Source organism: Pseudomonas sp. S3(2024), assembly GCF_036861315.1.
Taxonomy (GTDB): Bacteria; Pseudomonadota; Gammaproteobacteria; order Pseudomonadales; family Pseudomonadaceae; genus Aquipseudomonas; species Aquipseudomonas putida_A.
This window is the reverse complement of the sequence record NZ_JAZAQQ010000010.1, coordinates 1-115,343: the sequence shown is the minus strand read 5'-3', so window position 1 is coordinate 115,343 and position 115,343 is coordinate 1. Positions and strand designations below refer to the sequence as shown.

Annotated in this window: 69 protein-coding genes and 3 pseudogenes (1 of these 72 running past the window's edge); 35 read left to right on the top strand and 37 right to left on the bottom strand. The window is 62.3% G+C overall.

Features of this window, described 5'->3' with window-relative positions:
- The 5 genes from ccoN (VLA07_RS22730) to ccoN (VLA07_RS22710) all read right to left on the bottom strand — a co-directional run.
- Positions 1-1,025, bottom strand: partial view of a cytochrome-c oxidase, cbb3-type subunit I gene (gene ccoN, locus VLA07_RS22730; protein ID WP_007969186.1) — the 5' portion only. The gene continues 418 nt to the left of window position 1, outside the view; 1,025 of the gene's 1,443 nt are visible here — the first part of the coding sequence; it begins with the start codon at positions 1,023-1,025; the stop codon falls past the left edge of the window.
- A 485-nt stretch (positions 1,026-1,510) separates the two neighbouring features.
- On the bottom strand, positions 1,511-2,461 hold the full coding sequence (ccoP, locus tag VLA07_RS22725; RefSeq protein WP_097087653.1) for a cytochrome-c oxidase, cbb3-type subunit III: 951 nt from the start codon (positions 2,459-2,461) through the stop codon (positions 1,511-1,513).
- On the bottom strand, positions 2,458-2,655 hold the full coding sequence (locus tag VLA07_RS22720) for a cbb3-type cytochrome oxidase subunit 3 (RefSeq protein ID WP_027613249.1): 198 nt from the start codon (positions 2,653-2,655) through the stop codon (positions 2,458-2,460). Before VLA07_RS22720 ends, ccoP begins: the two co-directional genes overlap by 4 nt.
- A gap of 5 nt (positions 2,656-2,660) precedes the next feature.
- Positions 2,661-3,269, bottom strand: a complete 609-nt coding sequence (gene ccoO, locus VLA07_RS22715) for a cytochrome-c oxidase, cbb3-type subunit II (RefSeq protein ID WP_145593285.1) — start codon at positions 3,267-3,269, stop codon at positions 2,661-2,663.
- Positions 3,270-3,279: 10 nt separating this feature from the next.
- Positions 3,280-4,704, bottom strand: a complete 1,425-nt coding sequence (gene ccoN, locus VLA07_RS22710; protein WP_098967987.1) for a cytochrome-c oxidase, cbb3-type subunit I — start codon at positions 4,702-4,704, stop codon at positions 3,280-3,282.
- A gap of 95 nt (positions 4,705-4,799) precedes the next feature.
- Between ccoN (VLA07_RS22710) and VLA07_RS22705 the strand changes: the two genes are divergently transcribed.
- Positions 4,800-5,477, top strand: coding sequence for an alpha/beta family hydrolase (locus VLA07_RS22705; RefSeq protein WP_333991469.1), 678 nt, complete (start codon positions 4,800-4,802; stop codon positions 5,475-5,477).
- Positions 5,478-6,467: 990 nt separating this feature from the next.
- Here the strand turns inward: VLA07_RS22705 and VLA07_RS22700 are convergent.
- From VLA07_RS22700 to inhA, 4 genes are all read right to left on the bottom strand, one after another.
- A complete protein-coding gene (locus tag VLA07_RS22700) occupies positions 6,468-6,935 on the bottom strand; it encodes a hypothetical protein (RefSeq protein WP_333991467.1) in 468 nt (155 codons plus the stop codon).
- Between the two features lie 182 nt (positions 6,936-7,117).
- Positions 7,118-8,683, bottom strand: coding sequence for a methyl-accepting chemotaxis protein (locus VLA07_RS22695; RefSeq protein WP_003223402.1), 1,566 nt, complete (start codon positions 8,681-8,683; stop codon positions 7,118-7,120).
- Positions 8,684-8,785: 102 nt separating this feature from the next.
- Positions 8,786-9,577 carry a CPBP family intramembrane glutamic endopeptidase gene (locus VLA07_RS22690; RefSeq protein ID WP_333991466.1) on the bottom strand — a complete coding sequence of 264 codons (792 nt, stop codon included), beginning with the start codon at positions 9,575-9,577 and terminating at the stop codon, positions 8,786-8,788.
- Between the two features lie 235 nt (positions 9,578-9,812).
- Complete coding sequence (gene inhA, locus VLA07_RS22685) at positions 9,813-10,499, bottom strand: isonitrile hydratase (RefSeq protein WP_333991464.1); 687 nt, start codon at positions 10,497-10,499, stop codon at positions 9,813-9,815.
- An 89-nt stretch (positions 10,500-10,588) separates the two neighbouring features.
- On the opposite strand from inhA, the gene VLA07_RS22680 reads away from it, so the two are divergent.
- Complete coding sequence (locus VLA07_RS22680; RefSeq protein ID WP_333991462.1) at positions 10,589-11,572, top strand: GlxA family transcriptional regulator; 984 nt, start codon at positions 10,589-10,591, stop codon at positions 11,570-11,572.
- Here the strand turns inward: VLA07_RS22680 and VLA07_RS22675 are convergent.
- From VLA07_RS22675 to VLA07_RS22660, 4 genes are all read right to left on the bottom strand, one after another.
- Positions 11,541-12,434, bottom strand: a complete 894-nt coding sequence (locus VLA07_RS22675) for an alpha/beta fold hydrolase (RefSeq protein ID WP_333991461.1) — start codon at positions 12,432-12,434, stop codon at positions 11,541-11,543. The genes VLA07_RS22680 and VLA07_RS22675 overlap by 32 nt on opposite strands.
- A gap of 84 nt (positions 12,435-12,518) precedes the next feature.
- Entirely contained in the window at positions 12,519-12,908 is a 390-nt protein-coding gene (locus VLA07_RS22670; RefSeq protein WP_135295325.1) for a hypothetical protein, read from the bottom strand.
- A 390-nt stretch (positions 12,909-13,298) separates the two neighbouring features.
- Positions 13,299-15,125 carry a glycoside hydrolase family 15 protein gene (locus VLA07_RS22665; RefSeq protein WP_333991460.1) on the bottom strand — a complete coding sequence of 609 codons (1,827 nt, stop codon included), beginning with the start codon at positions 15,123-15,125 and terminating at the stop codon, positions 13,299-13,301.
- Positions 15,118-15,918, bottom strand: coding sequence for a glucose 1-dehydrogenase (locus tag VLA07_RS22660; protein ID WP_333991459.1), 801 nt, complete (start codon positions 15,916-15,918; stop codon positions 15,118-15,120). The genes VLA07_RS22665 and VLA07_RS22660 overlap by 8 nt, the downstream gene beginning before the upstream one ends.
- Before the next feature lie 250 nt (positions 15,919-16,168).
- Between VLA07_RS22660 and VLA07_RS22655 the strand changes: the two genes are divergently transcribed.
- Positions 16,169-17,341, top strand: a complete 1,173-nt coding sequence (locus VLA07_RS22655) for an MFS transporter (RefSeq protein ID WP_333991457.1) — start codon at positions 16,169-16,171, stop codon at positions 17,339-17,341.
- 111 nt (positions 17,342-17,452) lie between these two features.
- Here VLA07_RS22655 and VLA07_RS22650 read toward each other — a convergent pair whose 3' ends face one another.
- On the bottom strand, positions 17,453-18,586 hold the full coding sequence (locus VLA07_RS22650) for a cupin-like domain-containing protein (RefSeq protein ID WP_333991455.1): 1,134 nt from the start codon (positions 18,584-18,586) through the stop codon (positions 17,453-17,455).
- 133 nt (positions 18,587-18,719) lie between these two features.
- Between VLA07_RS22650 and VLA07_RS22645 the strand changes: the two genes are divergently transcribed.
- The 4 genes from VLA07_RS22645 to VLA07_RS22630 all read left to right on the top strand — a co-directional run bounded on the left by VLA07_RS22645 (position 18,720) and on the right by VLA07_RS22630 (position 48,042).
- The gene (locus VLA07_RS22645) at positions 18,720-19,454 is read left to right on the top strand and encodes a thioesterase II family protein (RefSeq protein WP_333991454.1); all 735 of its coding nucleotides are present in this window, start codon (positions 18,720-18,722) and stop codon (positions 19,452-19,454) included.
- A 244-nt stretch (positions 19,455-19,698) separates the two neighbouring features.
- Positions 19,699-32,019 (top strand): non-ribosomal peptide synthetase, encoded by a 12,321-nt coding sequence (locus VLA07_RS22640; RefSeq protein ID WP_333991452.1) that lies wholly within the window; start codon positions 19,699-19,701, stop codon positions 32,017-32,019.
- Positions 32,019-47,015, top strand: a complete 14,997-nt coding sequence (locus tag VLA07_RS22635; RefSeq protein ID WP_333991451.1) for a non-ribosomal peptide synthase/polyketide synthase — start codon at positions 32,019-32,021, stop codon at positions 47,013-47,015. Before VLA07_RS22640 ends, VLA07_RS22635 begins: the two co-directional genes overlap by 1 nt.
- A gap of 67 nt (positions 47,016-47,082) precedes the next feature.
- Positions 47,083-48,042: an alpha/beta hydrolase gene (locus VLA07_RS22630; RefSeq protein ID WP_333991449.1), complete on the top strand. Its 960-nt coding sequence runs from the start codon at positions 47,083-47,085 to the stop codon at positions 48,040-48,042.
- A gap of 980 nt (positions 48,043-49,022) precedes the next feature.
- Here the strand turns inward: VLA07_RS22630 and VLA07_RS22625 are convergent.
- The 5 genes from VLA07_RS22625 to pvdM form a co-directional block, all read right to left on the bottom strand.
- Entirely contained in the window at positions 49,023-51,485 is a 2,463-nt protein-coding gene (locus VLA07_RS22625; RefSeq protein ID WP_333991447.1) for a TonB-dependent siderophore receptor, read from the bottom strand.
- Between the two features lie 116 nt (positions 51,486-51,601).
- Entirely contained in the window at positions 51,602-53,251 is a 1,650-nt protein-coding gene (locus VLA07_RS22620; protein WP_333991446.1) for a cyclic peptide export ABC transporter, read from the bottom strand.
- 147 nt (positions 53,252-53,398) lie between these two features.
- Entirely contained in the window at positions 53,399-54,307 is a 909-nt protein-coding gene (gene pvdO, locus VLA07_RS22615; protein ID WP_333991444.1) for a dihydropyoverdine dehydrogenase, read from the bottom strand.
- 38 nt (positions 54,308-54,345) lie between these two features.
- A complete protein-coding gene (gene pvdN / locus VLA07_RS22610) occupies positions 54,346-55,626 on the bottom strand; it encodes a pyoverdine-tailoring periplasmic protein PvdN (RefSeq protein ID WP_333991442.1) in 1,281 nt (426 codons plus the stop codon).
- Positions 55,623-56,993 carry a pyoverdine-tailoring dipeptidase-like protein PvdM gene (pvdM, locus tag VLA07_RS22605; protein ID WP_333991440.1) on the bottom strand — a complete coding sequence of 457 codons (1,371 nt, stop codon included), beginning with the start codon at positions 56,991-56,993 and terminating at the stop codon, positions 55,623-55,625. The genes pvdN and pvdM overlap by 4 nt, the downstream gene beginning before the upstream one ends.
- A 319-nt stretch (positions 56,994-57,312) precedes the next feature.
- Between pvdM and pvdP the strand changes: the two genes are divergently transcribed.
- Positions 57,313-58,932, top strand: coding sequence for a pyoverdine maturation tyrosinase PvdP (pvdP, locus tag VLA07_RS22600; protein WP_333991438.1), 1,620 nt, complete (start codon positions 57,313-57,315; stop codon positions 58,930-58,932).
- A gap of 163 nt (positions 58,933-59,095) precedes the next feature.
- On the opposite strand, the gene VLA07_RS22595 is transcribed toward pvdP, so the two are convergent.
- From VLA07_RS22595 to VLA07_RS22585, 3 genes are read right to left on the bottom strand one after another with little or no spacing between them, the layout of a single operon-like run.
- The gene (locus VLA07_RS22595; protein WP_333991436.1) at positions 59,096-60,487 is read right to left on the bottom strand and encodes an efflux transporter outer membrane subunit; all 1,392 of its coding nucleotides are present in this window, start codon (positions 60,485-60,487) and stop codon (positions 59,096-59,098) included.
- 7 nt (positions 60,488-60,494) lie between these two features.
- A complete protein-coding gene (locus VLA07_RS22590) occupies positions 60,495-62,468 on the bottom strand; it encodes a MacB family efflux pump subunit (RefSeq protein WP_333991435.1) in 1,974 nt (657 codons plus the stop codon).
- The gene (locus VLA07_RS22585) at positions 62,469-63,641 is read right to left on the bottom strand and encodes an efflux RND transporter periplasmic adaptor subunit (protein WP_333991434.1); all 1,173 of its coding nucleotides are present in this window, start codon (positions 63,639-63,641) and stop codon (positions 62,469-62,471) included.
- 320 nt (positions 63,642-63,961) lie between these two features.
- Here VLA07_RS22585 and VLA07_RS22580 point away from each other — a divergent pair, with 320 nt between their 5' ends.
- The 7 genes from VLA07_RS22580 to VLA07_RS22550 all read left to right on the top strand — a co-directional run bounded on the left by VLA07_RS22580 (position 63,962) and on the right by VLA07_RS22550 (position 74,637).
- Positions 63,962-64,444 (top strand): sigma-70 family RNA polymerase sigma factor, encoded by a 483-nt coding sequence (locus VLA07_RS22580; protein WP_027614027.1) that lies wholly within the window; start codon positions 63,962-63,964, stop codon positions 64,442-64,444.
- Positions 64,445-64,578: 134 nt separating this feature from the next.
- Positions 64,579-65,916, top strand: a complete 1,338-nt coding sequence (locus VLA07_RS22575; RefSeq protein ID WP_333991433.1) for a lysine N(6)-hydroxylase/L-ornithine N(5)-oxygenase family protein — start codon at positions 64,579-64,581, stop codon at positions 65,914-65,916.
- A 590-nt stretch (positions 65,917-66,506) separates the two neighbouring features.
- Positions 66,507-69,206, top strand: coding sequence for a magnesium-translocating P-type ATPase (gene mgtA / locus VLA07_RS22570; RefSeq protein ID WP_333991432.1), 2,700 nt, complete (start codon positions 66,507-66,509; stop codon positions 69,204-69,206).
- Between the two features lie 142 nt (positions 69,207-69,348).
- The gene (locus tag VLA07_RS22565; RefSeq protein WP_007968289.1) at positions 69,349-70,065 is read left to right on the top strand and encodes an MgtC/SapB family protein; all 717 of its coding nucleotides are present in this window, start codon (positions 69,349-69,351) and stop codon (positions 70,063-70,065) included.
- A 136-nt stretch (positions 70,066-70,201) separates the two neighbouring features.
- The gene (locus VLA07_RS22560; RefSeq protein ID WP_330207828.1) at positions 70,202-70,636 is read left to right on the top strand and encodes a chemotaxis protein CheY; all 435 of its coding nucleotides are present in this window, start codon (positions 70,202-70,204) and stop codon (positions 70,634-70,636) included.
- A 141-nt stretch (positions 70,637-70,777) separates the two neighbouring features.
- Complete coding sequence (locus VLA07_RS22555) at positions 70,778-71,410, top strand: response regulator transcription factor (protein ID WP_333991430.1); 633 nt, start codon at positions 70,778-70,780, stop codon at positions 71,408-71,410.
- An 8-nt stretch (positions 71,411-71,418) separates the two neighbouring features.
- Positions 71,419-74,637 (top strand): transporter substrate-binding domain-containing protein, encoded by a 3,219-nt coding sequence (locus VLA07_RS22550; RefSeq protein WP_442969556.1) that lies wholly within the window; start codon positions 71,419-71,421, stop codon positions 74,635-74,637.
- A 4-nt stretch (positions 74,638-74,641) separates the two neighbouring features.
- Here VLA07_RS22550 and dkgB read toward each other — a convergent pair whose 3' ends face one another.
- Positions 74,642-75,445, bottom strand: coding sequence for a 2,5-didehydrogluconate reductase DkgB (gene dkgB / locus VLA07_RS22545; protein WP_247842489.1), 804 nt, complete (start codon positions 75,443-75,445; stop codon positions 74,642-74,644).
- 291 nt (positions 75,446-75,736) lie between these two features.
- On the opposite strand from dkgB, the gene VLA07_RS22540 reads away from it, so the two are divergent.
- From VLA07_RS22540 to VLA07_RS22530, 3 genes are all read left to right on the top strand, one after another.
- A complete protein-coding gene (locus tag VLA07_RS22540; RefSeq protein WP_333991428.1) occupies positions 75,737-76,603 on the top strand; it encodes a pirin family protein in 867 nt (288 codons plus the stop codon).
- A 208-nt stretch (positions 76,604-76,811) separates the two neighbouring features.
- On the top strand, positions 76,812-78,254 hold the full coding sequence (locus VLA07_RS22535; RefSeq protein ID WP_097087705.1) for a mechanosensitive ion channel domain-containing protein: 1,443 nt from the start codon (positions 76,812-76,814) through the stop codon (positions 78,252-78,254).
- A gap of 97 nt (positions 78,255-78,351) precedes the next feature.
- The gene (locus VLA07_RS22530) at positions 78,352-78,792 is read left to right on the top strand and encodes a carboxymuconolactone decarboxylase family protein (RefSeq protein ID WP_027614017.1); all 441 of its coding nucleotides are present in this window, start codon (positions 78,352-78,354) and stop codon (positions 78,790-78,792) included.
- A gap of 132 nt (positions 78,793-78,924) precedes the next feature.
- Here the strand turns inward: VLA07_RS22530 and VLA07_RS22525 are convergent, their stop codons facing one another.
- Positions 78,925-80,517 carry a DHA2 family efflux MFS transporter permease subunit gene (locus VLA07_RS22525; protein ID WP_333991426.1) on the bottom strand — a complete coding sequence of 531 codons (1,593 nt, stop codon included), beginning with the start codon at positions 80,515-80,517 and terminating at the stop codon, positions 78,925-78,927.
- The gene (locus VLA07_RS22520; RefSeq protein ID WP_333991425.1) at positions 80,514-81,635 is read right to left on the bottom strand and encodes an HlyD family secretion protein; all 1,122 of its coding nucleotides are present in this window, start codon (positions 81,633-81,635) and stop codon (positions 80,514-80,516) included. The genes VLA07_RS22525 and VLA07_RS22520 overlap by 4 nt, the downstream gene beginning before the upstream one ends.
- Positions 81,636-81,978: 343 nt before the next feature.
- On the opposite strand from VLA07_RS22520, the gene VLA07_RS22515 reads away from it, so the two are divergent.
- Both VLA07_RS22515 and VLA07_RS22510 read left to right on the top strand, forming a co-directional pair.
- Entirely contained in the window at positions 81,979-83,706 is a 1,728-nt protein-coding gene (locus tag VLA07_RS22515) for a ShlB/FhaC/HecB family hemolysin secretion/activation protein (RefSeq protein ID WP_333991424.1), read from the top strand.
- 113 nt (positions 83,707-83,819) lie between these two features.
- Entirely contained in the window at positions 83,820-88,289 is a 4,470-nt protein-coding gene (locus VLA07_RS22510; protein WP_333991422.1) for a hemagglutinin repeat-containing protein, read from the top strand.
- Positions 88,290-88,564: 275 nt separating this feature from the next.
- Here the strand turns inward: VLA07_RS22510 and nhaA are convergent, their stop codons facing one another.
- Positions 88,565-89,767: a Na+/H+ antiporter NhaA gene (gene nhaA / locus VLA07_RS22505; RefSeq protein WP_333991420.1), complete on the bottom strand. Its 1,203-nt coding sequence runs from the start codon at positions 89,765-89,767 to the stop codon at positions 88,565-88,567.
- Positions 89,768-89,983: 216 nt separating this feature from the next.
- Between nhaA and VLA07_RS22500 the strand changes: the two genes are divergently transcribed.
- From VLA07_RS22500 to VLA07_RS22490, 3 genes are all read left to right on the top strand, one after another.
- Positions 89,984-90,484 carry a sigma-70 family RNA polymerase sigma factor gene (locus VLA07_RS22500; RefSeq protein WP_003223490.1) on the top strand — a complete coding sequence of 167 codons (501 nt, stop codon included), beginning with the start codon at positions 89,984-89,986 and terminating at the stop codon, positions 90,482-90,484.
- A gap of 37 nt (positions 90,485-90,521) precedes the next feature.
- The gene (locus tag VLA07_RS22495) at positions 90,522-91,505 is read left to right on the top strand and encodes a FecR family protein (protein WP_247268308.1); all 984 of its coding nucleotides are present in this window, start codon (positions 90,522-90,524) and stop codon (positions 91,503-91,505) included.
- Positions 91,506-91,603: 98 nt separating this feature from the next.
- Positions 91,604-94,027 carry a TonB-dependent siderophore receptor gene (locus VLA07_RS22490; RefSeq protein WP_333991418.1) on the top strand — a complete coding sequence of 808 codons (2,424 nt, stop codon included), beginning with the start codon at positions 91,604-91,606 and terminating at the stop codon, positions 94,025-94,027.
- A gap of 116 nt (positions 94,028-94,143) precedes the next feature.
- Here the strand turns inward: VLA07_RS22490 and VLA07_RS22485 are convergent, their stop codons facing one another.
- Entirely contained in the window at positions 94,144-95,295 is a 1,152-nt protein-coding gene (locus VLA07_RS22485; RefSeq protein ID WP_333991417.1) for an MFS transporter, read from the bottom strand.
- A gap of 372 nt (positions 95,296-95,667) precedes the next feature.
- Between VLA07_RS22485 and VLA07_RS22480 the strand changes: the two genes are divergently transcribed.
- On the top strand, positions 95,668-96,648 hold the full coding sequence (locus tag VLA07_RS22480; protein ID WP_333991416.1) for a diaminopimelate epimerase: 981 nt from the start codon (positions 95,668-95,670) through the stop codon (positions 96,646-96,648).
- A 129-nt stretch (positions 96,649-96,777) separates the two neighbouring features.
- Here the strand turns inward: VLA07_RS22480 and codA are convergent, their stop codons facing one another.
- From codA to VLA07_RS22455, 5 genes are all read right to left on the bottom strand, one after another.
- A complete protein-coding gene (codA, locus tag VLA07_RS22475; RefSeq protein WP_333991414.1) occupies positions 96,778-98,025 on the bottom strand; it encodes a cytosine deaminase in 1,248 nt (415 codons plus the stop codon).
- Between the two features lie 14 nt (positions 98,026-98,039).
- Positions 98,040-99,311, bottom strand: coding sequence for a cytosine permease (gene codB, locus VLA07_RS22470; RefSeq protein ID WP_333991413.1), 1,272 nt, complete (start codon positions 99,309-99,311; stop codon positions 98,040-98,042).
- A gap of 245 nt (positions 99,312-99,556) precedes the next feature.
- The gene (locus VLA07_RS22465) at positions 99,557-100,369 is read right to left on the bottom strand and encodes an alpha/beta fold hydrolase (RefSeq protein ID WP_247268302.1); all 813 of its coding nucleotides are present in this window, start codon (positions 100,367-100,369) and stop codon (positions 99,557-99,559) included.
- A gap of 200 nt (positions 100,370-100,569) precedes the next feature.
- Positions 100,570-100,926: a 6-carboxytetrahydropterin synthase QueD gene (gene queD / locus VLA07_RS22460; RefSeq protein ID WP_007915588.1), complete on the bottom strand. Its 357-nt coding sequence runs from the start codon at positions 100,924-100,926 to the stop codon at positions 100,570-100,572.
- Positions 100,927-101,021: 95 nt separating this feature from the next.
- Positions 101,022-102,101 (bottom strand): patatin-like phospholipase family protein, encoded by a 1,080-nt coding sequence (locus VLA07_RS22455; RefSeq protein WP_247268301.1) that lies wholly within the window; start codon positions 102,099-102,101, stop codon positions 101,022-101,024.
- Between the two features lie 245 nt (positions 102,102-102,346).
- On the opposite strand from VLA07_RS22455, the gene VLA07_RS22450 reads away from it, so the two are divergent.
- From VLA07_RS22450 to VLA07_RS22435, 4 genes are read left to right on the top strand one after another with little or no spacing between them, the layout of a single operon-like run.
- Complete coding sequence (locus VLA07_RS22450; RefSeq protein WP_027614000.1) at positions 102,347-102,655, top strand: PepSY domain-containing protein; 309 nt, start codon at positions 102,347-102,349, stop codon at positions 102,653-102,655.
- Positions 102,655-102,966 carry a PepSY domain-containing protein gene (locus tag VLA07_RS22445; protein WP_027613999.1) on the top strand — a complete coding sequence of 104 codons (312 nt, stop codon included), beginning with the start codon at positions 102,655-102,657 and terminating at the stop codon, positions 102,964-102,966. The genes VLA07_RS22450 and VLA07_RS22445 overlap by 1 nt, the downstream gene beginning before the upstream one ends.
- A gap of 3 nt (positions 102,967-102,969) precedes the next feature.
- Positions 102,970-103,638, top strand: a complete 669-nt coding sequence (locus tag VLA07_RS22440) for a response regulator transcription factor (RefSeq protein WP_041070845.1) — start codon at positions 102,970-102,972, stop codon at positions 103,636-103,638.
- Entirely contained in the window at positions 103,635-104,948 is a 1,314-nt protein-coding gene (locus tag VLA07_RS22435) for a sensor histidine kinase (protein WP_333991405.1), read from the top strand. Before VLA07_RS22440 ends, VLA07_RS22435 begins: the two co-directional genes overlap by 4 nt.
- A gap of 123 nt (positions 104,949-105,071) precedes the next feature.
- Here VLA07_RS22435 and VLA07_RS27295 read toward each other — a convergent pair.
- Positions 105,072-105,665: pseudogene (locus VLA07_RS27295) on the bottom strand (methyl-accepting chemotaxis protein); the annotation flags it as partial.
- A 264-nt stretch (positions 105,666-105,929) separates the two neighbouring features.
- Positions 105,930-106,898, bottom strand: a pseudogene (locus VLA07_RS27290) (HAMP domain-containing protein); the annotation flags it as partial.
- Between the two features lie 770 nt (positions 106,899-107,668).
- On the opposite strand from VLA07_RS27290, the gene VLA07_RS22425 reads away from it, so the two are divergent.
- The 3 genes and pseudogenes from VLA07_RS22425 (at position 107,669) to VLA07_RS27280 (ending at position 110,866) form a co-directional block, all read left to right on the top strand.
- The gene (locus tag VLA07_RS22425) at positions 107,669-108,988 is read left to right on the top strand and encodes a Na+/H+ antiporter family protein (RefSeq protein WP_333991404.1); all 1,320 of its coding nucleotides are present in this window, start codon (positions 107,669-107,671) and stop codon (positions 108,986-108,988) included.
- Between the two features lie 195 nt (positions 108,989-109,183).
- Positions 109,184-109,960 (top strand): annotated as a pseudogene (locus VLA07_RS27285) (cache domain-containing protein); the annotation flags it as partial.
- Positions 109,961-110,044: 84 nt separating this feature from the next.
- Positions 110,045-110,866, top strand: a complete 822-nt coding sequence (locus VLA07_RS27280; protein WP_400496309.1) for a methyl-accepting chemotaxis protein — start codon at positions 110,045-110,047, stop codon at positions 110,864-110,866.
- Positions 110,867-110,992: 126 nt separating this feature from the next.
- On the opposite strand, the gene VLA07_RS22415 is transcribed toward VLA07_RS27280, so the two are convergent.
- Positions 110,993-111,928, bottom strand: a complete 936-nt coding sequence (locus VLA07_RS22415; protein ID WP_333991401.1) for a LysR family transcriptional regulator — start codon at positions 111,926-111,928, stop codon at positions 110,993-110,995.
- A gap of 113 nt (positions 111,929-112,041) precedes the next feature.
- Between VLA07_RS22415 and VLA07_RS22410 the strand changes: the two genes are divergently transcribed.
- The 3 genes from VLA07_RS22410 to VLA07_RS22400 all read left to right on the top strand — a co-directional run bounded on the left by VLA07_RS22410 (position 112,042) and on the right by VLA07_RS22400 (position 114,068).
- Positions 112,042-112,527 carry a DMT family transporter gene (locus tag VLA07_RS22410; RefSeq protein WP_097087815.1) on the top strand — a complete coding sequence of 162 codons (486 nt, stop codon included), beginning with the start codon at positions 112,042-112,044 and terminating at the stop codon, positions 112,525-112,527.
- Positions 112,528-112,531: 4 nt separating this feature from the next.
- Positions 112,532-112,987, top strand: coding sequence for a DMT family transporter (locus tag VLA07_RS22405; protein WP_096797805.1), 456 nt, complete (start codon positions 112,532-112,534; stop codon positions 112,985-112,987).
- Positions 112,988-113,900: 913 nt separating this feature from the next.
- A complete protein-coding gene (locus VLA07_RS22400; RefSeq protein WP_081730276.1) occupies positions 113,901-114,068 on the top strand; it encodes a metallothionein in 168 nt (55 codons plus the stop codon).
- Between the two features lie 23 nt (positions 114,069-114,091).
- Here the strand turns inward: VLA07_RS22400 and VLA07_RS22395 are convergent, their stop codons facing one another.
- Both VLA07_RS22395 and VLA07_RS22390 read right to left on the bottom strand, forming a co-directional pair.
- Complete coding sequence (locus tag VLA07_RS22395; protein WP_333991399.1) at positions 114,092-114,364, bottom strand: hypothetical protein; 273 nt, start codon at positions 114,362-114,364, stop codon at positions 114,092-114,094.
- A gap of 39 nt (positions 114,365-114,403) precedes the next feature.
- A complete protein-coding gene (locus tag VLA07_RS22390) occupies positions 114,404-114,631 on the bottom strand; it encodes a DUF6555 family protein (protein ID WP_095138739.1) in 228 nt (75 codons plus the stop codon).
- 136 nt (positions 114,632-114,767) lie between these two features.
- Between VLA07_RS22390 and VLA07_RS22385 the strand changes: the two genes are divergently transcribed.
- Positions 114,768-115,343: AraC family ligand binding domain-containing protein (locus VLA07_RS22385; protein WP_333991396.1), on the top strand; the 576-nt coding region annotated here is incomplete at its 3' end.

Below are 115,343 nucleotides of genomic sequence, written 5' to 3'. Positions count from 1 at the left end.
CAGTCGGTGTAGTGCGAGAGCGAGTTGACGGTCTTGATCGCCATCATCGGACCTTCGAAGGTCGACATGCCGTAGAACGCCAGCGACACCACGAGGAAGCGCAGGATCGGGTCGGTGCGCAGCTTATGCCAGGCGCCCGACAGGGTCATCATGCCGTTGATCATGCCGCCCCAGCTTGGCGCCAGCAGGATGATCGACATCGCCATGCCCAGCGACTGTGCCCAGTCCGGCAGTGCGGTGTAGTGCAGGTGGTGCGGGCCGGCCCAGATGTACAGGGTGATCAGTGCCCAGAAGTGCACGATCGACAGGCGATAGGAGTAGATCGGACGTTCGGCCTGTTTCGGCACGAAGTAGTACATCATCCCGAGGAAGCCGGTGGTCAGGAAAAAGCCCACGGCGTTGTGGCCGTACCACCACTGGATCATCGCGTCAGTCGCGCCCGAGTAGGCGGAGTAGGACTTGAAGAAACTCACGGGCAGGGAGGCGTGGTTGACGATGTGCAGCATTGCGGTCACGACGATGAACGCGCCGTAGAACCAGTTGCCGACATAGATGTGTTTGGTCTTGCGCTTGGTGATGGTGCCGAAGAACACCAGCCCGTAGGAGACCCAGACAATGGCCAGCAGAATGGCGAGCGGCCATTCCAGTTCGGCGTATTCCTTGGTGGTGGTGTAACCCAGCGGCAAGGTAATGATGGCGCCGACGATGACCGCCTGCCAGCCCCAGAAGGTGAAGGCGGCAAGGCTGTCGGAGATCAGTCGCGTCTGGCAGGTTCGCTGCACGACATAGTAGGAAGTGGCAAACAGTGCACAACCACCGAAGGCGAAAATCACCAGGTTTGTGTGCAACGGGCGCAGGCGTCCAAAGCTCGTCCACGGCAGACCGAAGTTCAACTCCGGCCAGACCAGTTGCGAGGCGATGAAGACACCGAGCCCCATGCCAAGGATCCCCCAGACCACCGTCATGATGGCGAACTGGCGGACTACCTTATAGTTATAAGCAGTCGGACTGATTGCTGTGCTCATTCTAAGGTTCCACGGTTTGGGTGTTTTATTAGGATTAAAATCGGCCGCAAGTATGCAGAGAGCAGGGGGTCATTGCAACGCGCCATGACCTGGATCAATGCTTTCCAACGCTGATTCTGCGGCCTTTCCATACGCCGCGTAAGGTCAAAATTGGCCTCGGACAAAATGTCGCAGCGGACGAAAAAAGCGAGGGGATCAGGTCGCTTGTAACGGGGTGTGTTCAAACGCTCAGTTCGGGTGACGGACGGTAAATGGCACGACAGCCGGTATCTACCGGCGTTTGCGGCCACATCAGTCAGCCGGTTCGCAGAACACAGCAGTCAGCGTTGACCTGGAACCAGCACAAGCCAGTCCGCATCGAGCAAGCGTAGACCCGAATCCGGGGAACCGAAAGGAGAGGGTGTGACGGGGTGCGACAATGCGTCGCAAAGGGGCGGGATGCTGCCGCACCGAGAATGGTGCGGCAGAGGTGTGTGCAATGATTGCTATTTGTTGTCTTCAGTAATCAGCTTATCTGTATTCAATCCATGGCTCAGGCTGTACACATAGGCAGCTAGCAATTGCACTTTATCGTTGCCCAGCAGTTCGTTCTGCGCTGGCATGTGGCCCTGGCGACCGTGGCGTATGGTCTGCTCAAGCTGTGTCAGGCTGGTGCCGTAGATAAATCCGGCCGGGTGCGTCAGATTCGGCGCACCCATGGCTTCAGTGCCGTGGCCGGTTGCCCCATGACAGGCTACGCAGGTGGTGCTGAACGCTTGCTGTCCGGCTTGCAGGTCAGCCTTGCTGTCGGCAGGCAGCGGCAGGCCGGCCAGTTCGTGACGCACATACGCCGCGACGTTCTTCACCCCGGCTTCGCCCAGCACTTCGCCCCAGGCCGGCATCGCCGCCATCCGCCCACCCATGATGGTGGTCTTGATGGTCTCGGCGTCGCCGCCCCAGCGCCAGTCCTTGTCGGCCAGGTTAGGGAAGCCGAAAGCGCCCTTGGCGTCGGAACCGTGGCACACCGAGCAGTTGGAGGCGAACAGTCGGCCACCCATTTTCAGCGCCTGCGGATCCTTCGCGACTTCCTCCACCGGCATGGCGGCGAATTTGGCGAAGATCGGCCCGAATTTGGCGTCGGCCTTGTTCATTTCCTTTTCCCACTCGTGGACGCCGGTCCAGCCGTCCTCGTAGCCGGGCAGGATGCCTTTCCAGTTGCCGAGGCCCGGATACAGGATCAGATAGCCCACGGAAAACACCAGCGTGCCGGCGAACAGCATGAACCACCACTGCGGCAGCGGGTTGTCGTACTCCTCGATGCCATCGAAGCTGTGGCCCATGGTCTGGTCGACGCTGCCCTTGGTCTCGCCCCGGCGGGTGCCGATCAGCAGCCAGGTCAGGCCGATCAGGCTGCCGATGGTCAGTACGCAGATCCACGTACTCCAGAAGGTGGTCATGGCCGGGTACTCCTTGTTTCAGGTGCTTGGGTAATGTCGGGTTGCGGCTCGTCGGCGAACGGCAGCAGGCGCGCTTCGGCGAACTCCGGCGTGCGCTTGCGGTTGAACACCCAGATCGTCAGGCCGACGAAGGCGACGAACACCACGACGGTGCCGAGGCCGCGAATCAGCCCTGCACTCATTTCAATGATCATCGTGCTCACCTCTTGCTCTTGATCGCAGTGCCGAGCACTTGCAGGTAGGAGACGAGGGCGTCCATTTCGGTCTTGCCCTTGAGGCTGGCGACCGCGCCGCTGATGTCAGCGTCGGTGTACGGCACGCCGAGGGTGCGCATGGTCTTGAGCTTGGTTTCGGTGTGGCTGCTGTCGACCGCTTGCGTCACCAGCCACGGGTAGGCCGGCATTTTCGACTCCGGCACCACGTTGCGCGGGTTGTACAAGTGCGCGCGGTGCCAGTCGTCCGAGTAACGCGCGCCGACCCGGGCCAGGTCTGGCCCGGTACGCTTGGAACCCCAGAGGAACGGGTGATCCCATACGCTCTCACCGGCCACCGAGTAGTGCCCGTAGCGTTCGGTTTCGGCGCGGAACGGCCGGATCATCTGCGAGTGGCAACCGACGCAGCCTTCGCGGATATAGATGTCGCGGCCTTCCAGTTGCAGCGCGGTGTAGGGCTTCATGCCCTCCACCGGTTTGTTGGTGACGTCCTGGAAGAACAGCGGGACGATCTGGGTCAGGCCGCCGATGCTCACGGCGAACACCATCAGCAGCATCAGCAGGCCGACGTTCTTTTCAATCGTTTCGTGTTTCATGGCGGACTCCTCAGGCCATCTGCGCGGCAGCAACGACGTCAGCAGGCTGCGAGGCCCGCACGGTGCGCCAGGTGTTGTAAGCCATCAGGAACATGCCGCTGAGGAAGATCGCCCCACCCACCAGACGCACGATGAAGCCTGGGTGGCTGGCCACCAGGGTTTCGACGAAGGAGTAGGTCAGCGTGCCGTCCTCGTTGACTGCGCGCCACATCAGGCCCTGGGCGATGCCGTTGACCCACATCGAGGCGATGTACAGCACGGTGCCGATGGTCGCGAGCCAGAAGTGCGCGTTGATCAGGCCGACGCTGTGCATCTGCTCTTTGCCGAAGACTTTCGGGATCATGTGGTACAGCGCGCCGATGGAAATCATCGCCACCCAGCCGAGCGCGCCGGCGTGAACGTGGCCGATGGTCCAGTCGGTGTAGTGGGAGAGGGCGTTGACGGTCTTGATCGCCATCATCGGACCTTCGAAGGTCGACATGCCGTAAAACGCCAGCGAGACCACGAGGAAGCGCAGGATCGGGTCGCTGCGCAACTTATGCCAGGCGCCCGAGAGGGTCATCATGCCGTTGATCATGCCGCCCCAGCTCGGTGCCAGCAGAATCAGCGACATCACCATGCCCAGCGACTGCGCCCAGTCCGGCAGCGCGGTGTAGTGCAGGTGGTGCGGGCCGGCCCAGATGTACAGGGTGATCAGCGCCCAGAAGTGCACGATCGACAGGCGATACGAATACACCGGACGTTCGGCCTGTTTCGGCACGAAGTAGTACATCATCCCGAGGAAACCGGCGGTGAGGAAAAAGCCTACGGCGTTGTGGCCGTACCACCATTGCACCATCGCGTCGGTCGCACCGGCGTACACCGAGTAGGACTTGGTCAGGCTCACCGGCAACTCAAGGTTGTTGACGATGTGCAGGATCGCCACGGTGATGATGAACGCGCCGAAGAACCAGTTGCCGACGTAGATGTGCTTGGTTTTGCGCTGCATGATCGTGCCGAAGAACACGATGGCGTAGGCGACCCAGACGATGGTGATCAGAATGTCGATCGGCCATTCCAGCTCGGCGTATTCCTTGGAGCTGGTGTAACCCAGTGGCAGGCTGATCGCTGCCAATAGAATCACAAGCTGCCAGCCCCAGAAGCAGAACGCGGCGATTTTCGGCGCGAACAATTGCGTCTGGCAGGTGCGTTGCACCGAGTAGAACGAACTGGCGAACAGCGCGCAGCCACCGAAGGCGAAGATTACCGCGTTGGTGTGCAGCGGGCGCAGACGGCCGAAACTGGTCCAGGGCAAATTGAAGTTGAGTTCCGGCCAGACCAATTGGGCCGCGAGAAAAACCCCGAGCCCCATGCCGACGATGCCCCACACCACCGTCATAATGGCGAATTGGCGGACCACCTTGTAGTTGTAGGCGGTACTGATAGAAGTGTTCATGGTTCCCCATCCACGGTTCAGCCGAAGTGAGCGCGCGCAGAAAACGCCGCGAATCCTTCGCCTGGAGTTATAGGCAGACTAAAAGCGAGGCAAGCATGGACAAACAGCACAAGGCCAGTATTGACGGGGATCAATGGGCGCAGTGCGTGCGGGATCATGGGTGGTTGTGGGATGCCGCGTCGGGCGAGGCTTCGGCGACTTTGATCCTGGCGCATGGGGCAGGGGCGCCGATGGACAGTGAGTGGATGACGGATATGGCTGGGCGCCTTGCTGCACTTGGGGTGAATGTGTTGCGGTTTGAGTTTCCGTATATGGCGCAGCGGCGGGTGGATGGCAGTAAACGGCCGCCTAATCCGGCGCCGAAACTGCTTGAGTGCTGGCGCGAAGTGTTCGCTGAAGTGCGACGTCATGTCGCTGGGACTTTGGCCATCGGTGGTAAGTCCATGGGCGGGCGGATGGCCAGTCTTTTAGCTGACGAGTTGGGCGCCGATGCGCTTGTCTGTCTCGGTTATCCGTTTTATGCGGTTGGGAAACCTGAGAAACCGCGGGTTGAGCATTTGGCTGGGTTGAAGACGCGGACGCTGATTGTTCAGGGCGACCGAGATGCTCTTGGAAATCGGGACGCTGTCGAGGCTTACGATCTATCGCCGAGTATTGAGGTGTTTTGGTTGGCCTCTGGGGATCATGATTTGAAGCCGTTGAAGGTTTCCGGGTTTACGCATTCGGATCATTTGGCCAGTGCTGCGCAGAAGGTTGCTTCGTTTCTTCGATGAAATTTGGGTGTATATCCGTTGCTGCGGTCACGGCGGCTTAGGGTTCCGCCCTTACGGCGGGTCACTTTTTCCAGACGCCGAAAAAGTAACCAAAAAGGCTTGCTCCTACGTCCGGCCCGCTCGCCGGAGCTCGGGGTCCCTTCGCTCCGGGCTCCATCCGGGCGCAGCGCCTACGGTTTGCTTCGCTGCACCTCCTCTCGCTGTGTTTGGCTTCGCCAAACGGTCGCTGCGCTCCCACCCCCGGATGAATCCCTCCGCTCAGCCTTCCGATGTCGCCTGTGGATCAAGATCAAGAGCTGCAGCCGAGCTTGCGCTCATCCTGTTGAGTGGTGAGGGGCAAGAGCGGTGCGCGTTCTGCTCTTGCCTTTGTGTGGGAGCCCGCCTGCTGGCGATGGCGGCCTGACAGCCGACCAGTTCCTTGCTGATGCACCCGGCCCCACTGTGGGAGCGGGCTTGCTCGCGAAGGCGGCCTGACAGCCGACTATTCTCTTACTGACTGCACGCAATCCCTGTGGGAGCGGGCTTGCTCGCGAAGGCGGCCTGACAGCCGACTATTCTCTTACTGACTACATGCAATCCCTGTGGGAGCGGGCTTGCTCGCAAAAGCGGCCTGACAGCCGACTATTCTCTTACTGACTGCACGCAATCCCTGTGGGAGCGGGCTTGCTCGCGAAGGCGGCCTGACAGCCGACTATTCTCTTACTGACTGCACGCAATTCCTGTGGGAGCTGGCTTGCCAGCGATGGCGGCCTGGCAGCCGACCAATTCCTTACTGAAGTACCCGGCCCTACTGTGGGAGCGAGCCTGCTCGCGAAAGCTGTCTTCCGCGCGCCATCCATTTCAAACAGGCAATAAAACCCCGGAGGCTTTCGCTAACCAGTTTTTCACGATCAAAGATCGCAGCCTGCGGCAGCGCCTACAAGGAGTCATTCTTTCAAATTACATTGAAGGGGTACTCCTCCGGAGTTGCAGCGAGCACCCCTGCCAGAGTTAGCCAGCATCCGACGGTCTCAGTCTCGTCATGGTGAAAGTCGCCTTGGGATTCAGGCGATAGCGATGACTTTTGAACACGGCCTCGAATGATCCCGTAGCGATATCCGTTTCAGCATCATATTTAATGCTGAGGATCGCCGAGTCGGCGTCCACCGAAGCCATTCCGATAAATCCCGGTGGCGCAGGGATCCAATGGCTGTGAACAAATGTCAGCCCGTCGTCGAAGTTATAGACGCCTGTGAGTGACTCATCGGATTGGTAAGGCAAAGTCATGGAGAACGAAAAATAGCTTTCATCGTCGAAATTTCCTGTTCCACCACTGATGGACCAATACCGCTCGCCCAAGAACTCGTCCTGATAGAAAGATCTGAATTTCGCTGTTTTCCGTTTACCGCCCAATCTCCATTGAAACCTGTCATCACTGACGAGCGGTTTTTTCGGGAGAAACATAACGTGAGTGGTCATTGTTAAACCTGCCTTTTCGAGTAAGAGGAGGTGTTACAACCGACTGCAATTACGGTTTCTCTTGATACCTGCTCGAATAACTCTGCGTCTACTGTCAGATCTGACAGGTGCACAAGCAATAAAAAACCCGGAAGCTTTCGCTGTCCGGGTTTTTTGCGGGGAGATTAGCAAGAGCTTTGCTTTTAGCGGTTAAACCGCTCCACCAACGAATACTGAGTATTCGCCGTCTTGGTCAGCTCTTCACTCAGCAACGCCGAGTTATGCGCCTGTTCCGAGGTCTGGTCCGCCAGTTCCGAAATGTTGCTGATGTTGCGGCTGATTTCTTCAGCCACCGCACTTTGCTCTTCGGTCGCGGCAGCAATCTGCGTGGTCATGTCCGTGATGTTGGCCACCGCTTCGCTGATGCCGACCAGTGCCTGATCCGCTTCCAGTACCCGCGCCACACCTTCTTCCGCCTGGCGATGCCCGGCTTCCATGGTTTGTACGGCGCTGGATGCAGTTTGTTGCAGCTTGGCGATCAGGGCGTGGATCTGGCCGGTGGATTCGCTGGTGCGTTGTGCCAGTTGGCGGACTTCGTCGGCGACCACGGCAAAACCACGGCCCATCTCGCCGGCACGTGCCGCTTCGATGGCGGCGTTGAGGGCGAGCAGGTTGGTCTGGTCGGCGATGCCTTTGATCACGTCGACCACGCCGCCGATTTCGTCGCTGTCCTTGGCCAGTTGGGTGACCGTCAGGCCGGTTTCACCGACCACCACCGACAGGCGCTGGATGGCTTCGCGGGTTTCCCCGGCGATGTCGCGGCCGCGACCGGTCAGGCGGTTGGCTTCCTGGGTGGCGTCGGCTGTGCGCTGTACGTGGCTGGCCACTTCCTGCGTGGTGGCGGCCATCTGGTTGACGGCGGTGGCGACCTGTTCGGTTTCCACGCGCTGGCGTTCCAGACCGCTGGAGCTGTTGTGCGCCAGGGCGTCGGACTGTTTGGCCTGATCGGTCAGGTGCTCGGCGGTGTCCTGCAAACGGGTCAGGCAGGTTTTCAGGCGCGCTTCCTGGCTGAGAATCGACATTTCCAGACGCGCCTGCGCGCCACGGCTGTCGGTGTACATCTGTGCGATCAGCGGGTCGGAGGTGGTCTGCTCGGCCAGACGCAGCAGGCGCTTGAGCCCACGTTGCTGCCATTGCAGGCCCATCAGGCCCAGCGGCACCGACAAGCCGGCAGCGAGGGCAAAGCCCCAGTGCGAGTTCAGAGTCGCGCCGATCACGAAGCTCAGTTGGCTGACCAGAATGAACGGCAACCAGTCCTGCAGCACCGGCAGCCATTTGTCGCTGGAAGGGATTGCCGACTTGCCTTGGTTGATGCGTTGGTAGAGCGCTTCGGCACGGCGGATCTGTTCGGCGGTGGGTTTGATCCGCACCGACTCGTAACCGACCACCTGATTGCCGTCGAACACCGGTGTCACGTAGGCGTTAACCCAGTAATGGTCACCGGATTTGCAGCGATTCTTGACAATGCCCATCCATGGCAAGCCTTGTTTCAGTGTGCCCCACATGTGCGAAAACACCGCAGCCGGGACGTCGGGGTGACGAACCAGGTTGTGCGGCGCACGGATCAGCTCTTCACGCGAAAACCCGCTGATTTCGACGAAAGCGTCGTTGCAGTAGGTGATCACGCCTTTAGCGTCGGTTGTGGAAATCAACCGCTGCTGAGCCGGGAAAGTCCGTTCGCGTTGTGTAATGGGCTGGTTATTACGCATGGTTTTTCAATCCGCAAGGCTTTGAAAGGTTGTCGGCGCTGTCAGGAAATTATTGAAGTTTTTTTTCAGATATAAGTACGGCGTCGCAAAACCGCTCTTGCTTCAACCGGCCAGCATCGGATAGGTGAACAGCGCAAAATGCAGCAGGTTCAGCCCGAAATGTGTGGCGATCGCCGCAGCAAGGCCACCAAAACGGTAGGCCAGACCATAGCCGACACCTGCCAGACCCGCCAGCAACACCCAGTGCCATCCCGCGCCCACGTGCGCCAGGGCAAAGATCAGCGACGCCAGCAGCAGAGCGAGGTTGTCGCCGTGGGGCAGGTGCTTGAACAGGCGACTCAAGCCGCCCTGTATATAGCCGCGAAACAGCGCTTCCTCGACCAGCGTCACCAACAGCAGATTGTTCAGCAGCCACAGCCACGCCTGATCGGGCCACTTCGGCGCCCAGGCAATCATGCCGAACAACAGTGCGCCGCCTAGCGCCAGCACGGCGCTCAAGGTCAGGGCGAGGACGCTGGCGTACACCGTCGGACGCAGCGAGCGTGCCGCGACAATCCACGGGCAGGCGAGCAACAGCCAGAAGCCGATCAAGGGTTTGTCCAGATTCAGGTACATCGCAAACGGCACGGCGTCGTCGGTGAAACGCAGTGGGGCAATGGCCCGGCCGTTGGCGAATCCCGGCAACCAGTGCAGCGCCAGCGACAGGGCGAGGAAGATGAACACGGCATGCCCCAACAGGCGCGCCACCGGCACTTGCTGTTGGCGTACGGCGAAACCGGTCACCAGCAATAGTCCCACGGAGATCAGCGCGAGCCAGCCGAGTTGGCCAAAGCTCAACGCTAATCCATAACCGAGGCTGAGAAGTGCCAGATAGAGCCATGGCAACGCCTTCATCGAAAGTCCTTGTGCAGAATTTTGTGGAAGGGCTTTCTACACGGGTGAGGGCGTCGGGACAAGTAAAGCTGTGGCGGGATGCGGGGACAGGCTCCAAACCTGAGGCCATCCACAAAACCCATTGTGGGAGCGGGCTTGCTCGCGAATGCGGTGTGTCAGGCGATAAAAATCTCGACGGATACACCGCATTCGCGAGCAAGCCCGCTCCCACAGTAGATCTGTGTGTGGCTGAGGATCAGCGCAGATCGAGTTTCGCCGCCGCGCGCTCGGTGATTTCCGTGCGCAGTTTCAACGAAGGCGCTGCACGGTGCCGAGCCTCATCGACGACAGCACTCGGCGCCGTCTGCGGACTGCCCGATTGAAACGGCGGCGCCGGCGCATATTCCAGCTGCAGTTGAATCAACTGCGCCGCCTCGGCCCCCACCAGTTCGGCGGCCAGCACCAGCGCAAAGTCGATGCCTGCGGTAATCCCGCCACCGGTAAACAGATTGCCGTCGCGCACCACCCGGTCCTGCACCGCAATCGCGCCGAGTTTCGGCAGCAGTTCGTGATAGGCCCAGTGGGTGGTCGCGCGTTTGCCTTTAAGCAGACCTGCCGCGCCCAGCACCAGCGAACCGGTGCACACCGACGTCACATATTTGGCCTGCGCCGCCTGGCGTTTGATGAACCCCAGCGTCTGCTCATCTTCCATCAGCGGCCCGACCCCGGCGCCGCCGGGAACGCAGATCACATCCAGATTCGGGCAGTCCTCGAAGGTGGTGGTCGGTTTCAACAGCAGGCCGGTGGTGGCGGTGACCGGCACCAGATCTTTCCAGATCAGATGCACCTGCACGTCCGGCAGCGAGGCCAGCACGTCATAGGGGCCGGTCAGGTCCAGTTGCTGCACCTGTGGAAACAACAGAAAACCGATCTGCAACGTCATGGGGTTTTTCTCCATTTGAGGGGTGGACGGCTTCACTGTAGGCGCGTAGGTTCTGGCGCATACGCCAATCACCCCACGAATTACGCCAAATGCCTAAAGCCATTCACGTACTCGCGTTCGCCAACATGCAGATCCTCGACGTCACCGGCCCGCTGCAAGTGTTCGCCTCGGCCAACGACATCGCTCGCCAACGCGGCTTGCCGGTGCCGTATGCACCGTCGGTGATTGCTCGCGAGGGCGGGGCGGTGATGTCCTCGGCGGGGCTGGCGGTGCTCGCCGAACCGTTGCCGCAAGACGGCAGCGACACGCTGATTATCGCGGGTGGTTGGGGGATCTATCCGGCATCTGAAGATGAGTCGCTGGTGGATTGGGTACGCGAGCACGCAGCGAAATGTCGACGCGTCGCCTCGGTGTGTACGGGGGCATTTCTACTGGCGGCGAGCGGCTGGCTCGACGGACGTCGCGTGGTCACCCACTGGACTCGTTGCGAACAACTGGCCCTGCAGCACCCGAAGCTGCAGGTCGAAGCCAACCCGATTTTCATCAACGACGGCCCGGTCTGGACCTCGGCCGGCGTCACCGCCGGCATCGATCTGGCGTTGGCGATGGTCGAGGAAGATCTGGGCCGCGACATCGCCCTCGACGTCGCCCGGCATCTGGTGGTGTTCCTCAAACGCCCCGGCGGGCAATCGCAATTCAGCGTGACCCTGGCCCTGCAGAATCAGGGCAATCGCTTTGATGAGCTGCACGCCTGGATCGCCGAAAACCTCACCTGCGACCTCGGCGTCCCGACCCTGGCCGAACAGGCCGGCATGAGCGAACGCAGTTTCGTCCGCCACTACCGCGCCGACACCGGCCAGACCCCGGCCCGCGCCATCGAACTGATCCGCGTCGAAACCGCCCGGCGCCTGCTCAGCGACACCGGGCTGCCGGTGAAACGGATTGCGGCCAACTGCGGGTTTGGCAGTGAAGAAACGTTGCGCCGCAGTTTTCTGCGGGCGATCGGGGTGACGCCGCAGGCGTATCGGGAGCGGTTTTCGGTCAGTGCCGGAGCAGATCCAGTAATGCCTTGAGGGTTTGCTGCGGTGCTTCTTCGGGAATGTTGTGGCCGACACCGGGCAGCACGCGCCTTTCGTACAGACCGGTGAAGTGGTGTACATCTTCATCTTCTTCCGGCGCAGGACCGACCCCATCGTCGGCACCGCACAGGGAAATAGTCGGCGCGCTGATCGGCGGTTGTTTGATCAACGCGTCTTCCATCCATTGCAGCGCCGGATCGCCTGCGGCGTACATGAAGCGATGACGGTAGGAATGAATCACCACGTCAACGAAGTCCGGGTTGTCGAAGGCCGGTGCGCTCAGCGGATAACGTTCGGCGTTGCGTGCCCAGGTTGGTGACCACAATTTCCAGAGCAGTTCACAGAACGCCTGCCGGTTTTGCGTCAGGCCCGCGACGCCGCGTGGCGTGTGGAAATAGTACTGGTACCAATAACGGTGCTCGGTCTCGGGATCCAGTGGTCGGGTCGAATTGGCGATGTCCTGCACGTTATAGCCATCCCCCGTCACCAGCCCGCGCACCCGCTCGGGAAACAACGCCGCAACAATGCACGCTGCCCGACCACCCCAGTCGTAACCGCAAAGCGTGGCGTGTTCGATACCCAATGCATCCATCAACTCCAGCAAGTCCTGGGCGAGGGCTGCTTGCTGGCCGGAGCGCAGTGTTTCGGGGTAGTTGAAGCGAGTCGGCCCGTAACCGCGCAGGTACGGGACGATCACCCGATAACCGTGGGCGGCGAGGATCGGGGCGATTTCGTCGTACGCCCGAGGCGAGTAGGGGAAGCCATGCAGCAATATGACCGCGTCGCCGCTGGACGGGCCGTGCTGTTCAAAGGCAACGCTCAAGTTGGGTGTCGGTACGCGTTGAATGTCAGACACGGCAGATTCCACGGCAATGGGCGTCAGGCAACACTAGACCATTATTTTGTGGCGAGGGAGCGCCACTTTTCGGCGTCAATACCGCTAAGCCTCGGCTTCCGCCACCTGATTGAAATACTTCGTCCGATCCGGGGTAAACGTCACCCGCATCTTCGTCCGCGAGCAGGTCAGCGAACGTTCCTCACCCAGATCAATATCCAGATCCTCGCCCCGCAAGCCCTGCCACTGGGCGAGGTATTTCAGCGAGCCGTATTTCTCGTTTTTCTTCAGGCTGCGGCTCACGCCACCTTTCCAGCCGAGCACCGGCAGTTCGCCGGCGAGGCATTGTTGCGCAAGGTCGGGGAAGCGGGTGGCGCGCTGGCGGCCGATTTCCCAGCACTTGATCAGGCCTTTGTCGGCGGCTTCCCACAGTTGGGTGCGGGTCAGGCCGCTGCGCAGGGGCGTGGCGATGGGGCGGTGGACGTGCTGGGTCATTCTGGTTCCTTGAATTCGGGTTTTATTGGACAGCTCCGCTGTGCCCGTTGCGGTGGATGGTAGGGGGGGATGTAACAGCTGGCAACAGGGTATTTCAGGGTGTAAGTGCAGGTTGCGGGGGAGGGATTTGCCTGGGTGTTGTTTAGAAGAAGCAGGAACAAACTACCCAAACTGTGGTGAGGGGATTCATCCCCGATCGGCTGCGCAGCAGGCGCAAAGCCAAGCAACGCGGTGCTGTTGACGAAATGCACCGGAAAAATCAGGACTGCTGCGCCGCCCGTCGGGGATAAATCCCCTCACCACAGGGGATCTGATTCTGTTTATTTCTGTGTAGGGGTTAGCCCGGCGAAGCGCACTGATGCGGCATATTTCCTACAGACACTGACGAAATTACGGCTGCCAAACACTCTTCTCCCCACTCAAACGCCGATCAAGAAAACTCGCCGCACTGATCAGCGCCAGATGCGTCAGCGCTTGCGGGGTATTGCCCAGATGGCGGCCCTTGCTGTCGAACTCTTCGGCATACAGGCCCAGCGGGTTTGCGTAGCGCAGCAGTTGTTCAAACTCAAGATGCGCCTTCTCCACCTGACCGGCGCGGGCCAGGCATTCGACGTACCAGAACGAGCAGGCGGCAAACGCGCCTTCGGTGCCGGTCAGACCGTCGATGTTGGCGTCATCGTTGCGATAGCGATAAACCATGCCGTCGCGCACCAGAGTCTTTTCGATCGCTTCAAGGGTCGATAGCCAGCGCGGGTCCTTGGCGCTGACGAAGCGCACCAGCGGCATCAGCAGCATCGAACCGTCGAGCGCGGTGCCGCCCTTGTACTGGACGAAATGCCCGCGCTCTTCGTCCCAGAAGTTGTCCCAGATGTCGGCGTAGATCGCCTGCCGGGTCTGATCCCACTGGGCGAACGGTGCTGGCAGTGAGCGTTTCGACGCCAGGCGAATCGCCCGGTCCAGGGCCACCCAGCACATCAGTCGCGAGTGCAGGAAGTGATGCTGCTCACCGCGCATTTCCCAAATGCCTACATCGGTTGTCTGCCAGGTCTCACACACCTGATCGACTACTTCGCGCACGTGTTTCCAGCCTTGGTGGGAAATCGCGTCGCCGTACTTGTTGACCAGGTACACCGCGTCCATCAGTTCGCCAAAGATATCGAGCTGAATCTGGTCGTACGCGCCATTGCCGATGCGTACCGGTTGCGCGCCGCCATGACCGGAGAGGTGAGAGAGTTCGGTTTCCGGCAGTTCCTGACGACCGTCGATGGCATACAGAATGTTCAGTTTCGTCGGCTGGCCGCAGCAATCGCTGACCCGCCCGCGCAGCCAGCCCATGTAGGCATTGGCCTCATCGACAAAGCCCAGGCGCATGAACGCGTAGACGGTGAACGAGGCGTCGCGGATCCAGGTGTAGCGATAATCCCAGTTGCGCTCGCCGCCGGGAGTTTCCGGCAGGCCGAAGGTGGCGGCGGCGAGGATTGCGCCGTGCTTGCGCGAGGTCAGCAGCTTCAACGCGAGGGCCGAACGATTGACCATCTCCCGCCAACGCCCGCGGTAGTTGGACTGGCCGATCCAGTCGCGCCAGAACTTCAACGTGCGCTCCAGGCACATTTTCGCGCCGTCATCCTTGAAACGCGGATCGTCGGCGCCACCGAGGACGAATTCGGCGTGCTGATCCTGTTTCAAGCTGAAGGAAGCAACGGCCGACTCGCCGTCGATGTGCAACGCCTGATCCGCCACCAGCCGCAACGATGGCTGACCCTCGGCGCTAAATATCACCGATTGTTGATCCATCTGCGCCCGGGTGTCGGCACGCGCGTAGTCATGGCGCACCGCGCAACGCATGTGAAACGTCGCTTCACCGCTGACCACCCGCACTCGGCGCATCAGCAACGGCAGGTCATCAACGCTGTCGCCGATCGGCAGCAGATCGGTAATTTCCACCACGGCCTGTTCGCTGAGCCAGCGCGTTTGCAGAACGTTGGTGTCCGGCAGATAGATTTGCTCGCGCCGGGCATCGGGCAAGTCCGGGGCGAGCTGGAAAATCCCTGCCTCGGGCGTGTCGAGCAGCGAACAGAAGATCGACGGGCTGTCGAATTCCGGCCAGCAGAAAAAATCCACGCTGCCCTTGTCGTTGACCAGTGCGGCACTGCGCAGGTCGCCGATGATGCCGTGGGCGTCGATCGGGCTTTGTCGTTCAGGATGATGCTCAGCCATTGCCACGAAACTCCGGATAAAGACTCATGCCGCCGTCGATGAACAGGGTGGTGCCGACGATGTAGTCGGCGGCGTCGGAAGCGAGAAACACCACCGCGTTGGCGATGTCCTCGACATCGCCGATGCGACCGTAAGGGATCAGCTCCAGCAGCTTCTCACCGGCGGCGCCTTCGGTGGCGTCCTGATTGATGGCGGTGCGAATCGCCCCCGGCGCGATGCCGTTGATGCGGATACGCTGATGGCTGACTTCCTGGGCGAGGGTCTGCATCAACTGATCGACGCCGCCCTTGGACGCCGCATAGTTGACGTGCCCGGCCCACGGAATGCGCTGGTGTACGGAGCTCATGTGAATGATCTTGCCGGCCGCGCGGGACACGCCTTCACGCACACCCTGGCGATTGAAAATCCGCAGCGCGGCGCGAGCGCAGAGGAACTGGCCGGTGAGGTTGACGCCGATCACCGTGTTCCAGTCTTCGAGGGTCATGTCGACCGCTGCGGCATCCTTTTGCAGGCCGGAGTTGGCCACCAGGATATCCAGCGAGCCAAAGGCCTCAAGGGTCTCGGCGAACAGCCGTTCAACCTCGTCTTCCTTCGACACATCGGCGCCGATGGCCAGTGCCTGACCGCCGTCGGCGATGATCTGCCGGGCCAGCGCTTCGGCGGGTTCGGCCTGACGGTTGTAATTGATCACGACGGCTGCGCCGGCAGCAGCCAGCGCTTTGGCGGCAGCGTGGCCGATGCCGGAGCTGGCACCGGTGACCAGTGCCACTTGGCGGGCGAGGGATATTTGCATGCGAAGTCGTGCCTTGAGTGAGGGCCTATTTAGCTGACTGGTCGCAAGCCATGAGAGTTCATTCGACGGTGCGGTGTTGTGGTGAATATGCCGGCCTCTTCGCGAGCAGGCTCGCTCCCACGGTTAGAATGCGCTGCCCCCGTGGGAGCGGGCTTGCTCGCGAAGGGGCCTTCACATTCCACCAACAATTCCTCGCTTCCACGTCACTCGGCCCTATGGCAACTTGGCGGCCCCTGATGAGGCTGTACCCATGGCAAACCCCTACCGCGAATTATTCACCGCCCCCGGCGCCCGGGCTTTTGTACTGGCCGGGATGATCGCGCGCATGCCGATTTCCATGACCGGCATCGGCGTGATCACCATGCTCTCGCAGCTCAAGGGCGGGTACGCGCTGGCCGGTGCGGTGGCGGCGACGTTTGCCCTGGCCACGGCGTTTTGTGCGCCGCAGGTCTCGCGTCTGGTGGATCGTTTCGGCCAGGGCAAAGTGCTGCCGCTGTCGGCATTGATCGGTGGCGGGGCACTGTTGATGTTGCTGCTGTGCACGCGTTTGCAGGCGCCGACCTGGACGCTGTTCATCTTCGCCGCGCTGGCCGGGTGCATGCCGAGCATGTCGGCGATGGTGCGTGCGCGCTGGACTGAGATCTATCGCGGCCAGCCGCAATTGCAGACTGCCTATGCGCTGGAATCGGTACTCGATGAGGTCTGTTTCATCGTTGGCCCGCCACTGTCAGTGGGATTGTGCGTGGTGGCGTTTCCCGAGGCCGGGCCGTTGGCCGCGCTGTTGGCGCTGGCGATCGGGGTGACGGCGTTTGTCGCCCAGCGCAGCACCGAGCCGGCGGTGCATCCGCAGGAATCACAGCATCAGGGTTCGATCATTCGCTCGACCGACGTGCAATGGCTGCTGGCGTTGATGCTTGCCATGGGCGTCATCGTCGGTGTGGTCGATGTGGTCAGCGTCGCCTTCGCCCAGCAGCAGGGTCAACCGGCGGCGGCGAGCATCGTGTTGTCGGTGTACGCCATCGGCTCGTGTCTGGCCGGTATCGCGTTTGGCGCGATGCGTTCGAAACTGCCGTTGCCGCGGCTGTTTCTCTACGGCGGCGTGGCGACAGCGGTGACCACGCTGCCGCTGTTGCTGGCGAGCAATATTTTCGGTTTGTCGCTGGCGGTGTTTGTCGCGGGATTGTTCTTCTCGCCGACACTGATCGTGGCGATGGCGCTGATCGAGCGCATCGTGCCGCCGGCCAAACTGACTGAAGGCCTGACCTGGCTGGTGACGGGGCTGAGTATCGGCGTGGCGATCGGCGCCGCCGGCTCGGGCGCGTTGGTGGATGCGTTTGGCGCCCGCAGCGGATTCTGGCTGGCGATTATGGCGGGGGCGGTGGTCCTCATGTCGGCAGTACAAAGCTTCCGCCATTTGAAATGAGCTCACCATTGTGGGAGCGGGCTTGCTCGCGAAGGCGTCAGATCAGTCGACATCGATGTTGAATGAACGACCGCTTTCGCGAGCAAGCCCGCTCCCACAGGATTTACGGGGTTACCAACCCCGTCCCGAATTCACCCAGAAATTCACCGACAGTGACGTCGACACCGATTCCACCTGATGGAACCAGCCCTCCGGCAGAAACAGCAGATCCCCGGCCTCCAGCGTCACGCGCAGGAACGTCACATCGCGTGCTGCGGGAAAGCGCTCATAGTCCGGTGCGTCGGGGTTGAAGTCGCAGCCGTCCAGGCCACCCTTTGGCGCTGTCGACCAGGTGCCCAGTGCTTCGCGGTGATGCGGGGCGGCGAGTGTGAACTGCTTCTGGCCCCAGACCTGCGCGAACAGGTTGTCGGTGTCGTCGCGGTGCAGCGGCGTCAGCGTGCCTTTGGGGCCGATCCAGATGCGTGGCGGGATGAACAGCGAAGCATCGAAGTAGGGCGGGTACTTGATCTGCTGCAGCAATTGCGCCGGCAGGATGTTGTTGCCCATGTAGGCCGGTGGTTCGCCGTCAGCCCGTTTGACTGCCGGTTGGTCCAGCGAGGCAATGAACTCGGCCATCGACGTCGAGCGGAAATCACGTTCGGTGGAAAAGGTTTTCTTCACGTAATCGCCGTGGCGGGTGATGCCCTGCAGTTCGGCGAAATGCACCAGTGATTCCTCGCGACTGAGCTTGAACAGCGGCCAGTCCTGCAGGGCATCGCTGATCACCACCGGGATGCCGTTGGGCAAGTATCTGCTTTTGAATTCGCTGACCGACAATTCATCGCGCGCATGGCGCTCGATGCGGGTCTGCACCGGCAGCCCGGCGGTGAGTTGTTCGCTGAAGCGTGGCGGGGTCGGGTAGCGCTTGTTCATGTCGACCTTTTGCGCCACTGCGCCACCGTGCATCGCATGCTCGATGATCTGCGGCAGCAGCGTCGCCAGGCCCATGTTGCCGCCGATTTTCAGGCGTCCGCTGGCGAACAGTTCTTCGACATTGACTCGGCCGCCCATGATCCCGAGAAAATCACTCTCGGCGACTTCAATGGTCACGTCGGGGCTGGGATGGCGTCCGGGCGCGGTGCGACTGCTGGTCTTGACCTCGGACCAGTAGGCCTGCTGCGGGCCAAACACGAATTGGAAAACGCCTTCGATGCCGACGGCACCGGCGTTGGCGAACAACTTGCCCAGGATGCTCTGCAGGTCCACGGTGAATCCTCGTTATTGGTTTTGGCCTGAACAGTTAACGAGCGCCTGTTGGCGCAATTTACCGGCGCGCGACTAATTTGCCGGGGGCGTAATCCGTTTCTCTCTACAGACAAATTTTTCGAGGAAAAGCCGGGTGAACAAGCTGACCCTGCTGTGCCTGCCGTACTCCGGCGCCAGCGCCATGGTCTATAGCCGCTGGCGGCCAAAACTGCCGCAATGGCTGCAACTGCAACCGGTGGAACTGCCGGGGCGCGGCGCACGTTTCGACGAGCCGCTGCACACGGATATGCGTGCGCTGGCGATGCAACTGGCCAAGGAATTGCGGCCGAATCTCAAAGCGCCGTATGCGTTGTTCGGCCATAGCCTGGGCGCGCTGCTGGCCTGCGAAATCGCTCACGCGCTGCGCGCATTGGGCTGTCCAGAGCCGGTGGCGCTGTTTGCCTCGGGCACGGCGGCGCCGACGATGCGCGCCGATTATGATCGCGGTTTCGCCGAGCCGAAAACCGATGCCGAATTGATCGATCAATTGCGCACGCTCAACGGCACGAGCGAAGAAGTGCTGGCCAATGCCGAGCTGATGAGCCTGACCCTGCCGATCCTGCGTGCCGACTTTCTGCTCTGCGGCAAATTCGAGCCGTTGTCGCGGCCGTTGCTCAACTGCCCGGTGCATGTACTGGGCGGCAAGGCGGATCGCGCGACCACCGAACAACTGATCGGCTGGAGCAAGGAAACCCGCGGCAGCTTTTCGGTGGACATGCTCGCCGGCGGGCACTTCTTCATTCATGAGCATGAGGCCAAAGTGCTCAAGGTGATCAAGGATCAGCTGGAAGGGCATCATCGTCGGCATGTCATGGCCGCAATCGCCTGAACAGCGCATCACCCAATGTGGGAGCGGGCTTGCTCGCGAAAGCGGTATTTCAGTTATTGCATCGTTGACTGACACACCGCTTTCGCGAGCAAGCCCGCTCCCACATTTGATTTGTGTGCATGAAAAAAGCCGCCCTACCTCCCGCCTGACAGTTGTTCTCATTCGCTAATTTTTCCGGTCTGCATTCGTTTTATAGGGACGACGTGCCTTTGTGCTTCCTGCCTACTGATCCGGATGCTGAGAAATGAATGCTGAAGACTCCTTGAAACTTGCTCGCCGGTTTATCGGGTTGCCCCTGGAAAAGCGCCAGATGTTCCTCGCGGCCCTGCACAAGGAGGGCGTGGATTTCGCGCGGTTCCCGATACCGGCCGGCATCGCAGCCGAGGATCGTCAGGCGCTGTCTTACGCGCAGCGACGCATGTGGTTCCTGTGGCAACTCGATCCGCAGAGCGGCGCCTACAACCTGCCCGGTGCGGTGCGACTCAATGGTCGACTGAACCAGTCGGCGCTGGAGCAAGCTTTCGCCAGTCTGGTGGAGCGCCACGAAACCCTGCGCACGGTGTTCCAGCGCCAGGCCGATGACAGCCTGCTGCAAGTGCCAGCCACCGCGCCGCTGCTGATTAACCGGGAAGACTTCAGCGCACTGCCGGCCAGCGAGCGCGAGCAGGCGGTGATCCGTGCCGCCGAACAGCAGTCGGTGTTGCCATTTGATCTGGCGGTCGGCCCCTTGCTGCGGGTGACCTTGCTCAAGCTTGCCGAGCAGGAACACGTGCTGCTGCTGACCCTGCACCACATCGTCTCCGATGGCTGGTCGATGAACGTGTTGATCGACGAATTCATCCGTTGCTACGACGCGTTCGACGCCGGTCAGACGCCGCAATTGCCGCCACTGCCGATCCAGTACAGCGACTATGCGCTGTGGCAACGCCGCTGGCTGGAGGCCGGTGAGCAGACGCGCCAACTCGATTATTGGCAGGCACAACTGGGCGACGAACACCCGGTGCTGGAGTTGCCACTGGATCATTCGCGCCCGGCGATGCCGAGCTATCGCGGCACTCGTTACGAGTTTGCGGTCGACGGCCAACTCGCCGAGCAACTGCGCAGCGCTGCGCAACAGCATCAAGTCACTTTATTCATGTTCCTGCTCGGCGCCTTCAATGCGCTGCTGCACCGATACACCGGGCAGACCGACCTGCGCGTCGGTGTGCCGATCGCCAACCGTAATCGCGGCGAGATCGAAGGCCTGATCGGCTTCTTCGTCAATACCCAGGTGCTGCGCACGCAGTTGCACGGCCAGACCCGGGTCGACGAACTGCTGCGGGCGGTCAAGGAAACCGCGCTGGGTGCCCAGGCGCATCAGGATCTGCCGTTCGAGCAACTGGTCGAAGCGCTGAAGCTGGAACGCAGCCTCAGCCACACGCCACTGTTCCAGGTGATGTACAACCATCAGCCGCACGTCGCCGATATCGCCACCATCAGCACCGCATCCGGCCTGCAACTCGACAGCCTCGACTGGCAGAGCCGCACCACTCAGTTCGACCTGACGCTGGACACCTGGGAGAAGGGCGGCAAGCTGCACGCCGCGCTGACCTACGCCAGCGACCTGTTCGATGCACCGACCATCGAACGCATGGCGCGGCACTGGCTGCGCCTGCTGACGGCGATGGTCGCTGATCCGTCGCAGCGCATCGGTGAGTTGCCGCTGCTGGAGGCTGACGAGCAGCGCACCCTGGTACACGACTGGAACAACGTCCACGCGCAGTACCCGAGCGACACGCCGATTCATCAGTTGATCGAAGCACAGGTCGCGCGTACGCCGCAGGCCCCGGCACTGGTGTTCGGCGAACAGACGCTGAGCTACTCCGAGCTGGATGCGCGGGCCAATCGTCTGGCGCATCTGTTGCGCGAACAGGGCGTGCAGGCGGACAGTCTGGTCGGCGTTTGCGCTCTGCGTTCGGTGGAAATGGTCGTCGCGCTGCTGGCGATTCTCAAGGCTGGAGGCGCCTATGTGCCGCTGGATCCGGAGTACCCGCAGGAGCGTCTGGCCTACATGATCGAGGACAGCGGCATCACTTTGCTGCTGACGCAACAGGCGTTGCTGGCAGCGCTGCCGACTGACGGCGTAAACGTCATCACCCTGGATCAGCCGGGGCTGCTCGACCGTTACAGCGATAGCCGTCCGGAGGTCAGCGTCGATCCGCTGAACCTGGCCTACGTGATTTACACCTCGGGTTCCACCGGCAAGCCGAAGGGCGCCGGCAACAGCCACGCGGCGCTGGTCAACCGTTTGTGCTGGATGCAGGAGGCCTATGCGCTGGACGCCAGTGATTCGGTGTTGCAGAAAACCCCGTTCAGTTTCGACGTGTCGGTGTGGGAGTTCTTCTGGCCGCTGCTGACCGGCGCGCGGCTGGTGGTGGCCGCGCCGGGCGCGCACCGTGATCCGCTGCAATTGATCGATAGCATCAACCGCCACGGCATCAGCACGCTGCACTTTGTGCCGTCGATGTTGCAGGCGTTCATTCACGAGGCCGGCGTGGAGAGCTGCAGCGGACTCAAGCGGATTGTCTGCAGCGGTGAAGCGTTGCCGCTGGATGCGCAGCTGCAAGTCTTCGCCAAACTGCCGAACGCGAGCCTCTACAACTTGTACGGCCCGACTGAAGCGGCCATCGACGTCACCCACTGGACCTGTGTCGATGAAGGCGCGGACAGCGTGCCGATCGGCCGGCCGATCGCCAACCTGCGCACCCATGTCCTCGATGCCGAATTGCTGCCGGTGCCGAGCGGTGTCGCCGGTGAGCTGTATCTGGGCGGCGCCGGGCTGGCGCGCAGTTATCACCAGCGCCCGGCGCTGACGGCCGAACGTTTTGTGCCGTGCCCGTTCCATGACGGCGCGCGCCTGTACCGCACCGGCGACCGTGTGCGGCAGCGTGCCGACGGCGTGATCGAATACCTCGGGCGTCTCGACCATCAGGTTAAGTTGCGCGGTTTGCGCATTGAGTTGGGCGAAATCGAGACCCGCCTGATGCAGTACTCGCTGGTGCGTGAGGCGGTGGTGCTGGTGCAGGGCGGCAAGCATCTGGTGGCTTATCTGGTGCTGGAAAACCCGCAGGCAGACGAGCAGTGGCAGCAAGAGGTCAAGGCGTGGCTGCTCGGCAGTTTGCCGGAGTTCATGGTGCCGACCTACCTGATCACCCTCGACAAATTGCCGGTCACCGCCAACGGCAAGCTCGACCGCAAGGCCTTGCCACAACCGGATGCCGCGCCGCAACAGGCATTCGTGGCGCCACAGGACGCCATGCAGAAAGCCCTCGCGGCGATCTGGGAAGCTGTGCTCGGCCTCGACCGCGTCGGCCTCGAAGACAACTTCTTCGAACTGGGCGGCGATTCGATCATCTCGATTCAAGTGGTCAGCCGTGCGCGACAGGCCGGGATCCGCATCAGCCCGCGTGACCTGTTCCAGTACCAGACCGTGCGCAGTCTGGCGCTGGTCGCGAGCCACGATCATCTGTCCTCGGTGGATCAGGGCCCGGTGACCGGCGACGCCGTGCTCGGGCCGATCCAGCAGGATTTCTTCAGCCGGGCGATGCCGGTGCGCGAGCACTGGAACCAGTCGTTGCTGCTGACCCCGCGTGAGGCATTGAACGCGCAATGGCTCGATGCGGCGCTGACGCACCTGATCAATCACCACGACGCCTTGCGCCTGCGTTTTGTCGAAGGCACTGAAGGCTGGCAACAAAGCCACGGCCCGCTGCTGACGGGCGCTGAGCTGTGGCAACGCGATGCCGAATCTGCCGAACAGTTGCAGGCGCTGTGCAACGAAGCCCAGCGCAGCCTCGACCTGCAAAACGGCCCGCTGCTGCGCGCGTTGCTGGTGACGATGGCCGACGGCTCGCAACGACTGGCGCTGATTATTCATCACCTGGCGGTCGATGGCGTTTCCTGGCGGGTGCTGCTGGAAGATCTGCAGCAGGCTTACGAGCAACTGGCGGCGGGTGGCGGCGTTCAGTTGCCGGCCAAGACCAGCGCGTTCCAGAGCTGGACTGCGCGTCTGGCGCAGGAAGCGTCGCGCTTCGATGAGCAATTGGGTTATTGGAAAGCCCAGCATCAGGGTGCCAGGGATCTGCCGTGCGACCGCCCGGATGGCAGCCTGCACAACCTGCATGGCGAGAAAATCGAATGGCGCCTCGACGCCGAGCGCACCCGCCAGTTGCTGCAACAGGCGCCCGCCGCCTATCGCACCCAGGTCAACGATCTGTTGCTCACCGCACTGGCGCGCACCATCAGCCGCTGGAGCCAGCAGCCGGGCACGTTGATCGAACTGGAAGGGCATGGCCGCGAAGATCTGTTCGATGACATTGACCTGACCCGCACCGTGGGCTGGTTCACCAGTCTGTTCGCGGTCAACCTGACCGCCAGCGCTGATCTCGACGGTTCGATCAAGGCGATCAAGGAGCAACTGCGCGCGGTGCCGGACAAAGGTCTGGGTTACGGCGTGCTACGGCATCTGGCCGCACCGTCGGTGCGCGCCGAACTGGCCGCGCTGCCGCAACCGCGCATCACCTTCAACTACCTCGGCCAGTTCGACCGCCAGTTCGACGAGGCGGCGCTGTTCGTGCCGGCTGTTGAAACCAGCGGCGTGGCGCAGGATCCTTCGGCGCCTCTGGGCAACTGGCTGACCGTGGAAGGTCAGGTGTACGGCGGCGAACTGTCGATGAGCTGGGGCTTCAGCCGCGAGATGTTCGACAGCGCCACGGTGCAGCACCTGGTCGATCAATACGCCATCGAATTGCAGGCGCTGATCGAACATTGCTGCACGCTACCCATTGCGCAAGCGACGCCATCGGACTTCCCGCTGGCTCGGGTGACCCAGGCGCAACTGGATGCGCTGCCGGTGCCGGCCGGTCAGCTCGACGATGTCTATCCGCTGTCGCCGATGCAGCAGGGTTTGCTGTTCCACACCCTCTACGAGCAGGCGGCGGGTGAGTACATCAATCAGTTGCGTGTGGATGTGCAAGGTCTTGACCCTGAGCGGTTCCGCGCCGCGTGGCAGGCCACCGTCGCTGCGCAGGACATTCTGCGCAGCGGTTTCGTCTGGCAGGGCGAACTGGCGCAACCGCTGCAGATCGTGCACAAACTGGTGCAGTTGCCCTTCAGCATTCTCGACTGGCGTCAGCGCGACGATCAGCCGGCAGCCCTCGCGGCGCTGGCCGATGCCGAGCGTCAGCAAGGATTTGATCTGAGCCATGCACCGTTGCTGCGTCTGGTGCTGGTGCAGACCGCTGCCGAGCAATGGCACCTGATCTACACCCATCACCACATCCTGATGGATGGCTGGAGTAACTCGCAGTTGCTCGGCGAAGTCTTGCAACGCTACAGCGGTCGCACCCCGGCCCATGGCGGTGGACGGTATCGCGATTACATCGCCTGGCTGCAACGTCAGGACGCTCAACTGAGTCAGGACTTCTGGAGCGCTCAGTTGGCCGCGGTGCAAGAGCCGACCCGACTGGCCCGCGCCGCTACCGGCGGCGAGCGCGACAGTGGCCACGGCGACCATTACCTGACGCTGGACGTGCCGCGCACCCAGGCGCTGGAAGCGTTTGCCCGGCAGCAGAAAGTCACCGTCAACACCCTGGTGCAAGCTGCGTGGCTGCTGTTGCTGCAACGCTACACCGGTCACGAAGCGGTGGCGTTCGGTGCGACCGTTGCCGGGCGTCCGGCGGATTTGCCGGGCATCGAGCAACAGGTCGGCCTGTTCATCAACACCCTGCCGGTGATTGGCGCGCCGCGTCCGGATCAAAGCGTTGGCCAATGGCTGCAAGCGGTGCAGGCACAAAACCTCAGCCTGCGCGACTTCGAACACACGCCGCTGGCGGATATCCAGCGCTGGGCCGGGCAGGGCGGGGAAGCGCTGTTCGACAACATTCTGGTGTTCGAAAACTACCCGGTCGCCCAGGCGCTGAGCCAGGCCGGGCAAGGCCTGACATTCGGGGATGTCGGCAACCTGGAGCAGACCCACTACGCCCTGAGCGTGGCGGTCACCCTCGGTCAGCAACTGGCGCTGCACTACAGCTTCGACCGCAGCCAGTTTGCCGGTGAGGTGATCGAAGGCATCAGTGCCCATCTGCTGCAATTGCTTGAGCAGTTTGCGCTGTCGGCCGAACGCAACCTCGGCGAAATCGCTCTGGCCAGCGCTGACGAGCATGCCCGCCAGCAAGCCGAAAACCAGCCGCAGCCATACCCGGTGGACATCGCTGTGCATCAGCGCATTGCTGCGCTGACGGCCGAGCGTCCGCAGCGCACCGCGGTGATCTTCAACGGTCAGCACTTCAGCTATGGCGAGATCGAGCAGCGTGCCAATCAACTGGCTCACGCGCTGATCGCCCGTGGTGTCGGCGCCGAGACTCGGGTCGGCGTGGCCCTGCCGCGCAGCGAGGCGGTGATCGTCGCGCTGCTGGCGGTGCTCAAGGCCGGTGGTGCGTATGTGCCGCTGGACACCAGTTATCCGCGTGAACGCCTGGCCTATCTGATCGAGGATTCAGGGCTGGCGCTGCTGATCAGCGATTCGTCGGTGTCGGCGCAGTTGCCGGTCGACGAGTCGGTACCGTTGCTGGAACTGGATCGTCTCGACCTGCGCGAATTGCCGATCACGGCGCCACAGGTGCCAGTCGATCCGCATAACCTCGCGTACGTGATCTACACCTCCGGTTCTACCGGCAATCCGAAAGGCGTCAGCGTTGCCCACGGCCCACTGGCGATGCATTGCCAGGCCATCGGTCAGCGCTACGAAATGCGCGACAGCGACTGCGAATTCCACTTCATGTCGTTCGCCTTCGACGGTGCCCACGAACGCTGGCTGACCAGCCTGACCCACGGGGCTTCGCTGCTGATTCGCGACGACACGCTGTGGACGCCGGAGCAGACCTACAACGCGATGATCGAACACCGCGTGAGCGTGGTCGCGTTCCCGCCGGTGTACCTGCAACAACTGGCCGAACACGCCGAGCGTGTCGGCAACCCGCCGAAGGTGCGGATCTATTGCTTCGGCGGCGATGCGGTGCCGAGCGCCAGTTTCGAACGGGTCAAACGCGCGCTCGATCCGGACTACATCATCAACGGCTACGGCCCGACGGAAACCGTGGTCACGCCATTGATCTGGAAGGCTGGCCGTGAAGAGCCATGCGGTGCCGCTTACGCGCCGATCGGCAGCCGGATCGGCGACCGCAGCGCCTACGTGCTCGACGCCGATCTGAACCTGCTGCCACAAGGCATGGCCGGTGAGCTGTACCTCGGTGGTACCGGGTTGGCGCGGGGTTATCTGAACCGTCCGGGGCTGACCGCCGAGCGTTTTGTCGCCGACTCGTTCAGCGCAAATGGCGGCTTGCTGTATCGCACCGGTGACCTGGTGCGCCAGCGCGTCGACGGCACGTTCGACTATCTGGATCGCATCGACAATCAGGTGAAGATTCGTGGGTTCCGTATCGAACTGGGCGAAGTCGAAGCGGCGCTGCAAGCCCTCGACGGCGTGCGTGAAGCGGTGGTCGTGGCGCAGGAAGGCAGTGCCGGCAGTGGCAAGCGTCTGGTGGCCTACGTGGTCGGCGATTCAGCGAGTGCCGAGTTCACCGACCACCTGCGCGCGCAGCTCAAGGCCAGCCTGCCGGCGCACATGGTGCCGGCGTATGTCCTGCGTCTTGAACGCATGCCGCTGACGCCGAACGGCAAGCTCGATCGCAAGAACCTGCCAAAACCGGACGTCAGCCAACTGCAACAGGCCTACCTCGCGCCACAGACGGCGCTGGAACAGCAACTGGCGGCGATCTGGCAAGACGTGCTCAAGCTTGAGCAAGTCGGTGTCAGCGACAACTTCTTCGAACTGGGCGGCGATTCGATCATCTCGATTCAAGTGGTCAGCCGGGCGCGGCAGGCCGGGATTCGCTTCAGCCCCAAAGACCTGTTCCAGCACCAGACCATTCAGGCCCTCGCTACAGTCGCGCAGACCGGCGAAGCCGTGCAGCCCATCGATCAGCATGCGCAAACCGGCGAAACCGCGCTGTTGCCGATTCATCAGGCATTCTTTGCCGAGGCGATTCCCGACCGTCACCACTGGAACCAGTCGGTGATGCTCAAGCCGACGCAGGCGCTGGACGCTCAGGTACTGGAGCAAGCGCTGGATGCGTTGGTGGTGCAGCACGACAGCTTGCGTCTGGACTTTGTCGAGCAGGCTGCGGGTTGGTCGGCGCACTACCGCGACGTCGCCACGCAAGCGGGGGAAACCATTCTCTGGCAAGTCGAGGTCGCTGATCTCGCCGCCCTTGAGGCACTGGGCGACAAGGCCCAGCGCAGTCTGCAACTGAGCGGCGGTTCGCTGATCCGCGCGGTGCTGGCGAACCTGGCTGATGGCAGTCAGCGCCTGCTGCTGATCGTCCATCACCTGGTGGTCGATGGCGTGTCGTGGCGGATTCTGTTCGAAGATTTGCAACGTGCTTACCGGCAGATTCTCGCCGGTAACGCCGTGCAGTTGCCGGCCAAGACCAGTGCGGTCAAAGCCTGGGCGGCAGCGTTGCAGGACTACGCCAAAACGCCTGCGTTGCAGGCCGAACTGGGCTTCTGGCAGCAGCAGTTGCAGGGCGCTTCGGCGGCCTTGCCTTACGACCGGCCGCAGGGTGGTCAGCAACACGATCAGGCGCTGACCCTGCGCAGCAAACTCGATCAGACCCTGACCCGTCAGCTGTTGCAGGAAGCTCCGGCGGCCTATCGCACCCAGGTCAACGACCTGTTGCTGACCGCGCTGGCGCGGGTGCTGGTGCGCTGGACCGGTGACGACAATGCGTTGGTGTTGCTTGAGGGGCATGGTCGCGAAGACCTGTTCGAACACATCGATCTGACTCGCACAGTGGGCTGGTTCACCAGCGTATTCCCGGCACGCCTGGCACCGGCCGCCGAACTCGGCGCGTCGCTCAAGCAGATCAAGGAACAGCTGCGGGCGATCCCCAACAAGGGCATCGGCTTCGGCGCACTCGCGCACCTTGGTGATGAGCCGGCGCGTGCCACCCTGCAAGCCTTGCCAGCGCCGCGCCTGACCTTCAACTACCTCGGCCAGTTCGACGGCAGCTTCGACGCTGCCAGCGATGCTCTGTTCGTGCCGACCAGCGAGTCCGGCGGCGCAGAGGTCAATCTGCAAGGGCCGCTGGGCAATCCGCTGGCGCTCAACAGCAAGGTGTTCGGCGGTGAGCTGGACCTGAGCTGGACCTACAGCGGCGCGATGTTCGACACCGCCACCATCCAGCGTCTGGCCGACGACTATGTGCAGGAACTGACCACGCTGATCGGCCACTGCTGCGACAGTGCCAACCGTGGCGTGACGCCGTCGGACTTCCCGCTGGCGCAACTGTCGCAAGCGCAACTCGACGCACTGGTGCTGGAGCCGCAAGGCATCGACGACATCTATCCGTTATCGCCGATGCAGCAGGGCATGCTGTTCCACACCTTGCTCGAACACGGCAATGGCGACTACATCAACCAGATGCGCCTGGACGTCGACGGTGTCGATCCGCAACGCTTCCGCGCGGCGTGGCAGGCGGTGGTGGATGCACATGACATCCTGCGCAGCGGCTTCTTCTGGCAAGGCGATCTGCCGCAACCGGTGCAAGTGGTGCAGCGTCAGGTCGAGGTACCGTTCAGCGTGCTCGACTGGCACGGCAGAACTGATCTGGAGGCAGCGCTGCAAACCCTCGCTGATGAAGAGCGCGCCCTGGGTCTGGACCTGAGTTGTGCGCCGCTGATGCGCCTGGTGCTGGTGCGCACTGCAGCCGAGCGTTATCACCTGATCTACACCAACCATCACATCCTGATGGACGGCTGGAGCAGCGCGCAGTTGCTCGGCGAAGTGTTGCAGCACTACAGCGGCGAAGCGGTCGCCCGTGGCGCGGGTCGCTACCGCGATTACATCGCCTGGCTGCAACGTCAGGATGGCGCGGCGGCGCAAGCCTACTGGCTGGCGACGCTGGGCAATCTGCAGGAACCGACGCGCCTGGCCAATACCATCGCGCGGCCGCAGGCCGGTTTGCCGAGCGTGGGTTACGGCGATCATTACCAGGTGCTGGACGCTGAGCTGAGCCAGCGCCTGGGCGAGTTTGCCCGGGCCGCGAAAGTCACCGTCAACACCGTGGTGCAAGCGGCGTGGCTGCTGCTGTTGCAGCGCTACACCGGCAAGGATTGCGTGGCGTTCGGTGCCACCGTCGCCGGGCGCCCGGCGGACCTGCCGGGTGCCGAAGCGCAGATCGGCCTGTTCATCAATACGCTGCCGGTGATCGCCGCACCGCCCGCGCAGCAGAGCGTGATCGCCTGGCTGCAAGCGGTGCAGGCGCAGAACCTCGCCTCACGCGAGTTCGAACACACGCCGCTGGCGGATATTCAACGCTGGGCCGGGCAGGGCGGTGACGCGCTGTTCGACAGCCTGATGGTGTTCGAGAACTACCCGATCGGCGAAGCACTGGAACGCGGTGCGCCGCAAGGTCTGCGCTTCGGCGCGGTGGCCAATCAGGAGCAGACCAACTATCCGCTGACCCTGCTGGTGAACATGGGCGCGCAACTGTCGGTGCATTTCAGTTATCAGCGCGACAGCTTCGCTGCGGCCAGCGTGGCGCAGTTGGGCGCGCATCTGCAGCGTCTGCTGAGCCAGATGGCGGATGGCGGGGAACGTTCGCTCAGTGAACTGAACCTGATTGAACACGGCTCGCAAGTGAACAGCGATTTCGTTACCGAGCAGTGCATCCATCAAGCCATCGCCCATCAAGTGGCGGCGACCCCGGATGCCTTGGCGGTGACCTTCGCCCATACGCAACTGACCTACGCCGAGCTGGACGCGCAGGCCAATCGTCTGGCGCACAAACTGCTTGAGTTGGGTGTTGGTCCGGAAGTGCGGGTGGGCGTGGCCATGCCGCGTTCCGAGCAGTTGCTGATTGCCTTGCTGGCGGTGCTCAAGGCTGGTGGTGCGTATGTGCCGCTGGACCCGGATTACCCGGCGGATCGCGTTGCCTACATGCTGGAGGACAGCCGGGCGCGGGTGTTGCTGACCGAACAGGCGGTTGCCTTGACCCTGAGCGTGCCGGGCGATACGCAAGTGCTGCTGATGGATCAGGTTTCGTTGAGCGGTTATTCGACTGTTGCGCCACAGACTGCGGTGCAGCCGGACAACCTTGCCTACGTGATCTACACCTCCGGTTCCACCGGCAAACCAAAAGGCGTGGCGATTGCCCATCGCAACGTCATGGCGCTGATCGACTGGTCGGCCAAGGTCTACAGCCGCGACGACATTCAAGGCGTACTGGCCTCGACGTCGGTGTGCTTCGACCTGTCGGTGTGGGAACTGTTTGTCACCCTGGCCAACGGCGGCTCGCTGATCATCGCGCGTAATGCGTTGGAGCTGGCGCAACTGCCGGCCCGCGATCAGGTACGCCTGATCAACACTGTGCCGTCGGCAATTGCTGCGCTGCAGCGTGCCGGGCAGATTCCGCCGAGCGTGCGCATCATCAACCTGGCGGGTGAACCGCTGAAACAAGCGCTGGTGGAGGCGCTGTATCAGCAGCCGACGGTCGAGCACGTTTACGACCTGTATGGCCCATCGGAAGACACCACCTATTCGACCTGGACCCGCCGCAGTGCTGGTGGCCAGGCGCGGATTGGTCGCGCGCTCGAGCACAGCGCCAGCCATCTGCTGGATGCTGATCTGCACGCAGTGCCGCAGGGCGTTTCGGCCGAGCTGTACCTGTCCGGCGCCGGCATCACGCGCGGTTATCTGGGGCGTGCGGCGATGACCGCCGAGCGCTTCGTGCCGAATCCTTTCGTCGTCAACGGCGAGCGCATGTACCGCACCAGCGACCTGATTCGAGAGCGCGAGGAGGGCGAGCTGGAGTACATGGGCCGCATCGACCATCAGGTGAAAATTCGTGGATTCCGCATCGAACTGGGGGAGATCGAGGCGCGATTGCTCGCGCAACCGGCAGTCAGCGAAGCGGCGGTGCTGGCCGTCGAAAGCGACACCGGCGCGCAACTGGTGGCGTATGTGGTCGCTCCGCAACTGGAGATGCACGACGGGGACGCGCAGCGCCAACTGCGCGAGGGACTAAAGACTGGCCTCAAGTCTTCGTTACCTGACTACATGATTCCCGCGCACCTGCTGTTCCTTGAGCAGTTGCCACTGACCCCCAACGGCAAACTCGACCGCAAGGCCCTGCCGGCGGTCGATGCCAGCCAGATGCAGGCCGCGTATGTCGCGCCGCACAGTGAGCTTGAGCAGCAGGTCGCGGCGATCTGGCAGCAAGTGCTCGAAGTGCAACGCATCGGTCTGAACGATCACTTCTTCGAACTCGGCGGGCACTCGCTGCTGGCGGTCAACGTGGTGTCGCGCATGGCCCTTGAACTGGGCCTGACGCTGACCCCGCAACTGTTATTCCAGCACCCCGTCCTGAGCGATTTTGTCGCTCGACTCGATACAGGAGGCGGGGCAATCAACGAACAGAAACTGAGCAAGCTGGAAGCCCTGCTTGACGATATGGAGGAAGTCTGATGGACAAGAGTGTTGCTTTGAGGGTAGCCAAGCGCTTTATCACTCTGCCGCTGGACAAACGTAAGCTGTATCTGGAAAAGATGCTCGAAGAGGGCGTCTCTCCGGCCAACCTGCCGATCCCGGAAACACGTTCCGGGTTTGCGGCGATTCCTCTGTCGTACGCTCAGGAACGGCAACTGTTCCTCTGGCAAATGGACCCGCACAGCACCGCGTATCACATCCCCAGCGCCCTGCGCCTCAAGGGCCGGCTGGATGTGTCGGCGCTGGAGCGCAGCTTCAACGCCGTGGCGGCGCGCCACGAAAGCCTGCGCACCACTTTCGCCGAACAGGGTGAAAGCTTTTGCCAGGTGATTCATCCGCAGCTGCCGCTGAGCATCAGCCTGACGCCATTGCCGGAGGGCCTCGACGCCGCCGGGGAAGACGCCGCGATCAAGGCCTTCGTCGAAAGCGAAACCGCGCGCCCGTTCAATTTGCAGCAGGGTCCGCTGTTGCGGGTGGCGCTGCTCGAAGTGGCACCGAACGATCATGTACTGGTGCTGATCCAGCACCACATCATCTCCGATGGCTGGTCGATCAAAGTCCTGGTCAACGAGCTGATCCAGCATTACGCCGCCGACACCGCCGGGCAGCCGCTGAGCCTGCCGGAACTGGAAATACAGTACGCCGACTACGCGATCTGGCAGCGGCACTGGCTGGAAGCGGGCGAGCGTGAGCGCCAGTTGGCCTACTGGGTCAAGACCCTGGGCGGCGAGCAGCCGGTGCTGGAGCTGCCGATCTATTTCCCGCGTCCGGCCGTGCAAAGCCTGCGCGGTGCGCGGCTGGAACTGAACCTGCCGGCTGACCTCGGTGACGCCCTCAAACAGCTGGCGCAGCGCGAAGGTGCGAGCCTGTTCATGCTGTTGCTGGCGTCGTTCCAGGCGTTGCTGCATCGCTACAGCGGTCAGGCGCAGATTCGCGTCGGGGTGCCGACCGCCAACCGCAACCGTGTCGAGACCGAAGGCCTGATCGGCTTCTTCGTCAACACGCAGGTGCTGAATGCCGAGGTCAGCGGGCAGTTGCCGTTCAACCAGTTGCTGGCTCAGGTCAAGCAGGCGGCGATGGATGCGCAGGCGCATCAGGACCTGCCGTTCGAGCAATTGATCGAAGCCCTGCAACCGGAGCGCAGCCTGAGCCACAGCCCGGTGTTCCAGGTGATGTTCAACCACCAGACCAGCCGTGATCAGGGCCGCAACGCGGCGCAGTTGCCGCAGCTGAGTGTTGAGGATGTGCAGTGGGAAGGGCGCACCGCGCAGTTCGACCTGACGCTGAATACCTACGAGTCCAGCGACGGCTTTGCCGCCGAGCTGACCTACGCCACCGATCTGTTCAAAGCTGAAACCGTCGAGCGTCTGGCGCGTCACTGGCAGAACCTGCTGCGTGGCATCGTCGCCGCGCCGAGCCAGCGCGTCGGCGAATTGCCGTTGCTGGAAAGCGCCGAACACGGCGTGCTGTTGCAGGACTGGTTGCGCAGCGCCGACCGCACTGCGCAAGCCGAATGCGTGCAGCAGGATTTCTCCCGGCGTGCACAGCAAACGCCGCAGGCCACTGCCCTGATCATCGGCGAAGACGTGCTGAGCTACGGCGAGCTGGATGCCCGCTCCAGTCAACTGGCGCACAAGCTGATCGAGGCCGGTGTCGGCCCGGATCAACTGGTTGGCATCGCCGTCGAGCGCAGCGCGGAAATGATCGTCGGCCTGCTGGCGATCCTCAAGGCCGGCGGTGCTTATGTGCCGCTGGACCCAGCGTATCCACAGGATCGCCTGGCCTACATGATCGAGGACAGCGGCCTGCAATTGCTGCTGACCCAAAGCCATTTGCAGGCGCAGCTGCCGATCCCACCGGGCGTGCAAACGCTGCTGCTGGATCAACCTCGTGAGTGGCTGGCGGCTTATCCACAGACCGCGCCGGAAGTGGCAGTCAATGGCGAGCATCTGGCCTACACGATCTACACCTCCGGTTCCACTGGCAAACCGAAAGGCGTGATGGTGCGCCACGCGGCGCTGAGCAATTTTGTCGCGAGCATGATCAAGCAGCCGGGCATCTGTGCCGCCGATCGCATGCTGTCGCTGACCACGTTCTCGTTCGATATTTTCGGCCTGGAAATCTACGGCCCATTGCTGGCCGGTGCCTGTGTGGTGCTGACCGGCAAGGACGTGCATCAAGACCCGCAAGCGGTGCTCGAACTGATCGCGCGTCATGGCGTGACGGCGCTGCAAGCCACGCCCTCGACCTGGCGCATGCTGCTGGACAATGAACAGGCGCCAATCCTGGCGGGCCGCACGTTCCTCTGTGGCGGTGAAGCGCTGCCGCAGGAACTGGCGCAACGCATGCTCGGACTGACGCCGAGCGTGTGGAACCTCTACGGCCCGACCGAAACCACTATCTGGTCGGCGCAGCACGCCTTGAGTGCGGACAGCAGCCGTCCATTCCTCGGCACGCCGATCGACAACACCGCGTTGTACATCCTCGGCAGCGACCTTGAGCTCAATCCGCTCGGCGCCCCGGGGGAATTGCTGATCGGCGGCGACGGCCTCGCTCGTGGTTACTTCCAGCGCCCGAGCCTGACCGCCGAACGTTTTGTCCCGGATCCCTTTTCGAAAACCGGCGCGCGTCTGTACCGCACCGGCGACCTGACCCGTTACCGCGCCGAAGGCGTGATCGAGTACATCGGGCGGATCGACCATCAGGTGAAAATCCGTGGTTTCCGGATTGAACTCGGTGAGATCGAAGCGCGTTTGCTCGCCCTCGATAGCGTGCGCGAAACCGTGGTAGTCGCTCAGGACGGCCCGACCGGCCCGCAACTGGTCGGCTATGTGGTGCCGACCGCCGACGTTATTGCTGAAGTCGAACTGCGCGCCTCATTGAAAGCCAGCCTCAAGGCCGAGCTGCCGGAATACATGGTGCCGGCGCACCTGTTGTTCCTCGCGCAACTGCCGCTGACGCCGAACGGCAAAGTCGACCGCAAAGCCTTGCCGGCACCTGACGCCAGCCAGCTGCAATCGACTTACCTCGCGCCGCAAACCGCCACTCAGCACAGTGTCGCCGAGATCTGGCAAGCGGTGCTCAAGCTTGATCGCGTGGGCCTGAGCGATAACTTCTTCGAACTGGGCGGCCACTCGTTGCTGGTCACGCAAGTGGTCTCGCGGGTGCGTCAGACGCTGAACGTGCAGGTGCCGCTGCGCACGTTGTTCGAACACAGCACGCTGGAAGACTTCGTCGCCGCGCTGGGTGTCGATCAGGCGCACCGGGAGCCGCCGATTGTTGCCTTGCCACGCCTGCAACCGCTGGCGCTGTCCTATGCTCAGGAACGTCAATGGTTCCTCTGGCAACTGGAACCGACCAGCACCGCTTATCACTTGCCGGCGGCGTTGCGTCTGCGCGGTGAGCTGGATCTGCCGGCGTTGCAGCGCAGCTTCGACGCGCTGATCGAGCGCCACGAATCCCTGCGCACCTGCTTCGTCGAGCAGCAGGGGCAGACCCTGCAAGTGATCCAGGCTCACGGCGCGCTCGATCTGCAGGTGCAGGACGTGGCGGCGGATCTCGACGAGGCGGCGCTGCAAGCGCTGGTCTCCGCCGAAACCCTGCACCTGTTCAATCTGCAGCAAGGCCCGTTGCTGCGGGTCAAACTGCTGCGTCTGGCCGCCGATGACCACGCGCTGGTCATCACCCTGCATCACATCGTCGCCGATGGCTGGTCGATGAATGTCATGGTCGATGAGCTGGTGGCGTTGTATGCCGCCTACAGCCAGGGCCAGAGCGTGCAATTGCCGGTGCTGCCGGTGCAATACGCCGACTATGCCGTGTGGCAGAAACAGTGGATGGACGCCGGTGAACGCGAGCGTCAATTGAGCTACTGGACCGCACAACTCGGCGATGGTGATCAACCGCTGCTGGAGTTGCCGACCGACCGGCCGCGTCCAGCCGAGCAGAGCTATCGTGGCGCCCGTCGCGATATCCCGCTGAGCCGCGAACTGGCCACCGCGCTCAAGCAACTGGCGCAGCGCGAGAACGTTACGCTGTTTGCGCTGTTGCTGGCGTCGTTCCAGACCTTGCTGCATCGCTACAGCGGTCAGGCCGATATTCGCGTCGGAGTGCCGGTGGCCAACCGCAACCGGGTCGAGACCGAAGGCCTGATCGGTTTCTTCGTCAACACCCAGGTTCTGAAGGCCGAGTTCGACAGTCAGCAGACGTTCCGCAGCCTGCTGCAACAAGTGAAAAATACCGTGCTCGGCGCGCAGGCGCATCAGGATCTGCCGTTCGAGCAACTGGTCGACGCGCTGCAACCGGAGCGCAGCCTCAGCCACAGCCCGCTGTTCCAGGTAATGCACAACCACCAGAGCCAGGTGCGTCAGGCGCAGGGCGCCACGCGTCTGCCAAAACTGGCGATTGAAGGCTTGCCGTGGGCGTCCAGTACCGCGCAGTTCGACCTGACCCTGAACACGTTTGAATCGAGCGACAACGTCTGGGCCGAGCTGACCTACGCCACCGACCTGTTCGACGTCGAGACCATCGAACGCCTGGCGCAACACTGGACCCGTCTGCTGCAAGGCATCGTCGCCGACTGCGCTCAGCGCATCGCCGAACTGCTGCTGCATGACGCGGCCGAACGCGCGGCGACCTTGCAGCAGTGGAACCCGGCCATCCGCGATTTCCCGAGCGAGCAGTGCCTGCATCAACGGATCGAACAACAAGCCGCCCGCGCCCCGCAAGCGATTGCCGTGAGCTGTGCCGGGCAGTCCCTGAGCTACGGCGAACTGAACAGTCGCGCCAACCAGTTGGCCCACAAGCTGATTGCCAGCGGCGTCGGCCCGGACGTGCGCGTCGGTCTGGCGGTGGAGCGCAGCCTCGACATGCTGGTCGGCCTGCTGGCGATCCTCAAGGCCGGCGGCGCCTATGTGCCGTTGGACCCGACGTATCCGGAAGAACGCCTCAGCTACATGATCGGCGACAGCGGCATCGCCTTGCTGCTGACCCAGAGTCATCTGCTGGGGCGTCTGCCGGTGCCGGATTCGCTGCGCAGCCTGATGCTCGATCAGGAACGTGACGGTCTGGAAGGCTACAGCGACAGCAATCCGCACGTACGCATGAGCCCGGACAACCTGGCTTACGTGATCTACACCTCCGGTTCCACTGGTCAGCCGAAGGGCACGTTGCTGGCCCATCGCAACGTGCTGCGCCTGTTTGAGGCCACGGATGCGTGGTTCGATTTTGGCGCCACGGATGTCTGGAGCCTGTTCCATTCCTACGCCTTCGATTTCTCGGTGTGGGAGATTTTCGGGGCGCTGCTGTACGGCGGCAAACTGCTGGTGGTGCCTTACGAGGTCAGCCGCTCGCCGGAAGATTTCTTCGCCTTGCTTTGCCGCGAAGGCGTCACCGTGCTCAACCAGACACCGTCGGCGTTCAAGCAATTGATGCAAGTGGCCTGCGCCCCGGAGCATACGGCGCATGCACTGGCGCTGCGTTACGTGGTGTTCGGCGGCGAGGCGCTGGAGGTCAAGAGCCTGCGTCCGTGGTTCGAGCGTTTCGGCGATCAGACACCGCAACTGATCAACATGTATGGCATCACCGAAACCACCGTGCACGTGACCTATCGGCCGATTTCGCTGGCCGACTTGCAGCGTGATGCCAGCAGTCCGATCGGCGAACCGATTCCCGATCTGTCCTGGTACTTGCTCGACGGTGATCTGAATCCGGTCGCCAAAGGCTGCATCGGTGAGCTGTACGTCGGTCGTGCCGGCCTGGCTCGCGGTTACCTGAACCGTGCGGATCTGACCAGCCTGCGCTTCATTCCCGACCCGTTCGCCGCTGATGGCGGGCGTCTGTACCGTACCGGTGACCTGGCGCGCTATCGCGCCGACGGCGTGATCGAATACATCGGCCGGATCGACCATCAGGTGAAAATTCGCGGTTTCCGTATCGAACTCGGCGAGATCGAAGCGCAACTGCTGGAACAGGCTGCCGTGCGCCAGGCCGTGGTGCTGGCGCAGCCGGGCCTCAGCGGTCAGCAACTGGTGGCGTATCTGGTGCCAGGCGACGCCGCGCTGCTCGACGCAAGCCCGGCCGAACAGGCGCTGTGGCGCGACAGCGTGCGCGCCGAACTCAAGGCCAGTCTGCCGGATCACATGGTCCCGGCGCACCTGTTGCTGCTGGCGCAATTGCCGTTGACCGCCAACGGCAAACTCAATCGCAATGCCTTGCCGTCACCGGACGCCAGCCAGGCGCAGCAGACCTATCAGGCGCCGCAAAGCGCGATGGAGCAGGGGCTGGCCGCGATCTGGCAAGACGTGCTGAAGCTGCCGCAGGTCGGCATCCACGACAACTTCTTCGAATTGGGCGGCGACTCGATCATCTCGATCCAAGTGGTCAGCCGCGCCCGTCAGGCCGGCATTCGCCTCAATCCCAAAGATTTGTTCCAGCACCAGACCGTACAGCGTCTGGCACTGGTCGCGCAGTGGGGTGGCGACGAATCGACGATTGATCAGCAAGCCGCGAGCGGTGCAGCGTTGCTGCTGCCGATCCAGCAGCAGTTCTTCGCCGACGAGATTCCGCAGCGTCACCACTGGAACCAGTCGGTACTGCTGCAACCGCGGCAGACGCTGGACGCTGAAAAACTCGAGCAAGTGTTGCGCGCACTGGTAGCTCATCACGATGCCTTGCGCCTGAGCTTCACCCAGCGCGATGGCGTGTGGCAGGCCGAGCACCGCGCGGTCGAAGCGCTGCCGCAGAACCTGCTCTGGCAGCAGGACGTGGCCGATGCTGCCGCCCTTGAAGCCTTGGGTAACCGCGCCCAGCGCAGCCTCGATCTGCAACACGGGCCGTTGTTGCGTGCGGTGCTGGCAAATCTCGCCGATGGCACGCAGCGTTTGCAGTTGGTAATTCATCACCTGGCAGTGGACGGCGTGTCGTGGCGGATTCTGCTGGAAGATCTGCAAAACGCTTATCAGCAACTGCTTGATGATCAGCCGTTGAGCCTGCCGTCCCGAACCAGTGCCTTCAAGGACTGGGGTGAGCACTTGCAGCGCTACGCCAACAGCCCGGCACTGCAGGCAGAACTGGATTATTGGCAGGCCTGCCTGAGCGATGTGAGTACCGATCTGCCGTGCAAACGCGTTGACGCCAGCCAGGACAATCGTCTGGCCCAGACCGTACAAACCCGGCTCGGCACCGAGCTGACCCGCCAACTGCTGCAAGAGGCCCCGGCGGCGTACCGCACCCAGGTCAACGATCTGTTGCTGACGGCACTGGCGCGGGTCATCGGTCGCTGGAGCGGGCAGGCTTCGACGCTGATCCAGCTCGAAGGCCATGGTCGCGAAGAACTGTTCGACGGTGTCGATCTGACCCGCACGGTGGGCTGGTTCACCAGCCTGTTCCCGGTGCGCCTGACACCAGCAGAGACGCTTGGCGAGTCGATCAAGCAGATCAAGGAGCAACTGCGCTCGATCCCCAACAAGGGCATCGGTTTCGGCGCCTTGCGTCACCTCGGCGATGTCCGCGCACAGCAGAGCCTGCAGGCCTTGCCGAGCCCGCGCATCACCTTCAACTACCTTGGGCAGTTCGACGGCAGTTTCGCCGGCGACGAGGCTGCGCTGTTCGTGCCGTCGCCGGACAACGCCGGCCTCGATCAGAGCCCGGAGGCGCCGCTGGGCAACTGGTTGACGCTCAACGGTCAAGTGTATGGCGGCGAGCTGCGAGTGGGCTGGACGTTCAGCCGCGAGCGTTTCGACGGCGCGGTGATCGAAGCCCTGGCCGCAGATTACGCTGCAGAACTCGCAGCGTTGATCGGCCATTGCCTGACCCCGGGCATCGAAGGCCTGACCCCGTCGGACTTCCCGTTGGCCGGCCTGACGCAGGCGCAGCTCGATCAGTTTCCGCTGGCGCCACGCCAGGTCGCCGATGTGTATCCGCTGTCGGCGATGCAGCAGGGCATGTTGTTCCACAGCCTCTACGAGCAGGCCACCGGCGATTACATCAACCAGGTCCGGCTCGATGTCGAAGGCCTCGATCCGCAACGCTTCCAGCAGGCCTGGCAAGCGGCGGTGGACAACCACGACATCCTGCGCAGCAGTTTTGTCTGGCAGGGTGAACTGGCGCGTCCGGTGCAAGTGGTGCACAAGCAACTGGACATGCCGTTCCGCATCTTCGACTGGCGTGATCGTGACGATTGCCACAGCGATCTGAATGCACTGGCGGCTGCCGAACAGGCGCAAGGTTTCGACCTGAGCCAGGGGCCGCTATTGCGCATGGTCGTGGTGCGTCTGGACGAGCAGCGCTGCCACTTGATCTACACCAACCACCACATCCTGATGGACGGCTGGAGCAACTCGCAGTTGCTTGGCGAAGTCCTGCAGCGCTACAGCGGGGTTGCCCAGCCGCCACTGGCCGGACGTTATCGCGATTACATCGAATGGCTGCAGCGCCAGGACGTGCAGGCCAGCGAGCGTTACTGGACCGCACAACTGGCTGACCTGCAAGCGCCGACCTTGCTCGCGCAAGCGCTGCAGGCGCAGCGCGGCGATGCACCGCGCGACGGCCACGGAGAACATTTCTGCGTGCTCGACGCTGAGCAGACGCGGCGTCTGGGCGAGTTTGCGCGCCAGCAGAAAGTCACCCTCAACACGCTGATTCAGGCAGCATGGCTGCTGCTGTTGCAGCGCCTGACCGGCCAGCCGTGCGTGGCGTTCGGCGCCACGGTGGCGGGGCGTCCGGCTGAGCTCAAAGGGGTCGAGCAGCAGATTGGTCTGTTCATCAACACCTTGCCGGTCATCGCTAGCCCGCAGTCGCCATCGAGCGTTGGCGAATGGTTGCAGAGTGTGCAGGCGCAGAACCTGGCCTTGCGCGAGCATGAGCACACCCCGCTGTTCGATATTCAGCGCTGGGCGGCACGCAATGGTGAGGCGCTGTTCGACAACATTCTGGTGTTCGAGAACTACCCGGTGTCCGAGGCGCTGGCGCAGGGCGCACCGCAAGAACTGCGCTTCGGTGAAATCCACAATCATGAGCAGACCAACTACCCGCTGACGCTGCTGGTGCACTTGAGCGACGAGTTGTCGATGCACTTCAGCTACCAGTGCGAAAGCTTTGCCGCGCACAGCGTGGTGCAACTGGCCGGGTATCTGCAGCGCTTGCTCGGGCAAATGAGCGAGTCGGGGGAGCGTTCGCTCAGTGAGCTGAACCTGATCGAGCACAGCCCGCAGGTGAATACCGACTTCTCCACCGATCTGTGCATCCATCAAGCCATCGCCCGTCAAGTGGCGGCGACCCCGGATGCCTTGGCGGTGACCTTCGCCCATACGCAACTGAGCTACGCCGAGCTGGACGCGCAGGCCAACCGTCTGGCGCACAAACTGCTTGAGCTGGGTGTCGGCCCGGAAGTGCGCGTGGGCGTGGCGATGCCGCGTTCCGAGCAGTTGCTGATTGCCTTGCTTGCGGTGCTCAAGGCTGGCGGTGCGTATGTCCCGCTGGACCCGGATTACCCGGCGGATCGCGTGGCTTACATGCTTGAAGACAGCCGTGCGCGGGTGTTGCTGACTGAGCAGGCCGTTGCCGCAACCCTGAGCGTGCCGGGCGATACGCAAGTGCTGCTGATGGATCAGGTTTCGTTGAGCGGTTATTCGACTGTTGCGCCACAGACTTCGGTGCAACCGGACAACCTCGCCTACGTGATTTACACCTCCGGTTCCACCGGCAAGCCGAAAGGCGTAGCGATTGCCCATCGCAACGTCATGGCGCTGATCGACTGGTCCGCCAGGGTCTACAGCCGCGACGACATCCAAGGCGTGCTGGCCTCGACGTCGGTGTGCTTCGACCTGTCGGTCTGGGAGCTGTTTGTCACTCTCGCCAACGGTGGTTCGCTGATCATCGCGCGTAATGCACTGGAGCTTGCGCAACTGCCGGCTCGCGATCAGGTGCGTCTGATCAACACTGTGCCGTCGGCGATTGCCGCGCTGCAGCGTGCCGGGCAGATTCCGCCAAGCGTGCGCATCATCAATCTGGCGGGTGAACCGCTGAAACAAGCGCTGGTGGAGGCGTTGTATCAGCAGTCGACGGTCACGCACGTCTACGACCTGTACGGCCCGTCGGAAGACACCACTTATTCGACCTGGACCCGCCGCAGCGCTGGCGGTCAGGCACGGATCGGGCGTGCGCTCGATTACAGCGCCAGTCATTTGCTGGATGCCGATCTGCACGCGGTGCCGCAAGGTGTTTCGGCCGAGCTGTACCTGTCCGGCGCCGGCATCACGCGCGGTTATCTGGGGCGTGCGGCGATGACCGCCGAGCGCTTCGTACCGAATCCGTTCGTCGGCAGCGGCGAGCGCATGTACCGCACCGGCGACCTGATTCGTCAGCGCGAGGAGGGCGAGCTGGAGTACATGGGCCGGATCGACCATCAGGTGAAGATTCGCGGCTTGCGTATCGAGCTGGGCGAAATTGAAGCGCGTCTGCTGGCGCATGCCGCCGTGCGTGAAGCGGTGGTCGTGGCCAGCGAAGTGTCGGGCAGTCAGCAACTGATTGCCTATCTGGTGCCGAGCGATCCGGCGATCATCGAGGCCAGCGTCGAGCAACAGGCTGCACTGCAGCAAACCCTCGGCAACTGGCTGGGCGCGACCCTGCCGGATTACATGGTGCCGAGCCACCGCCTGTGGCTGGCGCAGCTGCCGCTGACCCCCAACGGCAAGATCGATCGCAAGCGCCTGCCAGCACTGGAGCTGAGTGCCGCGCAGTTGCATGTCGAACCAGCGAATGCCACTGAGCAGGCGCTGGTGGAGATCTGGAAAGAGGTATTGGGCCTTGAGCAGGTCAGCACCCAAGACAGTTTCTTTGCCTTGGGCGGCGATTCGATCATCTCGATTCAGGTGGTCAGTCGCGCCCGTCAGCAAGGGCTGGAGTTGAGCCCGAAAGACCTGTTCCAGCAACCGACCATTCAGCAGCTGGCCCTGTGCGTGCAGGCTGCCGAAGGGCGTTTGGCGCCGGAGCCGGCGCTGATAGACCTGCCGCTGCACGGCTTGAGCGAGGCGCAAGTCGCGCAACTGCCACTGCCGGCCGGGCAACTCGACGGGCTCTATCGCTTGTCGCCGATGCAGCAGGGCATGCTGTTCCTCGGCCTGAATTCGCCGGAATCGGACCTGTACGTCAACCAGTTGAGCGTTCCGGTGCAGGGTCTTGAGCCGCTGCGTCTGCAAGCCGCGTGGGAAACCGTCAGCCGTCGCCACGACATTCTGCGCACCGGTTTTCTCTGGCAGGACATGGCCGAGCCGCTGCAATTCGTGCTCGCCGATCCGCAGTTGCCGTTCAGTCTGCTCGACTGGCGTGAGCAGGATCATTCGGCCGAAGCCTTGCAAGGCCTGGCGGATGCCGAGCGGGCCAAGGGTTTCGATCTTGATCGGCCACCGCTGCAACGGCTGACGCTGGTGCAAGTCGGCGAGCACAGCTATCAGCTGATCTGGACTTACCATCACATCCTGATCGACGGCTGGAGCAGTTCGCAGTTGATCGGTGAAGTGCTGAGCCAGTATTCCGGACGACCACTGGCCGAAGCGGTGCCGTATCGCGGTTACATCAACTGGCTGCAGCAGCAGGACGCGAATGCCAGCGAAGGTTTCTGGCGTCAGCACCTGAGCCGGCTCGACGAGCCGACCTATCTGGCGGACGCGGTGACGCGCACCGGCAGTGGTCGCGGTCACCAGGCGCTGTACAGCCGTTTAGGCGCAACCCGCACCGAGCAGTTGAAAGCCTTTGCCCAGTCGCAGCAGGTCACCCTCAACACCTTGGTGCAGGGCGCGTGGCTGGTGCTGCTGAGCCGGTACAGTGGGCAGCGTTGCGTGGCGTTCGGCGCCACCGTGGCGGGGCGTCCGGCGAGTCTGCCGGCGTCGGAATCGATCCTCGGCCTGTTCATCAACACCTTGCCGGTGATCAAGGACGTGCCGGCCGAGCAGGCCGTGGGCGCCTGGTTGCGCGAGTTGCAGGATTTCAACCTGGAGATGCGCGAGCGCGAATACACCCCGCTGACCGACGTCCAGCGTTGGGGCGGGCGTGCCGGGCAGTCGCTGTTCGACAGCATCATCGTGTTCGAGAACCACCCGATCGATCAGGCGCTGCGCGAGTGGCGCGATGATTCGCTGAAGTTTGGCGAGATCAATAACTCGGGCCTGACCAACTTCCCGATGGACCTGATGGTCACCCTCGAAGACGGGTTGGTGATCGAATACATGTTCCTGCGCGAACATTTTGATCTGGCGACCGTGGAAGGCATCCGCAGCAACATGGAAGGCCTGCTCACCGCACTGGTTCAGGACGCCGGGCAGGCGCTGGGACGCATCGGTCTGCCGACCGGGCAAGTCGCGCCCGCGCCGCACGTTGTCGCGCAAGCGCAGACCACGCTGGTGCACCAGCGCATTGCCGGGTGGGCCGCGCAGCGTGCCGAACAAACCGCAGTGATCTTCAATGAGCAAGCCTTCAGCTACGGCCAGATCGAAGCGCGGGCCAATCGTCTGGCGCATGCGCTGATCGCCGAAGGTGTCGGTCCGGAAGTGCGGGTCGGTGTGGCCTTGCCACGCAGTGAAAACATGATCGTCGCGTTGTTGGCGGTGCTCAAGGCCGGGGGGGGCTACGTGCCGCTGGACGCGACCTATCCGCGCGAGCGCTTGAGTTATCTGATGCACGATTCGGGCATCGCCTTGCTGCTCAGCGATTCGAGTCTGCGTCAGGTGCTGCCGACCCAGGCCAACCTGCATGTGCTGGAACTCGATCAGCTGGATCTGCGCACTCAGCCGGATTCGGCGCCGCAGGTCGCGGTGCAGCCGGGCAACCTGGCTTACGTGATCTACACCTCCGGCTCCACCGGTCAGCCGAAAGGTGTCGGCGTGGCGCACGGGCCGCTGGCGATGCACTGCCAGGCGATCGGTCAGCGTTACGAAATGAGCGCGGCCGATTGCGAGTTGCACTTCATGTCGTTCGCCTTCGACGGCGCGCATGAGCGCTGGCTGACCACCCTGACGCACGGCGCGCGTTTGCTGATTCGTGACGACAGCCTGTGGACTGCGGAACAGACCTACGACGCCCTGCATCAGCACGGCGTGACCGTGGCCGCGTTCCCGCCGGTGTACCTGCAACAACTGGCCGAATACGCCGAACAGCACGGCAATCCGCCGCCGGTACGGATCTACTGTTTCGGCGGGGACGCGGTGCCGGTGGCAAGCTTCGAGCTGGCCAAACGCGCACTGCAACCGCAGTACATCATCAACGGCTATGGCCCGACTGAAACGGTGGTCACGCCGCTGATCTGGAAGGCCGCGGTCGACGATCAATGCGGCGCGGCCTATGCGCCGATCGGTAGCGTGGTCGGCGAGCGCAGCGGTTATGTGCTCGATAGCGATCTCAACCCGCTGCCGGCCGGCATTGCCGGTGAGTTGTACCTGGGTGGTGCGTTGGCTCGCGGTTATCTGGGGCGTGCCGGTGGCACCGCCGAACGTTTCGTTGCCAACCCATTCAGTGCCGACGGCAGTCGCCTGTACCGCACCGGCGACCTGGTGCGCCAGCGTGCCGACGGCACCGTCGATTACCTCGGGCGGATCGACCATCAGGTGAAGATTCGTGGTTTCCGCATCGAGCTGGGTGAAATCGAAGCGCGCCTCAAGCAGCAGCCGGGCGTGCGTGACGCCGCCGTGGTGGCCCGCGAGGGTGTCAGCGGCAAGCAACTGCTCGGCTACGTACTGGCCGCTGCCGAGACGCCGGCCGACGGTTTGGGCGAGCGTCTGCGCGAGCAACTCAAGGCCAGCCTGCCGGATTACATGGTGCCGGCACACCTGATGGTGCTTGAGCGCATGCCGCTGACGCCGAACGGCAAACTTGACCGCAAGGCCCTGCCGAATCCGGACGCCGAACAGCGCCTGGCCTACGTCGAGCCGCGCACCGAGCTGGAAAAAGCCCTGGCGAAGATCTGGCAGGAGGTGCTGAAAATCGAACGGGTCGGGCTCACCGACAACTTCTTCGAACTGGGTGGCGACTCGATCCTCAGCCTGCAAGTGGTGGCCCGCAGCCGTGTGCTCAAGGCTCAGGGCCTGAGCCTGAAACTGCGCGATCTGATGCAGAAACCGAGCATCGGCGAACTGGTAGCGAGTGTTCAGGGCACGGCGGAAAAAGCCTCCGGGTTGCTGGCGATGAACGCCGAGGTCAAGGGCGTGGCGCCGCTGTTCTGCCTCCACGCCGGTTTTGGCACGGTGTTCGACTACGAGCCGCTGGCGCGGCGCCTGAGCGGTCAACGCCAGCTGTTGGCGATTCAGTCGCGGATGCTGCTGGATCCGGCGTTCAACGACACCTCGCTGCAGGAAATGGCCAGTGATTACCTGGCGCAGATTCGCCAGAAACAGCCGCAGGGGCCGTATCACCTGCTGGGCTGGTCGCTGGGCGGAACTCTGGCGATGTTGATCGCCGCGCAACTGGAGCAGGCCGGGCAACAGGTCAAGTTTGTCGGGCTGGTCGACAGCTTCGTGCCGTCGGCGGCGGTCGACGCCGGGGCTGTCGATGACTGGCAAGCCGACCTGCGCGATTTCCTGCAGGTGACGCTGCCGGACGCCGCTTCGGACTTGTCTATCGACGGTGAGGAAACGCCGCACAACCTGCGCGCGCTGTTCCAGCGTGCCATGAGCGCCGAGCGCGGGGCGTCGACTTATGTGGCGCTGGGTGCCGAAGAACTGGCGCAGGTGTTCAGCGTGGCGCGCCGGCTCAAGCAGTTGTCGCTCAAGCTTGAGCGCTGTGCGCCGCTGACCGTCAACCCGACGTGCTGGTGGACCTTGGGGCGCGAAGCCGAGGCACTGGAGCTGGCGGCGCAACTCGACCAGCCGGGCATGGGCGGCGAATGGCTGGATTGCGGGCACTTCCAGATCCCGCGCGATGAAACTTTCCTGTCCGAGGCTGAAGAAATGCTCGGCCAGATCGTTGAATCAGTAGTCATGTCCTGAACCCTGCCGTGAAACCCAAGTAAAACCGATCGGGCGCTGATGGCGCCCGATCGCTTTGGAGATTTGAATGTCATTGAATCCTGATATCGCCGCATTTCTGCAACTGGTCGGCAACGGCCGGGCCAGTGGCAAACGCGTCGGCATGCACGAGTTGAGCCCGACCGAGGCCCGTGAACAATTCGATCAGTCATCGTTGCTGATGGACGCCGGCGGTGAAGAACTGGCCGTAGTCGATGAGCTGCAATTGCCGGTGCGTGACGGTGCACTGTTGAACGCACGGATCTACAGCAATCATCCGTTGCAGGCGGGTGCCGGTCGTCCGGCACTGTTGTATTTTCATGGCGGCGGCTATGTGGTCGGCAGCCTCGACTCGCATGATTCGCTGTGCCGCGCGTTGGCTTCGCTGGCGGATTGTGTGGTGCTGTCGGTGGCGTATCGACTGGCGCCGGAACATCGCTTCCCGACAGCGGCCGACGACGCCCGCGATGCCTGGGACTGGCTGGTGGCGAGTGCTGCTGATCTGGGCATCGACACGGCGCGGCTGGCGATTGCTGGTGACAGCGTTGGTGGCAGCCTGGCCACGGTGCTGGCTGCGCAACTGACGGATGCCGCTGTGCAGCCGCGTTTGCAGGTGCTGATTTATCCGGTCACCGATGCCAGTCGCAGCACGCCTTCGATCGAGCGTTTCGCCGAAGGTTATCTGCTGGAGAAGGCTTCGCTGCAGTGGTTCTACGCGCACTATCAGCGTGATGCCAGCGATCGTCTCGATCCGCGTTTCTCGCCGTTGCTCGGCGAAGTTCCGGCCGATGTCGCGCCGGTGCTGATGGTGTTGGCCGAGTGTGATCCGTTGCACGATGAGGGCGTGGCTTATGCCCGGCATTTGCAGGCGGCGGGGGGGGCGGTCGACTTGCAGGTTTACGCTGGCATGACCCATGACTTCATGCGCATGGGGGCGATTGTTGATGAGGCTGAAGAGGCGCTGGGGTTGATTGCTGGGCGCTTGGTGGAGGTGTTTGATTTGGCTTGACGGGGTGGGTGAGTGGGTGAATATCCGTTGCTGCGGTAACGGCCACTTAGGGTTCCGCCCTTACGGCGGGTCACTTTTTCCAGACGCCGAAAAAGTAACCAAAAAGGCTTTACCCTGACGTTCGGCCCTCGCCTAGGCTCGGGTTCCTTCGCTGCGGGATTCATCCGGGGGGCAGCGCCTACGGTTTGCTTCGCTGCACCTCCTCTCGCGGTGTTTGGCTGCGCCAAACGGTCGCTGCGCTCCCACCCCCGGATAAATCCCTCCACTCAGCCTGCCGACGGGCCCTCAGATCAAAAGCGGTACTCGAGCTAACGCTCATTGTGTTGAGTGGGGCGGCTTCGCCGCAAGGGGTGCACGCTCTCTAAATTGTAGGAGCCAGCCTGCTGGTGAAGGCGGCCTGACAGCCGACCCATTTACAACTGAACACACCCATTCCAACTGTGGGAGCGGGCTTGCTCGCGAAGGCGGCCTGCCAGTCGACCAAACTCCAACTGAAAACACCCATTCCCACGCAGGAGCTGCCGAAGGCTGCGATCTTTTGATCTGCTTTGGCTTTGGCTTTGGCTTTGGCTTTGGCTTTGGCTTTGGCTTTGGCTCTTGATGTGGCTTTTGATCTTTTGCCCCTTCGGCAGGCCGAGCGTAGGTGTCCATCCGGGGGATAGGCGCGCAGCGCCATGCGGCGGAGCCGCATACATCGAGAGGAGGTGCAGCGAAGCAAACCGGAGGCGATGCCCCCGGATGGACACCGTAGCGAGGGAACACTGAGCCTCAGCGAAGTGCCGTACGCCGGGGCAAAGCCTTTTGGGTTACCTTTTCGGCGTCTGGAAAAGGTGACTCGCTGTAAGAGCGAAACCGCCAGCGGCAGCACCCGAAGCAACGGATATTCACCCAAAACCCCAAGAGCCTGGTCGGCCCCAAGGCCGCCAAGTCCCAAAAAAAAACGCCGGCAAATGCCGGCGTTTCAGTGCGCGCTAAACGTATTACCAGTTGTAGGTCACGTCAGCAGTCATGGTCCGGCCTTCGCCGTAATAGCAATCGAGGGTGCCGTTGCACGCAGCAACGTACTTCTCGTCAGTGAGGTTTTGCAGGTTGGCTTGCAGTTTCACGCCTTTGACATGCAGCGGCGATTTCTCCAGGTCGTAAGAGACCATGGCGTCATACACGGTATAGGACGGAATCTGGAACGAGTCCGACTCGTAATCCGAACCGTAGCTGCTGCGCACGTAACGGGCGCCCAGGCCCATGCCGAAACCGGCGAGGGCGGTAGAGATGTCGAAGTCGTAGTTGACCCACGCGGAGGCGGTCAGCGGTGGACGCATGGCCAGAGTGCGACCTTCGCGACCGTCGTTGTCCTTCTCCCACTTGGTCTGGTTACGCGACACCGCCGCCAGCACGCGCAGGTTGCGGGTGACGTTGACCTTGCCTTCCAGCTCGATACCGCGCGAACGCACGGAGCCGCTCTGGGTGCTGAAGCCCGGGTTGTTGAGGTCGGTGGTGAGCATATTGTCCTGGTCGATCTGGTACGCCGACAGCTGAATGAAGCCGTCGATGGCCTTCGGCTCGTACTTGACGCCGACTTCGTACTGCTTGCCGGTGGTCGGTTCGAAGGCGCCGCCGCTCATGTCGGTACCGGTCTGCGGCAGGAACGATTCGGCGTAGCTGACGTACGGCGTAATGCCGTTGTCGAACTCGTAGCCCAGGCCGGCACGCCCGGTGAACTTCTCGTCCTTCTGGTTGCTGTGGCCGCCGCTCAGCGGTTGCTTGTTGTCGGTTTCGGCAAAGTCATACCGACCGCCGAGGGTCAGGAACCACTGGTTCCAGCGCAGTTGATCCTGAGCGTACAGGCCGGTCTGGGTGATGGTGTTGTCCCATTTGTACGGCTGGCGGAAATTGATCTGGCTGCCATACACCGGGTTGTACAGATCCAGACCTGGAGCGGTGCGGTCGTACAGGCCGAGGAATTTCGAATTGTAGTGGTAGTAGTCCACACCCAGCAGCACGGTGTGCTCGACGTCGGCGGTGTGGAACTTGGCCTGGGCAATGTTATCGATGCCGTAGACCTTGTTGTGCTGCGACCAGTCCACCGCATAACGGCTCTGGTAGCTGCCGTCGTTGAGGCCGGTGACCGGGTTGGTCGGGAACGCATAACCGTGCAGCGGCGCCACGTACTGGTCGTTGATGTCGGCGTAACGCGCGTTTTGCTTCAGAGTCCAGACGTCGTTGAGTTCGTGAGCGATCTCGTAACCGACGACGAACTGCTCGCGGTGGTACTTGTTCACGTCCGGCTCGCCGAGGAACAGGCTGCGGCTGATGCGCCCGGCCTGGCTGCGATGCACGGTGCCGTTGGCCGGCAGGCCCTGGGCTTCCGGTACGTCGTGGTCTTTCTGGTACTGCCCGAACACGGTGATGGTGGTCTGATCGTTGGGCAGCCAGGTCAGGCTTGGCGCCAGCAGCATGCGGTTCTGGCTGGCGTAGTCGATGGCCGAGCCGCTGTCGTTGACCACACCGGTCAGGCGATAGAGGAATTCGCCCTGATCGTCGATCGGACCGCCGAGGTCGAAGGCACCGTACTTGCGGTCATAGCTGCCGCCGCCGAGCTTCACTTCGTGCAGCGGGGTCGCGGTCGGACGCTTGCTGACCATGTTGACGATACCGCCCGGCTGGTTCTGGCCGTACAGCACCGAGGCCGGGCCCTTGAGCACTTCGACGCGCTCCAGGGTGTACGGGTCGATCTGCAGCGAACCGCCGGTGCTGCCGCCGCCGTAAGGCATGTGCAGGCCGTCGAGGTACAGCGGAGTAGGGGAGAAGCCACGGGAGGTCGGTTCGTCGAAGATCTTCACCCGGTCCGAGAAACCGCCACCGGTCATGCCGGGCGTGTATTGCAGGGCCTCGGTGACGGTCTTCGAGCCGCGCATCTTGATTTCGTCTTGAGTGACGACGTTGATGGTCTGCGGGATTTCCTTGAGCGACGAATCGGTCTTCGAACCGGTGGCGCTGCGCTTGGCGACGATACCGTCGACCGGGCCCCAGGCCGATTCGGCGGTGGCGGAAATGCTGGTCGGGGCCAGATCGAGGCTGGCACCGCCGGTGCTGCGCGAACGCAAGGCGACGTTGTTGCCTTCGACGCTGTAGGCGATGTTGGTGCCTTGCAGCAGTTGCGCGATGGCGGCGGTCGGTTCCAGGTTGCCACTGACCGCGCTGCTGCGCAGGCCGCTGACTTCATCCGGGCTGTAAAGCACTTGGAGGTTGGTCTGGCGACCGAATTCCTGCAAGGCGCTCCCCAGCGACTGTGCAGGAATATTGATCGTCACGGCGGCGGCCTGGGCCTGGCCGATCATCGGCATAGTCAGGGCCATGGCGCAGAACGCGGGCAAGGTGCAACGGAAGGAGTGGCGGATCAGCAGGGCCTTGGCGAGCGGGTGGAGTCCGTGCGGTGCGGGCATTGTTCTTCTACTCTTCAAAGTGTTGACTGAGAACTATTTCTATTAACTGTTAGTAAGACGTTGAGCCTTCCGAAAACCGGAAAGCTCAACGCAATTTTTTTACAAATTTTTCACAGTCAGGCGGGTTGCAGCTCAGTGACCACTTTGCCGGCGCTCATGCGCACCAGTTGGTCTGCTACATCGAAGTAACGATCGTCGTGGGAAATGACGATGATGGTCTTGCCCAGACGCTTCAGGTCCGGCAGCAGCTCGGTGTAGAAAATCCGCCGGAAGGTCGGGTCCTGATCGGCGGCCCACTCGTCGAACACCAGCACCGGACGCTCTTCCAGCCAGGCGTTGATCAGGGCCAGACGCTTGCGCTGGCCGGTGGACAGGTCGGTGGTGGTGAACGAGCCGTCACGCACACTGACCTTGTGCGCAATTTCCAGGCGCTCCAGGTATTGGTTGGCGTCTTCCGGGATATGGGTGTCGCCCTGAACCACGTCGTCGAACAGGTAATAGTCGGCGAAGATCGTGGTGAACAACTGGCGGTAATCGTCGCGGTTGGCGGCATCGACGAGCTGCTGATTGAGGCGGATTTCGCCTTGCTGTGGCGCGTACAGGCCCAGCAGCAACTTGATCAGCGTGGTCTTGCCGCAGCCGTTTTCGCCGACGATGAAAATGATGTCGCCCTGTTCGATTTTCAGGTTCACCGGCCCCAACCGGAACGGCTTGGCGCCTTCTACCGTCGGGAAACTGTACGAGACATCGTTCAGCTCCAGGCTGTGCACCGGGGTCTTTTGATGGCCCTGGTCGCTGAGCAGCAGGTGCGGCTCGGGCGAGGAGAATTGCTCGGACAGATCGGCGATCCGGCGGAACGCGATTTGCGCGCGACTGACGATCGGCAAGGTGCCAATGATGTGTTCCAGCGGCCCTTTCATGTACAGCAGCACCAGCACGAAGCCGCTCATCACCGCTTTGTCGGCGCTCGGCCACAGCGATTGCAGGCCCAGCGCCAAGCCGATCACCACGAAGAACAGCATCGAACCCAAGGTCTTGGCGACCACGAAAATGTTCACCGAACGCACCTGCGTTGCGCAGATCTTGTCGGCCGTGCCTTCGATGCCCGAGACGAACATGCGATGCCGGCGCGGGCGGTGGATGCGCAGTTCCTTGGCGCCCTCGGCGACAGCGTGGTAGTGCTTCTGCAACTCGTCTTCGTAGTCGCGGGCCTTGAGGAATCCCTGCATGCCGCGCCCCCGTGCGATGTACTGAATGACCGTGCCGATCAGGATCGCCACCGCCATCATCAGGAACATCGGCCACGACAACATCGCCAGGTAGCCCATGCAACCGAGGGTCACGGTCAGGGAAATCGCCAGCGGCGCAAAGGCGAAAGCGAAGTCGCTGATGGTGTCGACGTCGTGGGTCAGCACCGGAATCAGCCGATGGCTGCGATAGCGCTCGATCTGCGCAATCGGCGCCGAGAGGACTTTCTCGCCCAGCTCTTTGCGCAATTTGGCGATGATGTGCTGGCCGACGAAATTGGTGCCGATGTCGGAAAAGATCGAGCTGGTCAGCGCCAGCAGGCACAGGCCGGCGAACACCGCGACCATCGTGCTGGTCAGTGCGCCCTCGGCGTGCAGCACGTTGTTGATGGTCGCCAGCAGCGCGGTGACGCTCAGGCCACCGACCATGCCGAGCAGGATCGACACACTGACGATCAGTCGAAAGGGTTTGAGCAGGGCGAACAATTCATTGATCACCCCGCGTGTTGGTTTGCTCATGGAGGTTCCCTGCTTGAAGGAGCGGCGAACACCGGCACTGCTCGGGCGGTTCGCCTGGATGACGTAGAGGGCGGTGGGCGCGCCATGGAGGATCGCGCCCACCTGTAGAACGACTGGCAGGACGGCTAATTTAGCCGGGCGATGGCGTTACAGATCGCGGGCGACCCGGAAGCCGATCCAGTCGCCACGGGTGTCGGTGTAGGTGGCGTTGCGGTTGCCTGAACGCGAGAACACCGGGGCCTCGCCCCAGTCGTTGCCACGGATGCGCCGCACGTCGCACTTGCCGCTTAACCAGGCACTGCCATCGCTTGGCGCGCCGACGTAGTTCTCGTTGTAGCAATCGGCGGTCCACTCATAAATATTGCCGTGCATGTCGTAGACGCCGAAGGCATTGGCCGGGAAGCTGCCGGCCGGCGCGGTGAAGTTGTAGCCATCGGCGGCGCCATAGGTGTTGGCGTGTTTGGCGATGCTGTATTCCTTGCCTTCGTCAAACGGGAAAGGGAACGGCCCGGTGCTGCCGGCGCGGGCGGCGTATTCACGCAGCGATTCGCTGACCAGCCGGTATTGCTGGCCGGTCTTCTTCGACAGCCAGGCCACGTAAGCTTCGACCTCCGGGAAATCCATGCACACCGCCGGGTGCTTGTCGGTGTACTGCTTGCGCGGGTCGCTGCCCTGATAATCCGGGATCCCGGCCTTGCACGCGCGACCGGGGCGCGTGTCGCCGTCGGGCATCTTGTAGCCGCTGTCCTTGAGGTAGGCGTCCCACTCGCCGCGCAGAATCTGGAAACGGCTGATCGCCAGCGGTTTGGCAAACGTCACCGGGTGCAGCGGCCCTTCATCCGGCTCGCGGCCGACCTCATCCTCCGGGGTGCCCATGGTGAACGTGCCGGTGGGCAGCACGACCATTTCCGGGCAGTCCTTGCAGTCCTTGAACACCTTGCCCGGCGCAGGCGGGGTTGCGGCCTGCACGGCACCCGGCAGCAGGCCGGCGGCGAGGGCGGTGAGCATCAGCGCCGGCAGCGCCTTCAAGGAAAATCGACGCAGTTCACTGTTCATTGCGAGTCTCGCTAAAAGAAAAAAGGGATCGCCCGGATTCACAGGGCCTGGTCGAGCACGGCCAGCAAGCGGTCGATTTGCTCTTCGTCGTTGAGCAGCCCCGGTGCGGTACGGATCACCGGGCCGACGTCACGGTGCACGGCATCGGCCACCACGCGGTTGGCCATCAGGTGCGCGGCGATCTTGTCGCTGTCCTTGCCCTTGACCCGGAAGAAGGTGAAACCGGCGGACAGTTCGGGGCTCAGTGGCGTCACCAGTTCGATCTGCGGACGCTGCTGCAGGCGTTGTTTCAGGTAGCTGTTGAGCGCGTGAATGCGCGCCTCGACCTCGGCCTTGCCCAGCTCAAGATGCAATTTGAACGCTTCGTCCAGCGCCCAGCGGTGCTCGAACGAGTGGTATCCGCCGGGCGTCATGGTGGTGGAAAACGCCGTGGCTTCGGAGAACGTCGGAATGATCGGGGTGATGTACCTGACCTCGGCGAAGCGGCTGCAGACGATGCCGGTGCCACGTGGGCCGAACATCCACTTGTGGGTGCCGGCGATGAAGAAGTCGCAGTTCATCTGCGCGAAGTTCAGGTTGTCCACGCCGAAGCCATGTACCCCATCGACCACGTAAACGATGCGGTCGGCGTCGCTGCGACCGCGGTTGTGCTGGTCGACGATGGCGCCGATTTCACCGATGGGCAGTTTCATGCCGCTGCCCGAATGCACCCAGCACATGCCCAGCACCCGGGTTTCGGGGCGGATGGCGCCGTCGATGGCAGCAAGGATTTCGGCTTTGGTCGCGCTGTACGAATCCTTGAACAGACGAATTTTGCGCACCCGGGTGCCGTCGCGTTCGCTACGCAGGGCGAGGATAGTGTGGGTCGCGTAGTGCTCGTGCTCGGTGGTGAGGATTTCCTGATCGGGGCGCACGTGCACGCCGCCGTAAATCATCGCCAGACCTTCGGTGGTGCTGCCGGTCAGGGCGATCTGTTTGGCGTCGGTTTGCAGATAGCGACCGGCCCAGACGCGGACGTTCTCTTCGCGCTGTTCGATCACGCCGAGGTCCCAATCCATGGCCAGTCCGGGATTTTTGTCGAGGGCGGCGCGGTGCCGCTCAATCGCCTCGCGCACCGGTTTCGGGTGCGAGGTGATCAGGAAGTTGGAGAAGTGCAGATACGCCGGATCCTGATCGAACAGCTGCTGCAACCGCGTCCACTTGTTGCCGGTCACGGGCGCGGCGCTCGCGGCACCGGCGACATTCGGCAGGCTCGCGCCCAGTGGCAGCGCCGCCGCGAGAATCCCCGCCTGCTTCAAGAACTCACGACGATTGCTCATGGCTTGGCAGTTCCCGGCGCAGCGGCCAGTGCCGGTTTCGCGGCTTTCTCGACCTGATCCCAGACCCGCAGGAAGTTGCCGCCCCAGAGCTTGGCGATGTCCGCTTCGGAGTAGCCACGCGAGATCAGCTCGGCGGTGACGTTGCGGATTTCGCCGACGTTCTCGAAGCCTTTGACGCCACCACCTTCGTTGAAGTCGGAGCTGATGCCGACATGGTCGATGCCGATCTTGCGCACCGCGTAATCGATGGCGTCACCCAGATCCTTGAGGCTGGCTTTCGGTTCTTCTTCGAGGATGCCGTAGAGGCGACTGGCGTACTGGCCGAACTTCTGCTCGGACCACGCCGCAATGATCGGGTCGCCGGGCATCAGCGCCATCGCCAGGCTCGGCAGCGGCGGCAGGTCGAAGTCCTTGCGCATCTCGTTGAGCTTGTCCTGGGTGTGCTGGGTGAGCGGACGCAGGTACTGCGAGAACGCGACGATCTGCACCACGCCGCCGCTGTTTTTGATCAGCTGCATTTCCTTGTCGCTGAGGTTGCGCGGAATGTCGACCATCGCACGCGGTGCCGAATGCGAGGCCACCAACGGTGTGCGGCTGAGCTGCGCAACTTGTTCGAGGGCCTTGGTCGACATTTGCGAGACGTCGATGATCACACCCAGATCGTTGAGGCGCTTGACCGCTTGTTTGCCCAGATCCGAGAGACCGTCGAGGGCGTCCGGCGAATCATTGAGAAATGGCAGCGGCCGCGACGAATCCGCCCAGTCGTTGTTGCCGATGTAGCTGAAACCGAACATGCGCATGCCGCGCGCGGTCCACAGGTCCAGCAGGTTGAGGTCGTGGCCCAGCGGGTAGGCGTTGAGCATGCTGATGAAAATCGCGAATTTGCCTTCGCCGTGCAAGCGCCGGAAGTCATCGGGGGTGTAGGCGATGGCCACCTGATTGGGGTAGTCGCGAACCATCCCGGAGATGATCTTGAAGCGGATTTCCTGCTGGTTGCGCGCCTCGTCGACGAAGCCGGGTGTCGGCTTGTGCGGGGCGTTGGGGCCGTTCCACATTTCCGGCCAGCCGAAGATGGTCAGGGCGGCGCCGGACAGGCGCCCGCGGTTGGCCTTGGCGAGGTCGAACTGGCCGTCGCCGTCCTTGTCGGCTTCGTGGCCGTCGGTGCCGAAATTTTGCGTCAGGCTGACATGGCTGTCGAAAGAGAGCATGCGTTCGTGCAGCTCATCGGCCTGCTTCATGACTTTGGCCGGGTAGCCGAGGTCGTCCTTGAACCAGTGATGCCACACGGCAAAGCCTGCGCCGGCGCTGATCGCCAGGGCCAACGGCAGGCCGATGAATAGAGCCTTTTTCGAACGTGGTTTTGTCATTGCCATCTCAGTCAGGTTCGCCATCGAGGTGCAGGCGCGGGGGCCTTCGCTATCTGGGAAGAACGAGTGGTTGGCGGCAAAATTTAAGCCTGGTGCTGTGGCGAGGGGATTTATCCCCGATCGAGTGCGAAGCGCTCGCAAAGCCTGCCAGCGCTGTCTTTCTGGTGTAGCCGTCAGCGTCGGGTGGGAGTTGCTTCGCAACTCATCGGGGATGAATCCCCTCGCCACGGTTCATCATCGCCGGGCGCGTTAAATTTGCCGGGGCAACAAACGTTCTAGCTTGGATAAAGCCTGCTTCATGGCTGACACAGGTAGGGCAATGAAGATTTCTCGACGATGGTTCATGGCGGGCCTGGCGCTGACCGGCGCTGCCGTGCCTGCGGCGTATTTCGGGCATCGTGAATGGACGAAGCCGGACCCGACGATCACCCCGGGCGAAGCGTCTTTCGATGTCGCGGACATGGCCGGGCAGCGCCTGGCGAATGCGTTGCGCGGGGTGTGGGATATCCGTTTCGAAGGTGCCGATGCCGGCCTCGAAGGCTTGCCGCTCAAGGGCCTGCAAGTGTTTCTCGACATCGGCCAGAAGGGTCGCGGCGTGTGCGGTTTTCTCGACACGCCCGAGCGCCTGCGTTCCGCTGAAATACCGCGTTATCGAATTCTGGGCGACCTCGCGGAAGCCGATGCGGCGAAGCTGAGCTGGCGCCTGATCGGCGCTGACGGTCAGATCAGCTATGAGCTGGAGATGATCCTCGATGAGGTCTGGGCCGACTTCGGCAATGCCGGCAGTGGCACCCTCAGCGGCAAGGCTTTGCGCCTGGATCGAGCGCTGGCCTTGCCGGCACAGGACAACCGCTTCGTCGCCGTCAAACGGCTGTTTCCCGAAGCGCGCGAGCGCACGCCGCTCAACCCGACGTTGCTGGCGTGGTTGATCTCTCCCGAGCACCGCCTGTTTCACCAGTTGTGGCATGCGACCCGGGACAAGTGGCACAAACTGCCCGAGGACAAACGCGAAGCCTTGCGCGGCATTGGCTGGCAGCCCGGCCCGCGCGACAAGGAGCGCGATGCCCGTGGCCCGCGCAAGGATCGCAATGGCTCGGGCGTGGACTTTTTCTTCATGCACCGGCACATGCTCGGGACGGCGCGCTCGATGCAGGAATTGCCATCCTGGGCGTTTTTCCCGCTGCCGCAGCCGGAGCTGATCCGCGACCGCGTCGGCTTCGCCCGCTATTTCGACAACCACGACGGCACGGCCTTGCCGCCGACCTGGACAGCGGCGGGTGATGACGAATTCAGCCAGTGGGTCAGCGACATCAAGACTGCCGAGACTTACGAAAGCAACTTTCAGGTCTGGGAGTCGCAGTACCGCGATCCGGCGTATCTGGCCCGGCTTACCCTCGGCCAGTTCGGCTCCGAAGTCGAGTTGGGCCTGCATGACTGGCTGCACATGCGCTGGGCCTCCGTGCCACGCGATCCGTCCAACGGTCAGCCGGTGCCATTTGCCCGCGATCCGGCGGACTTCGCGGCCCGCTGGTACAACGCCGAGAACGATTTCCTCGGCGATCCGTTTTCGTCCCACGTCAACCCGACGTTCTGGCATTTCCATGGCTGGATCGATGATCGCATCGAGGACTGGTTCCGCGCCCATGAGCGTTTCCATCCGGGTGAAGTCACGCGGCTGCAGGTCAATGGCGTGCCATGGTTTGCCCCGGGGCGCTGGGTGGAAGTCGACGACCCGTGGCTCGGGCCGATCACCCATGGCTGCAGCACCACGCCGGGATTGCAGATGGGCAAGTCGGTGGAGATGGATCCGGAAACCATGAAGCTGGCGCTGCGCATCACCTTCATCACCGACGAGGAAAAACTCGCCGGCCTGTTCCGCCGCGTGCCGCAACGGCCATGGTATGCGCGCAATCTGAAGCCTAAAACCAGCCCGACTTGAGGGCTGCGTTATCGTTCTTCGCGAGCAAGCCCGCTCCCACAGGGTTATGTGTCAGACAATAATGTCCGGGCTGACCCCTGCATGAGAACGCATTCTTACTGATGGAACGCGTTCAAATGTGGGAGCGGGCTTGCTCGCGAAAGCAATCTGTCAAACGCTGCAATTACCGGGCCTGCCAACCCCCACCCAACGCCTTGTACAACGCAATGCTCGCCTGCACTCGTGACAGCCGTAGTTGTGCATGTTGATCCTGGGCCGCGTACAGCGTGCGCTGGGTTTCCAACACGGTCAGCAAGTCTTCAGCGCCAGCCTGGTAACGGCTCTGCGCGATGTCGAATGCGGTCTGCGCCTGATTCAGTTCTTCGTTCTGCCACAACCGCTGCTCATCCAGGCGGCGAATGCTATTGAGCGCTTTTTCCACATCGGCAAACCCGTTGATGATCGCCCCACGGTAAGTTTCCAGCAGCTCTTGCTGGCGCGCCGCGGCCTTGTCGCGTTCAGCGCCGAGGCGACCGTTATTGAAAATCGGTGCGACCAGTCCGGCGGTCAGGTTGTAGAAAGGGTTGCGAATCAAATCCTCGAACTGATTGGCGCCCGAGCCGAGTTGGGCGGTCAGGGTCAGTGCCGGCAACATGGCCGCGCGAGCGACTTTGACGTCTGCCTCGGCGGCGGCCAGCTGTGCTTCGGCGCGTGCGATGTCCGGACGATGCGTGAGCAACTCGCTGGGCACGCCGGCGGCGATGTCTGGCCACTGCAGGTGATCGAAGGACTCTGTTGCCGACAGTTGCTGCACCGGTCGGCCGAGCAGGGCGGCGAGGCTGATCAACGCGTCCTGGGCTTGCTGTTGCACGCGCGGCAATTGCCATTGCTGGGCGGCGACCAGGCTCTTCTGTTGCGCCAGTTCCAGCGCGGTGGCTGAGCCTGAATCAAACCGCGTCTGCACCAGTTTCAGCACGCTTTGCGCGTTGGCCAGATTGAGTTCGGCGATGCGGCTCTGCTCGCGTAGCGACAAGGTTTGCGCATACGTGCTGGCAACGCCGCTGAGCAATGTCAGCTCGACCGTCGCCCGGTCGAATTCGCTGGCCTGCAGAGCGAACTGCGCACTGTCGCGCGATGCGCGTTTGCCGCCCCAGAAATCGATTTCGTAGGTGGCGCTCAGGTTGGTATCGAAATAGTCCACCGCCTTGTTGCTGCTGTTGGCATCGAGTTGGCTGTAGCCATTGCCGCGCAGCAGTTTCTGCCGATTGGCATTCAGACCGGCCTTGACCTCCGGCAACTGTGAGCCGCCAGCGATGACGGTGCCCGCCTGCGCCTGACGCACTCGAGCGACGGCGGCCGCGAGGTCGAAACTGCCGACGCGAGCCTGTTCGATCAGGCGATCCAGTTCCGGGCTGCCAAATTGCGTCCACCACTGCGGGTTGTTGCGGGCAACGCTGGCGCCATGGGGCGACTGCCAGGCAGTTGGCGTTTGCACGCCACTGTACGGGCGTTGAACGGGACTGCCGCAGGCACTGAGGATCAGGCACACGGTCAACAGGCTGAGGCGCGGTTTCATAGATCGATCATTCACTGGTAAGGGCCGTGACCGGGTCGAGCCGGGCAGCTTTGCGGGCAGGCATGAAGCCGAAGACAACACCGGTGACCAGGGCGCAGCCGAACGCGCCGAGTACCGCCATCAAGGAGAAGGCCACGGCCACTTCGCTGAGGATCAGCACGCCACCGACGGTCAGCGCCAGGGCGATCCCGGCAATGCCGCCGACCACCGAGAGCATCACCGCTTCGGTGAGGAACTGCCGGAGGATGTCGCGCTGACGCGCGCCGGTGGCCATGCGAATGCCGATTTCGCGAGTCCGCTCGCGCACGGTCATGAGCATGATGTTCATCACGCCGATACCGCCAACCAGCAGCGAGATCGCGGCAATCGAGCCGAGCATCAGCGACAGGGTGTTCTGGGTGCGGGCTTCGGCCTGGATCATCGCGGCGTTGTTGGTCAGTTCGAAATCCTTCTTGCCGTTGTGCAGGCGCAGCATCAGTTGCTCGATGGCCTGCTCGGTGTCCTTGACCTTGCGCGCGTCGGCGGCGGCAATGGCCACGTATTCCGGATTGCGTGTGCCGAACAGCCGGACGCTGGCCGCTGAATAGGGGATGGCGATGCGATTGTCGCTGTCGGAGTCGCCGGAGCTGGCGCCTTTTTCCGCAAGCACGCCGACCACCTGGAACGGCACATTCTCGATCAGGATGAATTGGCCGATCGGGTTTGGCACATCCTTGAGCAGTTTGCTGCGGACTTTGTGGCCGATCACCGCGACGGCTGCAGCATTCTGCTCATCCGCCTCGGTGAAGTAACTGCCTTGCACCACCGGCCAGTTGAAGATCGCCGGGAAGTTGGTGTCGTTGCCGCCGACGTAACTCAGGTGGTCGGCGTTGCCGTACCGCACGCCGGCCTCGGCGCCGTTGACCGGCATGATCCGCTGCACTTGCGGCAGGCTGGCCAGCGCGTGCACATCGTCGAGGGTGATGATCCCCGGCGGCGTGCGCGGGTTGGGCGCCGAGCCGCTGAGGTAAATAATGTTCGAACCGAACGCGCCCATCTGCGCCATCACCTGGCGTTTGCTGCCTTCACCGACCGCCAGCATCACCACCACCGACGCCACGCCGATGATGATCCCGAGCAGGGTCAGTGCGGTGCGAAAGCGGTTGATCCACATCACGCGCCACGCGGCGTGCAGGGCATCGACCAGTTCGCCTTTCCAGGCGCCGGTGGCTTCGGCGCCGTCGGCCAGACGCTGGCGCAGATCCACCGCTTGCAGGGCGCCGGGGTTGGCGCTGGTCTGGGCGTGGGGATTGTCGCGGGCGCTGTCGCTGATGATCAGGCCGTCGCGTATTTCGATGATGCGTTTGGCCCGGGCCGCAACTTCGCGGTCGTGGGTGATGAGGATCACCACGTGGCCCTGGCTCGCCAGCTCATCGAGCAGCGTCATCACTTCTTTGCCGCTGTGACTGTCGAGGGCGCCGGTGGGTTCGTCGGCGAGGATGATGTGGCCGCCATTCATCAACGCCCGGGCAATCGACACCCGTTGCTGTTGGCCACCGGACAACTGATGCGGGCGGTTGCCGGTGCGCGAGGCCAGGCCGAGTCGGTCGAGCAGGGCAGCGGCGCGGGCGTGACGCTCGGCGGCCGGGGTGCCGGCATAGATCGCCGGCATCTCGACGTTTTCCTGGGCCGAGCCGGACGGAATCAGGTGATAGCCCTGGAACACAAAGCCAAAGGCTTCGCGGCGCAGCCAGGCCAGCTCGTCGCTGTCGAGGCCGGCGACGTTTTCCCCGGCAAAGCGATACTCGCCGGAGGTCGGCCGGTCGAGGCAGCCGAGGATATTCATCAGGGTCGATTTGCCGGAGCCGGAAGCGCCGACAATCGCCACGAATTCACCAGCGTGAATCGACAGGTCGATGCCGCGCAACACGTGAACTTCAGGCGCGTCACCGCCGCCGTAGGATTTGCGAATGTCCTGCAGATCGATCAGAGGCGTTTGCATTCAGCCTCCGCTGCCGTCGACCGGGCCGATCAACAGGTGATCGCCTTCGTTGAGGCCGTCGACAATCTGCACCTTGAGCCGGTCGCTGATGCCGGTGCGTACCTCGCGTTGCTGGATGTCGCCGTTGGCCGCCACCACCTGCGCGGTTTGCAGGTTGGCCGTGGTGCTGCCCTGCAACGCGGCGACCGGCGCGGTGAGCACGCCTTTGGCCTGATTGGCGACGAAAAACACCTGAGTGGTCATCTCGGCCATCAAGGCGTTGTCGGCGTTATCGACGTCGAGCAAAACCGTGTACAGCACAACGCGGGCGCTGCCGCTTTTGCTGCTGCTGGCCGGGCTGCCGCCGCCCTGGCTGGTCTGGTCCAGCGGCTTGGGCGGCACCGGCAGAATCTGCCGCACGGTGCTGCTCCAGCGCCGCTGGCCGCCGCTGAGGGTGGTGAAGTAGGCGGTCATTCCCGGTTTGACGTGACCGATGTCAGCCTCGGAAACCTCGGCCCACACGGTCATCGGTGACAGTTTGGCGATGCGCAGGATCAGCGGCGTCTGCTGTTGCGCATTGAGGGTCTGGCCTTCGCGGGCGTCGAGGGCAACCACGGTGCCGGCCATCGGCGCGTAGATCCGCGTGTAGCCGAGTTCGGCCTGATCGCTGCGCAGGCTCGCTTCGGCCTGGCGGATCTGTGCCTGGAACATGTCGACGCGGGCCTGAGTGGCTTTCAGTTCGGCGCGGGCGGTTTGCACGTCTTCTTCACGGGTGGCGCCGCCGGCCACGAGATGCTGCTGCCGCTGATACTTCTGCCGCGCCAGCTCATGCTGGGCGCGCTGCTCCTGCAATTGCGCCTTGAGGTTTTCGATGGAGAAGCGTCCGGCGTCGAGTTTGGCCTTCTGCGTGGACGGATCGATTTCCACCAGCAGTTGACCTTCCTTGACCACGTCACCGACTTCGACGTGGATTTTCTGGATCTGCCCGGAGGCCTGCGCGCCGACATCGACATAACGGCGCGGTTGCAGGGTGCCCAGTGCGGTGACGCTGCTCTCGATGTCGCCACGGCTGACTTGCACGGTGGCGAAGCGCTCGCGGCCCGGCGGCATGATTTGCCACGCGGCGTAGGCAACAACAGGAATCAGACAAAGGACTGCGAGCAGGGCGCGTCGAGCGGGGCGGGGACGTTTCATGCAGGGTTCCGGCCAGTGGAATTCGGCCCGTCGTCCGGCTGCACGCCACAGCGCGCAGCCGCAGAACGCTGTCGCAGGGCGCGACAGACACGGGGAGCTGTCCTGTAAACGATGAATGCGCGGGGGAATTTAAGCGAAGACACAGGATGTTACAGGTATGGAACGGCACTATTTAGCGGGCAACGACAAACGCCACTTTAAATCTATATGAGAATTACTATAAATTACGCACCTCAGTTGCCACTATCTTGCTACCCGTGTTCGCGGGCCGTCGATCAGTGTGCTCAAGGATCGAATCCGCATCGAAGCGGCCGGGAGTCATGTTGGAAAACTACTATCGCGAGCTGGTGTGTTTCCTGAACGCCAAGCTCGGCAACCGTCAGGTCGCCGAAGATGTGGTGCATGACGCTTATGTGCGGGTTCTGGAGCGTTCCAGCGACACGCCCATCGAGCAGCCGCGGGCCTTTCTCTATCGCACCGCGTTGAATCTGGTGATCGACGATCATCGGCGCAACGCCTTGCGTCAGGTCGAGCCGCTGGAAGTGCTCGACAGCGAAGAGCGCTATTTCACCCCGTCGCCCCATGGCACTCTCGATCACGGCCAGCGTCTGGAGATGCTCCAGCGCGCCCTGGCGGAATTGTCGCCGCTGTGCCGCGACAGTTTTCTGCTGCGCAAGATCGAAGGCCTGTCGCACCCGCAGATTGCCGAACAGCTGGGAATTTCCAAGGCACTGGTGGAAAAACACATCGTCAATGCGATGAAGCATTGCCGTCTGCGCATCAAGCAATGGGATGCCCATTGAGCCGCCATCGCTAAATTTTATTTCACTGTCCTCGTTCCTACTCAACAGACGACCTGCTGTCCTGCTCAAGGCCAGTCGGGTCACTTAGGCTCTCCTTTCCCCTTGTTGAGGGGTTCATCCAGAGGACACTGGAAATGACTCAGGCAATTGCATCGCCCATCGTTCACGACCTGATCGGCGTCGGTTTCGGACCTTCGAACCTGGCGCTGGCCATCGCTCTGCAAGAGCGCGGCCCGACCCACGGCGAGCTGGATGTGCTGTTCCTCGACAAGCAGGCCGACTACAGCTGGCACGGCAACACTCTTTCGACCCAAAGCGAATTGCAGATTTCCTTCCTCAAGGATCTGGTGACCCTGCGCAACCCGACCAGCCCGTACTCGTTCGTCAATTACCTGAAGGCCCACGGCCGTCTGGTGGACTTCATCAACCTCGGCACCTTCTACCCGTGCCGCATGGAGTACAACGACTACCTGCGCTGGGTCGCCGGGCAGTTCACCGAGCAGAGCCGCTATGGCGAAGAAGTGCTGACCATCGAACCGGTGCTGCACAACCATCAGGTTGAAGCGCTGCGCGTGATCTCCCGCGACAGCGAAGGCCAGCAGTTGGTGCGCACTGCGCGTTCGGTGGTGGTCAGTGCCGGTGGCACGCCGCGGATTCCCGAAGCGTTCAAGGCGCTGAAGGGTGACAGCCGCGTGTTCCACCACTCGCAGTATCTGTCGCAGATGGCCAAACAGCCGTGTGTGAACAACCAGCCGATGAGCATCGCGATCATCGGCGGCGGGCAGAGCGCGGCGGAAGCCTTTATCGATCTGAACGATTCGTTCCCGTCGGTGCAGGTCGACATGATCCTGCGCGGCTCGGCGCTCAAGCCTGCGGACGACAGCCCGTTCGTCAACGAAGTGTTCTCGCCGGAGTTCACCGATCTGGTGTTCCAGCAAAACAGCGCCGAGCGTGAGCGGCTGGTCAACGAGTACCACAACACCAACTACTCAGTGGTCGACATCGACCTGATCGAGCGCATCTACGGCATCTTCTATCGGCAGAAAGTCTCGGGCATCGCCCGTCATGCGTTCCGTACCCTGACCACAGTGGAAAGTGCCACCGCCACCGAGCGCGGCATCGAACTGGCGGTGCGCAACAACGCCACCGGCGAAGTCACCGTGCGTATCTACGACGCCGTGGTCCTGGCCACCGGTTACGAGCGGCAGATGCACCGCAAACTGTTGGCACCGCTGGAAGAATACCTCGGTGATTTCGAGGTCGATCGCAACTACAAACTGATCACCGACGAACGCTGCAAGGCCGGTCTGTACATGCAGGGCTTCTGCCAGGCCAGCCATGGACTGAGTGATACGTTGCTGTCGGTGTTGCCGGTGCGTGCCGACGAGATTGCCGGCTCGCTGTATGAGCATGGCAAGAACCGTGGGCACAGCCGTTCGATGGCGGATCTGCTGTTGGCGACTGCCAGCTGATTTTGTAGCGCCTCACATACCGCTTTCGCGAGCAAGCCCGCTCCCACACTGGTTCTCTGCTGACCACAAAATCTGTGTTCAATGAAGATCCCCTGTGGGAGCGGGCTTGCTCGCGAAGGGGCCTCAAGGACCACCGCAAAAAACCATTCCTGAACCCTTCCTGAACATCCCCGATATTCCCCGACACACCTCCTTACTCGGGTTTACTCTCAAATCATCGAGGCGTAAGCTTCGCGCGTTTTCATCAATAGCGGAGACCCACAGTGGGTACTTGTTCGAGTGACAGTTGTCGGCCGGTCTCGGTAACCGGCAGATTCTCGGCAAGATAACGCGCAGCCTTTCTCTGCCGTTGTCTCGCCGTAAAGCGAGCAGCGGCATCCCGATCATGGTCAGTTGAGACCATGTCCCGACGTCCTTCTCATCGACACTGAAAGTGTGTGGTTTCGACCGTGTGGTCGCGATCGCAAACCTATCGACACGCCTGTCCTTTGTGATCGGCGCGCCAAGCCTTGCCGTGCCGGATTTTCCGGCGTACGAGGCGCGGTCGTACCTGCTCGACGGTTTCCCGGCTGACCATAGGGGCAACAGCCATGAAACTTACGCTCAAGGAATTTTTCGCAGGCTTCCTGCGTACACGCCACATCGCCCGGCACTTCCGCCGTCTGGCGCTGCTGGAATCGATCACCGACACCACGGTCAGCCGTGAAGTGCCGCCAACCCTGGCCAACACCCTGGTCGATGCGGCCCATCGCGACAGCGGTGAACTGCTGTCGTCGCTGGGCACTCACACCGACGGCCTGACCGATTTTGAAGTCGACGCCCTGCGTGCGCAGTACGGCCTCAACGAAGTCGAGCACGAGCAGCCGCTGCCATGGTGGACCCATCTGTGGCACTGCTACAAAAACCCGTTCAACCTGCTGCTGACCCTGTTGGCGGTGATCTCGTGGCTGACCGAAGACCTGAAAGCCGCCACGGTGATTTTCTCCATGGTGGTGCTGTCGACGCTGCTGCGCTTCTGGCAGGAAAGCAAATCCAACCAGGCCGCCGACGCGCTCAAGGCGATGGTCAGCAACACCGCCACGGTGATGCGCCGCGACGAGCCGCGCATCGAACTGCCGATCAAGCAGCTGGTGCCGGGCGACCTGATCGTGCTGTCCGCCGGCGACATGATTCCTGCCGACTGCCGAGTGCTCAGCGCCAAGGACCTGTTCGTCAGCCAGGCGGCGATGACCGGTGAATCGATGCCGGTGGAAAAATTCGCCCGTCAGGCCGACCGCGACACGCGCAATCCGCTGGAGCTGGAGAACATTCTGTTCATGGGCACCAACGTGGTGTCCGGTACGGCGGTGGCGGTGATTCTCACCACCGGCAACAGCACCTATTTCGGCGCGCTGGCGCAGCGGGTCGGCGCGACTGACCGCGCGGTAACCTCGTTCCAGCTGGGCGTGAACAAAGTCAGCTGGCTGCTGATCCGCTTCATGTTCGTCATGGCGCCGCTGGTGCTGTTCATCAACGGTTTCACCAAGGGCGACTGGACCGAAGCGCTGCTGTTTGCGCTGTCGATTGCCGTGGGCCTGACCCCGGAAATGCTGCCGATGATCGTCACCTCGACCCTGGCCAAAGGTGCGGTGTTCCTGTCGCGCAAAAAGGTCATCGTCAAGCGTCTGGACGCGATCCAGAACTTCGGCGCCATGGACGTGCTGTGCACCGACAAGACCGGCACCCTGACCCAGGACAAGATCTTCCTCGCGCGCAATGTCGACGTCTGGGGTGAAGACTCCGATGACGTGCTGGAAAAGGCCTACCTCAACAGCTACTACCAGACCGGGCTGAAAAACCTGCTCGACGTGGCGGTGCTGGAACATGTGGAAATTCACCGTGAACTGAAAGTCGGCACGGCATTTCGCAAGGTCGATGAGATTCCGTTCGACTTCAATCGCCGGCGCATGTCGGTGGTGGTCGAAGGGCGTGGCCAGCCACATCAACTGATCTGCAAAGGTGCGGTGGAAGAAGTGCTGGCGGTGTGCACCCGTGTGCAGCACGGTGACGTCGAGGAAGCCTTGAGCGATGAATTGCTGACCCGGATTCGTCAGGTCACCGCAGCATTCAACGCTGAAGGCTTGCGCGTGGTGGCAGTGGCTGCCCGCTCGATGCCGGAAGGTCGCGACACTTACAGCCTGGCGGATGAGCAGGAGCTGACGCTGATCGGTTACGTGGCATTCCTCGATCCACCGAAGGAAAGCACCGCGCCGGCGCTCAAGGCTCTGGCCGAGCACGGCGTGGCGGTCAAAGTGCTGACCGGTGACAACGAACTGGTGACCGCGAAGATCTGCCGCGAAGTCGGTCTGGCGCAACAGGGCTTGCTGCTGGGCAACGATGTCGAGCGCATGAGCGACGCCGAACTGGCGGTGGCGGTGGAGAAAACCAACGTCTTCGCCAAGCTCACGCCGTCGCACAAGGAACGCATCGTGCGCATCCTCAAGGGTAACGGTCATGTGGTCGGTTTCATGGGCGACGGCATCAACGATGCGCCGGCGCTGCGTACCGCCGACATCGGAATCTCGGTGGACAGTGCGGTGGACATTGCCAAGGAAGCCGCCGACATCATCCTCCTGGAAAAGAGCCTGATGGTGCTGGAGGAGGGCGTACTCGAGGGGCGTCGCACCTTCGCCAACATGCTCAAGTACATCAAGATGACCGCCAGCTCGAACTTCGGCAACGTGTTCTCGGTGCTGGTCGCCAGTGCGTTCATTCCGTTCCTGCCGATGCTGCCGATGCACCTGCTGGTACAGAACCTGCTCTACGACATTTCGCAGATCGCCATTCCGTTCGACAACGTCGACAAGGAGATGCTGAAGAAGCCGCAACGCTGGCAGCCGGCTGATGTCGGGCGCTTCATGCTGTTCTTCGGCCCGATCAGTTCGATCTTTGACATCCTGACGTTCGCCTTGATGTGGTACGTGTTCGATGCCAACACCCCGGATCACCAGACGCTGTTCCAGTCCGGCTGGTTCGTGGTGGGGCTGCTGACCCAGACGCTGATCGTGCACATGATCCGCACGCCGAAGATTCCGTTCCTGCAAAGCCGTGCAGCCATGCCGCTGCTGGTGATGACCGGGATCATCATGGCGGTCGGGATCTTCCTGCCGATGGGGCCGCTGGCCAACTACTTCAAATTGCAGGCACTACCGTCGATGTACTTCGTGTTCCTGCCGATGATCCTGCTGGCGTACATGGCGCTGACCCAGGCGGTGAAAGGCTTCTACATCCGCCGGTTCGGCTGGCAATAACAACAGGACAACGCTGTTCCCTCTGTAGGAGTGAGCCTGCTCGCGATGGCAATCTGTCAGTCAAAATTTCAACGACTGACACACCGCTATCGCGAGCAGGCTCACTCCTACAGGGGATTCGGATGTTTTCAAGGACAAGACTATGCAAGCCATCAACAACCTCAACCTGACTTCTTTGCTCGACACGCTGGTCAGCCTCAGCGCAGCGTTCATCCTCGGTGGCCTGATCGGGTTCGAGCGCCAGTACCGGCAACGCACCGCCGGTCTGCGTACCAACGTGCTGGTGGCGGTCGGTGCGGCGATTTTCGTCGACATGGCCAACCGTCTCGGCGGTGCTGAAGGCGCGGTGCGGGTGGTCGCCTACGTGGTTTCCGGCATCGGCTTTCTCGGTGCCGGCGTAATCATGCGCGAAGAGGGCAACGTCCGAGGCCTCAACACCGCCGCAACCCTGTGGACATCAGCCGCCGTCGGCGCCTGCGCCGGTGCCGACCTGCTGGCCGAAGCGGTGCTCGGCACGCTGTTCATTCTGGCCGCCAACACCTTGCTGCGGCCGATCGTCAACAACATCAACCGCCAGCCACTGGACGTGGTCTCGGCCGAAGTCACCAACATTGTCTATGTCATCGCCCGGCGCTCACAGCAGAAAGCCGTGTTCGCTCTGCTCGAAGCCGAGTTGGAACGCAGCAACTACCCGGCCAGCGACGTCGATGTGCACGCCTTCGGTGCCGACGAAATCGAGATAGAAGCCACGCTGGCGACGACTTCGGTCGACGGCGATGAACTCGATGCGCTGGTGGCGCGGATTTCGACTTCAGCGCTGGTGGTGCAGGCGTTCTGGAGTCCGAGTACCACTGAATAAGGCAACAACGTCGGGCAGCCATTCGGCATGGCTCATGAGTGCGGATGAATGACCGGTTTTTTAGGAAAAGTCCTACAGAACTGCTCCTGAGGCTTGCGTAGTCTTGGCGCACCCGTCCACCTCCACGAGATCGAGCATGATCAATAAAGCCCTGCGTATCCTGATTGCCGATTCGCAGCATTTTCACCGGATGAAAATCGAGCGCCTGTTCAATGGTCTCGAATACTTCCGGGTTGCTCCGGTACAGAGTCTGCTTGAGCTGCTGACCCTGGTGGACTACGGCTGTGAACCGTTCGACGTCGTGGTCATCAACGCCGAGCTGGCGGCCGGATCGCTGGACCTGCCGGGTTTTTTCCTCAACAACCCGCAGGTGCGCCACACCCTGATCTATAACGAGCCCTCGGCACCTGCGCTGACGCCCGCAGGCTTCGCTCAGGAAAACCTGCAGATCAGCCCCGTCGCCTTGCCCAATGCGGCCGCGATCAAGCACCTGATGGCGCGGGTCGACGTTGACCCGGTGTGTGCAGCTCATGCCTGGAACCCGGCGCCAGCCTTGCAACGCCGGGCTTGAGCACGAATTACGTTTTTGCGCAACTGTCAGATCTGACAGGTAGATACGACTGGCTTCCCGTGTAACAGTTCTTGCGCAGCCACCCCGGCGGAACAGCCGCTACCGGTGGCGCCATCGTTTGTTTTTGCCCTGGGAGCGGTCATGAAGTCAGCGCTGATCGTCGACGATCATCCGGTGGTAAGGGCTGCCGTGAAACTCGTACTCGAAGCCGAAAGGTTCAAGGTGATTCACGAAGCATCGAACGCCAGCGAAGCCCTGGAGCTCAGCCGCGAGCACAAGCCGAAACTGGTGGTACTCGATCTCAAGTTGCCGGGAGTCGGCGGACTGGAGGTGCTGGAGCGGCTCAAAGCCACCGACCCCGACTGCAGGGTGCTGATCTTCACTTCTCAGGATCCGCTGCACTATCAGGATCGCTGTCTGCGTAGCGGCGCCATGGGTTACGTGGCTAAAACCAACCAGTTGCTGCAATTGCACAAGGCTGTCCAGGCGCTCATGTCGGGCTACTCCTATTTTGTTGCACTGCTTGATAGCGGCCCTGTGTCGACCCCGTCCCACCGCAGCGAAAAACAGCTGATCGACGAGCTCTCCAACCGAGAACTGAACATTCTCGTGCAGTTGGCTCTGGGCAAGCCCAACAAGAAAATCGCCGCTGAAATGTTCCTCAGCCACAAGACCGTCAGCACCTACAAAACCCGCTTGATAAAAAAGTTGGGTCTGCACTCAAAGTCAGCGGTGTACTTGCGCGAATTCGCCAAGCGCAACCATTTGATCTGAGTAGCACAGTGAATCTGCGACGCTGGTGGTGCGTGCTGTGGGTGAGCCTCACGGCCACCTGCTGGGCTGGTGAACCGCCACAGCCACTGGAGTTGTTGAGCCAGGCGGCACTGGAAAATATCCGGGTTCCGCTCGACCCCCAGGATCAACAGTGGCTACGCCGCCATCCGACGTTGCGCATGGGGATTTCCGGGCCCGATTATCCACCGTTCGAGATCACGCGGAATCGGCAGGAGCTGGAAGGTCTCACCGCCGACTATGCCGAGCTGCTGGCGCAACTGCTCGGGGTGCGGATCGAGGTGCAACGCTACGCAAACCGCGACGCGGTGATGAGCGCACTCAAGCGCGGCGAACTCGATCTGCTGGGCACCTCGAACAATTTCGAGCTGGCCGATCCAGATTTCATCTTGTCGCGCCCCTATGCCGAAGACCAACCGATGCTGGTGACCCGGCTCGACGAAACGTTACCGGCCGACCTGACAGGCAAACGCATCGCCATGGTCGAGGACTATCTGCCGCTGACCAGCGTGCAGGCGTTCTACCCCGACGCGAAGGTGCAGCGTTACGCCTCGGCAATGGATGCGCTGGGTGCGGTAGCGTTTGGTGTCGATGACGGCTATCTCGGCGATCTGATCAGTGCCAATTACCTGATCAACACCAATTACCGCAATGACCTGCAACTGGCCGGGCCCTCGGGCCTGGATGCCAATCCCTTCGGTTTCGCCCTGCTGCGCAGTGAGGTGCGCCTCAAACGCATCATCGACAAGGCGCTGGCGGCCATTCCCATGGAGCGCCGACAGCTTATCGAGCAGCGCTGGAGTGCGGGGGGCGCGCACATGGCCGCGCAGTCACGGGTACGCCTCAGTGTCAGCGAGCAGCAGTGGCTGGAGCAACATCCTCGGGTGCGGGTCGGCGTGATCGAAGACTTCGCACCGCTGACGTTTTTTGATGCCGACGGACGATTCAACGGGCTGTCGGCGCAGTTGCTCAACCTGATCAGTCAGCGTACCGGGCTGCAATTCGAAGTGGTTCGGGGGCGTTCGCTGGATCGTCAGATTGAGCAGCTCAAGGCCGGTGAACTCGACGTGTTGCCGGTGGTGACCCCGAGCAGCGAACGGGAAACCGAGCTGCAATTCACCCGTGCCTACCTGAATAATCCGTTTGTGCTGGTCAGTGCGACGACGGCCGGCAGCCCGCGCAGCCTCGCCGATCTGCCGGGCAAGCGGCTGGCGATTTATCGCGGTCATCCATTGCACGACTTTATTCTGCAGCAGGTGCCCGGGATTCGCCTGGTGGAGGTGCGCAGCCCGGCCGAGGGCATGGAGCAGATCGCCAAAGGCCAGGCCGACGTGACGGTCAGCTCACTGCTGGTGGCGCGTTTTCTGATCGCCCGCCATTATCGCGAACGCCTGCGCATCACCAACACGATCGGCGATCAGCCGGCACGCATTGCGCTGGCGACCGCAGCGCAGGATACGTCGCTGCACACGATTCTGAACAAGGCGTTGCTGAGCATCGCGCCGCAGCAGATGGACGAACTGGTCGAGCGCTGGAGCCATGACGTGGTCGTGGAAGAGAGCTACTGGCAGCGTCATCGCCGCGAAATCCTGCTGGCGTTTGCCGGTGCGGCAGGGCTGCTGTTGCTGGCCTTGGCCTGGATCGGTTTTCAGCGCTCGCAGCTGCGTCAGCGTCAGCAGTGGCTGCAGCAGTTGCAGCAGGCCAAGGATGCCGCCGACGACGCCAATCGGGCCAAGACTACGTTTCTGGCGACCATGAGCCATGAAATCCGCACGCCGATGAATGCCCTGATCGGCATGCTCGAAATGGCCCTCAAGCGTGCCGAGGAGGGCGTCACCGACAAGCTGGCAATCGAGGTCGCGTCCGGTGCCGGCCAGCAATTACTGGGATTGATCGGCGATATTCTCGACATTGCGCGTATCGAGTCCGGGCATTTGTCCCTCGCGCCGCAGCGGGCCAATCTGCGCGAACAAGTGATCGCGGTGTGCCGCGTATTCGAAGGGCTTGCGCGGGAGAAACGCCTGCTGTGGCAGGTCGAACTGGATGCGCACAGTGACGTCGACGTCATGCTCGACCCGACACGCTTCAAGCAAGTGCTGTCAAACCTGTTGAGCAACGCGATCAAGTTCACCGAGCACGGGCAGGTCAGTCTGCAACTGTCGGTAACCAGGACAGCGCTTGGCCAGTTGGCCGTGAAACTAGCGATTGCAGACAGCGGAATCGGCATCAGTGCCGATGACCGCAAACGCCTGTTCAGTCCGTTCGTCCAGGCCGCTAACCAGGGCCAGTCAGCGCGTAGCGGCTCGGGACTGGGCCTGGTGATCAGCCGTAACCTCTGCGAAATGATGGGCGGCACACTGCACCTGGACAGCGAGCCGGGGCATGGAACGCGGGTCGAGGTAAACCTGCAGTTGCCGCTGTTGACCGCGCTCGAACCCGAGACGGCAGGCCCGCAAGTGGCGGACACGCCAGCGCGTTCGCTGAGCGTGCTGGTGGTGGACGATCATCCGGTCAACCGCTTGCTCCTGTGCCGGCAATTGAGTGAACTGGGCCACGCTACGGTCGATGTCGAGGATGGTGAGCTGGGCTTGCAGCGCTGGCGAACACAGGCTTTCGATGTGCTGATCACCGATTGCAACATGCCCCGGCGCAACGGTTACGAACTCGCTCGGACACTTCGTGAAGAAGAGGCGGCGAGCGGTCGGGCACGCTGCCTGATCCTCGGCTTCACTGCCAACGCGCAGGTCGAGGAGAAAGTCCGTTGTCTTGAGGCCGGCATGGACGATTGTCTGTTCAAGCCGATTCGCTTGCACGATCTGCAACAGGCATTGAAGGCGGCCAGTCGCGGTGACGGTGACCAGCTGTCGTACCCGGCACCGCCGTTGCCCGAGATCGACCTGAGCGCGCTTGAACAGATGGCCGGGGACAATCCTGCAGTGATGCAGCGCCTGCGCGAACAAGTGTTGCGCAGTCTGCACGAGGATCTGCAACGGCTGGACGCTGCGCGCCAGCCACAGGATCTGAGCGAATTAAGCACCCTGGCGCATCACATCAAGGGCGGTGCGCAAATGGTCGGTGCCGCGCGGGTGGCGGCGGCGTGCGCGGAGCTCGAACAGGCGTGTCGCGACGCCGAAACCCTGGCTGTCCACCGCTCGGCGGATGCGCTGCGCAGGGCCATGCTCGGCCTCGCGCAGCGGCTTCAGGACTGAGCGATCAATCCCACTGCGGGGCAATGCCTTTCGGGCTGGTCAGACGATGGCCGCGCTCCAGACCGGCGATCAGCGCCATGTCGGATTCGCTCAGGGTCAGCGTGGTGGCGCCGAGGTTGCTTTGCAGGTTGGCGCGTTTGGTCGACGATGGAATCACCGCGTAACCCGACTGCATCGCCCAGGCCAGGGTGACTTGCGCCGGGGTCGCTTGCAGGCGTTCAGCGATCTGCTGAATCACCGGATCCTTCAGCACTTCGCCATAGGCAAGGGTCATGTAGGAGGTGATCTGGATGCCTTGGCTGCGGGCGAACTCGACCACTTTGCGATTTTGCAGGTACGGGTGCAGCTCGATCTGGTTGGTGGCGATGTTTTCCGCGCCGACCGCTGCGATGGCTTGTTGCATCAAGTCGATGGTGAAGTTGGACACCCCGATCTGCCGGGTCAGGCCCAGACGCTTGGCTTCGAGCAGCGCGCCCATGAATTCGGCGACCGGCACCTGATCTTCCGGCGACGGCCAGTGGATCAGGGTCAGGTCGAGGTAGTCGGTCTGCAGTTTCTGCAGGCTTTCCTTGAGGCTGTCGATGAGACGATCCTTGGCGAAGTTGGCGATCCAGATCTTGCTGGTGATGAACAACTCTTCGCGAGCAATGCCGCTGGCGGCGATGGCCTGGCCGACCTCGGCTTCGTTCTCGTAGATCTGCGCGGTGTCGATGGCGCGGTAACCGAGTTCAAGGCCGGTGCGCACCGAATCGATGACCACCTGACCTTGCAGGCGAAACGTACCCAGACCAAAAGCGGGAACAGACATTGATGACTCCAGGGTTGCAGTGGGAATGGGCAGGAGTATCCGCGTCTGCGTGCTTGGGAAAAACCGCTGCTGGGGCAAAGCACTGTTGAGCAGAAGTCATGAATCTTTCCCGATAGTTGTGTTGTCTGGACTGGCACCTTTGCGAGCAAGTCCGCTCCCGCAAGGATCGAGATTCAACGGTGGGACTGTTCTATGAATGGAACACTAAAGCCGGTTTTTGCCGTCTAGTCCTAAAAACGCTATGGATTTAAGCTTAATCCATTGCGTCACCCACCTTTTCTGGAGGCAACCATGAAAAACATCATCGGTATCTACACCAGCCCTCGCGGCCATTGGGTCGGCGATGGTTTCCCGGTGCGCACTCTGTTTTCCTATGACAACCTGGGCAAACACATCAGCCCGTTCCTGCTGCTCGATCACGCAGGACCGGCCGAATTCACCCCGACCACCGAGCGCCGTGGCGTCGGCCAGCACCCGCACCGTGGTTTTGAAACGGTGACCATCGTCTACGACGGCGAAGTGCAGCACCGCGACTCCACCGGCAGCGGCGGCACCATCGGCCCCGGCGATGTGCAGTGGATGACCGCCGCGTCCGGGATTCTCCACGAGGAGTTCCACTCGGATGATTTCGCCAGAACCGGCGGCAAGCTGGAAATGGTGCAGCTGTGGGTCAACCTGCCGGCCAAGGACAAAATGGCTGCGCCCGGCTACCAGACCATTCTCGACGGCGATATTCCGAATATCGCGCTGAAGGACGATGCCGGCCGGCTGCGGCTGATCGCTGGTGAGTTCGATGGGCATAAAGGCCCGTCGCACACTTTCACGCCGATCGACGTCTGGGACCTGCGGCTCAATGCCGGCAAGTTGCTGACGCTCGATCTGCACGAGGGACGCAACACCGCGCTGGTGCTGTTGAAAGGTTCGATGCAGATCAACGGTGTGGAAACCGCAGGTGTCGGGCAGTTGGTGCTGTTCGAGCGCGACGGCCGTCAGTTGACCCTTGAGGCCAGTGAAGATGCGGTGGTGTTGCTGCTCAGTGGCGAGCCGATTGATGAACCGATTGTCGGCCATGGCCCGTTCGTGATGAACACCGAGCAGGAAATTCATCAGGCATTCGCCGACTTCCAGTCCGGGCGTTTTGGCCAAATGCACGGGTAAATTTCCCCCATGTGGGAGCGGGCTTGCTCGCGAATGCGGAGGGTCAGTCAATGCATGTTTGACTGACCCTCCGCATTCGCGAGCAAGCCCGCTCCCACATTGGTTTCCGGATGTTTTTGCGCGGGCGTTCATCCTCTGAAATCAATTACTCCTACACTTGCCCAATCTGTGCGATCTTCTCGCGATTGGCCCCTGTCGGAGTGCTTTGATGTTGTCTTTTTTGACCGAACATCCGTTGTTTTGCGCGTTGATCCTGATCCTCCTCGATCTCGGGCTGTGGCGCCTGATCAGTTCCCGAGGCAGCGAGTGGAAGCTGCTGGTGCGGGTGCTGATTTTCAGCCTGTTCAGCGTGCTGTTGTTCAACGAAGGCCTGAATCCGATGGAGCCGGCGCCGTGGGCCGACAACGTGCCGCTGCACCTGGCGGCGACCGGGTTGCAGATCGGCTGGTGGCTGTTCGGCGCGCGCACCCTTACCGTGCTGATCGGTGCGGTGATGATGCAGCGGGTCGGGCACACCGGGCGGCTGTTGCAGGATCTGCTCGGTGCGGTGATTTTCCTGATCGCGATTATCGCGGCCCTGGCCTACGTGCTGGATCTGCCGGTCAAAGGTGTGCTGGCGACGTCCGGGGCTTTGGCGATCATCGTCGGTCTGGCGTTGCAGAGCACGCTCAGCGATGTGTTTTCCGGGATCGTGCTCAACACCACCAAGCCCTATCAGATCGATGACTGGATCTCGATCGATGGCACCGAAGGCCGGGTTATCGATATCGACTGGCGCGCCACGCGTTTGCAGACCAGTCAGGGCAGCATGGCAGTGATTCCCAACTCGCTGGCGGCCAAGGCCAAGATCATCAACTTCAGCCGACCGAGCAACATGTTCGGAGTCGCCGTCAGCGTCCAGGTCAGCCCGCATGCCCGGCCCAATACGGTGATCGACGCGCTGGAGCGGGCGATGCAGGGTTGCCGTCCGCTGCTGGACAATCCCTCGCCAAGCGTCGCGCTGAAAAGCTCCAGCAGCGCCGGTGCGGAATATGAAATCAGCGGTTTTGTCTCGTCGATGGATCAGAAGCGCTCGGTGCGCAATCAGCTGTTCGATCTGGCTTACCGGCATCTGCAGGCATCCGGGATCAATCTGTTGTCGAGTGTCGAACCGATCGTCGCCGGCAACCTCTCGCGGCCGCGGGCGCTGCTCGACAGTTCGCCGATTTTCTCCACGCTGCGCCAGGAAGAGAAAGACACCTTCAGCCAAAACATGACCCTGCAAACCTTCCGTGCCGGCGAGACGATCCTCGAGGCCGGGGAGGTCAGCGATCATTTGTTCATCATCGAATCGGGCGTGGTCAGCGTGACCTTGACTCGCCATGGCAGCCCGTTCGAATCCGGGCGCATGGGGCCGGGGGAGGTGATCGGCGAGGCCGGTATCCTCTCCGATTCGTCTGTGCCGGCCACCTTCGCGGCGAAAACCTTCTGTGCGCTTTACCGCATCGAGAAGACCTATCTGAAGCCGTGCCTGGATGCCCGCCACGACATCAACGAGGCGATGAAAGCCTTGCTCGATTATCGCCTGCACAAGGCCCAGACCCTGACGCAGGACGTGCCGACCGTGGTGGCGAAAACCGGGTTCCTGCACTGGTTGCGCAATCGCGTGTGACAGGGTGGTCTACTCGTCTTCCGGGAGATTGGCTATTTGTCCGGGGCAAGTGCGGGACTAACTTAGTTACACATTCACTGGCCCCGGAAACTCAATCATGAAAGCTCGTACCGATTTCTACACCGCCTCCCCAGACGCCCTGAAAGCGATGATCGCCCTGGAAACCGCGGTCTCGAAACTGCCGCTGGAAAAGACCCTGATCGAACTGGTCAAGCTGCGCGCTTCGCAGATCAACGGCTGTGCGTTCTGCATCGACATGCACACCGCTGACGCGATCAAGGGCGGCGAAACCCCGCGTCGACTGTTCGCCGTCACCGCATGGCGTGAAGCGCCGTTCTTCACCGAGCGCGAACGTGCTGCGCTGCTGTGGACCGAATCGCTGACCCAACTGAGCCTGACCCACGCCCCGGACGAAGACTACGACATCGTCGCCGCGCAATTCACGCCCAAGGAAATGGTCGACCTGAGCGTGGCGATCAGCACCATCAACAGCTGGAACCGTCTGGCCGTGGGCTTCCGCAAAACCCCACAGCTCTAAGCCCCAGACACAATCTTTTGTAGGAGTGAGCCTGCTCGCGATAGCGATTATCCGTTCAACATCAATGTTGAATGAACTGGCGCCATCGCGAGCAGGCTCACTCCTACAGGGGGCATGCATTGCAGATCTGGATCAATGCCCATCCGCACTCGGCGCGGCCGGTGGTTGTACCTTGCGCATCAAGGGCACCATCGCCGTGGCGATGATGAAGCACAGCATGATCATCAAAAAGGTGTCGCCGTAGGTCTGGGTCTGCGCCTCGCGGTAGGTCAGCAGCCACAGTTGACGCAGGCCTGCGGTGACGCCGACGTCACCACTCTGACCCAGTGTCGCCAGGTTGCCACCGACCTGCGACAGCCACTGATTCATCGCCTCGTTGCTGCTGTTCAAATGCTCGGCCAGGCGAGTGAAGTGCAGGTTGGTGCGGTCATTGAGAATGGTCGCGCACGCGGCAATCCCGATCGCCCCGCCCAGATTGCGCATCAGGTTGAATAGCCCTGAGGCGTGCTTCAAGCGTGCCGGTGCCAAACCTCCCAAAGTCAGTGTCACTGCCGGCGGCACCGCCAGTTGCTGGGCGATCCCGCGCAGCGCCTGCGGTAGCATCAACTGGCCGGAACCCCAGTCGTGGGTGATCGGACTGAATTCCCACATCGACACGGCAAACAGGCCCAGGCCGATCATCATGATCCAGCGCAGATCCATGCGATTGGCGAGAAAGGCATACAGCGGAATCGCCATGATCTGGAACACCCCGGTGGAAAAAACCGCCAGACCAATGTCCAGCGCGCTGTAGCCACGCACCCGTCCAAGAAACAGCGGAGTCAGGTAAATCGTTGCGAACAGACCGATCCCGGTGACAAAGGAAAAGAAACAGCCCAGGGCAAAATTGCGATCCTTGAGTGCGCGCAGATCGACGATCGGATTGGCCACGTGCAAGGTGCGCCCGATAAAGGCCAGACCCGCCAGACCGCTGATCCACGCCGTGGTCAGAATCGTTTGATCGCTGAACCAGTTCCAGCGCGGGCCTTCTTCGAGGGTGTATTCCAGGCAGCCGAGAAACAGCGCGAGAAACACCATGCTCAGGTAGTCCGCGCCCTTGAGCAGCGCGAGCTCCGGCTGGTCGATTTTCACCAGCATCGGCACGGCCACCGCAACGAAAATTCCCGGCACCAGGTTGATGTAGAACAGCCAGTGCCATGAGGAAATGTCGGTGATCCAGCCGCCGATCACCGGCCCCAACGTCGGCGCCAGAGACGCCACCGCACCGATGGTTGCGGCGGCAATCACCCGTTGTTTGCCGGTGAAGAAAAAGAACGCGGTGGTGAACACCAGCGGAATCATCGAGCCGCCGAGAAAGCCTTGCAGTGCACGAAAGGCGATCATGCTCTGGATGTTCCAGGCCACGCCGCAGAGCAGGCTGGCCAGGGTGAAGCCGACCGCCGAGGCGCAGAACAGCCAGCGTGTGGAGAACACCCGCGACAGCCAGCCCGACAACGGGATCACGATGATTTCAGCGATCAGGTAACTGGTCTGCACCCACGCGGTTTCGTCGGTGCCGGCCGAGAGTCCGCCGCCGATGTCGCGCAACGAGGCCGAGACAATCTGGATGTCCAGCAACGCGATGAACATGCCGATGCACATGGTGGCGAAGGCGAACACTTTGGTCGCGGTGGCCATGTCGGCGGCGTTGAACGGTTGCGCCGGGGCGGTGAGGGCGGTGCTCATGGCGCGACGGCCACGGCGCTGGTTTCGGCTTGCGCGCGGGTGTCGACTTCAGCGGTGACCGACAAGCCTGGCCGCAGATGCCCGAGCACGCTGTCGGCCGGATCAAGCAGAATTCGCACCGGCACCCGCTGGACGATTTTGGTGAAGTTGCCGGTGGCGTTCTCCGGCGGTAGCACGCTGAATTGCGAGCCGGTGGCGGGGGCGAGGCTGTCGAGGCGGCCGTGGAATTCCTGGCCGGAGAGCACGTCGGCACGGATGCTCACCCGTTGTCCGGGTTGCATCCGCGCCAGTTGGTCTTCCTTGAAATTGGCATCCACCCACAGACCGCTGGCCGGCACCACCGACAGCTGTTGCGAACCCGCCTGGGCATAGGCGCCGACCCGCGCGCGGCGGTTGCCGATCACGCCGTCAACCGGCGCGCGCAGCTCGGTGTAGCCGAGATTCAACTGCGCCAGATCACGCTCGGCCCGGGCTTGTTGCAGGGCGGCGCGGGCCTGTTGTTTCTGGGTGTCGATCACCGCCAGTTGGCGCTGGGCGGCGAGCAATTCAGCCTGGGCGCGAGCGCTCAGGGCTTGCGCGGTCTTGAAAGTCGCGTCGGCACGCTGGGCACTTTCCACCGACACGGCATTGGTGCTCACCAGACGTTTGTAGCGCGCATTGTCATCCCGCGAGCGGGCGGTTTCGGCACCGGCGGCATCGATGCCGGCGCGGGCCTGGCCGATCACCGCTTGCTGCAGTTGCTCAGTAGCGTCGAGGTTGGCCAACAGCGCTTCTTCGGCGGCGACTGCGCCTTCGGCTTTGGCGAGGTTGGCACGATAGTCGCGCGCGTCGAGGCGAATCAGCACCTCACCGGCCTTGACCGATTGGTTGTCGCTGACCAGCACTTCTTCGATGTACCCGGCGACCTTCGGCCCGATCACCGTGACGTCGCCACCGATGTAGGCATCGTCGGTCTCTTCGAGAAAACGCCCGGTGCCCCACCAGTGCGCGGCATACATGCCGACCGCGACCAGCGCGATCAGGCCGGCGCCGGTCAGCAGCAGGCGTTTGCGCAATGGCGGCTTGGCGGGGGTGACCGGGGCAGACAGGTCTGGCTCAAGGGTGGACATGCTGGTCATGGCGTAATACCTGCGGAAACGGGCTGTTATTACGGTTGTAATATGACGCAAGTAATATTTTGTGGCAATTATGTTTTTGTGCCGATCGTCATTTGCTTACCCGGCCTCGGGGTTTGGAGCGGTTTCGACAAACGACAGCGCCAGTAATACAGGGGCAAATCTTCAAGAACTCAATGAAAGTCATCGGGGAACACCTGAGGCGGTGATGTTGAACGCAGTAAAATCAAATGTTTAAGAAATGTAAGCGTTGTAGGAAGCATCTTGCATTTGCGTAGGAAGGCTCTGACTATCACTCGCATTGATGAGGTGGCATTACGCTACTTTATGATTGCAAGGATGTTGCGTGCCGTATTTGCTTTGCGCTGTTTTCCGTCATCGTTCCACGCTTTGCCCGCTGTTGTCGGCCTTTGTGTTGAGTGTGTGTGCCTCCTCGATTCAAGCGGCTGATCCTGTTGTGCCGGGCCAGGAAGTGCTGCGCCAGCAGCAACAGCAACAGCGCGATCTGCAACAACTGCAGATGGAACAACGCAAGCGCCAACTGGAGCGCGGTGCGTTCGGTCCTGCGCCCGCCACCCCAGTGCTCCCGCAGACCGTCACCCCCGATGAACGCTGCTGGCCGCTAAGCGGCACGCGTATCGGTGGCGTCACGCTGATCGACAGCGCCAAGCTCAACGCCCGGATCAAACCGCTGCTGGCGCCGTGCATGGGCGTCGGCCAGATCAACCATCTGCTGGCGACCATCACCGCCGCCTACGTCGAGCAGGGCTACATCGCCAGCCGCCCGTACCTGTTGAGCGCGCCGGCGGCGGGGCAGTCGCTGGACATCATGATCGACGAGGGCTACATCGAGTCCATCGAACTGGCCGATCAGAGCCTGCCCGTTTCGCTGGGCGGCGCGTTCCCGCATATGCTCGGCCAGCCGCTGAACCTGCGTGATCTGGAGCAAGGCCTGGATCAACTGAACCGCTTGCGTTCGATCGATTTGACCGCCGACATCGCCCCCGGTAGCCAACCGGGTGCCTCGCGCATCATCCTGCGCTCGCGTACCTCCGGACAGTCGCGCTGGGCGTTGGGCCTGGGCATGGACAACCTTGGCAGCGCCAGCACCGGGCGTGACCGCGATACCGTCAGCCTGAGCTTCGACAGTCCGTTGCAACTCAATGATCTGTTGAGCCTCAGTGCCAGCGACACGTTGAATCAGGGCGACCGCTACAGTCGCAACGCCAGCCTGTATTACGCGATTCCCTACGGCTACTGGACCTACAGCGCGTTCGCCAGCCATGCGGAATATCGCGCGCCGTTCAAGCTGCCCAGCGCGACCTTGTACAGCACCGGCATCACCGATCAACTGAGTCTGCGCGCCGACCGCGTTTTGTGGCGCGACCAGAGCCGTCAGCTCAGCGCCAACCTGCAACTGGCACACAAGGACGTCGACAGCTATCTGGAAAATGTCCGTCTGGGCATTCAAAGCCCGACCCTGACCGTGGCCGAAGCCGGACTCAATCTGTTCTGGCTCGACCGTGCGGTGTGGAACCTCGACTTCACCTATTCGCAAGGCCTGCGCTGGCTGGGCGCTGATGACGACGCCAATCATGCGGTCAACAACCTGCCCAAAGCGCAGTTTCGCAAGTACCGCGCCGGCCTCAGCCAGTGGCGCAACGGCCAGTTCGGCGCGCAAGCGTGGCAGTGGCAAAGCCAGCTCAATCTGCAATACAGCCCCGATCCGTTACCGGCCATCGAACAGTTGCTCGGCACCGATGATTCGGCGGTGCGCGGCTATCGGGTCAGCAGCGCATCCGGTGCCAGCGGCGCGATCTGGCGTAACACCTTGCGTCTGCCGCTGCGCAGCGATTGGCCGGTGCAGATCACCCCGCGCGTGGGCCTGGACAACGGCTGGCTCAAGGCCGATCACGGCGCCCAGGGCCAGCGCCTGAGCGGCGCCAGCGTCGGGCTGAATCTGGGCTGGAAGAATCTGCAAGTGGACGTCGATTACCAACGCGCCCTCAACACCCCCAAAGGTTTGCAGCACGAGCCAGAGACCTGGCTGATGCGCGTGGGGTTGCAGATATGAGCGCCACCGAAACTCATCATGCAGTGAACAAACCGCCGTCGGATCTGAGCGCGACAGCCACGGCCAAGACTAAATCGCGCGCCGTGATGCCGTACTTACATGGAGACGTTTTTATGCCAGCACACACCTTTGCATTCCATCTTTCTCCTCGGGGCAAACTGCGCTGGGCGATCGCCAGCCTGTTCTTCGCCGTGCACCTGCCCAGCGCCATCGCCGGCGGTGTGGTGGTCGCTCCCGGCCCCGGCGGCACCGCGCAATTGCAGACGCAGGGCGGCGTGCCCATCGTCAATATCGTCGCGCCCAACGGCTCGGGCCTGTCGCACAACCAGTTCCTCGACTACAACGTCGACCGTCAGGGCCTGGTGCTGAACAACGCCTTGCAGGCCGGGCAATCGCAGCTCGCCGGGCAACTGGCGGCCAACCCGCAACTGCAGGGCCAGGCGGCGAGCGTGATCCTCAACGAGGTGATCAGCCGCAACCCTTCGGCCATCAACGGCGCCCAGGAAATCTTCGGCCGCGCCGCCGATTACGTGCTGGCCAACCCCAACGGCATTTCGGTGAACGGCGGCAGTTTCATCAACACGCCTAACGCCAGTCTGCTGGTCGGTCGTCCGGAGTTGAACGACGGCAAACTGCAAGCCTTGAACACCCGCGACGCCAGCGGTCAGTTGCAGATCCAGAGTGGCGGCCTGCGTAACGCCGAGGGTTCGGTCAACCTGATCGCCCCGCGTATCAACAGCCAGGGCCGCATCGATGCCCGCGATCAACTGAACCTCACGGTCGGGCGCAATCAGGTCGATTACGCCAGCGGTCAGGTCAAAGCCGTGGATCCGGCGGGCAACACCCAGGATCAACGCATTGACGCCAGCCTGTTCGGCGCGATGCAGGCCGGGCGCATCAACATCGTCAGCACCGCCGAAGGCGCGGGCGTGCGTGTGGGGGCGGTGCAAGTGGCCGGGCGTGACGGCGTACAGATTCGTTCCGCCGGCGACCTCAGCGTCAGCGGTGAAGCCATCCCCAACAGCCTCGAAGTGACCCGTGCCAGCATTCGCAGCAGTCAGGGTGATGTCGGCCTGCACAGCAGCAACGACCTGACGCTGGCCGCCACCGATCTCAGTGCTCGCGACGTCAACGTCAATGCCAAGCGCAACCTGACCCTGAGCACCGTCGAAAGCCGCAAGCTCCAGGAGCAGCGCGAAAACTGGAGCAACAGCACCATCGGCATCACCTGGGAAACCTACGACCGCACCCGGACCGACAGTGAAACTCGCCAGCACGGCAGCCAGATCGTCGCCAGCCGCGACGCCAGGCTGACCTCCGGCAAAGACACCGAACTCAAAGCTGCGAAAGTTGAAGCGGCGAAAAATCTCGATGTGCAGAGTGGCGGCGATCTGCGCCTGACCGCTGCCACCGAAAGCCACACCCAGACTGATCAGGGCAACCATCGCAAGCATCTGTGGAAGGCCGACTGGAACAACAGCAGCGAAGAACAGCGCAGCATCGGCAGTCAGTTGAAGGGTGGCAATATCGCGCTGCAAACCGCCGCGTTGTTGCGTTCCGAAGGCGCCGAACTGAACAGCGCCGGCGATGTGAAACTGGCGGGCAAGCAAGTGGACGTCACCACGGCCACGCGCACCAGTCGCAGCAATAACAACAGTTACTCCGGCGACCTGGTTGGCGGCGGATTCTTCGGCAAGACCGGTGATGCCGACAAGGGCCAGACCCGGCATCAGGGCAGCAAAATCAATGCGGCCGGCAAGCTGATCGTCAAGGCTGACGACGTGCGCATCAGCGGCAGCCAGGTCCGTGGCGGCACCGAGGCCAGCGTGATCAGCGATCAGGGTTCGCTGGTGATCGACGGCGTGCAGGACACTTCGCACAGCAACAACCACGACAAGGACAGCAAATTCTTCGGCATCACCAAGGACGAGTCGCGGCAGAATTCCAGGGACAGCACCACGGTGCGCAGCGAGCTGGTTTCCGACAGCAATCTCAAGCTCAAAAGCGCCAAGGACATCGAAGTGGCCGGCTCTACGGTCAAGGCTGGTGGCGTGCTGACGGCGGACGCAGCGGGTGATGTGAACGTGCATTCCACGCAGAACAGCCACGCCAGCAGCTCGACCACCGAGACCCGTGGCTTCGATGCCTACGCCAAAGAGCAAACGCCGGAGCAATATCGCGCCGGGGTGCACTACGAAGACAAGCGGCAGACCGTCACCCGCAACGACGTCGACCAGCAGGGCTCGAGCCTCAGCGGTGGCAGCGTGCAGGTTAAAGCGGACGGCGATCTGACGATCAAGGGCGGTGAAGTCAAATCCACTGCTGGCGACACTACGCTGAGCGGCAAGAACGTGTCGTTGCTGGCCGAACAGGACAGCCACAAAACGTCGACCGACACCTCCAGCACTGGCGGCGGCTTCTACTACACCGGCGGCCTCGACCGCGCCGGCAGTGGTGTCGATTTTGCCCACAGCACCACGCAAGACAGCAGCAGCAAAACCACTGCGCAAACCACCCACGTGCAAAGCAGCGGCAGCCTGAACATCAATGCCGACAAGCTGCTGACCGAAGGTGCGCAGGTCAAGGCTGGCAACGGTCTGAATGTCGCGGCCAACGAGATCGACAACCGCGCCGCCAGCAACACCGAAAGCAGTACGCACAACCAGAGCAACTGGTCGGCGGACATCGGCGCCAACGTCGAGTACAAGGACATCGCCCGCCCGATTGCCGGTGCGGTCAAGGATGTGCTCAACGGCAAAATTCCGGACAAGGAATCCCTGAGCAATCTCGGCCAGCCGAACGTCGGTATCGACGTGGCGATCGGTCACGGCAGCGCCGACAAGACCGAGCAGAGCAGCAACGCTGTGGTCAGCCGTTTCGACGGCGGCAGCGTCGAGGTGAAAACCGCCGGCACCCTGCACGACGAGGGCACCCAGTACAGTGCGAGCAACGGCAAGGTCAACATCAGCGCTGACAAACTGGTTGCCGATGCCGCGAGCAAGACTCACAGCAGCACCGATAACTCGGTGGACGCCAAGGTCGACTTGCGCGTCTACACCAAGACCGGCGAGGACGTGAACGTCGCCGGCAGCGGCGCGGGTGGCAACAGCTACAGCAGCAAGGACAGCAGCACCGCAGTGGTGGGCGGTTTTGCCGGCAGCCAAGGCGTGAACATCAAGGTGGGCGGTGATGCGCAGTTCGCCGGCAGCCGTTTCGACGGCGGGCAGGGCGGTGTGAGCATCAAGACTGGCGGCGATCTGGCGCTGAATCAGGCAAACGACCGTCAGAGCAGCAGCGACTCCAGCCTGCGCGGCAACGGCTCGCTGACGGTCGGCACCTTGCCGGGCACCGACGGCACCAACGTCGACCTCGGCGCTGGCTTCCAGCTTGATCACACCGGCAAGCAGACCAATGACACTCAGGCTCATGTGGCGAGCATCAGCGGCAACGGCCCGGTGCAACTGAGCAGCGGTGGCAATCAGGTTCAGCAAGGCACGAAGATCGACAGCGCCGGCGCTATCGATCTGCACGCTGACGGCAAGCTAGATCTGCAAGCGGCCGTTGATACCCACACCGCGACCGGCAGCAATCTCGGCGGCGGTTTGAAGGGCGGCGGCAGCAAATCCAGCAGCGAGAAGAGTCGCGATCAGGGCGGTAATCTGAGCGGTAACTTCAACATTGGTCAGGTCAACGAAAACTCGCAAACCCTGACCGGTGGCCAGCTCAACAGCCAGAGCAACGTCGCCTTGAGCGGTGACGCGGTGCACCTGCAAGGCACGCAAGTCAGCGCGCCGAACGTCAGCGTCGATGCGCAGAAGGGCGGTTTGGTTCAGGAATCGGCGCAGTCCACCGAGAGCCGCAACAACTGGAACGTCGCGCTGAATGCCGGCGGCAACCTGAGCAGCAAGACCCCGACCGCAGCCGAGGAAAAGGCCAGCAGTGACCACGGCTTCAACGCCGGGGCCAAGGTCGGCGTCGATTACCTGCAAGGCACCACCCAGCAGAACAGCCAGATCAAGGCTGACAGCGTGGTGCTCAACAGCGCGGGGGATGCGCAGCTGTCGGGCGCGCGGATCGACGCGAAAAATGTCAGTGGCAAGGTCGCCGGTGATCTGATCGTCGAAAGCCGCCAGGACTCGACGACCCAGGCCAAGGTCGATGTTGATCTGGGCCTGACGGCGAAGAAAAATCCACCGAGCGACAAGGAAAAGCTCGCCGGCACCGACTATAAACCGACGCTGAAAGCGCAAGGCGAATACGCGCACAAGGACAGCGTGGTGCAGGCATCCGGCATCAGTGGCAATCAGGGTGTGAAGTTGAACGTTGGTGGTGGCACGCAGCTGACCGGCGCGCGGATCTCGGCGACTGAGGGCAAAGTGGATCTGGGTGCTTCGAAAGTGGGTAGCAGCGATCTGGTCAACCGTGAATACGGAGTGAAAGCCGGGCTGGATCTGCCGCAGAAAACCGAGGAGAACGCACAGAAGTTGTCATTCGATAACGGCAGTCTGAAAGTCGGTCCGGTGACCCTGAGCGGCAATCTGGACAGCCAGACCCTACAGGCCGGGATCGACGAAAAAGGCTGAGCAGCACCGCTATAAAAACTGTGGGAGCGGGCTTGCTCGCGAAGGCGGTGATTCAGTCGATAAATTAGCTGACTGAATNCTTGAATAAAACCCGCCCTCTAGGACCCATTGCCCTGCCAATTCGCCATTCACTCTTCCCCTTCCCTACCTTCCTTCCCCCCCACCCCCCCCCCCCCCCCCCCCCCCCCCCCCCCCCCCCCCCCCCCCCCCCCCCCCCCCCCCCCCCCCCCCCCCCCGCTCCCACATTGGTTTTCTGTCTCGACCCGATCTGGCGGTCAGCTCGAAGCCTTCGCCTTACCCGCATTCATCAGCACGACCACCGCCAGCAGCGCGGACAGGATCGAACCCAGCAACACCCCAACCTTCACCGAATCGACCAGGTGCGGCGCGCCCGGGAAGGCCAGTGCGCCAATGAACAGGCTCATGGTGAAGCCGATCCCGCAGAGCAGAGCGACACCATACAGTTGCAGCCAGCTCCCGCCCTGCGGCAGTTGCGCCAGACCGCTGCGAATCGCCAGGGCGCCGAGGCCGAGGATGCCGATCTGCTTGCCGAACAACAACCCCAGCGCCACGCCCAGTGGCACCGGCTCAAGCAGGTTGCTCGGGGAAATGCCAGTCAGCGACACCCCGGCGTTGGCGAAGCCGAAAATCGGCACCACAGCGAACGCCACCCACGGATGCATTTTTTCTTCGAGGTACAGCAGCGGCGAGTTGTGCTCGTCTTCGGGATTTCCCAGCGGAATGCACAGGGCCAGAATCACCCCGGCGAGGGTCGCGTGGATCCCCGATTGCAGCATGAAGAACCACAGGAAGGCGCCGGCGATCAGGTATGGCCAAAGCTTTCTGACACCGCAGCGGTTGAGGATCACCAGCAGTGCAATCACTGCCAACGAGGCCAGCAGCATGCTCACCGACAGGCCGCTGGTGTAGAAAATCGCGATGATCACCACTGCGCCCAGGTCATCGAGGATGGCCAGCGCCGAGAGGAAGATTTTCAGCGACACGGGCACCCGTTTGCCCAGCAGCGACAGCACGCCCAGGGCGAAAGCAATGTCGGTGGCGGCGGGGATCGCCCAACCGCTCAGGGTCTGCGGATTACCCCAGTTGATCGCGACGTAGATCAGCGCTGGCACCAGCATCCCGCCCAGCGCGGCGAAGCCCGGCAGCGCGCGCTGACCCCAGGTCGACAACTGTCCGGCGAGCATTTCGCGCTTGATCTCCAGGCCCACCAGCATGAAGAAGATCGCCATCAGGCCATCATTCACCCAATGCTCGATCGACAGACCGGCGATCTTGATGTGCAAGGTCGAGAAATACGTGGCCGCCCACGGCGAGTTGGCGACCAGCAGCGCGGCCAGGGCAGCGGCCATCAGAATCAGGCCACCGGCGGACTCGGCGGCGAAAAATCGCGAGAGAAAGGCCAGGGCAGAAGGCGACTCCTGACGGGCAGCCTGCAGGCGTGACGGATCGTGGCTCATAGGCACAGCAACTCCGCGCGGCGGCCCGACCTGCGCTGAATTAAACCTGCCCTGCCGCGTTGTTGCGGTGGCACCCGGGCGGCATTTTACACAATAGGTGGGGGAAGGCGCGGTTTTACTGACGATTGCCCTTGAATCGAGCGTTTCCAAGGAATGAATTGCCGGCCTTAATAGGAAGCATTACTATTCACACCTCTTTCCCCCCAGCACGCTGTCATGAACCCCATGCTGCCCCGCAGACCCGGCTTTTTCGAGCATTACGAAGAGTTGATCGGCACCTGGACCCGGCGTCTGCGCAATCGCGCGCAGGCCGAGGATCTGGCGCACGACACCTTTGTGCGGGTGCTCGAATCCGATTCGGCGGCGGTGCAGCAGCCACGGGCGTATCTGCACCAGACCGCACGCAACATCGCGGTCGACGGTTATCGGCGTGAGGATCGACGGGAAGCCATGGAGTCGCAGGCGATCGATCACAGTGTGTCGTCCACCGGCGACCCGGAGCATTACATGCAGGCGATCCAGTTGGCCGACTCCATCGAACGGGCGCTGCAGGAACTGCCGCTCAACTGCCGGAAGATTTTCGTCTGGCAGAAGATCGAAGGGCTGACCCAGGCGGAAATCGCCGAACGCCTGGGGCTGTCGAGGAACATGGTCGAAAAGTATATGATCCGCACCCTGCGCCACTTGCGCGATCGTCTCGACGGCATGCAGTCATGAGAGCCCGCTTTTCATCCCCAGCCCGACAGGACATTCCATGATGGATACCCGTGATTGCGCGTGCGGGCAAACAACGGTGCGCGATGAAGCGGCACGCTGGTTTGTGCGTTTGCAGGAACCGCTGATCAGTGCCGACGAACAGCAGCGCTTCGACGTCTGGCTGAATCAGCATCCGCAGCATCGTGACGAATTCCAGTTGCTGCAAGGCTTGTGGACGGCCGCCGATCTGCTGCCGGCGCCACGTCTCAAGGCCCTCGTCGAAACCCCGCCGGCCCGTCGCGAACGTCGCCCGCTGCTGCGCTATGCCGTGGCGGCCAGTGTGCTGGCGGTGGCGCTCGGCCTCGGTCTGTTCAGCGGTCTGAATCTCCCCGACGGCTACAGCGCCGAGTTCGCGACGGCGCTGGGTGAGCGCAAGCACGTGGCGCTGCCGGACGGGTCTGTGATCGACCTGAACAGCCGCAGCCGCCTGCAGGTGCGTTTTGAGAAGGAACGGCGGCTCATCGAATTGAGTGAAGGCGAGGCGCTGTTCAGCGTTCAGCACGACACGGCGCGGCCGTTCGTGGTCGAGGCCGGTAGTGGCAAGGTCACGGTCACCGGCACGCGTTTCGATGTGCGCCGCGATGTCACGCAAACCCGGGTCGCGGTGGAGCAGGGCACGGTCAAGGTGCAGGGGCGCAATGCGCCGGACAACGAGTTCATCAACTTGACGGCAGGTCTCGGTACCCACGTCGATGCCGAGGGTCGCGTCGCCGCCGCATATGCGGTCAACCCCGCCGAACTGACGGCGTGGCGCAGCGGCAAACTGGTGTTCAACAACGCCAGCCTCGGCGAAGTGGCAGCGGAAGTTTCGCGTTATCGCGACAAGCCACTGACGGTCAGCAACCCGGCCGTGGCCAGTCTGCGCCTGACCAGCGTGTTCAAATCCGACAACACCGACGCCTTGCTCAAGGCCCTGCCAAACATCCTGCCGGTGGCCGTCCGCACCCTGGCCGATGGCAGTCAGGAAATAATTTCAAAATAACATTCAGGTTTTTTTCGAGTTCATCGTCTTCCTGTTCAACTGCAACTGGTTTGCATTAACAGACGCACACTCTTGCGCTCCACAGGACTACGTTCGACGTGAAAAACACCTCAGCCAACAACAAAAAATCCCCCTGGTTACCGCTGGCCCTCGCGCTGGCAGTCAACGCTGCGATGCCACTGGCGTATGCCGCCGAGGCCATTCACATCCGCGCCCAGCCGCTGGGTCAGGCCCTGAGCGAACTGGGCCAGCAAACGTCGTTGCAGGTGTTTTTCAGCCCGGATCTGGTCGCCGGCAAACAGGCGCCGGCGGTTGACGGCAATCTTTCCCCCGAGCAGGCGTTGCGCCAATTGCTTCAGGGCAGCGGCCTCGACTACCAGATCAACGAAGGCTCGGTGACTCTGGCGCCTGTCGCGACCGCCGCCAGCAACGGCCCGCTGGAACTGGGCGTGACCGACATCAAAGTGGTCGGCGACTGGCTCGGTGACGCCGACGCCGCCGTGGTACAGAACCACCCGGGCGCACGCACGGTGATCCGCCGCGAAGCCATGGTCGAGCAGGGCGCGATGAACGTCAGTGACGTGCTCAAGCGCGTGCCCGGTGTGCAGGTGCAGGACTCCAACGGCACCGGCGGCAGCGACATCGCGCTGAACGTCGGCGTGCGGGGCCTGACTTCGCGCTTGTCGCCACGCTCCACGGTGCTGATCGACGGTGTGCCGGCCGCATTCGCACCGTACGGCCAGCCGCAGCTGTCGATGGCGCCGATCTCCTCGGGCAATCTGGACAGCATCGACGTGGTACGCGGCGCCGGTTCCGTGCGTTACGGGCCACAGAACGTCGGCGGGGTGATCAACTTCGTCACCCGCGCCATCCCGGAAAAAGCCACCGGGGAAATCGGCACCACGCTGGAAACCACCCGTTACGGCGGCTGGAAGCACATCGACACGGCGTTCCTCGGCGGCACGGCCGACAACGGCATGGGCGTGGCGCTGTTGTATTCCGGGGTCAATGGCAACGGTTACCGCGAGCGCAACAACGGTAACGACATCGACGACGTGCTGCTCAAGACCCATTGGGCGCCGACCGATCAGGACGATTTCAGCCTCAACTTTCATTACTACGACGCCAGCGCCGACATGCCCGGCGGCCTGACGCAGAAGCAGTACGACGACAAACCGTATGATTCGGTACGCGATTACGACAACTTCAGCGGTCGGCGCAAAGACGTGTCGTTCAAGTGGATCCGGCAGATCGACGAGCGCACCCAGGCAGAAATCCTCACCTACTACACCGACAGCTTTCGCGGCAGCACCATCGCCGCCCGTGACCAGAAAACCCTCAGCTCGTACCCGCGTTCCTACTACACCCTCGGTGTCGAACCGCGTGTGTCGCGGGTGTTTGACGTCGGCCCGACCACGCAGGAAGTCAGCGTCGGTTATCGCTACCTGAAAGAGGCGATGCACGAGCAGTCGAGCCGTCTGGCGCTGGTCAACAATCAGCCGGTGGTCACCCCGACGTCCGACGGCCATGTGTTCCAGGACCGCACCGGCGGCACCGAGGCCAACTCGGTGTATGTCGACAACAAGATCGACGTCGGCAACTGGACCATCACCCCGGGCATTCGCTTCGAACACATCAGCACCGACTGGCATGACCGCGCCGTGCTCGACACCGCAGGCAAACGCGTGCCGGAGAAAAACCGCAGCATCGAAAGCAACGAACCGCTGCCAGCGCTGAGCGTGATGTATCACCTGTCGGACGCGTGGAAACTGTTCGCCAACTACGAAACCTCGTTCGGCAGCCTGCAGTATTTCCAGCTTGGCCAGGGCGGTTCGGGTGACCAGACCGCCAACGGCCTGGAGCCGGAAAAGGCCAAGACCTACGAGATCGGTACGCGCTACAACGATGACGTGTGGGGCGGGGAAGTGACGCTGTTCTACATCGACTTCGATGACGAACTGCAATACATCAGCAACGATGTAGGCTGGACCAACCTCGGCGCGACCAAGCACCAGGGCATCGAAGCCTCGGTGCACTACGACATGGCGGCGCTTGATCCGCGTCTCGACGGTCTGACCGCCAATGCCGGTTTCACCTACACCCGAGCGACTTACGAAGGCGAGATTCCGGGCTTCAAGGGGCGTGATCTGCCGTTCTATTCGCGGCAGGTGGCGACTGTTGGCTTGCGTTACGACGTCAATCGCTGGACCTACAACATCGACGGTTTCGCCCAATCGAAACAGCGTTCGCCGGGCACCGGGGTCAACGCCGATGGCAGCTTCAACGGCAACTACATCACCGAAGGCACGGCCGATGGGCAGTATGGCGACATTCCGGGTTACGTGACGTGGAACGTGCGCGGCGGTTATGACTTCGGGCCACAAGTGTCGAATCTGAAACTGGGTGCCGGGGTGAAAAACGTCTTCGACAAGCAGTACTTCACCCGCTCCAGCGACAACAATTCGGGGATGTATGTCGGCGCACCGCGGACGTTCTTTGTGCAGGCCAGCGTCGGATTCTAATGACGCCTGACCCTGTGGCGAGGGAGCTTGCTCCCGCTGGACTGCGCAGCAGGCCCGATTTTTTGGGTCGCTTCGCAACCCGGCGGGAGCAAGCTCCCTCGCCACAATGATGGGTGTTAGACCTTGAGGACTTTGCCGCCAATGGCCACGGCCACCAACAGCACCGCCATCAACCCGAAAGCAAAACTCAAACTGCTGGCATGCGCGACAAAACCGATCACCGCCGGCCCCGCCAGAATCCCTGCGTAACCCAGCGTGGTGATTGCCGGCACCGCGATGCTTTCCGGCATCACCGTCTGCTTGCCCACCGCCGTGTACAGCACCGGCACGATGTTCGAACAGCCGGCGCCGACCAGCGCATAACCCAGCAGCGCCGCTTCCCAGCTCGGGGCGAAGGTCGCCAGAAACAGGCCTGCCGCTGCCAACAGCCCGCCAAACAGAATGATCCGCGTGGCCCCGACACTGCGCACGATCCGGTCACCCAGCAAGCGTCCCGCCGTCATGGTCAGGGCAAATGCGGCGTAACCCAAGCCCGCATACGCCGTGTCGATCCCGCGTTCCTGTGCGAGGAACACCGCGCTCCAGTCCAGCGCCGCGCCTTCGGTGAGGAACACGATGAAACACATCCCGCCGATGAACAGCACGATGCCGTGGGGAATAGCGAATGCCGGGCCCGAGCTTTCACTGCCGTACGGCAGCATGTGCGGCACCGCTTTGACCAGCGCACCGATCAACACCGCCACCACCACCAGCATCGCCGCCAGTGGCGTCAGGCCGAGGCCGAGCAGGGCGCTGACACCGGCCGCGCCGACAATCCCGCCGAGGCTGAACAGGCCATGAAACCCCGACATCATATTCCTGCCGCTGGCCCGCTCGACGATCACCGCTTGCAGGTTGACGGTCGAATCCACCGTGCCCAACCCGGCGCCGAACATGAACAGCGTGGCGATCAGCGCCGGTATCGACGACACCGTCGCCAGCAACGGCAGCGCCGCGCAAATCAGCAGGGTGCCGCCGGTGGCGACTTTGCGGCAGCCGAAGCGCGTGGCGAGAATCCCCGCCAGCGGCATCGCCAGAATCGAGCCGACCCCCAGGCACAGCAGCAGAAGGCCCAACGTACCCTCATCGAGCCCGGCGCGGGCCTTGGCGTAGGGCACCAGTGGTGCCCACGCGGCAATGCCGAGGCCGGCGATGAAAAAGGCGATGCGCGTCGACATCTGTTGCAGGCGTCCGGGGACGAAGGTGTCTTGGGGGTTGAGGCTGGTCATATCGATCCTTGGCAAAAAACGTCGCGTCCCCCGAATGACAGTGATAGCGCGTCGAGGTTCGATCGCCGGTCTCGGGGGAGTGCAGCCGACATCCTAACCTGTGGGAGCGAGCTTGCTCGCGAATGCGGTGGTTCAGGCGATGAGATTGGTGGCTGATACGCCGCTTTCGCGAGCAGGCTCGCTCCCACAGGGTTTTGCACAGAACGGACATTTGTGAGCGCCAGTCATCCAATGTGGGAGCGAGCCTGCTCGCGAATACTGTGTATCAGCTAATCAATATGGCGGCTGATGCACTGCTATCGCGAGCAGGCTCACTCCTACAAGGGATCGCGGTTTACAGTGATGGCTTCGACAAGGTGAGTGAGGCCGGTGATGACGCAGTTCTACGATGCGCGGGGCAATATTTACGGGGTGGTTTCGCCGCAGAGACTTCACGAGGCGGGGATCGATCTGCCGAGTGGAGCCGCGCAGTGTGCTGCGTCGAGACAGGCGTGGAGTCAGGCAGCCATAGCGCTGTGCTGCGATTGGCCCGAGGGCCAGCGTCCGGCGGGGAGTAAATCGCACCGCAGCGACGGTCTGCTGATCGGCCCGTTCCAGGCAGTGCCGCCGTTCGACGTGCTGATCGTCAACACCGACGGCACCTTGGCCGAGTGCAGTGGCAACGGCCTGACGATCTTTTCCCAGTCGTTGCTGGAGCAGGGGCTGATGCCGGCGGGAGGGGCGTCGCTGCGAGTGCATCACGACAAGGGCGACGCCGTGGAAACTTCGGTGAAAACGGCCACAGTTGAAGGCATGAACGGCTTCTGGCTGAACCTCGGTCAACCGGGCTTCGGGCCTTCAGCGGTGGCCGCTCAAGATGTTGAAAACCGCGAATTCAATGGTCATGAAGTGAGCCATGTAAAACCATTGGCGCAGCTCGATCCCGCGTGGCAGCACAGTCAGTTCGTGCGCATCGGCAATCCGCATTGCGTAACGTTGTTGACCGACATCGCCGAGTTGCCGAGCAACCCGCAAATGCGCGAATCGCCCTGGGCTGAAGGCCTGACCCGAATCGCCTACGCGATGCCGACCGGCGCCGGCCAGCCATGCCCGGCGGGCATCAATCTGCAATGGGCCGCGCTTGAGTCAGCGCAGCGCATCGTCGCCCGAGTGTTCGAGCGTGGCGAAGGGCCGACGGCGTCTTCCGGCACCAGCGCCAGTGCGGTGGCCTGCGCAGCATGGGCGGTGGGTTGGGTGGCGAGCGGCGAAGTGCACGTCGTCATGCCGGGCGGGACGGCGCCGGTGTTGCTCGAAGAAGAGCAGGGCGAATTGGTGCGCGTCAGGCTGTTTGGTACGGCTCGATTGATCGGCTGAAGGCGGCAATCGCCTTCGCTTGCAAGCCAGCTCCCACAGGGTTGTGTGGTGAACACAAATCACGCGTTCACTGCTGAATACTGTGGGAGCTGGCTTGCCAGCGATGAGGCCATCAGCCTGACAACCATTTCAGATTTGTCCGCCGCTGAACTCCACCACCGGCATCTGCCGCTGCATCAGCACCTTGCCACCGCGAATCGAATACAGCGGCAGGCCCTGGCTGCGGATCACTTCGTAGTCGCTGTCCGCCGACAGAATCAGCAGGTTCGCCGGACGCCCCTGTTCCAGGCCGTAACGCTCGCCCAAGTGCATGGCCTTGGCGCTGTTATCGGTGACCAGATCCAGCGCGTTCTGCAGATTGCGATAGCCGAGCATATGGCAAATGTGTAACCCGGCCTCAAGCACGCGCAGGATGTTGCCGTTGCCTAGCGGATACCAAGGATCGACGATCGAATCCTGGCCAAAACACACGTTCATCCCGGCCTCAAGCAATTCATTCACGCGCGTCACGCCACGGCGTTTCGGGAAGTTGTCGAAGCGCCCCTGCAGGTGAATGCTTTCGGTCGGGCACGAGACGAAACTGATCCCGGAATGCCCGAGCAGGCGGAACAGTTTGGCGCAGTAGGCGTTGTCGTAAGAACCCATTGCCGTGGTGTGGCTGGCGGTGACTCGCGCGCCCATGTCGCGGCTGCGCGCCTCTTCTGCGAGCACTTCGAGAAAGCGCGAGTGCGGGTCGTCGGTCTCGTCGCAGTGCACGTCAACCAGGCAGCCGGTGCGCTCGGCCAGATCCATCAGAAAATTCACCGAACTGACGCCCTGATCACGGGTGTACTCGAAATGCGGAATGCCGCCGACCACATCGGCGCCCATGCGAATTGCTTCTTCCATCAGCTCGCGACCGTTGCGGTACGACTCGATGCCTTCCTGCGGGAACGCGACGATTTGCAGATCGATCAGGTGCCGGGATTCTTCGCGGACTTCGAGCATCGCCTTGAGCGCGGTGAGTTGCGGATCGGTGACGTCGACGTGGGTGCGCACGTGCTGGATGCCGTGTGCGGCCAGGGCCTGGATGGTCTTTTTCGCGCGGGTCTTGGTGTCTTCTTCGGTGATGGTGACTTTGCGCTCACCCCAGCACTCGATGCCCTCGAACAGCGTGCCGCTCATGTTCCAGCGCGGCTCGCCAGCGGTCAGCGTGGCGTCGAGGTGGATGTGCGGCTCGACGAAGGGCGGCACCACCAGATTGCCGCCGGCGTCGAGGTCGCCGGGATTGAGGCTCGGGGCTTCGGTCTGGCGACCGATGCTGCGGATCAGGCCGTCTTCCAGGTGCAATTCGTGCAAACCTTCCTGGTTGCGCAGCCGGGCGTTGATGATGTGCATCAGGCGAATCCTTCTTATAGGTCTGGTAGTGGCGCACTGGCGCGGCGGGCGCCGAGCAGGCCGGTGACGATGACATACGTTAGCGCGGCGGCGGCAATCCCTACCAGCGGCGCGACCCACGGCGAGTGGAACGCAGCGAGCGTACCGACCGCGTAAGCCCCCAGTCCCGGCCAGTTGAACGCCGGCAGCCGTGCGTCGGCCAGACGCGGATAGCGCCCGCGCCAGCGAAAGAAAAAGTCGGCCATGATCACCCCGCCAATCGGCGGAATCACCGTGCCCAGCAAAATCAGGTACGGCACCAGCATGTCGTACATGCCCAGCAGGGCGAGCAGGGTGCCGATCACCGCGCCGGCCAGGGTCACGGTTTTGCGTCGGCCGGTGCGCAGCAGGTTGCAGCCGGCGACGGCAAAGTTGTAGATGGTGTTGTCCTGGGTGCTCCAGATATTCAGTAGCAGCATGGCCATTGCGGCCATGGCGAAACCTTGCAGCAGCAACACTTCAACCACGTCGGGCTGCTGATAGACGATCGCGCCGTAGGCACCGATCAACACCATCAAGCCATTGCCGATGAAAAATCCGATCAGGCTCGCCAGCACGGCAACCCGTGCCGAGCGCGAGAAGCGGGTCCAGTTGGTCGCCTGGGTCGCGCCGCTGACGAAGGTGCCGAACACCAGCGTGATCGCGGTCGACCAGTCCAGCGAACCCGTCGGCACCACGCTGAGCAAACCATCGAGGCCACCGACTTTTACCGTCGCGACCCACATCGACAGCATCAACAGCAACATCATCGCCGGCACCGCGATGTACGACAGGATCTCCAGGCCGCGATAACCGATATACGCCGTGGCGCAGAACACCAGGCCGAACAGCACCATCAAGCCGAGCACTGTGCCTTGCCCCAGATCGAAGTATTTGCCGAGCACCACGGCGGCGGTCGCAGTGCCCCAGGCGTACCAGCCGATCTGGGTGAAACCGAGGATCAGGTCACTGAGCTTGCTGCCGACTTCACCAAAACAGAACCGCCCCATCAGTACCGAATTAAGCCCGCTCTTGAAAGCGATATAACCCAGCCCCGCCGCATACAGCCCGAGCAGCAGGTTACCGACGATGATCACCGCCATCATCTCGCCAAAACTGAAGGCGACCCCAAGCTTGCCGCCGGCGAACATGGTTGCGGTGAAGAAGGTGAAACCCAGCAGCACCATGGCGGTTGAGGCCAGACCTTTGCGGGCATGCAAGGGCACTTCGCTGAGCGGGTAGTCGTTGCCGGGATCGTTCTGCGTCATGGGGCGTTCCTTGCTGGATTGGGGAGACGCGAAGCAAGTTGCAGTGGTCGTGCCAAATACCGTTATGCGGATTATGTATAGCCGAGTCAGGGATTTCGGCGCGAAAGCAGTGCACCAGAACGCACACAGGCCCAATGTGGGAGCGGGCTTGCTCGCGAAGGCGCCGGGTCAGCCATTGCAGGTGGTGACTGATGCAGCGCTTTCGCGAGCAAGCCCGCTCCCACCGTTTTGAACTGTGTTGGGGGTCAGAGGAAGCGCAGCAGGGCGGCGACGATGGCTTCCGGGGCGTCTTCCTGGACGAGGTGGCCGGCGTTGAGGATTGGGTGAAATTGTGATCCCGGAATCATCTGGTGCAACGCCCGACCCCGCTCGATGGGAATCCACTGATCGGCTTCACCCCAGAGAATCTGCACCGGGCAGCGGATGCTCGGGTACAGCGGTTCGGCCTCGCGGGTGTAGCGCTCGTCCATCTGCGCGATCTGCCGATAGAACGCCGCTTGCCCCGGATCGCCGAGCCACGGTTGCACGTAGGGCGCCAGTTCAGCGTCGGGGATGTCGCGGTGAATCGCCCCGCGAATGTAGGTCGGGACGGTAGCGCGCTGGATGTAGTCCGGCAGGCCGCTGAACGCCGTTTCATGCTGGCGCACATGCTGCACGAACGGCGAACCCCATGGCGTCAGCGCCACCGGATCGATCAGCGTCAGGCTGCGGTAGTCCTTGCCATCGAGCAAATGCGTGCGCAACGCGGTGGCGCCGCCGAAGTCATGGGCGACCACGTCCGGGCGCTGGATGTTCCAGTGATCGAGCAACTGCGCGAGCAGTTGATTCTGTACGCCGAGGGAAACGTCGGCGTCCGGTTGTGCGGAGCGTCCGTAGCCCAGCAGGTCGAAATAATGCACCCGATGACTGGCAAAGAAATGCGGCGCGATGCGGTGCCACACGTAAGACGAGAACGGCGTGCCGTGCACGAACACCAGTGGCGGGCCGTCACCGCGCACGGCGTGGCGCACCGGATGCCCATTGAAATCGAAGACCTGATCCAGCAGCCAGTCTGTCATCGGCCTGTCCTCTTGGCGGGGTTGAGCCAAAAAGCATAGGCATAAAAAAACAGCCGTGAAGGCTGTTCTCTATTTCCCTGACAAACACCGATCCTTTGTAGGAGTGAGCCTGCTCGCGATAGCGTCGGCACATCCGAAATCAATGTGTCTGACAAACCGCTATCGCGAGCAGGCTCACTCCTACAGGGGGATGTGTTGGATCATTCACCGCGATAAATGCAACCGCTGGTGCAGGTCTCGTGAATGCGGATCGCGCTGAGTTCCGGCAGCAGTGGCTTCATTTCATTCCAGATGAATTTGGCCAGGACTTCGCTGGTCGGGTTTTCCAGGCCGGGAATGTCGTTCAGGTAGTTGTGGTCCAGACGCTCGTACAACGGCTTGAAAATCGCCTTGATCTCGGAGAAGTCGCGGATCCAGCCGGTGTGCGGATCGAGGTCGCCGCTCAGGTGCAGCGCCACCTTGAACGAGTGACCGTGCAGGCGTCCGCACTTGTGGCCGTCCGGGACGTGCGGCAGGCGGTGGGCGGATTCGAAAGTAAATTCCTTGAAGATTTCCACAGTATTTTCGGCTCTGTTCAGGTGGCGTTCGCCGCAGCGATTTGGGCAGGCGGCGAGTTTACCAGCTTGTGTTTGGCGATGCGGGAAAACACTGACTAAAGGGTCAGCAAGCGTTCGGCGAGGCGACCATTGGCAGCCAGTTCGAGAAACTCGTCGCCCAGTCGCCGGCTTTCGTCCATCGCCGCGTGCCAATACTTTTGGCGGCTCGGCGCATCACCCATGAAGCGCTTGAAGTCGTTACGGTCGGGCAGTTTGCCGTAGGGCAGGCGCGCCAGATATTCCTTCGACGGTGCCAGCAACAACACGTCCTGCAAGCGCTCCACCGAGGCGCGGCGCCACGGCAGGGTCTTGTCGAACCAGCCGGGAATCACCCGGTCGGTGAAGTGCGGATAGAGCACGATGCCGTCGCCGCTGTAGGGCAGGTCGAGGTGATAGTCGAGCAGGCCGCCGTCGCGGAACGTGCCGGCACCGGCGCCCGGCAGGTCGCGCACGCCTTCCATGACCATCGGGATCGACCCCGAGGCCAGCAGCGCCTGACGCAGGTTGCCGGCATTGAGGGCGACGAAGCGCGACGGAAAGTCATTCAGCGCATTCACCGGCGGGGCGAGGCGCGGGTCGTGAATGATCAGGCGTTCGAAGTGCCGCGACAACCGCGCGCGACCGCGCAGGTTATCGGCGATCACCGAACCCAGTGCCAGACCGAGGCGGCCACGATGATCGTCGGCCAGGCGTCCGTGGCTTTTCACCACCATGATGTTCAGGCGGTAATCGGCGTTGTTGAGGATGCTGGCGTCGCGGCCGTCGAGCAGGTCATTGAGCATGCGCTGCGAGCTCTGGCTAATCTCGGCCATGGTCACGCCTTTGTTGAAATTCTGCTCGGCGTACAACTGGCCCAGGCGGCGGATGCCTTCAGCGGCGTCCGGCAGGCAGGCGCTGGCGAAGCGCCAGGAACCGACCGACGCGCCGATCAGCGAGCGTTCTCGCGGCGCGCTCGGCAGCCATTCGCCGAACAACGCCAGATCAAGCCCCTGAATCCCCAATGCCTTCGGCCCGCCGGCCGCACCGGGCAGGGTGCCGACGTCAGCGGCGTTCAGGCCTTGGGCACGAATGCGCGCCATGGCCCGTGGGCCGGCCTTGAGGGTGAGGGCGGGGAACTTGATGTGGATGGCGGTCATACCGGTCTCGATCGTTAGCAAGCGAACAATTATAAGCACATGTTACAAAACACTGTAGGAGTGAGCCTGCTCGCGATAGCGGTGTATCAGACATATCAATGCTCAATGACACATCGCAATCGCGAGCAGGCTCACTCCTACAGGGGAAATGGGTTGCTCTGGGGCAATGATGGCAATTCAGTTTCAGTTAAGTTCGCACCGCTATGGTGCCCACCGTAGCTGCACATAAAAATACGGAGACACCCATGAAAACCCTGACTGCCCTGTCCATTGCCTCGATCATCGGCCTGACCGCCAGCCTCGCCCACGCCCGCGATCTTGGCCCCGATGAAGCCCTGCGCCTGCGCGACGCTGGTACTATCGTCTCCTTCGAGAAGCTCAACGCCACGGCGCTGGCCAGACACCCGGGCTCGACCATCACCGAAACCGAGCTGGAAGAGGAGTACGGCAAGTACGTCTACCAGGTCGAAATGCGTGATCCGCAAGGGCTGGAGTGGGATCTGGAATTAGACGCGGTCACTGGGCAGGTTCTCAAGGATCATCAGGATACGTAATGAAGGTTAATGTTCGCGCCACCAGCCGCACGGCGTTGGCGCTTGTGATTGTTTGCTCGGCGGCGATGGCCCGCGACCTCGATCAGGACGAAGCGCTGAAGCTGCGTCAGCAGGGCGTGATCCTGCCGCTGGAGCAGGTGCTGCAACAGGCGCTGGATCGCTATCCGGGGGCCAAACTGCTGGAGGTCGAGCTGGAGGAAAAGCACGACGTCTATGTTTATGAAGTCGAGCTGCTGACGGTCGAGGGCGTGGCGCGCGAGCTGCACCTGAAAGCCGATACCGGCCAATTACTCAAAGACAAGGAAGATTGACCGATGCGTTTGCTTCTGGTGGAAGACCACGTGCCGCTCGCCGACGAACTGATCGCCGGCCTGCAGCGCCAAGGCTACGCGGTGGACTGGCTGGCGGACGGACGCGATGCGGTCTATCAGGGTAGCAGCGAGCCGTATGACCTGATCATTCTCGACCTCGGTCTGCCCGGCGTTCCAGGGCTGGAGGTGCTGGCGCAATGGCGTGCCGGTGGCCTGTCGACCCCGGTGCTGATCCTCACCGCCCGCGATTCCTGGGCCGAGCGCATCGAAGGCCTGAAGGCCGGCGCCGACGATTACCTGACCAAACCGTTTCATCCCGAAGAGCTGCATTTGCGGGTGCAGTCGTTGCTGCGTCGCTCCAAGGGCCAGGCCAATCAGCCGACGCTGAAAGCGGCCGGCCTGCATCTGGATGAAGGTCGCCAGTGCGTGATCCGCGACGGCAGCGAGATTCAGCTGACCGCCGCCGAATTCCGCCTGCTGCGTTATTTCATGCTGCACCCGGAACAGATCCTGTCGAAAACCCACCTCGCCGAGCACCTCTACGACGGCGAGACCGAGCGTGACTCCAACGTCCTCGAAGTCCACGTCAACCACCTGCGGCGCAAGCTCGGCAAATCGGTGATCGAAACCCGTCGCGGCCAGGGTTACCTGTTCGGCGGGCAAGCTTCGTGAGGTCGATCCAGCGCCGCTTGAGCCTGGGGTTGATCAGCGTGATGGTGATCGTCGGCGTGGTGCTGGCGCAAACCAGCCTGTGGTTGTTCGAAGTCGGTTTGCAGCGTTATCTCGAGGCCGGTCTGCGCAACGACAGCGAAAGCCTGCTGGTGGCGCTGGTGCGTGGCCCGCAAGGTTTGCAACTGGATGAGCGGCACCTGTCGCCGGCCTATCAGCGACCGTTTTCCGGGCATTACTTCCGCATCGATTTTGCCGACAGCCACTGGCGCTCGCGTTCGCTGTGGGATCAGGACTTGCCGCTGCTTGACCATCCTGGCCTGCACAGCAACCTGCAACTGGGCCCGGACGGTCAGCAGTTGCTGGTGTTGCGTTCGGATTATCGGCGTTTGGGGCAGTCGATCTCGATCAGCGTCGCCCAGGATTACACCCCGGTGCGCGAGAGTTTCCAGCGCATGCGCCAGATCGGCCTCGGGCTGGGCCTGGCCGGCTTGCTGCTGATTCTGATCCTGCAACGGTTGACGGTGCGTCGCGCGCTCAAGCCGCTGGAGCGCGCCCGCGAGCAGATCGCCCAGTTGCAGCAGGGGCAGCGCTCGCAACTGGACGATCAGGTGCCGGTCGAGCTCGAGCCGTTGGTGGCGCAGATCAACCATTTGCTGGCGCACACCGAAGACAGTCTCAAGCGCTCGCGCAATGCATTGGGCAATCTGGGGCATGCGCTGAAGACGCCGCTGGCGGTGCTGCTGAGTCTGGCCTCGAACGAAAAACTCGACGCCCATCCAGAGCTGCGCAAGATCCTCAAGGAGCAACTGGAGCAGGTGCAACAGCGGCTCAATCGCGAACTCAATCGCGCACGTTTATCCGGTGATGCACTGCCCGGCGCGCTGTTTGATTGTGATGCAGAACTGCCGGGGCTGCTGGCGACGTTGAACATGATCCACGGCGAGCATCTGGCGTTGAGCTACGTCGCGCCGCCGGGGCTGCAACTGCCGTGGGACCGCGAAGACTTGCTGGAGCTGCTCGGCAACCTGTTGGACAACGCCTGCAAATGGGCGGATGCCGAGGTGCGTCTGAGTGTGATCGAAAGAACTGATGGCTACGCCCTGAGCGTTGAAGATGACGGGCCGGGGATTCCTGAGGAGCAACGCACTCAGGTGTTCAGCCGTGGCACGCGGCTCGACGAGCAGACTGACGGGCATGGCCTGGGGCTGGGGATTGTGCGGGATATTGTCGAAGCGTGGGGCGGGTTGCTGGTGCTGGGCGAGAGCGAGTGGGGCGGGTTGAAGGTGGTGATCGAGCTGCCTAAACGCTGATCCCGGCCTGCCAAAGAACTGTAGGAGTGAGCCTGCTCGCGATTGCGCCGATACATTCGAATCAATGTGTCTGACAAACCGCTATCGCGAGCAGGCTCACTCCTACAGGGACGGTGATGGTTTTCAGACCCGGAACTGATCCATCAGACTCTGCTGTTGATTCGCCAGGCTGTTCAGCGACTGGCTCACCCGCGCCGACTCATTGGCCTGCCCGGACAGCGATTCGGTCACGTCACGAATGGTCGCGACGTTGTTGTTGATCTCCTCGGCCACCGCGCTCTGTTCTTCCGCCGCGCTGGCGATCTGCAGGTTCATGTCGCTGATCACCGTCACTGCATCGCCGATCTGGCGCAGTGCGGTCACCGCTTGCCCGACCTGTTCGACACTGCCCTGCGCCTGACGATGGCTGTTGCCCATCGACCCCACCACATCCTGGGTACCGGTCTGCAATTGCTCGATGACCTGACGGGTTTCTTCCACCGACTCCTGCGTGCGGCGGGCAAGGTTGCGCACTTCGTCGGCGACCACGGCAAAACCACGCCCGGCTTCACCGGCACGCGCTGCTTCGATCGCCGCGTTGAGCGCCAACAGGTTGGTCTGTTCGGCGATGGCGCGGATGGTTTCCAGCACGGTGCCGATCTTCTCGCTGTTGGCAGCCAAGCCTTCGACCTGAACCATCGCCGCGCTCATGTCGGCGGCGAGGGTGTCGATACTCGCGGTAGTGCGGTCGATCACGGTCAGGCCCTGGCGGGTGGCGCGGTCGGCGTCCTTGGCCGCTTCGGCGGCTTGCGCGGCGCTGCGTGCGACGTCCTGCGCGGTGGCGCTCATTTCGTGGGAGGCGGTGGCGACCTGATCGACCTGACGGTATTGCTGCTCCATGCCGGCGCTGGTCTGGGTGGCGATCGCCGAAGACTGGTCGGCGGTGTTGCGCGCGTCCTGCACCGAGCGTTTCACTTCGGCGATGATCGGCTGCAACTTGTCGAGGAACTTGTTGAACCAGCCGGCCAGTTGACCGAGTTCATCTTTCTTGTCATACGCCAGACGCCGGGTCAGATCACCTTCGCCGCTGGCAATGTCTTCCAGCATATGCGCCACGCCGAGGATCGGTTTGGTCACGCTGCGCGCCATCAGCCACACCAGCAGCAGGCCGACCAATGCCGCCAGCACGCCGAGGCTCAGCTCGATCAGGGTGCCGGAGTTGTTGCTCGCATCCAGTTGCTGCTTGAGCGCTTCGGCGCGGCTGACCAGCACCTTTTCCGGCACGTCGAGCAACACGCCCCACGACGGGCCGCCGGGGATCGGCTGGAACGGCGACAGCACTTTCAACTGGCCGTTGCTGTGCAGGCTGCTGACGCTGCTGCTGGCGGCGAGTTGACGCAGCAGTTCGGCGCCGCTGACGGTATCCACGGCATCCAGGCGCTTGCTCAGTTTGCTCGCATCCGGGCTGTAACCGGCGAGCAGGCCGGTGGGGCTGATGATGCTCACGGCGGTCTGGCCGTCGTAGAGTTTTTTGCTCGCGCCCTGGCTGATCGCCTGCAGGCTGTTGAGATTGATGTCCACCGACAGCGAGGCGATGACTTTGCCGTTGACCATCAGCGGGAAGACGATGCTGGTCATCAGCACGTTCTGACCGTCGATCACATAGAAGTACGGTTCGATCACGCACGGTTTGAGCGTGGTGCGCGGGCAGGTGAACCAGGCGTTGGCCGCCTGACCGCTGGGGCCGGTGCTGGTGTCGGTCATGTCGCTTTCCGGCAGGGCCATCGAGGTGACTTTGCCGGGAGTCGGCTGCGACCAGTACAGGGCAAAACGACCCTTGTCGTTGCTGCCGAGTTCAGCCTGACCGGCGAACAGCTCATCCTTGCCATCCAAGGCGTTGGCTTCGAACACCAGCGACAGACCGAGCAGCTCCGGGTTGGCCTGCAGCGCGGACTTGACCTGACGGGTCATGTCTTCGCGCAGGTCGAAGGCATCGAGGAAGCGCTTCTCGGCCTGTTCGCGCAGGAACAGCACCTGACGCGAGAAGCCGTGGCCATATTGATAGGCGTCCATGAACTGCTGGCGAATCCCGGCAGCCTGCACCTCACCCTGCGACTCAATGCGCGCCTGGGCCGACTCGGTCAGCATCTCCATGCTCGAAGCCTTCACCAGCTCGGAGCTGTGCTCCATGCGGTACAGCGAAAGACCCACCAGCAGGGTCACGATGCCCGCCAGGCACAGGCCGGCGAGCAGGGTGATTTTCCATTGAATGGAAAGTTGTCTGAGCGACATGGAGACGTCCTTATTCGATAAGTATCTGAGACTTTGCACTGTAACGGCCGCGTTTCGGCTTTCTTTATTGTTCAAGTGCAATATGACCAATTGCCGCAGTTGAGTGACGTTTAGCCCCCTGTGGCGAGGGAGCTTGCTCCCGCTGGGGTGCGTAGCGCCCCCAAATCCTGCTGATGCGGTCATTCAGGCATAACGCGTCTACCGGGTTTGCGACTGCTGCGCAGCCGAGCGGGAGCAAGCTCCCTCGCCACAGGGATCTCCTGCGCATCACCGGGTTGTGCATTGGCAGTTACATTTCAGTTCAGCCGCTCGCTTTGACACCGCCGCCACTCTGCGGCACAGTGCGCGCCCTTCTAATAAGACCCTCTTTGCAAATCCGCCGGTTAACCGTTGGCGGACTCATCCTGTCTGGCGGTGATCGTTCATCGCAGTGTTTTTGAGGTAGTGAAATGAATGCAGTGATTGCTGCGGTCGGCGTCATGCTGATCCTCAGCCTGTCCCGCGTGCACGTGGTGATCGCCCTGATCGTCGGTGCGCTGGTCGGTGGCCTGACCGGTGGTCTGGGCATCGACGCCACGCTCAAGGCGTTCAACAGCGGCCTGGGTGGCGGGGCGACGGTGGCGTTGTCCTACGCATTGCTCGGCGCTTTCGCCGTGGCGATTGCCAAGTCCGGCCTGGCCCATGCGCTGGCCGACAAGGCCCTGGCGATGGTCGATCGTCAGCATTCGACCGGCGGCGGCAGCGTCAAGTGGCTGCTGATCGGCCTGCTGTGGGTGGTGGCGATTGCCTCGCAGAACATCCTGCCGATCCACATTGCGTTCATTCCGCTGCTGGTGCCGCCGCTGCTCTATGTACTGACCAAGTTGCAGCTGGATCGCCGGTTGATTGCCTGCGTCATGACCTTCGGCCTGATCACCCCGTACATGGTGTTCCCGGTGGGTTTCGGCAACATCTTCCTCAACCAGATCCTGCTGGCCAACGTCAGCAAGGCCGGGGTCGATATCAGCCAGATCAACGTCATGCACGCCATGGCGATTCCGGCGCTGGGCATGGTCTTCGGCCTGTTGCTGGCGGTGTTTTTCAGCTATCGCAAGAAGCGCGTTTACGATCTGCAGAAGATCGAACAAGTCGAGCAAGTCAGCGTGGCGTACAACCCGAAGACCATTGGCATTGCCGGTCTGGCGATTGCCGCCGCGTTCATCATTCAGTTGCTGCTGGATTCGATGATTATCGGTGCGCTGGCCGGGTTCCTGATTTTCTCGGCCTCGGGCATCGTCAAATGGCGTGAGACCGACGACCTGTTCACCGAAGGTATGAAAATGATGGCGATGATCGGCTTCATCATGATCTCCGCCTCGGGTTTCGCCGAAGTGCTCAAGGCTACCGGCGAAGTGCGCTCGCTGGTCGAAAGCGCGGCGGCGTGGATCGATCACAGTCAGGCGATCGGCGGGCTGTTGATGCTGCTGGTGGGCCTGATGGTGACCATCGGTATCGGCTCGTCGTTCTCCACGGTGCCGATTCTGGCGGCGATTTTCGTGCCGCTGTGCGTGCAGCTGGGCTTTAGCCCGATGGCCATCGTGTGCATCGTCGGCACTGCCGGGGCATTGGGCGATACCGGCTCGCCGGCCTCCGACTCGACGTTGGGCCCGACCTCGGGTCTGAACGTCGATGGCCAGCATCACCACATCTGGGACACCGTGGTCCCGACCTTCCTGCACTACAACCTGCCGCTGCTGGCGTTCGGCTGGGTGGCGGCGATGGTTCTCTAAACCCGCCAATCCCCTGTGGGAGCGGGCTTGCTCGCGAAAGCGGTGTATCAGAAACATAAATGTTGACTGACACGACGCCTTCGCGAGCAAGTCCGCTCCCACAGGGGAATGCGGTGAATCCCCCGCTCAACTTTTGCTATTGCGTGCCGTTAACGCCTTTAACCACGCCAATAAAACCAAAAGAGTGAGCCCCCCATGCGCTTGAGTCTCAAGGCCAAAGTCCTGTCCCTTGCCGTCCTGCCGGTGCTGCTCTTTGCGCTGGTCATCAGCCTGACCACGCTGTTTATCCTCCAGCAGCAGGCGCACACCGAGGTCGAACAGACCCGCGATCGCTTGCTCGCCGACGCCAAGGCCACGCTGCAAAGTTACGTCGCCGTGGCCATGACCACGATCAAACCGCTGTACGACGCTGCCGCCCCCGGTGACAACGCGGCGCGGGCGCAGGCGATCAAGTTGCTCTCGGGTATCCGCTACGGCAAGGACGGCTACTTCTTCGGCTACGACTCCGAGACCGTGCGCCTGTTCAAGGCCAACGATCCCGAAGGCGTGGGCAAAAGCTTCAAGGACAACCGCGATCCGAATGGCGTCTACGTCAACCTCGGCCTGGTGAAAGTGGCGAAGGACGGCACCCACTATCTGCAATACAGCTCACCGCTGCCGGGCAATGCCAGCGTGCTGGTGCCGAAACTCGGCTACACCGAGTACCTGGCGAAGTGGGACATGGCGGTCGGTACCTCGGTCAACCTCGACGGCATTGAAGCGCAAGTGGCAGTGGTCGAGGCGCAAGTGCAGGAGCGCATGCAAGGCGTGATCCTCAGTATCGTCGGCGTTGCGGTGCTGGTGCTGTTGGTGATTGCCATCGCGGGGATGCTGCTGGCCAACACCATTCTGCGGCCGCTGAACCTGATGAAAGCCAATCTCGACGACATCGCGGCGGGCGAGGGCGATCTCACGCGCCGGTTGAACATCACCAGCCAGGACGAACTCGGCGAACTGGCCGGCTCGTTCAATCGCTTCGTCGACAAGATCCACGGTCTGGTGCGGCAGATCACCGAGATGACCACGCAACTCACCGGCCTGGTGACCCAGGTGTCGGATCAGGCCCAGCGTTCCGATCAGGCGATGGAGCGTCAGCGCCACGAGACCGATCAGGTCGCCACGGCGATCAACGAGATGTCCGCCGCTGCTCAGGAAGTTGCCAAGAGCGCGCAGAACGCTGCGGTCGCCGCGCAGCAGACCGATGAAGAAGGCCAGAGCGCCAAACGCGTGGTGGCTGGCAGCATCAAACAGATTCATGCGCTGGTGGATGACATTCGCAGCAGCGGCGTGTCGCTCGACAGCCTGCAGCAGGACGTGTCGTCGATTGTCGGCGTGCTCGGGGTGATCCGCTCGATTGCCGAGCAGACCAACCTGCTGGCGCTCAACGCCGCGATCGAAGCGGCGCGTGCCGGGGAGGCCGGGCGCGGTTTTGCGGTGGTGGCGGACGAAGTGCGGGCACTGGCCAGCCGCACGCAGATCAGCACCCAGGAAATTCAGGGCATGATCGATCGTCTGCAAGCGGGTACCCAGTCGGCGGTCGAGGCGATGCGCCGTTCCAGTGAAGCGGGCGATGGTACTTCCGCGCAGGCCAATCAGGCCGGGGCGTCGCTGGATGCCATGGCTGACCTGATCGCGACGATCAACTCGATGAACGCGCAGATCGCCAGTGCTGCCGAGGAACAAACGGCAGTGGCCGAAGAGATCAACCGCAGCGTGCATCAGATCGCGGTGGCGGTGGACAGTGTGGCGGACGAGACCCAGTTGGGCGCGCAGACTTCGCGCAGCCTGGCGGAACTTGGCCAGCGATTGGGCAAACTGGTGGGCCAGTTCCGCATTTAAAAAGTCTGTAAAACCTCATTGTGGGAGCGGGCTTGCTCGCGAAGGCGTCATGTCAGTCAGTATTCTTGTATCTGACACACCGCCTTCGCGAGCAAGCCCGCTCCCACATTGGGTTTTGTGTAGGACTTAGGGTCTGTCCCAGTACGGCACTTCGCCAAAGCACTCGACAAAGAAATCGATCACCGTCCGCACCTTCACCGACAACCTTCGACTCCCCGGCCACAGCACTGCGATCTGCTGCGGCTCCAGGCTGTTCGACACCTGATATTCGCCCAGCACTGGCACCAGCGTGCCTTCGCGCACCGCCTCACCAATCAGCCATGACGGAAACATCACCAGCCCCAGGCCTTGCTCGGCGGCCTGAGTGAGGGTGTCGGCGTGGTTGCCAGTGATCGGGCCTTTGACCGAGTAAGGCGTCCAGTCACCCTGGCCCTGGCGGAAAAACCAGCGCTGCTGGCCAGTCGCGCCCTTGTAGGCCAGGCACTGGTGCTGCGCCAGATCCTGCGGGTGTTGCGGAGGACCGTGGCGCTCGAGATAGGCCGGGCTGGCGGCGACCTGAAAGCGATGCGGCGCCAGAATCCGCGCCTGCATGCTCGAGTCGTGCATCGGACCGATGCGAAACAGCAGGTCGGCGCCTTCCTGCAACGGGTCGACGTAATGGTCGGTCTGCTGGATGTCCAGTTGCAGCTTGGGATAACGCGCGCACAGTTTGCCGAGCCACGGCGTCAGATGCCGTTGGCCGAATACCACCGGCGCGTTGATCCGCACCAGCCCGGTGGGTTCGCTTTGCTGTTCCTGCAACGCCTGCTCGGCTTCCTCCAGTTGCACCAGCATCAGCCGCGCGTGGTGGCCGAGCATGCGTCCGGCCTCGGTCGGCGTCACGGCGCGGGTGTGGCGGTAGAGCAATTGCTGGTTCAGCGCCTGCTCCATCAACTGGATCTGCCGCGAGATCGAAGAGGGCGCCACGCCCTCGCGCCGGGCGACTTCGGAAAAACTGCCGTGGTCGAGCACCGCCACAAACAGCCTGAGTGCCTTGAATCCCAGTTCATTCAGCCCGTGCATGGATCTTCCTGCTGTGCGAGTTGCGCAAAAGTGTTGTCCGGATGCTCCCATTTATCGCACAGCTACGCCAGCCGATAATCCGCGCCATCGTTTACTTGCGTGGGTTTTGGATGATGCAGACATTGGATGAAGTGAGTGTACCGGCGCCGGCGACCCGGTCGTGGTTGCGCCTGTTGTTGCTGCCGCTGGTGATTCTGGCCGGCATGGGCCTGTCGGTGGAGGCCGGGTTACTGGGGCCGCTGGGGGAGCAGGTCGGGCATCTGTGGGCGACCTTGAGCATCTTCGGCGTGGGTTCGGCGATTCTGTTTTTGCTGCTGTTGTTCGCCGGCCCGCAGAAAGGCCCGGCGCTGACCGATCTGCCGCGCTGGCAATTGATCGGCGGCTTTCTCGGGCCGATGTACGTGGTGGTGCTGACCCTGGCGACGCCGCATATCGGGATCGCGATGACGATGATCGCGATTTTGTCAGGGCAGGTCGGCAAGAGTGTGCTGATCGACCATTTCGGCTGGTTCGGCGCGACGCGCAAGAAGGTCAATGCCGAGCGGTGGCTGGCGTTGGGGTTGATTGTGGTGGCACTGGTTCTGATTGCGCGGGGTTGAGAATATGAGTCTGGTTATTTTGTTGGCAGTGGTGGTGTTGGCTGGCGCGGTGTTGAGTGTGCAGGCGGCGATCAATGGGCGCCTGGGCGAGACCGTCGGGGTGTTGCGCAGCAGTTTGCTGACGTTTTTCGTCGGGGCTGTGGTCACCGGGTTGTTGATTGTATTTTTTGAACCGGCGCATGCGGTGAGTTTGCTTGATGTGCCGAAGTGGCAGGTCTGCGGGGCGTTGTTCGGCGTGGTTTACATGATGGTCATGGTCGGTGCGGTGCCTGTTGTGGGGACTGCGGTGGCGACTGTTGCGGTGATTGTCGGGCAACTGGGGATGGGGATGTTGATCGATAATTTTGGCTGGTTGGGGAATCCGGCGATCGAGCTTTCGTCCTCGCGGGTGTTGGCGATGGTGTGTCTGGGGTTGGCTTTGGTTTTTATGTATCGGAGTAGTGTTCGCGGTTCTGATTGAGTTTTGGGTGTATATCCGTTGCTGCGGTAACGGCCACTTAGGGTTCCGCCCTTACGGCGGGTCACTTTTTCCAGACGCCGAAAAAGTAACCAAAAAGGCTTTACCCTGACGTTCGGCCCTCGCCTAGGCTCGGGTTCCTTCGCTCCGGGATTCATCCGGGGGCAGCGCCTACGGTTTGCTTCGCTGCACCTCCTCTCGCTGTGTTTGGCTGCGCCAAACGGTCGCTGCGCTCCCACCCCCGGATAAATCCCTCCACTCAGCCTGCCGACGGGCCCTCAGATCAAAATCAAAAGCGGTACTCGAGCTAACGCTCATTGTGTTGAGTGGGGCGGCTTCGCCGCAAGGAGTGCACGCTCTCTAAATTGTAGGAGCCAGCCTGCTGGCGATGGCGGCCTGCCAGCCGACCAATCTCTAACTGAAAGCACCCCCCCATCCCATGTAGAAACTGTCGAAGGCTGTGATCTTTTGATCTGCTCTGGCTCTGGCTCTGGCTTTTGATGTGGCTTTTGATCTTCAGCCCCTTCGGCAGGCCGAGCGAAGGTGTTCACCCGGGGGTTAGGCGCGCAGCGCCATGCGGCGAAGCCGCATCCATCGAGAGGAGGTGCAGCGAAGCAAACCGGAGGCGATGCCCCCTGATGGACACCGTAGCGAGGGAACACTGAGCCTAAGCGAAGTGCCGTACGCCGGGGCAAAGCCTTTTGGGTTACCTTTTCGGCGTTTGGAAAAGGTGACTCGCTGTAAGAGCGAAACCATAGGAGGCCGTTACCGCAGCAACGGATATACACCCAATCCCCCCAAAAAACCCAGATCAAAAGATCGTCCGAACGCGGCCCGAGCCTTCGTCAGCTCCTACACTGGTATTTACGGCTTATCCCAAAAGCCCAGACAGCCACCAAAAAAGGAGTCTGCCCCCATGCCCGATAGAAAATGCGACTGCCCCAACTGCAAATGCACGATCAAGGAAGGCGACCACGCCTACGCCGTGCACGGCAAACACTATTGCTGTGAAGCCTGCGCTCACCACCACAAGGGCGGTGAAGAGTGTTCAAGCAAAGGCTGCCATTGCGCCCACCCCAAATAACCGCACGCATAAAAAAGTGGAGCCTAATCAGGCTCCACTTGCAGTTTCAGGCTTTGATCATCCAGCCGTTCAATATGGCGCACGGTGCCAAGCAGTCGTCGGCCTTCAACCCAGACCACCACGGTTTTCGCCTGGTCCAGGTCTTCCGGTAACGGCGCCGGCACGCGCACGGCAAAGCGGTACGGATCACCTTCGACGGGTTCCAGGCCCAGCTCACAGTCGATGCTTTTGGTGATACGGCCGAACAGGGTGTCGAGGCCGTAATCCAGATGCGCCAAGCTGCAGAGGTTGCTCATGTGTATCCCCCCGAAAAGTCCCCGTTGCCCGGCGAGAGTCTAGCCCGCCGGTCGCCATGTGACATTTTCCACGCCGAATTTCTCCGCCATCGGTTTGCTGGTCTTTTGCACTTTTTCCCGGCCGAAACGCGGGATGCGACCCACACCGGCGTCGCAGCTTGCCCAGTGCCACGCCTCGGCGTTGTCCATTCTGTCCGAGCGGATAATGAACGACTTGGGCGTACCGTGAAGGGTGTAATCGATGACAAACAGTTTTGCGTTGTTCATAAAGCCCGTAATCCTCCCTGTGGTATTAGAAGGATCGCGGCGCGTCGGGAAAATTCACTCGGATTGTCCGACGGTATCTATCGTTGTCGACGCTGTGACCGACTGGTTACCATGCGCCTTCCGCCAACCCCAATGAATGCTCGCCATGGCCCTCGCCGCACCCCCCGATCTCACGGATACCGATGTGCCGGTGCAACCGCTGGCGCGCACTTATCCGCGTGGTTTGTTCATCGAGCCGCACGAGCATGTCTGGGGGCAGTTGCTGTATGCGATGAGCGGAGTGATGTGGGTCGAGACCCCGCATGAGGCACTGGTGGTGCCGCCGCAGCGCGCGGTGTGGTTGCCACCCGGGGTGCCCCATGGAATTCGTGTGGTGTCGGACTTGCAAATGCGCAATATCTACCTGCGCCCGGTGCTGGCGGCAACGCTGGATCCGACAGTGCAGGTGATTGAAGTCGGAGGGCTGTTGCGCGAGTTGATCGTCGGGCTGGTGGAGCAGGGCGATAGCGGTGAGCCGGCCTATTACGACGCGTTGGTCGGGCTGGCGTTGCTGGAGCTCAAGCGTGCCCGGCGCTCGCAATTGAAGATCCCGCTGCCGGACGATTCCGACCGGCGCCTGATGAATTTGTGCCAGGCGGTGATGGCGGCACCGTCGCTGGACATTCCGTTCGAACAGCACGCGGAAAACGCCGGGGCCAGCGTGCGCACGCTG

Excerpts from the sequence above, each read along its gene's own strand:
- VLA07_RS22395 (WP_333991399.1), bottom strand. The coding sequence starts at position 114,364 with ATGAGCAACCTCTGCAGCTTGGCGCATCTGGATTACGGCCTCGACACC.
- VLA07_RS22705 (WP_333991469.1), top strand. The coding sequence starts at position 4,800 with ATGGACAAACAGCACAAGGCCAGTATTGACGGGGATCAATGGGCGCAG.
- VLA07_RS22620 (WP_333991446.1), bottom strand. The coding sequence starts at position 53,251 with ATGAGCAAACCAACACGCGGGGTGATCAATGAATTGTTCGCCCTGCTC.
- VLA07_RS22390 (WP_095138739.1), bottom strand. The coding sequence starts at position 114,631 with ATGAACAACGCAAAACTGTTTGTCATCGATTACACCCTTCACGGTACG.
- VLA07_RS22640 (WP_333991452.1), top strand. The coding sequence starts at position 19,699 with ATGAATGCTGAAGACTCCTTGAAACTTGCTCGCCGGTTTATCGGGTTG.
- VLA07_RS22445 (WP_027613999.1), top strand. The coding sequence starts at position 102,655 with ATGAAGGTTAATGTTCGCGCCACCAGCCGCACGGCGTTGGCGCTTGTG.
- VLA07_RS22590 (WP_333991435.1), bottom strand. The coding sequence starts at position 62,468 with ATGCAAACGCCTCTGATCGATCTGCAGGACATTCGCAAATCCTACGGC.
- VLA07_RS22630 (WP_333991449.1), top strand. The coding sequence starts at position 47,083 with ATGTCATTGAATCCTGATATCGCCGCATTTCTGCAACTGGTCGGCAAC.
- pvdP (WP_333991438.1), top strand. The coding sequence starts at position 57,313 with ATGAAGATTTCTCGACGATGGTTCATGGCGGGCCTGGCGCTGACCGGC.
- VLA07_RS22625 (WP_333991447.1), bottom strand. The coding sequence starts at position 51,485 with ATGCCCGCACCGCACGGACTCCACCCGCTCGCCAAGGCCCTGCTGATC.
- VLA07_RS22525 (WP_333991426.1), bottom strand. The coding sequence starts at position 80,517 with ATGAGCACCGCCCTCACCGCCCCGGCGCAACCGTTCAACGCCGCCGAC.
- VLA07_RS22660 (WP_333991459.1), bottom strand. The coding sequence starts at position 15,918 with ATGCAAATATCCCTCGCCCGCCAAGTGGCACTGGTCACCGGTGCCAGC.
- pvdM (WP_333991440.1), bottom strand. The coding sequence starts at position 56,993 with ATGACAAAACCACGTTCGAAAAAGGCTCTATTCATCGGCCTGCCGTTG.
- VLA07_RS22400 (WP_081730276.1), top strand. The coding sequence starts at position 113,901 with ATGCCCGATAGAAAATGCGACTGCCCCAACTGCAAATGCACGATCAAG.
- VLA07_RS22665 (WP_333991460.1), bottom strand. The coding sequence starts at position 15,125 with ATGGCTGAGCATCATCCTGAACGACAAAGCCCGATCGACGCCCACGGC.
- VLA07_RS22530 (WP_027614017.1), top strand. The coding sequence starts at position 78,352 with ATGAAAGCTCGTACCGATTTCTACACCGCCTCCCCAGACGCCCTGAAA.
- VLA07_RS22410 (WP_097087815.1), top strand. The coding sequence starts at position 112,042 with ATGCAGACATTGGATGAAGTGAGTGTACCGGCGCCGGCGACCCGGTCG.
- dkgB (WP_247842489.1), bottom strand. The coding sequence starts at position 75,445 with ATGTCTGTTCCCGCTTTTGGTCTGGGTACGTTTCGCCTGCAAGGTCAG.
- VLA07_RS22690 (WP_333991466.1), bottom strand. The coding sequence starts at position 9,577 with ATGAAGGCGTTGCCATGGCTCTATCTGGCACTTCTCAGCCTCGGTTAT.
- VLA07_RS22485 (WP_333991417.1), bottom strand. The coding sequence starts at position 95,295 with ATGACCAGCCTCAACCCCCAAGACACCTTCGTCCCCGGACGCCTGCAA.
- codB (WP_333991413.1), bottom strand. The coding sequence starts at position 99,311 with ATGACGCAGAACGATCCCGGCAACGACTACCCGCTCAGCGAAGTGCCC.
- VLA07_RS22565 (WP_007968289.1), top strand. The coding sequence starts at position 69,349 with ATGCAAGCCATCAACAACCTCAACCTGACTTCTTTGCTCGACACGCTG.
- pvdN (WP_333991442.1), bottom strand. The coding sequence starts at position 55,626 with ATGAGCAATCGTCGTGAGTTCTTGAAGCAGGCGGGGATTCTCGCGGCG.
- VLA07_RS22720 (WP_027613249.1), bottom strand. The coding sequence starts at position 2,655 with ATGATCATTGAAATGAGTGCAGGGCTGATTCGCGGCCTCGGCACCGTC.
- VLA07_RS22555 (WP_333991430.1), top strand. The coding sequence starts at position 70,778 with ATGAAGTCAGCGCTGATCGTCGACGATCATCCGGTGGTAAGGGCTGCC.
- VLA07_RS22560 (WP_330207828.1), top strand. The coding sequence starts at position 70,202 with ATGATCAATAAAGCCCTGCGTATCCTGATTGCCGATTCGCAGCATTTT.
- VLA07_RS22580 (WP_027614027.1), top strand. The coding sequence starts at position 63,962 with ATGTTGGAAAACTACTATCGCGAGCTGGTGTGTTTCCTGAACGCCAAG.
- VLA07_RS22440 (WP_041070845.1), top strand. The coding sequence starts at position 102,970 with ATGCGTTTGCTTCTGGTGGAAGACCACGTGCCGCTCGCCGACGAACTG.
- VLA07_RS22535 (WP_097087705.1), top strand. The coding sequence starts at position 76,812 with ATGTTGTCTTTTTTGACCGAACATCCGTTGTTTTGCGCGTTGATCCTG.
- ccoP (WP_097087653.1), bottom strand. The coding sequence starts at position 2,461 with ATGACCACCTTCTGGAGTACGTGGATCTGCGTACTGACCATCGGCAGC.
- ccoO (WP_145593285.1), bottom strand. The coding sequence starts at position 3,269 with ATGAAACACGAAACGATTGAAAAGAACGTCGGCCTGCTGATGCTGCTG.
- ccoN (WP_098967987.1), bottom strand. The coding sequence starts at position 4,704 with ATGAACACTTCTATCAGTACCGCCTACAACTACAAGGTGGTCCGCCAA.
- VLA07_RS22635 (WP_333991451.1), top strand. The coding sequence starts at position 32,019 with ATGGACAAGAGTGTTGCTTTGAGGGTAGCCAAGCGCTTTATCACTCTG.
- VLA07_RS22670 (WP_135295325.1), bottom strand. The coding sequence starts at position 12,908 with ATGACCCAGCACGTCCACCGCCCCATCGCCACGCCCCTGCGCAGCGGC.
- VLA07_RS22450 (WP_027614000.1), top strand. The coding sequence starts at position 102,347 with ATGAAAACCCTGACTGCCCTGTCCATTGCCTCGATCATCGGCCTGACC.
- VLA07_RS22455 (WP_247268301.1), bottom strand. The coding sequence starts at position 102,101 with ATGACCGCCATCCACATCAAGTTCCCCGCCCTCACCCTCAAGGCCGGC.
- pvdO (WP_333991444.1), bottom strand. The coding sequence starts at position 54,307 with ATGAACAGTGAACTGCGTCGATTTTCCTTGAAGGCGCTGCCGGCGCTG.
- codA (WP_333991414.1), bottom strand. The coding sequence starts at position 98,025 with ATGCACATCATCAACGCCCGGCTGCGCAACCAGGAAGGTTTGCACGAA.
- VLA07_RS22510 (WP_333991422.1), top strand. The coding sequence starts at position 83,820 with ATGCCAGCACACACCTTTGCATTCCATCTTTCTCCTCGGGGCAAACTG.
- VLA07_RS22495 (WP_247268308.1), top strand. The coding sequence starts at position 90,522 with ATGATGGATACCCGTGATTGCGCGTGCGGGCAAACAACGGTGCGCGAT.
- VLA07_RS22520 (WP_333991425.1), bottom strand. The coding sequence starts at position 81,635 with ATGACCAGCATGTCCACCCTTGAGCCAGACCTGTCTGCCCCGGTCACC.
- VLA07_RS22585 (WP_333991434.1), bottom strand. The coding sequence starts at position 63,641 with ATGAAACGTCCCCGCCCCGCTCGACGCGCCCTGCTCGCAGTCCTTTGT.
- VLA07_RS22655 (WP_333991457.1), top strand. The coding sequence starts at position 16,169 with ATGGCAAACCCCTACCGCGAATTATTCACCGCCCCCGGCGCCCGGGCT.
- VLA07_RS22425 (WP_333991404.1), top strand. The coding sequence starts at position 107,669 with ATGAATGCAGTGATTGCTGCGGTCGGCGTCATGCTGATCCTCAGCCTG.
- VLA07_RS22700 (WP_333991467.1), bottom strand. The coding sequence starts at position 6,935 with ATGACCACTCACGTTATGTTTCTCCCGAAAAAACCGCTCGTCAGTGAT.
- VLA07_RS27280 (WP_400496309.1), top strand. The coding sequence starts at position 110,045 with ATGACCACGCAACTCACCGGCCTGGTGACCCAGGTGTCGGATCAGGCC.
- mgtA (WP_333991432.1), top strand. The coding sequence starts at position 66,507 with ATGAAACTTACGCTCAAGGAATTTTTCGCAGGCTTCCTGCGTACACGC.
- VLA07_RS22540 (WP_333991428.1), top strand. The coding sequence starts at position 75,737 with ATGAAAAACATCATCGGTATCTACACCAGCCCTCGCGGCCATTGGGTC.
- VLA07_RS22465 (WP_247268302.1), bottom strand. The coding sequence starts at position 100,369 with ATGACAGACTGGCTGCTGGATCAGGTCTTCGATTTCAATGGGCATCCG.
- VLA07_RS22680 (WP_333991462.1), top strand. The coding sequence starts at position 10,589 with ATGCCTAAAGCCATTCACGTACTCGCGTTCGCCAACATGCAGATCCTC.
- VLA07_RS22695 (WP_003223402.1), bottom strand. The coding sequence starts at position 8,683 with ATGCGTAATAACCAGCCCATTACACAACGCGAACGGACTTTCCCGGCT.
- VLA07_RS22415 (WP_333991401.1), bottom strand. The coding sequence starts at position 111,928 with ATGCACGGGCTGAATGAACTGGGATTCAAGGCACTCAGGCTGTTTGTG.
- VLA07_RS22575 (WP_333991433.1), top strand. The coding sequence starts at position 64,579 with ATGACTCAGGCAATTGCATCGCCCATCGTTCACGACCTGATCGGCGTC.
- VLA07_RS22405 (WP_096797805.1), top strand. The coding sequence starts at position 112,532 with ATGAGTCTGGTTATTTTGTTGGCAGTGGTGGTGTTGGCTGGCGCGGTG.
- nhaA (WP_333991420.1), bottom strand. The coding sequence starts at position 89,767 with ATGAGCCACGATCCGTCACGCCTGCAGGCTGCCCGTCAGGAGTCGCCT.
- VLA07_RS22500 (WP_003223490.1), top strand. The coding sequence starts at position 89,984 with ATGAACCCCATGCTGCCCCGCAGACCCGGCTTTTTCGAGCATTACGAA.
- VLA07_RS22595 (WP_333991436.1), bottom strand. The coding sequence starts at position 60,487 with ATGAAACCGCGCCTCAGCCTGTTGACCGTGTGCCTGATCCTCAGTGCC.
- inhA (WP_333991464.1), bottom strand. The coding sequence starts at position 10,499 with ATGACGTTGCAGATCGGTTTTCTGTTGTTTCCACAGGTGCAGCAACTG.
- VLA07_RS22480 (WP_333991416.1), top strand. The coding sequence starts at position 95,668 with ATGACGCAGTTCTACGATGCGCGGGGCAATATTTACGGGGTGGTTTCG.